101 protein-coding genes (1 of these 101 running past the window's edge) are annotated in these 115,343 nt (G+C 67.5%); 42 read left to right on the top strand and 59 right to left on the bottom strand.

The features are described from left to right. From RS83_RS07930 to RS83_RS07855, 17 genes are all read left to right on the top strand, one after another. Positions 1-295, top strand: partial view of a DUF6153 family protein gene (locus tag RS83_RS07930; RefSeq protein ID WP_052678987.1) — the 3' portion only. Its footprint begins 167 nt before the window's first position; the window shows 295 of its 462 coding nt (coding positions 168-462); the start codon falls outside the window, past its left edge; the stop codon is at positions 293-295. An 85-nt stretch (positions 296-380) separates the two neighbouring features. Next, positions 381-980, top strand: a complete 600-nt coding sequence (locus tag RS83_RS07925) for a DUF305 domain-containing protein (RefSeq protein ID WP_029259139.1) — start codon at positions 381-383, stop codon at positions 978-980. Between the two features lie 60 nt (positions 981-1,040). Further along, positions 1,041-1,907, top strand: a complete 867-nt coding sequence (locus tag RS83_RS07920) for a F510_1955 family glycosylhydrolase (protein WP_045278977.1) — start codon at positions 1,041-1,043, stop codon at positions 1,905-1,907. A gap of 210 nt (positions 1,908-2,117) precedes the next feature. Further along, positions 2,118-2,453, top strand: a complete 336-nt coding sequence (locus RS83_RS19115; RefSeq protein WP_231587743.1) for a hypothetical protein — start codon at positions 2,118-2,120, stop codon at positions 2,451-2,453. A 9-nt stretch (positions 2,454-2,462) separates the two neighbouring features. Beyond that, positions 2,463-2,993: a hypothetical protein gene (locus RS83_RS18750; RefSeq protein WP_156153155.1), complete on the top strand. Its 531-nt coding sequence runs from the start codon at positions 2,463-2,465 to the stop codon at positions 2,991-2,993. A gap of 71 nt (positions 2,994-3,064) precedes the next feature. After that, entirely contained in the window at positions 3,065-3,730 is a 666-nt protein-coding gene (locus RS83_RS07910; protein ID WP_045278976.1) for a DsbA family protein, read from the top strand. Then, the gene (locus tag RS83_RS07905) at positions 3,727-4,716 is read left to right on the top strand and encodes an NAD(P)-binding domain-containing protein (protein WP_331454294.1); all 990 of its coding nucleotides are present in this window, start codon (positions 3,727-3,729) and stop codon (positions 4,714-4,716) included. The genes RS83_RS07910 and RS83_RS07905 overlap by 4 nt, the downstream gene beginning before the upstream one ends. 9 nt (positions 4,717-4,725) lie before the next feature. Further along, a complete protein-coding gene (locus RS83_RS07900; RefSeq protein WP_029259133.1) occupies positions 4,726-5,640 on the top strand; it encodes a cation diffusion facilitator family transporter in 915 nt (304 codons plus the stop codon). 43 nt (positions 5,641-5,683) lie between these two features. Further along, the gene (locus tag RS83_RS07895) at positions 5,684-6,301 is read left to right on the top strand and encodes a copper resistance CopC family protein (RefSeq protein WP_197072087.1); all 618 of its coding nucleotides are present in this window, start codon (positions 5,684-5,686) and stop codon (positions 6,299-6,301) included. Between the two features lie 19 nt (positions 6,302-6,320). Continuing rightward, entirely contained in the window at positions 6,321-6,833 is a 513-nt protein-coding gene (gene lspA / locus RS83_RS07890; RefSeq protein ID WP_331454293.1) for a signal peptidase II, read from the top strand. After that, complete coding sequence (locus RS83_RS07885; protein ID WP_045278974.1) at positions 6,830-7,165, top strand: DUF6804 family protein; 336 nt, start codon at positions 6,830-6,832, stop codon at positions 7,163-7,165. The genes lspA and RS83_RS07885 overlap by 4 nt, the downstream gene beginning before the upstream one ends. A 34-nt stretch (positions 7,166-7,199) precedes the next feature. Further along, positions 7,200-8,150 carry a cytochrome c oxidase assembly protein gene (locus tag RS83_RS07880; protein ID WP_045278973.1) on the top strand — a complete coding sequence of 317 codons (951 nt, stop codon included), beginning with the start codon at positions 7,200-7,202 and terminating at the stop codon, positions 8,148-8,150. Next, a complete protein-coding gene (gene lnt, locus RS83_RS07875) occupies positions 8,134-9,738 on the top strand; it encodes an apolipoprotein N-acyltransferase (protein WP_082071577.1) in 1,605 nt (534 codons plus the stop codon). Before RS83_RS07880 ends, lnt begins: the two co-directional genes overlap by 17 nt. After that, positions 9,723-10,238 (top strand): DUF3515 family protein, encoded by a 516-nt coding sequence (locus RS83_RS07870; protein ID WP_045278972.1) that lies wholly within the window; start codon positions 9,723-9,725, stop codon positions 10,236-10,238. Before lnt ends, RS83_RS07870 begins: the two co-directional genes overlap by 16 nt. Before the next feature lie 335 nt (positions 10,239-10,573). Continuing rightward, positions 10,574-12,133 carry a cytochrome c oxidase assembly protein gene (locus RS83_RS07865; RefSeq protein WP_197072086.1) on the top strand — a complete coding sequence of 520 codons (1,560 nt, stop codon included), beginning with the start codon at positions 10,574-10,576 and terminating at the stop codon, positions 12,131-12,133. Further along, on the top strand, positions 12,130-12,813 hold the full coding sequence (locus tag RS83_RS18270; protein ID WP_052678980.1) for a copper resistance CopC family protein: 684 nt from the start codon (positions 12,130-12,132) through the stop codon (positions 12,811-12,813). The genes RS83_RS07865 and RS83_RS18270 overlap by 4 nt, the downstream gene beginning before the upstream one ends. A gap of 193 nt (positions 12,814-13,006) precedes the next feature. Next, positions 13,007-14,365 (top strand): M23 family metallopeptidase, encoded by a 1,359-nt coding sequence (locus tag RS83_RS07855; RefSeq protein WP_045278970.1) that lies wholly within the window; start codon positions 13,007-13,009, stop codon positions 14,363-14,365. Between the two features lie 97 nt (positions 14,366-14,462). Here the strand turns inward: RS83_RS07855 and RS83_RS07850 are convergent, their stop codons facing one another. The 10 genes from RS83_RS07850 to RS83_RS19240 all read right to left on the bottom strand — a co-directional run bounded on the left by RS83_RS07850 (position 14,463) and on the right by RS83_RS19240 (position 22,482). After that, positions 14,463-15,167 (bottom strand): cytochrome c biogenesis CcdA family protein, encoded by a 705-nt coding sequence (locus RS83_RS07850; protein WP_082071585.1) that lies wholly within the window; start codon positions 15,165-15,167, stop codon positions 14,463-14,465. Positions 15,168-15,220: 53 nt separating this feature from the next. Further along, positions 15,221-15,790, bottom strand: a complete 570-nt coding sequence (locus RS83_RS07845; RefSeq protein ID WP_045278968.1) for a TlpA family protein disulfide reductase — start codon at positions 15,788-15,790, stop codon at positions 15,221-15,223. Positions 15,791-16,261: 471 nt separating this feature from the next. Continuing rightward, positions 16,262-16,633, bottom strand: coding sequence for a hypothetical protein (locus tag RS83_RS18265; protein ID WP_052678978.1), 372 nt, complete (start codon positions 16,631-16,633; stop codon positions 16,262-16,264). Then, positions 16,630-17,277: a hypothetical protein gene (locus RS83_RS07835; RefSeq protein WP_045278967.1), complete on the bottom strand. Its 648-nt coding sequence runs from the start codon at positions 17,275-17,277 to the stop codon at positions 16,630-16,632. Before RS83_RS07835 ends, RS83_RS18265 begins: the two co-directional genes overlap by 4 nt. Beyond that, positions 17,274-18,392, bottom strand: coding sequence for a tyrosine-type recombinase/integrase (locus RS83_RS18535; protein ID WP_197072085.1), 1,119 nt, complete (start codon positions 18,390-18,392; stop codon positions 17,274-17,276). Before RS83_RS18535 ends, RS83_RS07835 begins: the two co-directional genes overlap by 4 nt. Then, a complete protein-coding gene (locus RS83_RS18950) occupies positions 18,382-18,615 on the bottom strand; it encodes a hypothetical protein (protein WP_045278964.1) in 234 nt (77 codons plus the stop codon). The genes RS83_RS18535 and RS83_RS18950 overlap by 11 nt, the downstream gene beginning before the upstream one ends. Next, positions 18,608-19,969: a replication initiator gene (locus tag RS83_RS18530; RefSeq protein WP_045278963.1), complete on the bottom strand. Its 1,362-nt coding sequence runs from the start codon at positions 19,967-19,969 to the stop codon at positions 18,608-18,610. Before RS83_RS18530 ends, RS83_RS18950 begins: the two co-directional genes overlap by 8 nt. 397 nt (positions 19,970-20,366) lie before the next feature. Beyond that, on the bottom strand, positions 20,367-21,698 hold the full coding sequence (locus RS83_RS18255; RefSeq protein WP_197072084.1) for an FtsK/SpoIIIE domain-containing protein: 1,332 nt from the start codon (positions 21,696-21,698) through the stop codon (positions 20,367-20,369). A gap of 74 nt (positions 21,699-21,772) precedes the next feature. After that, a complete protein-coding gene (locus RS83_RS07805) occupies positions 21,773-22,171 on the bottom strand; it encodes a hypothetical protein (RefSeq protein ID WP_045278962.1) in 399 nt (132 codons plus the stop codon). Positions 22,172-22,263: 92 nt separating this feature from the next. Continuing rightward, a complete protein-coding gene (locus RS83_RS19240) occupies positions 22,264-22,482 on the bottom strand; it encodes a pentapeptide repeat-containing protein (protein WP_082071573.1) in 219 nt (72 codons plus the stop codon). Positions 22,483-22,707: 225 nt separating this feature from the next. Here RS83_RS19240 and RS83_RS18745 point away from each other — a divergent pair, with 225 nt between their 5' ends. The 5 genes from RS83_RS18745 (at position 22,708) to RS83_RS07785 (ending at position 26,808) form a co-directional block, all read left to right on the top strand. Next, positions 22,708-23,580 (top strand): sce7726 family protein, encoded by an 873-nt coding sequence (locus tag RS83_RS18745; protein ID WP_156153152.1) that lies wholly within the window; start codon positions 22,708-22,710, stop codon positions 23,578-23,580. 51 nt (positions 23,581-23,631) lie between these two features. After that, the gene (locus tag RS83_RS07800; protein WP_045278961.1) at positions 23,632-24,567 is read left to right on the top strand and encodes a sce7725 family protein; all 936 of its coding nucleotides are present in this window, start codon (positions 23,632-23,634) and stop codon (positions 24,565-24,567) included. A gap of 277 nt (positions 24,568-24,844) precedes the next feature. Next, positions 24,845-25,498, top strand: coding sequence for a hypothetical protein (locus RS83_RS07795; protein ID WP_052678971.1), 654 nt, complete (start codon positions 24,845-24,847; stop codon positions 25,496-25,498). Between the two features lie 309 nt (positions 25,499-25,807). After that, positions 25,808-26,509 (top strand): hypothetical protein, encoded by a 702-nt coding sequence (locus RS83_RS07790; RefSeq protein WP_045278960.1) that lies wholly within the window; start codon positions 25,808-25,810, stop codon positions 26,507-26,509. Next, positions 26,506-26,808 carry a hypothetical protein gene (locus RS83_RS07785; RefSeq protein WP_156153151.1) on the top strand — a complete coding sequence of 101 codons (303 nt, stop codon included), beginning with the start codon at positions 26,506-26,508 and terminating at the stop codon, positions 26,806-26,808. The genes RS83_RS07790 and RS83_RS07785 overlap by 4 nt, the downstream gene beginning before the upstream one ends. A 6-nt stretch (positions 26,809-26,814) precedes the next feature. On the opposite strand, the gene RS83_RS07780 is transcribed toward RS83_RS07785, so the two are convergent. After that, a complete protein-coding gene (locus RS83_RS07780) occupies positions 26,815-28,452 on the bottom strand; it encodes an amidohydrolase (protein WP_045278959.1) in 1,638 nt (545 codons plus the stop codon). A 28-nt stretch (positions 28,453-28,480) separates the two neighbouring features. Continuing rightward, positions 28,481-29,797: an MFS transporter gene (locus tag RS83_RS07775; protein ID WP_045278958.1), complete on the bottom strand. Its 1,317-nt coding sequence runs from the start codon at positions 29,795-29,797 to the stop codon at positions 28,481-28,483. A 103-nt stretch (positions 29,798-29,900) separates the two neighbouring features. Between RS83_RS07775 and RS83_RS07770 the strand changes: the two genes are divergently transcribed. Then, a complete protein-coding gene (locus tag RS83_RS07770; protein WP_045278957.1) occupies positions 29,901-30,815 on the top strand; it encodes a LysR family transcriptional regulator in 915 nt (304 codons plus the stop codon). Here RS83_RS07770 and RS83_RS07765 read toward each other — a convergent pair. Continuing rightward, positions 30,801-31,883, bottom strand: a complete 1,083-nt coding sequence (locus RS83_RS07765; protein ID WP_269429881.1) for an alkene reductase — start codon at positions 31,881-31,883, stop codon at positions 30,801-30,803. The genes RS83_RS07770 and RS83_RS07765 overlap by 15 nt on opposite strands. A gap of 216 nt (positions 31,884-32,099) precedes the next feature. Here RS83_RS07765 and RS83_RS07760 point away from each other — a divergent pair, with 216 nt between their 5' ends. Beyond that, entirely contained in the window at positions 32,100-32,288 is a 189-nt protein-coding gene (locus tag RS83_RS07760) for a hypothetical protein (RefSeq protein ID WP_045278956.1), read from the top strand. 46 nt (positions 32,289-32,334) lie between these two features. Here RS83_RS07760 and RS83_RS07755 read toward each other — a convergent pair whose 3' ends face one another. After that, on the bottom strand, positions 32,335-33,660 hold the full coding sequence (locus tag RS83_RS07755) for a VCBS repeat domain-containing M23 family metallopeptidase (RefSeq protein ID WP_045278955.1): 1,326 nt from the start codon (positions 33,658-33,660) through the stop codon (positions 32,335-32,337). Positions 33,661-33,749: 89 nt separating this feature from the next. Continuing rightward, complete coding sequence (locus RS83_RS07750; RefSeq protein ID WP_045278954.1) at positions 33,750-34,040, bottom strand: hypothetical protein; 291 nt, start codon at positions 34,038-34,040, stop codon at positions 33,750-33,752. Between the two features lie 148 nt (positions 34,041-34,188). Here RS83_RS07750 and RS83_RS07745 point away from each other — a divergent pair, with 148 nt between their 5' ends. After that, a complete protein-coding gene (locus RS83_RS07745) occupies positions 34,189-34,494 on the top strand; it encodes a hypothetical protein (RefSeq protein ID WP_045278953.1) in 306 nt (101 codons plus the stop codon). A gap of 226 nt (positions 34,495-34,720) precedes the next feature. Beyond that, positions 34,721-36,094, top strand: coding sequence for a DivIVA domain-containing protein (locus RS83_RS07740; RefSeq protein WP_052678966.1), 1,374 nt, complete (start codon positions 34,721-34,723; stop codon positions 36,092-36,094). Between the two features lie 66 nt (positions 36,095-36,160). Here RS83_RS07740 and RS83_RS07735 read toward each other — a convergent pair whose 3' ends face one another. The 4 genes from RS83_RS07735 to RS83_RS07720 form a co-directional block, all read right to left on the bottom strand. Continuing rightward, positions 36,161-37,192, bottom strand: coding sequence for a fatty acid desaturase family protein (locus tag RS83_RS07735; protein WP_230114959.1), 1,032 nt, complete (start codon positions 37,190-37,192; stop codon positions 36,161-36,163). 223 nt (positions 37,193-37,415) lie between these two features. Next, entirely contained in the window at positions 37,416-37,700 is a 285-nt protein-coding gene (locus RS83_RS07730; RefSeq protein WP_156153150.1) for a hypothetical protein, read from the bottom strand. Positions 37,701-37,902: 202 nt separating this feature from the next. After that, positions 37,903-38,856, bottom strand: a complete 954-nt coding sequence (locus tag RS83_RS07725) for an intradiol ring-cleavage dioxygenase (RefSeq protein ID WP_045278950.1) — start codon at positions 38,854-38,856, stop codon at positions 37,903-37,905. Positions 38,857-38,934: 78 nt separating this feature from the next. Further along, positions 38,935-40,098 carry a low temperature requirement protein A gene (locus RS83_RS07720; protein ID WP_045279064.1) on the bottom strand — a complete coding sequence of 388 codons (1,164 nt, stop codon included), beginning with the start codon at positions 40,096-40,098 and terminating at the stop codon, positions 38,935-38,937. A 358-nt stretch (positions 40,099-40,456) separates the two neighbouring features. Here RS83_RS07720 and RS83_RS07715 point away from each other — a divergent pair, with 358 nt between their 5' ends. Continuing rightward, the gene (locus RS83_RS07715) at positions 40,457-41,989 is read left to right on the top strand and encodes a sugar transferase (RefSeq protein WP_045278949.1); all 1,533 of its coding nucleotides are present in this window, start codon (positions 40,457-40,459) and stop codon (positions 41,987-41,989) included. Positions 41,990-41,993: 4 nt separating this feature from the next. Then, on the top strand, positions 41,994-43,160 hold the full coding sequence (locus tag RS83_RS07710) for a DUF1972 domain-containing protein (RefSeq protein WP_045278948.1): 1,167 nt from the start codon (positions 41,994-41,996) through the stop codon (positions 43,158-43,160). Between the two features lie 21 nt (positions 43,161-43,181). Here the strand turns inward: RS83_RS07710 and RS83_RS07705 are convergent, their stop codons facing one another. Further along, entirely contained in the window at positions 43,182-43,757 is a 576-nt protein-coding gene (locus RS83_RS07705; RefSeq protein ID WP_045278947.1) for a hypothetical protein, read from the bottom strand. A 143-nt stretch (positions 43,758-43,900) separates the two neighbouring features. Between RS83_RS07705 and RS83_RS07700 the strand changes: the two genes are divergently transcribed. The 4 genes from RS83_RS07700 to RS83_RS07685 all read left to right on the top strand — a co-directional run bounded on the left by RS83_RS07700 (position 43,901) and on the right by RS83_RS07685 (position 49,097). Continuing rightward, the gene (locus RS83_RS07700; protein ID WP_052678964.1) at positions 43,901-45,055 is read left to right on the top strand and encodes a glycosyltransferase; all 1,155 of its coding nucleotides are present in this window, start codon (positions 43,901-43,903) and stop codon (positions 45,053-45,055) included. Between the two features lie 81 nt (positions 45,056-45,136). After that, positions 45,137-46,567 (top strand): polysaccharide biosynthesis tyrosine autokinase, encoded by a 1,431-nt coding sequence (locus tag RS83_RS07695; RefSeq protein WP_045278945.1) that lies wholly within the window; start codon positions 45,137-45,139, stop codon positions 46,565-46,567. Next, positions 46,564-47,886 carry a lipopolysaccharide biosynthesis protein gene (locus RS83_RS07690; protein WP_045278944.1) on the top strand — a complete coding sequence of 441 codons (1,323 nt, stop codon included), beginning with the start codon at positions 46,564-46,566 and terminating at the stop codon, positions 47,884-47,886. Before RS83_RS07695 ends, RS83_RS07690 begins: the two co-directional genes overlap by 4 nt. After that, complete coding sequence (locus RS83_RS07685; RefSeq protein ID WP_045278943.1) at positions 47,883-49,097, top strand: hypothetical protein; 1,215 nt, start codon at positions 47,883-47,885, stop codon at positions 49,095-49,097. Before RS83_RS07690 ends, RS83_RS07685 begins: the two co-directional genes overlap by 4 nt. 110 nt (positions 49,098-49,207) lie before the next feature. Here the strand turns inward: RS83_RS07685 and RS83_RS07680 are convergent, their stop codons facing one another. From RS83_RS07680 to RS83_RS07665, 4 genes are all read right to left on the bottom strand, one after another. Beyond that, positions 49,208-54,871 (bottom strand): PKD domain-containing protein, encoded by a 5,664-nt coding sequence (locus tag RS83_RS07680; protein WP_052678962.1) that lies wholly within the window; start codon positions 54,869-54,871, stop codon positions 49,208-49,210. 155 nt (positions 54,872-55,026) lie between these two features. Continuing rightward, the gene (locus RS83_RS18250) at positions 55,027-55,671 is read right to left on the bottom strand and encodes a hypothetical protein (RefSeq protein WP_052678960.1); all 645 of its coding nucleotides are present in this window, start codon (positions 55,669-55,671) and stop codon (positions 55,027-55,029) included. Between the two features lie 84 nt (positions 55,672-55,755). Next, positions 55,756-56,667 carry a glycosyltransferase family 2 protein gene (locus RS83_RS07670; protein ID WP_045278942.1) on the bottom strand — a complete coding sequence of 304 codons (912 nt, stop codon included), beginning with the start codon at positions 56,665-56,667 and terminating at the stop codon, positions 55,756-55,758. Beyond that, positions 56,657-57,373, bottom strand: coding sequence for a CDP-alcohol phosphatidyltransferase family protein (locus tag RS83_RS07665; RefSeq protein ID WP_230114964.1), 717 nt, complete (start codon positions 57,371-57,373; stop codon positions 56,657-56,659). Before RS83_RS07665 ends, RS83_RS07670 begins: the two co-directional genes overlap by 11 nt. A 154-nt stretch (positions 57,374-57,527) precedes the next feature. Between RS83_RS07665 and RS83_RS18245 the strand changes: the two genes are divergently transcribed. Beyond that, positions 57,528-59,741 carry a glycosyltransferase gene (locus RS83_RS18245; RefSeq protein ID WP_052678958.1) on the top strand — a complete coding sequence of 738 codons (2,214 nt, stop codon included), beginning with the start codon at positions 57,528-57,530 and terminating at the stop codon, positions 59,739-59,741. After that, positions 59,738-61,411 carry a polysaccharide deacetylase family protein gene (locus RS83_RS18240; protein ID WP_052678957.1) on the top strand — a complete coding sequence of 558 codons (1,674 nt, stop codon included), beginning with the start codon at positions 59,738-59,740 and terminating at the stop codon, positions 61,409-61,411. Before RS83_RS18245 ends, RS83_RS18240 begins: the two co-directional genes overlap by 4 nt. Before the next feature lie 32 nt (positions 61,412-61,443). On the opposite strand, the gene RS83_RS18740 is transcribed toward RS83_RS18240, so the two are convergent. Both RS83_RS18740 and RS83_RS07640 read right to left on the bottom strand, forming a co-directional pair. Then, a complete protein-coding gene (locus RS83_RS18740; protein WP_052678955.1) occupies positions 61,444-64,260 on the bottom strand; it encodes a right-handed parallel beta-helix repeat-containing protein in 2,817 nt (938 codons plus the stop codon). Positions 64,261-64,435: 175 nt separating this feature from the next. Then, complete coding sequence (locus tag RS83_RS07640) at positions 64,436-65,626, bottom strand: glycosyltransferase (protein WP_045278940.1); 1,191 nt, start codon at positions 65,624-65,626, stop codon at positions 64,436-64,438. A 183-nt stretch (positions 65,627-65,809) separates the two neighbouring features. On the opposite strand from RS83_RS07640, the gene RS83_RS07635 reads away from it, so the two are divergent. Continuing rightward, positions 65,810-66,265 (top strand): adenylyltransferase/cytidyltransferase family protein, encoded by a 456-nt coding sequence (locus tag RS83_RS07635; RefSeq protein WP_045278939.1) that lies wholly within the window; start codon positions 65,810-65,812, stop codon positions 66,263-66,265. Between the two features lie 15 nt (positions 66,266-66,280). Here the strand turns inward: RS83_RS07635 and RS83_RS07630 are convergent, their stop codons facing one another. Further along, complete coding sequence (locus tag RS83_RS07630; protein WP_045278938.1) at positions 66,281-66,670, bottom strand: SIP domain-containing protein; 390 nt, start codon at positions 66,668-66,670, stop codon at positions 66,281-66,283. Positions 66,671-66,787: 117 nt separating this feature from the next. Here RS83_RS07630 and RS83_RS07625 point away from each other — a divergent pair, with 117 nt between their 5' ends. The 3 genes from RS83_RS07625 (at position 66,788) to RS83_RS07615 (ending at position 70,442) form a co-directional block, all read left to right on the top strand. Further along, the gene (locus RS83_RS07625; protein ID WP_045278937.1) at positions 66,788-67,051 is read left to right on the top strand and encodes a glutaredoxin family protein; all 264 of its coding nucleotides are present in this window, start codon (positions 66,788-66,790) and stop codon (positions 67,049-67,051) included. A gap of 28 nt (positions 67,052-67,079) precedes the next feature. Further along, positions 67,080-68,444, top strand: coding sequence for an MFS transporter (locus tag RS83_RS07620; protein ID WP_045278936.1), 1,365 nt, complete (start codon positions 67,080-67,082; stop codon positions 68,442-68,444). Between the two features lie 162 nt (positions 68,445-68,606). Continuing rightward, the gene (locus tag RS83_RS07615) at positions 68,607-70,442 is read left to right on the top strand and encodes an aldehyde dehydrogenase family protein (RefSeq protein ID WP_045278935.1); all 1,836 of its coding nucleotides are present in this window, start codon (positions 68,607-68,609) and stop codon (positions 70,440-70,442) included. A 24-nt stretch (positions 70,443-70,466) separates the two neighbouring features. Here the strand turns inward: RS83_RS07615 and RS83_RS07610 are convergent, their stop codons facing one another. Then, on the bottom strand, positions 70,467-71,348 hold the full coding sequence (locus RS83_RS07610; RefSeq protein WP_045278934.1) for a neutral zinc metallopeptidase: 882 nt from the start codon (positions 71,346-71,348) through the stop codon (positions 70,467-70,469). Between the two features lie 52 nt (positions 71,349-71,400). On the opposite strand from RS83_RS07610, the gene RS83_RS07605 reads away from it, so the two are divergent. Both RS83_RS07605 and RS83_RS07600 read left to right on the top strand, forming a co-directional pair. After that, positions 71,401-72,390: a malate dehydrogenase gene (locus RS83_RS07605; RefSeq protein WP_045278933.1), complete on the top strand. Its 990-nt coding sequence runs from the start codon at positions 71,401-71,403 to the stop codon at positions 72,388-72,390. A 52-nt stretch (positions 72,391-72,442) separates the two neighbouring features. Then, positions 72,443-72,913, top strand: a complete 471-nt coding sequence (locus tag RS83_RS07600; protein WP_052678953.1) for a recombinase family protein — start codon at positions 72,443-72,445, stop codon at positions 72,911-72,913. 7 nt (positions 72,914-72,920) lie between these two features. Here RS83_RS07600 and RS83_RS07595 read toward each other — a convergent pair whose 3' ends face one another. The 29 genes from RS83_RS07595 to RS83_RS07455 all read right to left on the bottom strand — a co-directional run bounded on the left by RS83_RS07595 (position 72,921) and on the right by RS83_RS07455 (position 109,180). Further along, positions 72,921-73,634, bottom strand: coding sequence for a hypothetical protein (locus RS83_RS07595; protein WP_045278932.1), 714 nt, complete (start codon positions 73,632-73,634; stop codon positions 72,921-72,923). Positions 73,635-73,648: 14 nt separating this feature from the next. Then, entirely contained in the window at positions 73,649-75,313 is a 1,665-nt protein-coding gene (locus RS83_RS07590; RefSeq protein WP_045278931.1) for an alpha/beta hydrolase, read from the bottom strand. Continuing rightward, on the bottom strand, positions 75,313-75,603 hold the full coding sequence (locus tag RS83_RS07585; RefSeq protein ID WP_045278930.1) for a hypothetical protein: 291 nt from the start codon (positions 75,601-75,603) through the stop codon (positions 75,313-75,315). Before RS83_RS07585 ends, RS83_RS07590 begins: the two co-directional genes overlap by 1 nt. 87 nt (positions 75,604-75,690) lie before the next feature. After that, positions 75,691-75,978 carry a WXG100 family type VII secretion target gene (locus RS83_RS07580; RefSeq protein WP_052678951.1) on the bottom strand — a complete coding sequence of 96 codons (288 nt, stop codon included), beginning with the start codon at positions 75,976-75,978 and terminating at the stop codon, positions 75,691-75,693. Positions 75,979-76,091: 113 nt separating this feature from the next. Further along, positions 76,092-76,769: a hypothetical protein gene (locus tag RS83_RS07575; RefSeq protein WP_045278929.1), complete on the bottom strand. Its 678-nt coding sequence runs from the start codon at positions 76,767-76,769 to the stop codon at positions 76,092-76,094. A 37-nt stretch (positions 76,770-76,806) separates the two neighbouring features. Then, positions 76,807-77,412, bottom strand: coding sequence for a hypothetical protein (locus RS83_RS07570; protein ID WP_045278928.1), 606 nt, complete (start codon positions 77,410-77,412; stop codon positions 76,807-76,809). After that, a complete protein-coding gene (locus RS83_RS07565; protein ID WP_045278927.1) occupies positions 77,409-78,710 on the bottom strand; it encodes a hypothetical protein in 1,302 nt (433 codons plus the stop codon). The genes RS83_RS07570 and RS83_RS07565 overlap by 4 nt, the downstream gene beginning before the upstream one ends. 12 nt (positions 78,711-78,722) lie before the next feature. After that, the gene (locus tag RS83_RS07560) at positions 78,723-79,070 is read right to left on the bottom strand and encodes a hypothetical protein (protein WP_045278926.1); all 348 of its coding nucleotides are present in this window, start codon (positions 79,068-79,070) and stop codon (positions 78,723-78,725) included. 88 nt (positions 79,071-79,158) lie between these two features. Beyond that, the gene (locus RS83_RS07555) at positions 79,159-80,058 is read right to left on the bottom strand and encodes a hypothetical protein (RefSeq protein WP_045278925.1); all 900 of its coding nucleotides are present in this window, start codon (positions 80,056-80,058) and stop codon (positions 79,159-79,161) included. Positions 80,059-80,145: 87 nt separating this feature from the next. After that, positions 80,146-80,433 (bottom strand): WXG100 family type VII secretion target, encoded by a 288-nt coding sequence (locus RS83_RS07550; protein WP_052678951.1) that lies wholly within the window; start codon positions 80,431-80,433, stop codon positions 80,146-80,148. A gap of 116 nt (positions 80,434-80,549) precedes the next feature. Continuing rightward, positions 80,550-81,419 (bottom strand): hypothetical protein, encoded by an 870-nt coding sequence (locus RS83_RS07545; RefSeq protein WP_156153149.1) that lies wholly within the window; start codon positions 81,417-81,419, stop codon positions 80,550-80,552. A 5-nt stretch (positions 81,420-81,424) separates the two neighbouring features. Continuing rightward, positions 81,425-82,042, bottom strand: coding sequence for a hypothetical protein (locus tag RS83_RS07540; RefSeq protein WP_045278922.1), 618 nt, complete (start codon positions 82,040-82,042; stop codon positions 81,425-81,427). Then, complete coding sequence (locus RS83_RS07535; RefSeq protein WP_156153148.1) at positions 82,029-82,577, bottom strand: hypothetical protein; 549 nt, start codon at positions 82,575-82,577, stop codon at positions 82,029-82,031. Before RS83_RS07535 ends, RS83_RS07540 begins: the two co-directional genes overlap by 14 nt. Beyond that, positions 82,577-83,839, bottom strand: coding sequence for a hypothetical protein (locus RS83_RS07530; protein WP_045278920.1), 1,263 nt, complete (start codon positions 83,837-83,839; stop codon positions 82,577-82,579). The genes RS83_RS07535 and RS83_RS07530 overlap by 1 nt, the downstream gene beginning before the upstream one ends. Position 83,840: 1 nt before the next feature. Continuing rightward, positions 83,841-84,179: a hypothetical protein gene (locus RS83_RS07525; protein ID WP_045278919.1), complete on the bottom strand. Its 339-nt coding sequence runs from the start codon at positions 84,177-84,179 to the stop codon at positions 83,841-83,843. A gap of 100 nt (positions 84,180-84,279) precedes the next feature. After that, a complete protein-coding gene (locus RS83_RS07520) occupies positions 84,280-88,779 on the bottom strand; it encodes an FtsK/SpoIIIE domain-containing protein (protein ID WP_045278918.1) in 4,500 nt (1,499 codons plus the stop codon). A 43-nt stretch (positions 88,780-88,822) separates the two neighbouring features. Continuing rightward, the gene (locus RS83_RS19185; RefSeq protein ID WP_045278917.1) at positions 88,823-90,181 is read right to left on the bottom strand and encodes an RDD family protein; all 1,359 of its coding nucleotides are present in this window, start codon (positions 90,179-90,181) and stop codon (positions 88,823-88,825) included. Continuing rightward, positions 90,178-90,903, bottom strand: a complete 726-nt coding sequence (locus RS83_RS07510) for a hypothetical protein (RefSeq protein WP_045278916.1) — start codon at positions 90,901-90,903, stop codon at positions 90,178-90,180. Before RS83_RS07510 ends, RS83_RS19185 begins: the two co-directional genes overlap by 4 nt. After that, the gene (locus RS83_RS07505) at positions 90,900-92,543 is read right to left on the bottom strand and encodes a serine/threonine-protein kinase (protein WP_045278915.1); all 1,644 of its coding nucleotides are present in this window, start codon (positions 92,541-92,543) and stop codon (positions 90,900-90,902) included. The genes RS83_RS07510 and RS83_RS07505 overlap by 4 nt, the downstream gene beginning before the upstream one ends. Further along, complete coding sequence (locus tag RS83_RS07500; protein ID WP_045278914.1) at positions 92,540-93,919, bottom strand: FHA domain-containing protein; 1,380 nt, start codon at positions 93,917-93,919, stop codon at positions 92,540-92,542. Before RS83_RS07500 ends, RS83_RS07505 begins: the two co-directional genes overlap by 4 nt. Further along, positions 93,919-94,731, bottom strand: a complete 813-nt coding sequence (locus RS83_RS07495; RefSeq protein WP_045278913.1) for a PP2C family protein-serine/threonine phosphatase — start codon at positions 94,729-94,731, stop codon at positions 93,919-93,921. Before RS83_RS07495 ends, RS83_RS07500 begins: the two co-directional genes overlap by 1 nt. Beyond that, complete coding sequence (locus RS83_RS07490; protein WP_045278912.1) at positions 94,728-96,050, bottom strand: RDD family protein; 1,323 nt, start codon at positions 96,048-96,050, stop codon at positions 94,728-94,730. Before RS83_RS07490 ends, RS83_RS07495 begins: the two co-directional genes overlap by 4 nt. Beyond that, complete coding sequence (locus tag RS83_RS07485) at positions 96,047-98,449, bottom strand: transglutaminaseTgpA domain-containing protein (protein WP_045278911.1); 2,403 nt, start codon at positions 98,447-98,449, stop codon at positions 96,047-96,049. The genes RS83_RS07490 and RS83_RS07485 overlap by 4 nt, the downstream gene beginning before the upstream one ends. Further along, on the bottom strand, positions 98,446-99,708 hold the full coding sequence (locus RS83_RS07480; RefSeq protein WP_045278910.1) for a DUF58 domain-containing protein: 1,263 nt from the start codon (positions 99,706-99,708) through the stop codon (positions 98,446-98,448). Before RS83_RS07480 ends, RS83_RS07485 begins: the two co-directional genes overlap by 4 nt. Beyond that, entirely contained in the window at positions 99,708-100,679 is a 972-nt protein-coding gene (locus RS83_RS07475; protein ID WP_045278909.1) for an AAA family ATPase, read from the bottom strand. The genes RS83_RS07480 and RS83_RS07475 overlap by 1 nt, the downstream gene beginning before the upstream one ends. A 43-nt stretch (positions 100,680-100,722) precedes the next feature. Then, positions 100,723-106,875, bottom strand: coding sequence for an Ig-like domain-containing protein (locus RS83_RS07470; protein WP_156153146.1), 6,153 nt, complete (start codon positions 106,873-106,875; stop codon positions 100,723-100,725). A 56-nt stretch (positions 106,876-106,931) separates the two neighbouring features. After that, positions 106,932-107,501: a DNA-3-methyladenine glycosylase I gene (locus tag RS83_RS07465; RefSeq protein WP_045278907.1), complete on the bottom strand. Its 570-nt coding sequence runs from the start codon at positions 107,499-107,501 to the stop codon at positions 106,932-106,934. A gap of 41 nt (positions 107,502-107,542) precedes the next feature. Next, positions 107,543-108,382, bottom strand: coding sequence for a PfkB family carbohydrate kinase (locus RS83_RS07460; protein ID WP_045278906.1), 840 nt, complete (start codon positions 108,380-108,382; stop codon positions 107,543-107,545). 12 nt (positions 108,383-108,394) lie between these two features. Then, complete coding sequence (locus RS83_RS07455) at positions 108,395-109,180, bottom strand: GntR family transcriptional regulator (RefSeq protein ID WP_045278905.1); 786 nt, start codon at positions 109,178-109,180, stop codon at positions 108,395-108,397. 141 nt (positions 109,181-109,321) lie between these two features. On the opposite strand from RS83_RS07455, the gene RS83_RS07450 reads away from it, so the two are divergent. Together RS83_RS07450 and RS83_RS07445 are read left to right on the top strand one after the other, a co-directional pair. Then, the gene (locus tag RS83_RS07450) at positions 109,322-110,734 is read left to right on the top strand and encodes an MFS transporter (protein ID WP_052678950.1); all 1,413 of its coding nucleotides are present in this window, start codon (positions 109,322-109,324) and stop codon (positions 110,732-110,734) included. Positions 110,735-110,785: 51 nt separating this feature from the next. Then, complete coding sequence (locus RS83_RS07445) at positions 110,786-111,763, top strand: nucleoside hydrolase (protein WP_045278904.1); 978 nt, start codon at positions 110,786-110,788, stop codon at positions 111,761-111,763. Between the two features lie 55 nt (positions 111,764-111,818). Here RS83_RS07445 and RS83_RS07440 read toward each other — a convergent pair whose 3' ends face one another. Both RS83_RS07440 and RS83_RS07435 read right to left on the bottom strand, forming a co-directional pair. Further along, a complete protein-coding gene (locus RS83_RS07440) occupies positions 111,819-112,865 on the bottom strand; it encodes an NAD(P)-dependent alcohol dehydrogenase (RefSeq protein ID WP_045278903.1) in 1,047 nt (348 codons plus the stop codon). A gap of 161 nt (positions 112,866-113,026) precedes the next feature. Then, complete coding sequence (locus RS83_RS07435; protein WP_045278902.1) at positions 113,027-115,093, bottom strand: acyl-CoA dehydrogenase; 2,067 nt, start codon at positions 115,091-115,093, stop codon at positions 113,027-113,029. Positions 115,094-115,343: the final 250 nt, after the last annotated feature.

Raw genomic sequence — 115,343 nt, 5'->3', positions numbered from 1 at the left:
CACTCAGGCCGAAGTATCCGCCCATCACCCCGACGCCTCCGCGACCGCCCTCGTGCCAGCCGCGCCGACACAGGAGGCGGGATGCGCGACGTGTGGGGCCGGAGATTCGATGACGTGGATGGCGTGCGTCCTCGCGCTCCTGGTGGCCACCATCCTTCTCAGGCGGATCGGGCTCGGCTGGCGGCACACCCTCTTGGTTGCGACCCGCGCGCCCGCGACAACACGCGGGCCCGCCCGCGCTCACGCCCTTCCCCCGCCTCCATCTCTCACGGTTCTCTGCATCAGTCGCACGTGATCACGCGCTAGCCCGCTCTGGCGGGCAACGCACCCTCGGGCACCGGCAGCCGCCGGGCCCCATCACTGACCCTTGGAGAACCCTCATGAAGATTCGACCCGCGGCGATCGCCGCACTCACCCTCACCGCACTGCTCGCCCTCGCCGGCTGCGCGGGAACCACCGGATCCGACAACGGCATGGAAGGCATGGACCACGGCGGCAGCTCGTCCGCGCCCGCAGAGACAGCAGATGCGAATGACGCCGACATCATGTTCGCCAGCATGATGAAGGAACACCACGCACAGGCCATCGAGATGTCCGACGTCCTCCTCAGCAAGGACGGCGTTGACGAGCGCGTCGTCTCTCTCGCCGAAGAAATCAAAGCCGCTCAGGAGCCCGAGATCCAGCAGATGGACCAGTGGCTCGAAGACTGGGGCGCGGAGATGGACAGCATGGAGGGCATGGATCACGGCAGCGGCATGATGTCCGAAGAGGACATGCAGGCCCTCGAAGATGCCGCCGGTCCCGATGCGGGGCGTCTGTTCCTCGAGCAGATGATCCAGCACCACGAGGGTGCCGTCGACATGGCGCAAGACGAAGTCGACAACGGTCAGAACAGCGACGCCGTCGCACTGGCCGAGACCATCATCGACACGCAAACGGAAGAGATCGCCACCATGAAGGAGATCCTCGCAACTCCGTGATCCACGGGTGGGGTGCGGGACTCCCGCACCCCACCCATAGATCTGTTTGCGGACACCATCATGCGAACCCTCAAGAACTTCACCCTGCCTACTTCCCGCCTGCGACGTCGCGGAGCACTCACGATCGCTACGACAATCGCGGCCAGCATCGTGCTCGCCGGGTGCACAGCACCTGCCGAGCCGACCACCGGACACGACCACGCCACCACCATCGAACACGTCCACGCGATCGTGCCTGACCCCTCAGGAGACGGCTACCTACTGGGCGCCCACGACGGGATCTACACGGCCACGCTTGACGGCGAAATTGGCGACCGCGTCCAGAACACCGACTTTGACGCGATGGGCCTCACCGCCATCGGGGATACCCTCATCGCGTCTGGACACCCCGGGCGAACGACTGCCCCCGAACTCGGTTCCCCCAACCTCGGAATCATCCGAAGCGACGACAGCGCCCGATCCTGGTCACCGGTCTCGCTCACCGGAGAGAAGGACTTCCACGCTCTCGCCGCCGGCCCGGACGAGAGCCTGTACGGGCTTGCGTCAGACTCCATCGAACTGCTCCGCAGCGACGACACCGGACAGACATGGTCGCCCGCCGGGGAAGTCGTCGCGGTCAACCTCGCCATCGACGCCGCAGGGCAACTGTTCGCCGCCACACCCGACGGGCTGCAAGTCAGCGCGGATGAGGGCGCCACGTTCACCACCGTGAACGATGCACCGCTGCTCTACCTCCTCGCCGCTTCACCCGATAGCAAGCGCCTCGTCGGTGTCGGCAACGGCGGACAGATCTGGGTCAGACCCGCATCAGGCGCGGAGTGGGTTCCCGCCGGCACAACCCACGGCTCCGCACAAGCGATCACCATCACGAACGGCGGCGACATCTTGGTCTTCGATCAGAGCGGACTCACTGCGCTGCCCCGCTAGGCCGCCCCGAACGGTCACAATCTTTCCCGGGTTCGGATCGCAGCAACGACTTGGGCTGAGGTAGCCGATCCCAGGGGTTACTTACACCAAAGTGCTCGTCCGAGTTTGGCGCTCCCATGCCTGCGTTGCGAGCTGCACGGCGTCCCATGGGGAGCCGAGCGGGGGCGTGCAGGAGAGGTCGAGGTCACTCATCGTTGCGACGGTCATGCCGTGGTGCAGAGCCGTGGCGTAGGTGTCGACGCGCTTGGAGATCTCCGCACCGCGGGTGCCGACGAGCTGCGCGCCGAGCAGCAGACCCCTTTTGTTCCCCTGTGCGCGTGCGGTCGGGTGGCGCTGTCCCTGTACTTGCTGCACGGCGGTCTCATCGCACTCTGGAGTAACGCGTATGGCCGCCCTGCCGAGAACTTCTATTTGGGCTGGCTGGTGATCGTTCCGGGCATGATCGTGGCGGGTTGGCTGTGGTGGCGGTTCGTCGGGACTGGCCCCGTTGAATGGGTTATGGGCTGGCTCAGCGGACGTCCCAAGACCTCTTTGTTTCGCCGGTAGAACGGGCGCGTGGCTCTCGAGTTCGCAAATAATCTCGATTGGTGGGGCTGGTACCATCCTGAGGTCATGGTCGTCCACGCTCGCACTCGCAACTGCGCCAGCCGCGCCGACGAATTCCTGATAACGAAGATCATTACAGCCCTCGGACTTGCTCTTCTTCTCGTAGTCGGAGCATGGCCGGGCGGCCACCGTGACGCGACGGACGCGACTCCGTATCTGAGCGCGACATCCTCGTCGTCACTAGGGACGACTTCGACTGGCCATGTCTCGGCGGGTTCGAGTGAAAGCGTTGCCGGCGCGGCCGCCGAACAATTCGTGACCGGGGACGCAGCCAACGACATCATGATCGGTGTTGCCGGGTGCCTCTTGGGTATCATCTGCTGCTTCTTGGTGCTCATCATCACGCGGACCTTCCGCCGGCACGTCCCCTCTTCTCACATTCGCGAACGTTTGCCGCGCGCACCATCACTGGCGGCCATGACGGGGCGCCTGTTCGCATTGCCTCCTTCTCTCACACAGCTTTCTCTGTCGCGGACCTGACCCTGGCGGCGCCATCTCTTCGATGGCGCTCCACTGGTCGTCCTCGTTCGTTGTGTGTGTTTGGAGTGTCTATGAAATCTTCCGTGAAAGCGGTACTTGTCACCGTGGCTCTCGCCGTGGTGTTGCTGATCATCGCGCTGGTCTTCGTCCTGATCAATCAGAATCAAGCTGCCGCACCCGAGACGGGGACCGCTGACGGTCCACAAGTCGTCCGTGAGAACTCGCACGTCCTCGATGACGGAGGAGAAGGGGCGGTGACGGTCGTCGAATTCCTCGATTTCGAGTGCGAGGCCTGCGGTGCTTTCTATCCCCTCGTCGAGGATCTCCGCGGCAAGTTCGATGGCGAGATCACCTACGTGATCCGCTACTTCCCGCTGCCGGGTCACCTCAACTCAAAGAACGCCGCAATCGCTGCCGAAGCCGCAGCGCAGCAGGGACGCCTGGAAGACATGTATCACCGCCTGTTCGAAACGCAGCCTCAATGGGGTGAGGCTCAAGAGTCGCGTGCGGACCTGTTCCGGGGGTTTGCGGAGGAACTCGGATTGGACATGGCCGCGTTCGATGATGCTGTCGCTGATCCTGCGACAGCAGAACGGGTCCAATTCGATCTCGACGAGGGTGAACAGCTCGGTGTCAGCAGCACCCCCTCGTTCTTCATCGATGGGGAGCCTGTCGTATTGGAGACGTGGACTGACCTGGAAGACAGCATTGAAGCCGCTGTGAACGGTGCTGAATGATGGCGCATACGCTATCGCACCGTCGCGTCATCATCGTCGGCGCCGGGCACTCCGGATTGGCGACAGCCGCCGCGCTCAGGTCCTCCGGGTTTGAGCCACAGAAAGACTTCGTGATCATCGATTCTGCACCCCCCGGTCAACGAAGCTGGGCCACACGGCGGCAGTCGATGAAACTACGCAGTCTGGCACGCCACAGTTTCGTCCGCGGGTTCCCTTTCCCGGGCGATGAAGACCGTCATCCGAGTGCGGACGAGATGTCCGACTACCTGTCTTCGGTGGAGAAAGCCCTCGGTGTGAAAACCGTGTGGAGCACACGAGCTCTTGGAGTCAACCGGTTGGGCGACGGATCCACGCTGCATCTGTCGACCTCCGCCGGGGAAGTGCAAACCCGAAATGTGGTCTGCGCAACGGGAGCTGCCGCCGTGCCGCGCATACCGGGGTGGCGCCAGGAACTGGCAGTACCCGGTGTTGTGCTGCATTCCAGCCAGTACCTCTACCCCGCGCAGATACCCCCCGGCCGCGTGTTAGTCGGTGGCGGCGGATACAGCGGAGTGGAGATTGCTGAGGAACTCGCGTCCTCCCACGACGTCACCCTCTCCACTCGAGCGGCACCCTCACGAGTATCAGAGCGGCCCATCTGGTCAAGGCTGCGACGTAAGGGTCCGATGTCCGAGGCACGCCCCCGCGTAGCTTCGACAGACGTCACTCATGCCGCCGCCGTAACGGAGATTTACGGAGACACCGTGATGTTCGCCGATGGGGCGTCCATGAAGCCGCATTCCGTGATCCTTGCGACCGGATACAGGCCGGCAGACACATGGCTGCCCGATTCGGAGCCGCCCGGGCAGCCATTGCACGTCAGTGCACGCATCCCCGGACTGTTCACTGTTGGCATGCCGCGATACTCCCGCGCGGACGCGGACACCCTCGCTGGGACGAGTCGCGATGCGGCGACCGTCGCCCGGCTCATCGTTGGACGACCCTAAAGGAGCACCATGACAGAAACAGGGCACAGTCACGGTATTGGTGACGCCACTCCCCGCAATCGCCTGGTCATCGCGTTCGCGATCACCTCCTCGGTCTTCATCGTCGAAGTGATCGGCGCGATCATCACAGGCAGCCTCGCACTGCTCGTTGATGCTGCACACATGCTCACCGATGTCATCGGGTTGGCGATGGCCGTCACCGCTGCGCATCTGATGAACCGTCCCCCGACTCCCAAATACACCTTCGGTCTTCAACGCACGGAGGTGCTCGGTGCGCTCGCCCAAGCAGCTCTGCTGCTCGGAGTGGGCATCTTCGCGCTCGTGGAAGGCGTACGGCGGCTGTTCGAGCCCCCTGAGATCGCTTCGGGAAGTCTGCTGTTCTTCGGCATCGTTGGTCTCGTCGCCAACATCGCCTCCATGCTCGTATTGTTCAGCGGCCGCGGACGCAATCTCAACATGCGCGCCGCGTTCCTCGAGGTCGTCAACGATGCCCTCGGTTCCGTCGGCGTCATCGCCAGCGCCATCCTCATCGCCGTTTTCGGTTGGTATCAGGCGGACGCCGTCGCGGGCGTCCTGATCGCGCTGCTCATCATTCCCCGCACCCTCATCCTGTTGCGAGCATCCGGCCGAGTGTTGATGGAGTCCACACCTGCCGGCCTCGACCTCGAGGACGTCCGCCGCCACATCCTTGCCCTTCCGCACGTGGTCGCTGTGCACGACCTCCACGCGACCCAGGTCTCGACCGACCTCCCCACGCTCACCGCCCACGTCGTGGTCGATGACACCGTCACGATGGAAGCTTCCGCCGCATTGCTGACATCACTTCAGCAATGCGTCAGCGAACATTTCGCCGTGAGCATCGAACACTCCACCTTTCAGATCGAACCCGAATCCCACCCCGGAGAGCACGACACCCATGCATAAACGCCTCTCGGCACGCACCACTGCCGTCCTCACCACCCTGTTGTTGTCGGCATCCGTCGTACTTGGGACTGCATCTCCGGCCGCCGCTCATGACGACTTCGTTTCGTCGTACCCCACCGCCGACTCGACCATCAACGGCTCCCCCGACGAGATCTCTCTGATGTTCACCGGGACCCTCACCGGTGGTGACGACGCAACGGTCGTCGAGGTTCTCGATGAAAGCGGAGCAAACGTCGCCATCGACCCGCCAACGGTGAGCGGTGACTCGATCACCCAACACCTCTCCCCCGACGCCGCAACCGGCATCTTCACCGTCCGCTGGAAGACCGTCTCCGCCGACGGCCACCCGATCAACGGAGAGTATGTGTACACCGTCACGCCCGCGACGGACACGGAACCCAGCACTCCGACCACAAGCCCCACCCCTGAAACCTCCCCAACCGAGGAGCCGGAACCGGCCCGACCCGCGCAAACATACGGTGGCACGGCATCCGGCGGCGGTGCTTTCGAACTGCTGCCCCTGTTCTTCCTCTCGGGTCTGGCACTGATTCTGGGGATCGGCGTCGTGGGAGTAGTTATGGCCGGGCGCCGGCGTCACCAGCGCGACCGCGCACAGGCCGCCAAGGATGCCGCAGCTACGGAGAAAGACGCCGATGCGTGATCGAGTCCGCCGGTCGGCCGTGATGCTCATCGTCGCCGCCATCGTCATCCTGATCGATCAAGGCACCAAGACTCTTGCTCTGAACACGTTGCGGCAAGATGCGCGTATACCGCTGATCGGTGACTGGCTCGGTCTTCAACTGGCCTTCAACCCCGGGGCGATCTTCTCGCTCGGGGAAGGCTCCACATGGGTCATCACCGTCATCGGGGTCGCTGTCACCGCAGTCCTCATCGGTGCCGCCACCCGAGCCCGGAACGTGTGGTCGGCGGTTGGTTTCGGTTTCATCGTGGGCGGTGCGATCGGAAACCTCATCGATCGCTTATTCTCGCCGCCCGCGTTCGGGATCGGGCACGTCACCGACTTCCTCGCCTACGGAAACCTGTTCATCGGCAACCTCGCCGATGTCGCTCTCGGCATCGGTGCCGTATTCCTCATCGTCGCGGGTCTGCGCACAAGCCGTCGCCGGCCAGACCCCGCGTCCCGCCCCGATCCCGTCGACCCTGTCCCCGCCGAAGAAACGGTTCACCCATGAGTCCCAAAGAACGCGTCCCCTCCACGTACCAGCGGAACGCCCTGGCCCCCAGCCTCGTCGCCGCCGCGATCCTGTTCCTGGCCCCGGCGCTCTTCCAGGCGAACTGGGCACCCCTCGTCCTCTTCATCGCCTCAATTTTCGGGCTGATCGTCGCGTGGTTTGCGCTGCAGGCACGCCACTGGTGGTGGATCCCGGTCTTCCTCGCGATCGCCGTGCTCTGGAATCCGGTGATGCCCTTCCCCTTCTCCGGAGTTGTGTGGACCACAGCACAGCCCATCGCGGCCGTGGTGTTCCTGGCAGCGGGTGCGACGATCAAGGTGATCCGGAAGTGAGCGGCGTGAGCTTCGTGAGCTTCGTGTCACGACCATGCGTGTGAGCGGCGAGATCCCCAGCAGTCCCCCGTCTCTGCAGACATTCCTCGCACCGGCCGACATTACGCTTCCAGTGCTACCCATCGTCGCGGGGATCCTCGCTGCGCTGTATCTCGTCGGAGCGATCCGATTGTGGACGCACGGGCGTCGTTGGCCCGTGTGGCGGACGATCAGCTTCCTGCTCGGGTGCGTTCTCCTCGCGGCGGTCACCGGTCTGGGCGTTGAAACCTACGGCCAGGCGCTGGTGTCCGTTTTCATGTTCCAGCAGCTCACTCTGATGATGATGGTGCCGCCGCTACTGGTCCTCGGCTCACCCGGAACCCTTCTTCTGCGAGCAACACCGCATCACGGAGCGGGACGGGTAGTCCTCACAGCAGCCCACGGTGCTCTTCGAAGCCCGGCCGCGAGATGGGTACTCAGCCCGTGGGCCACTGTCCCGCTCTACCTGTTCGCGTTCTACGGCATCTACCTTGCGGGTGCTGCCGATGCCATCCTCATTTTCCCCGGGGGTCACGTCGCGCTCGAGGTCGGATTCCTCCTCGCCGGCATGCTGTTCACCATCCCCATCTTGTCCTCCGATCCTCTGCCGATCAGGTTGGGCCATGGTGCGCGCGCACTGGACGTGTTTGCTGAAGCCGCCCTGCACGCGTTCTTCGGCGTGTTCCTCATGATGGCCAGCACGATCCTTGTCGGCTCATTCGTCGCCCCCACAGAGGCGCTGGGCATCGATCCCCTCGCCGATCAGCAGCTAGCCGGCGCTCTGGCATGGTCCTACGGTGAAGCCCCGACCGTGCTGATGTTGATCTACGTGATGCATCGTTGGTTCCGCAGCGACACCGCTCGTGCTGCCGCGGCCGACCGGTACGCCGACGTGCACGGGAACGCCGACCTCGACACGTACAACGCCTACCTCAAAAAACTGAGCTCTCATGACCGTGACCGCTGACCCGTTGGCGAGACGCGCCCTCTCCGTTCGATCGAGGCGCGGCAATCCCAGAGAGCACGATGCGCGCCTGCCTGTTGCGGTGCCGTTTCCCGTAGCAATTGTCGCGTCCGCCATCGCAGGAGGAATGCTGGATCTCGGCTACCCCGCATACGGGTGGTGGCCTGCAACGCTCGTGAGCGTAACCATCGGGCTGTGGACGCTCCGCGGACGTTCTCTCCCCCGGGCGTTCCTGATCTCCCTCGTCTACGGCGCGACCTTCTACTTCACCCACCTGGTATGGGTGTCACGGTTTCTGGGGCCCATCCCGTGGGTCGCGCTGGCTGGCTTGGAATCCCTGCTATTCGGTGCCGGCGGCGTGCTGATCGCACTCGCCTATCGTGTCGCCACAACCCGGGCGCGACACGGGTATCGCGCGATCACTCCCGTGCTCGTCGCCGGTGTGTGGGTGCTGCGAGAAACGCTGATGGGGAGTACGCCGTACACCGGTTTCCCTTGGGCGCGCGTCGGTTTCAGCCTCGCCGAGAGCCCGCTCGCGGAGGCCGCTTCATGGGTGGGGACCACCGGGCTGTCCTTCCTGACAGTCCTCGTCTGCGCGAGCGTCGTGGAGGCCCTCATCCTCCGCCGATGGGAGCCAGCAGCAGCAGCAGCGGTCATCGTCGTTGCCGCGATAGCCGTCCCTCTGTTCCCCACCGAGCAAGCGGGAATGATGCGCGTCGGATGGGTGCAGGGCAACGGCCCTAGCGGCTACTTCGACACCAGGACAACAGGTGACATCATGCGCGCGCAGGAAGAAGCGACCGCTCCTCTCCTGGACCGTGAAATGGACCTTCTCGTCTGGCCAGAAGGGGCCGTCGACGCCGATCCCCTGCGCGATGTCGCCGTCGCAGGACGCCTTGATCGACTCGTGCAGGGTGCTGGCGCTCCGGCACTGGTGAATGCGGCGACCACTCGTGGAGCCGACACGTTCAACACCTCGATGCTGTGGACCAGCGCCGGGCCGCAGAAGCTCCACGACAAGGCCAACCCCGTCCCTTTCGGCGAATACGTCCCGGACCGTTGGTTTTACGAAGCGATCGCCCCCGACCTCATCGGATTGATACAACGCGAGTACACGCCCGGCTCCAACACACCCCTCGTGAACGTTGGCAATGTGCCCATCGGTCTGGCGATCTGTTTCGACGTCATCTACGACGACGTCATCCACCAAAGCGCGGCCTCTGGCGCGCAGATGTTCGTGTTTCAAACCAACAACGCGGACTTCAGAGGCACCGACGAGAACCTCCAACAGCTGGCCATCGCCCGCATGCGCGCGATCGAAACAGGAAGAACTGCCGTGAACGTCTCCACCACCGGGACCAGTCAAGTCATCGGCCGCGATGGAAAAGTGTTGGCGCAGGTTGCGGTGGACACGACCGCGGCGAAGATCACCGAGGTCCCTCTCCGCACCGGCACGACCCTCGCCGTTGTGCTGATGCCGTGGCTCGACTGGACACTCAGTATCGGAACCGTACTAGCGCTGCTCATCATGTCGATCCGACAGCGGCGGTCGCATGCTGACGCCCAAGAAGACGGATGGATGAAGTTGTGAAGCTCAAGATTCTGACCTCTGTCGCGGCACTCTGCGCACTGCTTCTACTCAGCAGCTGCGCACCCACCGTCCACCTCGAGCCCGCAGCAAACGCGAATGACCCGCTGTGCGCAGAGGTCACCGTGCGACTACCGGACTCGATTGGCGACCAGGCTCGCGTGTGGACGGACGCTCAGGCCACCGCAGCATGGGGCACCCCCAGTAGCGTGCTCCTCACCTGCGGGTTGGAGCCACCGGCCCCCACCACGCTGCAATGTGTCAGCTTGGGGGGCGTCGACTGGATCGTCGACGAGGAGGAGACCCCGAATCTGCGGCTCACAACCTACGGCCGGGAGCCGGCTGCCCAGGTGTACGTAGACACCACCACCCTGTCGGCGGACGCGGTTCTTGAATCTCTCGCCGGGGCGATCCAGCAGCTCCCCAAGACCGGTGAATGCACGGCACCTGTGACGGAAGACCCGGACGCTCCTGGCACTGGGACGGGGGATACCGCTCCATGAATCCCGTTGTTCTCCGGATCGTTGGACCAACGATTCTCGTTGTCGCCGCACTCATCGCTGTAGTGGTCGGGCTCGTGATCGGTGGAGGAGCTGCACCGAGAATCACCAGTGACCCTGGAGCCCTCGTGCGATGGGGACTCCCGGCCGCGAAGCTGTTCGTCAATCTTTCCGGTGCGGCGATGCTCGGGCCACTGGTACTGGCGGTGTTCGCTCTCCCCTCGGGGGGGAAACCCTTCACCGTCGCACTCGATATAGCCTCCGCCGGCGCCGCAACCCTCACCATCACAAGCGGGGTGGTGGCTTTCCTCACCTTCCTGTCCTCATTCAATCCGCAAGTGAGCCTGAGCGCCGAGTTCGGCACGCAGCTCGGCCGCTTCCTCCTCGACACCGAGCTGGGACGATCATGGCTCATCACCGCGATCCTCGCCTCGGTCGTGACAGTCCTCGCATTCGCTGTGCGCAGCTATGGGGCGGTGCTGATCACAACCGTGCTTGCGATCATCAGCCTGATACCCATGGCCACCCAAGGTCATTCGGGTGAGCTCGCCAACCACGATCCCGCGGTCATGTCCCTCGTCCTGCACGTCATTTCAGCGGCAATATGGCTCGGAGGTCTCATCCTGCTCGTCGCCGCGCGACCGATCAGCTCTCCGCACGAACTCGAGAACCTGCTCCGCCGATACTCGACGGTGGCACTCATCGCGTTCATCGGCGTCGCCGTCTCGGGATATGTGCGGGCGCTCACTGCCCTCGGCCGGTGGGAGGAGTTGGCCTCACCGTACGGCATCATCCTTCTCACAAAGATCGGCGCTCTTCTGGTCATGGGCGTCCTGGGTGCCGCCTACCGCCGTCGACTCATCGCAAAGGCCAACGAGGGCCGTGGCGCCTTCTGGATGATCGTGAGCGTCGAACTCGGTTTCATGGGTATCGCGAGCGGTGCCGCCGCCGCCCTCGCCCGCACCGCCGCCCCCGCCGACACGATCACACTCCCGCAGACCACCGCCGCAGAGATCCTCACCGACGCACCCGTCCCGGTCGCACTCACCCTGCAGAGATGGTTCACGGCGTGGAGCCCCGACCTCCTCTGGGTGCTCGTCGCGGGTTTCGGAATCGTCTTCTACCTCGTCGGCGTCCGACGCGCACGGCGCCGCGGGTATCCGTGGCCAGCCCAGCGCACGATCAGCTGGATTGCGGGGATGGGGGCGCTTCTGTGGACGACCAGTGGGCCGATCGCCGCCTACGACGACTCGCTCATCAGTATGCGATTCCTCTCCTTCGCTCTCCTCAGTCTCGCGATCCCCTTGCTCCTTGTCTTCGCGGCGCCCGTCACCCTCGCAACCTTGGTCACCCATCCACGGGACGATGGAAGCCGAGGACCGCGGGAATGGCTCCTCTGGGCCGCCCACAGCCCCCTGGCCAGATTTACTCTGCGCCCCGTCGTCTCCGCGGCTCTTTTCGCCACGTCGCTGTGGCTATTCCACTACTCCGACCTGTTCCGCTGGTCGCTCTACGACCAGCTCGGAGCGGAATGGATGATCAGCCAGCTCCTCGTCACCGGGTGCCTCTTCGTGCGATCGCTTTCCCCGAACGCGTCCACGACTCCCGAGGGGCGGTGGCGTTTGGCCTCACTCACTGCACTCACAGGCGTGGCAGCGTTCTTCGGCATCGCCACGATCACTCGCTCCGACCTCATCGTCGCGGAATGGTTTGGCGCCATGGGGCGGACATGGGGACCCACCCCCCTCCGGGACCAGGCCCTCGCCGGAGCCGCCACCTTGATGATCGCGGGAACGCTCGCAATCCTCACCGGCATCTCCGTCCTACACACGAAACGCAACAACCGACCTACCGGTAGCACCCCCGTGCCCGCCGTACGAAAGGACCCGCACCTGTGACCTCCACCCACCGCACCCGCTGGCTCGCCAGCACACTTCTAGCCCTCATCACACTGGGAATCGTGGCTACACCTGCCCCCGCAGCTCTCGCGCACGACAACCTCCTGGACACCGTGCCCGGGGCAGACGAAACGGTCACCCAACTTGACGACGTCGCTCTCACCTTCAGCGGGGAACTCATTGACTTCAGCCAAGCCAGCTTCGCCCAAGTGCAAGGACCCGACGGCCTCTTCTACGAATCCAGCTGCTCCACCATCGACCGCAACATCCTCACCACCCCGGTCGCACTCGGAGAACCGGGCGTCTACACCGTGCTGTGGAACGCCGTCTCCAGCGACGGTCACCCCATCTCGGAGAGCTTCACGTTCACGTACGCTCCCACCGGTATCGAGCCAGGACTGGGATGGGACAAACCAGCATGCGGGAACGAACAATCACGGATCCAACCGGCAAAGGCGTCGCCCTCCGCCGCGCCAACCACCGAACCTCCCGCAGCGGACACTCCTCCCCCGGCGGTATCCGCAGGCGAGAACGAGGTGGCTTCGATCGCGATCCCGCTCATCATCGCCGTGGCTGTCATCGGTGCCGCGGTGATCACCGCCACCGTTGTTGTACGGCAAGTGAAGACGAAAAAACACGACAGGTTGAGCGCCGACGTCCACACGGATACGAAAGAGTGAGCTTCGTGTCAGGGCCGTCGAACTCAAGTTCGGTGCGTCAGATATGGGCCACAGATCAGAGATCACGGGCGAGTCGGCGCGACTTCGGCCCCCACGAACGGACGATAGACCAGACAGCGGGCAACGCGAGCATGGCCAATCTGCACGCTCATGGCAGCAGAATCCACGAAGCCGAGCTCGAGGAGAGGGCACAGTGAACGAACGACGCGTCTCCGCCGCTGCTACGGAGGCGGCTGAAGAATGCGGGTGTGCACCCACGCCCGCCGAACGCGACTCGTTCTGGAAGCTGAGTGTTACTCGACGTGGCGCTTTCGGACTCGGCGCCCTCGGCGTCGCGGCATTCGCTGCCTTCGGTATCGGCTCCGGCGTCTCAGCTGCGTACGCTGCGTCCTACCCGAGCTGGGACGATGTCCAACGCGCCAAGAACAACGAAGCTGCCAAGGCCGCCGAGATCACCCGGATCGAAGGGCTGATCCAGTCCTTGACGCAGAAAGTCGCCGAGACCCAGGCTGCCGCCGATACCGCCTCCGACGAGTTCTACGCCGCACAACAGGAATACTTCGCTGCGATCACGGAAGCCGAGAGCCTGCAGGCGCAGGCCGACGAACGATCAGCGATTGCCGAAACCTCTGCGCGAAGGGCCGGTCAAGTTGCGGCACAGCTGTACCGCAACGGTGGAGACGATTCAGCACTGCAACTGTTCTTCTCCGGTTCCGCGGACAACGCCGATGAGCTCCTGTCCCGGCTGGGCACAATGGACAAGCTGCTCGAGTACAACCGGTCGGTCTACGATGACGCAATCTCGGCGCGAAATACCGCCCAATCGCTGACCGATCGGGCCACGGTCGCCCGCGACGAACGGGACCGGCTGCAGCAGGTTGCAGAGCAGAAGATGATTGCCGCACAAGAAGCGGCCGACGCCGCACAGGCCGCGCTCGACGAGCAAGCCGCGAACCTCGACACGATGCAGGCGCAGCTCGCCGCGCTGAAAGACACCACCACGCAGACTGTCGCTGGCTACCAGGCGGGTGTAGCCGCACGCGAGGCCGAAGAGCGAGCCCGTCGCGAACGCGAAGCCGCCGAAGCGGCAGCCAACGGAGGCGGCAACGGTGGCGGCGGAGGCTCCGCCGGGAGCGGCGGTTGGGTTCGGCCCCACGGAGGCGGGCGCAGTTCAAGCTACGGTCCGCGGACCCCGATCTGTGGTTCGCAGGGCTGCTCCTCGAGCTACCACTACGGCGCGGACATGGCCAACGGCTGCGGGGCGGCGATCTACGCCGCCAACTCCGGAACCGTGGACTACGCCGGCGCCAACGGCAACTACGGCAATTACGTCCGCATCCAACACGGCGGGGGCGTCAGCACCGGTTACGCGCACATCAAACCCGGTGGCATCGCCGTCGGTCGGGGGCAGTGGGTCAATTCCGGCCAGGTCATCGCCTACGCGGGTGACACTGGACGATCCTTCGGTTGCCATCTGCATTTCGAGGTCTACATCAACGGTGGTTACACCAACCCCGTCCGATTCATGGAAGACCGCGGCGTTTATATCTAAGGCTCCGAAACAGGATCACGAAGTGGCGCCGTCGACATGAGCAGTTGGGTGGAGAGGGCTGCTCCAGTCGTCACTCCCGACATCCCTGCTAGGGATCTCAGAGCGGGAGGATGACGCTGCCCATCACCGCCGTCAGCCGCGACATGATGTCGGTCCACAGCCCGGTCACCATCAGGAGGCCGAGGACGATTAGGAGGATACCGCCGCAGACATTCAGCACCCGGATGTGACGGCGGAGGAACTCGACCGTCTTCGCCGCCCAACCGAACCCGAACGCGACCAACAGAAACGGGATGCCCAGGCCGAGCGAATACGCGAGTCCGAGGAAGCCGGCCCGGACAGGGTCGCCGGCGTTGAACGAAAGCGCGATGATCGCGGCAAGCGTCGGACCCATACACGGTGCCCAGCCGATACCGAGTGCCACTCCAAGTAGCGGCGCCCCGACGACTCCGGCCCGGGAGCCGACGTGGAAGCGGACCTCCCGCTGGGCGAAACTGAACAACCCGAGGAAGACAAGCCCCATCAGGATGATGACGGCGCCGAGGATGCGCGTGACCAGGTCACCCCAGCGCAGGAAGAACACGCCAGCCGTGCCGCCCAGCGCAGTGATGAGAACAAAGACGACACTGAAGCCGAGGATGAACAGAAGCACGCCGACCACGAGCTGACGGCGCTCAGGCGCGACTGCGTTCGTCGCGTCACCCTTCGTCCGCGGCGCGACCGCTCCACCGAGGAAGCCGAGGTAGCCGGGGACCAGTGGGAGCACGCAGGGCGACAAGAACGACACGAGGCCAGCGAGCATCGCCACGGGGACTGCGAGCCAAAGCGCACCGGACCCGATGATGGTGTCGGCGTTCACGGTGTCTCCGCTAGGGCGTCCTTGACGAGCGTCGAAAGGATCGAGGTGCCGTCGATAGGTCCGATGATGCGGGCGGCGACACGGCCCTGTCTGTCGAGCACGAGAGTCGTCGGCGTCGCCTGGATCGGCACAGCCTCGGAGAAAGCGAGTTTCGCCTCGGCCGTGTTCACGTCGATCAGGCTCGGGTAGGTGATGCCGAACTCGTCAGAGAAAGCCTGGGCAGTGTCGGCCTGGTCGCGCGTATTGATGCCGATGAAAGCTACATCCTCGCCGCCGTATTCCTGCCAGACGCTTTCGAGATCCTTCGCCTCGATGCGGCACGGCGCGCACCCCGCGTACCAGAAGTTCACCACCGTGACCTTGCCGGCGTTGTCCGCACTGTCGAAATCATCACCAGTTTCAGTGATGCCGCTGAAGGCGACCGGTTCGCTCCGCTCGGCGATCGGGATCTCGACGATCGCGCCGTCGGCCGCCACATACCCGGTGTTCTCACCCTTGAGGAAGGAATCGCTGACCGGATCCGGCGCACACCCGCTCAGACCGATGGCGAACACCGCAGCGAGCATGATTCCCGCCGCACCACGAACGGTACGAAAGCGTGGGTCTCGAGGCACATTCGCACTGTACGCAGATCCCCTATGCGTCCGCCGAACCACGCCACCGCACTGTCGAAATCGCGTGCCGCTTCCGACGCCTCTCCAGAGCTAGTTGATGCGTAGGCGACCTCGGCGTTGCTGACACAGGTGTCGATCCCGGAAGACCGTGTGACAACATCCGCGAGAATCCGCCACCTTTCATGAGAACAGCGACAGGTTTCGTGAGAATGCGACAGGTTTCGTGAGAAACGACACGCGTCATCGAGCTCCGCGAAGTCTCTGGCCAGATAGGACTGGTTCGTGCTTCTCACGGTTGCTAGTTCCATAGGGTGACCGTAGCGAGTGGCTCGGACATAGCTGCGACATCCGCACGAAAAAGAAGCTGAACCCGTTGACCAGTGTTCACTGGGCGGGTCCGCAGCCCAAGGATATCGTGGGCCGCTATGACTCCGGCTTAGCGTCGCGCTCTCGGCTGGCTCGCTCAACATGGGTAAATGCGACCTCGGTATCGAGTTGCTCGTCGCTCAGATAGCGTCTGCGCTGGTCACTCGTTATCGCAGGAGGCAAGGCCCCGACTCTGGCTGCGATCAGGTCTCGCGCTTCCTGGACGTCGATGGGCACGTAGGTCAGTTCACCGTCCCACACGTAGTCGACGAACACGCCCTTGTTGAGATGGAAGCGTCCGGAGTCGGGGATGTACACGTACGTCCACAGCTCTGGATTCACCACGCAGAGCCAGAGAAGCCTCTCCCCTGCCTGCACACGGAGCAGTCTCCACTCGCTGTTGTCGGATGGATCCGTGGAACCACTCATCGCTCATCCTTCGGCCTCAGCGGGAGCCGGTCGTCCCACTCCCAGACGCCGGCAGGGACATCGCCATCGAACACGGGGCGGATCTCGGGAACAACGTTGGTGTCCGCGTTGCCCAACAGCTCGCGACAATCCGCCGGGACCAGCAAACTCGCCTTGTCCGGAAGTTCGAGCCATCCAGCAAGCACGCTCAAGTCCAAGGCCCAATCGAATCGAGATCTCTCCCTGAACTCCATTTCTGATGCTGTGATGTCCCGCACGGCCCGCAGCTGTGTCCAGCGGTTCACACCCATCAGCACGGCCACCACATCGTCGTACCGTCCGATCATGTCCGCGCGACCGGAGTGCTGCGTGAGGTGACACCAATTGCACGTCGCGATGACGCCCACCAGACGCTGCACACGCACACCGTCCGAGTCGAGAAACTCCCACATCTCGTGGCAATCGAGCCCCGATCGGCCGTCCCGGACGCGTCCACAAACCTCGCACTCCTGCCCCGCGCGTTCGGCAGTGCCGCGGCTCAGCTCCTGCCATCGGGACGCGGGGAAGAAGGCTCGCAGGTTCGATCCCCATACGGTGCGAGGGAGGCGATCTGCGCGCAATGCGAGCATCGTCCCTTCCTTGAATCGCTGCCACACAATGCTCATGATTCCTCCGTCCATGTAAGTGAATCGAGTGCAGCGTTCGCTCGAAGCGCCACGTCCGCCCGCGCCCGGCTGTAGCGTTCGGTGATCTGCAGTGACGAGTGCCCGAGAATCGCCTGCACATCGTTGGCTGCGGCTCCGGCGTCAAACAGGAGGGTTGCCAAGGTGTGGCGGAGATCGTGAATACGTAGCTCCGGGCGATCGAGCTTCCGCCGCAGGGCATCCCAATCCACGGCTCGACGCACGTTCGATGGGTTGAGCGCTCCGCCTCGTGGTCCCGAGAACGCCAGGTCGCTTCGGCGCTTGCCGTTGATGGCATCTTCGACGTATGGGAGGAGCGCCTGAGGCAGGGGTACGGTCCGCTCCTTGTGACTCTTCGGACTTTGCTCGATCATCGTCCCCGAGCGCCCCATCGAGAAGTTGCGGCGTACGTGGATTACTCGTCCGGGGACCTCGATATCCTCGACGCGAAGAGCGCCGGCTTCTCCCGCTCGCATTCCTGTGTACACGAGGGCTGCGAGATAGGCGCGATACGGTCCAGCTTCCACAGCATCGAGCATGATCCGAACCTCGGACACTGAGAGTGCTCGCGATCGCACACTTTGAGCACGCTCGTCGCGAGGCCGACGCACAAGCCGAGCCGAGTTGGCTGCGATGACATGCGCACGTGCCGCACCATCCAGCAGCCTGCTAAGCATCGACAACGCGTCATTTCGCGTCGAAGCGGAGCCGTCCCAGCCGTTGACCGCTTGCTCGATATCACCGACTGTGATCGTTTCGATCTTTCGATGCCCGAGCCACGGCTTCACGCGCTTACGCCAGGCAACGTCATAGGCACGTGCTGTCGCGGGTCGCACACCGGCGTCGATGGTCGGCCAATATCGGGCGTGCCAGGCGTCAAGGGTCATGGCTCCGTCGGGCCGAACGCTCGATTGCACCTCCGCGCGCAGGCGTTTCGCTTCCGCGAGAGATCCGACGAGAAAGCTACGTTCTCGCCGCTCGCCGCCGATACCGACAGCCCACACACGCACTTGGTACTTGTTGCGATCAGCGCGATAGCGAATACCATCCGGCAGCTGGCGTCCCGTCTTCGGATCCAACCGACCGTCAGAAGACACCGGTGCCACCCCCTGCGAGAAACACATCGATCGTCGAGGCCTTCCAGAGCATGTGCTTGCCCATGCGGGCATCAGGGAAAGGCACACGTGCTTGACGACGCAACGAGTCGAAAGTCGACAGGGGTACTCGGCATCGGGCTGCAACCTCACGACGGGTCAAGTACTCGTCCGTGCGCATGTTCGTGTCGATCTGCCTGTCTTCCAGTTCCAGCTCTTCACGCATGATCGTTCCCTTCTCGTTGAATGGGCCGTTCTCGTCGGCTGTCGTGCCAATCACGCGCCGCACGGGACGCCTCGAGCGCGAGTGCTCGGTCTCCATCAGTGAGCCACCCCATGCCCGCAAAGCTCCAAGCACCGATGACGAGCACGTCCTCGGAACGCACGTTTTCGTCAACGCTGGCGCGCTCGATCAGCCGCTCCAGCCGCCACCGCCGTCGTGCACCACGTAGCGATCCGAGGGTCACGGAGTAGCGGCGAGACTTTGTGGAGAAGTGCCCACGAAACCCGAGCATGTGCGCCCACTTTCCGAGGAGCAGATATGCACTGTCCGACTCCGCACCTTCGGCGATTTCGGATGCCACCGCTTTGAGTCGATCAAGGTGCACACGCCGTCCTGCACCTCCGATGTCTTCAGTTGCTTTCGTCGCGTACTTCGCGATGTAGGCAGCAACCGCACGGTCAGACAAGCTCCCATCGAGGCCTTCGCGCTGCACGATTGCCTGCACGTCCATCTGCGTGCCCCAACGGAGCTCACGCTCGTCCACCTCACCGGGCAGCCGGGGCGCTGGGAGCACGACGTCACAAGCTGCGCTGCGAATTGCCCTCACAAGCACGGACTCCGTCGCGTCGAGCGGCGGTGTCGGGAAAGGGTCGATGTCATCCACGCCATCCAGCCGCACGATCGCATGGAAGTGAACCGCACCACGTCGCTGGAACTCCGCGACCTTCGCGAATTGCAAGCGCACGATCTCGGAAGCCGCGCGGTTCGTCATCCCCAGCTCGCGCGCAAGCCGACGACGCAGCATGATTGTGAAGCGCCGCCAGAGTTCGGGCGCATGAAACTGCCACGCGATCTGACCCGAATAGTCATAGCAGTCTGCGCAGACGGGCTCCCCCAGCATGGGGTCATCGGCCGCGTGATTGCACTCGCAAGCTCGAACCTTGCCATGCTCACAAACACCACTTCTCCGAGTCCGTCCGAGCGTGTGCACAGCCCCGAACGAAGGCGCCGTAAGAGTGAGGAACACCATTGGGTGCGCCGAGATAGTCTCCGGCACACCCTTCATCCCACCAGCCGCACCGGCCATGATCATGTGCCAGGTATCGCCCTTGTACTCGTGGCTGCAGGAGGCACATCGACGAGCACGCCGATTTCCACACCGCACATAGGTGAGCCCGTCAGGTTGCGTGGCCGAGGAAAACTGAACGAGAACCTCGCCACTCTCCCCCGCCAGCGTTGTGGACTCGCCCGACAGCCTCACCGGGTTCGAGCAGTAGCCGGTGCGAGAAGCACCCTGGAGCCACTGATCGAACTCCGGACTCCGGAGACGCCGAGCAACGGAGACTCCGAGGTTCATCGCTCAACCACCACTACGGGAACTGCACACCCGAGGTCGCGAATCAAACCGTCGGAGTCATGACTCCAAATCACGCGACAGATAGCGTCGCTCTGGCCAGACTGTCGCCGTACGTCCTGCCACCGAAGGATCTGGGCATCAGAGCAAGCGTCGTTGGCAAGGGTTCCCCCGTAGAGATCGAGGTCAGTCTGCTCTGCCAGAGTGGGCAGGTCGTAGACCGCCGTCCAACCAGGACCGCTCCCTTCGCGCTCAACCCCGAGGTTGCAGGGCGCAGACCAAGCGCTCAGTTCCGTCTTCACGGAGCTCTCCGCCGTTCCCGGACCCGTACCTGACGTGCATCCTGCCGCAGTAATGACGGCAACTAGGCCGAGGAGTGCGATGGCCGAGTGCTGAAGATTCATGATTCCTCCTGGGTGTCTGAAGAACGACGCGACTGCCTCGTCCTGGGTGCGCGCTTAGGCTCGCGCGGAGCTTCTGGGATGACGATCGGGATCTGAGTAAGCGCGAAATACGACAGCGCCGCATCGCGAATCTGCTCGTCAGGGACGTGAGCAGCACGAACACGCACTGGTGGCGTCCCGTCCTCGGGCACGATGTAGGCGACACCCGGTGTAGCTGGCGAGATCTCGTGGCACCGTGCACCACCCTCGACCGCCCCATCGCCCAAGACCATGGCTGTCTCTGTGCGGTCGCGAAGGCGAAGCCCGATCGTTTGTGTGAACAACCCGCGCGCTGGCAGCGTCTCCTTTCGGGGATCCTGCAAGCATGCGAAGACGACGAAGCCAACTGCCCGGCCCTGAGACGCGAGAGTTGCCAAGGCGGCGTTGGCTCGACGCAGAAGATCGCGGTCCGTCTCGTACGCGGTGAGCGCCGCGAGTTCGTCGATCAGGATGATGACCAGCGGACTATCAACGCTCGCAACGTGCTGACGGGTGTGGCCCGCCAGCTCTCGCGCTCGGGTTTGCATGGTCGCAACCGCATCCTCGAGCAGGGCAACAGCGAGGGGCGCATCGTCAGCGAATCGCGTGAGCAGCGCGCGGCCCATGGCGAGCTCCATGCCGCCCTTTCGATCGATCCCCCATACCTGAACCGTGCCCTCGTGGATCGGTCGGACCAGGCCCATGAGAAGCCCCCAGACGAGCGATGCTTTGCCGCTGCCCGACGAACCGGCCACGAGAGTGTGCGGTCCCACCCGCAGCCGCCACTCATGCCCACCATCGGCGATCCCCATCGCGACTGACCCGCCGTCCCAGCTGCCGCCCAAAGGCGCTGTGAACGTTTGCCCGAGGGCGTCGACGAACTCGAGGTGCAACTGGAGAGCGCTGATCTGCTGTCCGTGCACGGAGGCTCGGAGCGCGGAGAAGGCCTGCGCAATCCGGTCGCTGGCGGACACAAGTTCCTCACGCACGAGCCCCTGCGGAAGAGAGACAGAGGCAACCAGTGTCATTCCTTCCCAACGAGGAGTCCCGAGACCGGCAAAGATCGTCCGCCCGTCGAGGGTTCGGATCTGCAAGCGCAGCGTGTGCGCGAGAGCCGGCCACGCTGCCTGCACGTGCAAGGACATCTCTCTCTGCCACCGACGCAACAGGACTGCATGCATGTCGCGACCAGCCAGCAACCGCCGTCCGACGACGATGACGATCATGGCGACAATCAGGAGCGCGATCACGTTTCGCGAGGTTTGGAGGAAGAAGGCGAACGGCGTCAGAATCAATGCGATTCCGAGCATCCACCGACCAATGCGCCACAGCCGGGCCCTCTCCCCTGCCCAGTACTGGCGAAGCACGGAGCGCGGATAGGCCATCACTCGCCGCCGCGAGACTTCGGAGCGGGCTTCATTTCTGCTGCGCGGAGTGAGTACGCCACACGAGGGCGGCCACCGGTCTCCTTGACGTAGGGAGTGACAGACAGCCCCTCAAAGAAAACCGGGCGGAACGGGAGGCCGTTGGCCTCCGGCGGCGCAGTTGGCTCCGCGATGCTCGCGAGCTTGACGGTGACCTCGTTCTGCCCCTTGCGAGCGTCGGGATCGGCGTCGATTACGCGAACCTGCCACAGAGGGTGGCCGGTGTTCTTGTCGAGATCCTGCCCCTGACGCTGTCCGTCATCCGACCACTTCACGACGGGCTCGACTTCGCCGACCATGAAAGCCCCGCGCGGGAAGTACGCCTCGAAGTTAACCGGGATGGATGTCTGGATTGCCATGGAGTCCTCCTATTTGAGTTGTGTTCCCGCAGTTGCGGGTACAGCTCAAGACTGCGAAGGCACCCCGACATACCTGCCGCGGTTTTCGGCGCTCAGCACCAAAGGAGACGAACACGCGCTCCAAGGTCTCGACCAACAAGCAAAGAACGTTCCAGTTCAGAGTGCAAAAATCCGCCGCACATCGGCTCGAGATCATCTCGGTAGTCGGTGCGCTCCAGACGAGCGTGCTCCAGACGAGCGTGCTCCAGACGAGCGTGCTCCAGACGAGCGTGCTCCAGACGAGCGTGCTCCAGACGAGCTCGATCTAGCATCCGGTCGCCGAGCCCGCATCAGCGCCGCGCCAAGTCAGCGAACGACATCAGGCGCATCGGCTGCAGCGTTCGACCTCGACCTAAGGTGTGAGAACTTTCTTTACTCATTCAAGGCCGGCCTTCGGCCGGATGGCGAGCACGGCTTGCGGTGCGTCCGGTCCTCGCTCCGCTGCGGTCCGGGCGCTCCTCAGCCGCGCTTGCCATCGACTGCCTTAGACTCTCCCCGTGCCCACCTCCGATCTGCGCGCTCTGGCTGCAGCATTCTCCCCTGCAGTGTTCAAAGCGCTGGCGGGGGCAGAAATCGGCAGCGCGGCTGGGCGGGTGGCTCGGCTGCTTGGGCCCGATGAGCCAGCTTCGACTGTGCTCGCTGATGCTTTTGAGGCAGCGCACGCTCGCCTTCTCTCCACCTATCCGAGTGAGTATGCGTTTAAGAACGAGATAGTTTCAAAAATCATCATCGGTAAGCACTCGCCATCCACAGCCTCAGCCCTGCTCGAGCAGCCGATGGGTTCATCGGTCGCCGATGTGCTGATCCTCAACGGAACATCGACTGTTTACGAGGTGAAGACCGATCTGGATTCCTTCGCTCGGTTGCCGGTGCAACTCGCGGACTACAGCCGTCACGCCGAATATGTGTACGTAGTTGTTTCCGAACGACGGGCGGAGTCAGCAGAACGCATCATCCCAGGAACTGTCGGGGTTCTAGCGCTCCGTCGACGCGGCTCCCTATCTGTTGTTCGCCCGGCCGTATCGAACCTACCGAATCTGCTCCACGCTGACCTCTTCCGTCTCCTACGAACGGGTGAAGCAAAGTCGCTTATCTTTAGGTTGACGGGATATAGGTCAGGAATCGCCTCTGGCCTTGCGCGTGCAGAGATGTACGAGATCTTCACCACACTCCCTCGTGAACAAGCACATGCTGCGACCGTCGCAGAACTCAAGGGGCGCGGTCTCAGCGCTCGAAGGCTGGTTACCAGCAGTGCTTTCCCGCCAAGTCTTCGGGCGCTGGCATATGGAAGTGAGCTTTCGGCGATCGGCACTGCACGCCTTGAGCAACGACTGTCACTGCCTGTGGAGGCAGTGCTCTCCGCGATTTGACGCGGAGGCCCGGCTAGGTCATCATGAGGCCAGTCGAGCAATGGAGCCCTTATGTACTTCCCGTACTTGTACAGTCGTCAGGCCGAACTGAACGCGGTTTCTGACGTCTCTTCCAATTTCGGCTCCCCTCAGCGCATCTTTCCACTCATCGAGCCGGTCGAGCCAGCTGCAAAACTGATATCCACCCTGACCGACCTGAAGTCAAAGGCTAAGGCCGCGTACGTCATTGTGAACCCGCACCAGGGCAAGCTCTCAAAGTCGGCGGTCGCAACGGCTTGGCAGAGCGACTTCGCCGCAATGCTGGCCGATTCGGCGGTGGTCTACCCGACGTTCAAGGAGACGGCAGCCACGACCCTCAAGGACATTGCGAGTTTCGTCGCCGCATACCCAGGGCGCAAGATCGGCATCGTGCTGGCAACGAGCAAGCTCGCCCCCGGGGATCTTGCGAAGGCTCTTTCCGGTTCGGACTACACCGTCTTTTTCCTCGCGACTGCGAGCTCTGCGAACTATCTCGCCGCGCTGGGGCCCGCCCGAACAGTCGACGTGAGTGACAACTTCCGCAGCGAAGCCCGGAACAAGGACTACTCCGGTGAGGAGTGGCTCGGAAACAATCACACGTCATGGAGTGCAGCGGGTCGCCGCGGCTTCTCCGACTTCACCATGCTCCCCGGGACCTACAAAGACGGAGGCGGACCGGTTGGAGCCATCGCGATTCATCTAACATATGCGCTCGGTTCCGATCTCTGGATTCAGCACTTTATTTCGACTACTGATGAGCAGACTGATCCGCAAGCAACCAAATTCAAGGAAGTTCTGGGGGACATCCAGCGGCAGCGAGCGGTGACGCCTTCTCGCTTTGAGCTCTCTCCAGGACTTAGTAGCTACGAAACGCAGCGCGCTTCGGGGAACTACACGAATCTCTCCGGAAACAAGCGTCAGCAGGTTTCGCACCACATACACACTGTCGCGAAGCATCTCGGCCTATAGATCCACGCGGGAGTCAACTGGGGTGCAATCGCTCTTCGAGGGCGGGCATTCATTCATGCACCACGAATTCGCTGATGGTCGGCGCGCCTGACCCGGTTCCGGCACCCGCGGACTAGACTCCCGGTGACTCCGTCACGCGAAGCGCCCAAGGGCCGGGAGTCTAGTCCGCGGGTGCAAAGACGAAACCCCGGCGATGTGACGTGAGTCAGGGATCGTTCCGGGGTCTTCGCATACAAGCATACGGATTCTCCTTCCGATGTCAACCTAGAGGGATCGCATGCCGGAGCCACTTGATCGCTCGAGACTGCTACCGCTGCTGACTGCCGAGAGGCTCGACTCCTATCTCAGGGTGTCTAACAGTGTCAACGACGCGATCGGGCTGTACGAGTGGAACATGGCCGCGGCGGCCAGCGTCATGGAACTCACTGGGATCGTCGAAGTCGTGGTCCGGAATGCGCTTGATAGAGAGCTCCAGCAATGGGTGAAAACCAAGCACCCCGGGAGCGTTTGGTTCGACAGAGTGCCGCTGGACCCACAGGGACGCGCTGACGTCGTTAAGGCCCGAAGCCGTGCAACCCAGAAGGGTCGCCGCGCCGAAGTGCACGGCAGAGTGATCGCCGAACTCACCTTGGGATTCTGGCGGTACCTCGTAGAGTCTCGCTACCTCACCTCACTCTGGATCCCGGCGACTCACAGTGCATTCCCGCATGGGGCTCAGGATCTGCGGCAGCGCCAACGAGAGGTTAAGTCGAGCCTCCAGCAACTTCACTTTGTGCGGAACAGAGCGGCCCACCACGAACCGATCCATAGTCGCGATCTGGCACGGGACTTCGCACGTGCGCTCGAATTGCTCGGTTGGGTATCCTCTGACGCCGCGCAGTGGGCGCGGACAACCAGTTCACTTCCCGAGGTCATCAGACGGAAACCTTGACGGTGCCGGTTCTGTGCCGGTAGCTCCGTTGAAACCACCCTCAACCAGCCGCAACCAACCATCACGATTTCCGCGGAATCCCGCGGCAAACGGCGACCAACGAGTACCCACTACCCCGCCGTACACAACTGAAAATCGTGAGGTCACGGGATCGACGCCCGTCGGAGCCACAGGGTGATCATTACAGTCACCTCAGAAACCCCCACCTAGCTTCTAACATGGTGGGGGTTTTGCTTTGCCCTGATGGATGCCGTCCGATCTGTGAAGCCAGCAACGGCATGAACGTCTGCGACTGAAGGAGAGCTGGACATGCGAACCATGCAACGCGGCACAGTCGCACTGGCAGCGCTGTTCTCCGCTTCTCTCGTGATGACAGCGTGCACCCCGACGACGACGTCGATCGAAGATTCACGACACACGCTGTACTCCGATGTGGCCGGTCTCGCCGCTGACAGCGAGGCCGTCGTCGACGTCGTCGTGGACAGGCAGGAGATCGTGCAGGAGGACATGCCGTACACGCTGTCGACCGTGACGGTCATCGCGCCGCTCCAGCCGACGGGACTCGCGGCGAACGCGGATGCAGCCGTCACCCCGGAGCAACAGATCGTCATCCGTCAACTCGGTTCGAGCGCGGAGGAGACGGTGCCGGCACCGCTCCTGGAAGTCGGGGGACGGTACCTGCTCTTCGTGACCTCGACGCAGCTGCCGGGGGACGCAGCCTCGCAGTTCTACGTCACCGGCGGCTCCGCTGGGGTTGTACCGGACGGAAAGCGCCAGCGAAGCTCGTGGGAGCGACGTCAGCTACGCGCGTGTGGACGTCGAGAGCGGCGACTCGCTGCCCCCGACCCTGACGACCGCAGAACTCGACGGGTAGCAGTATGCGCCAGCATCTCCGCGCTTGACACATTCGCGGAACGGGCGAGCCGAAGCGGGCGGGTCAGGGAGCAGTGCGGCCCGGCGCCCCTCCCTCCAATACGCTGGCAGTCCACGCCCACGGAAGGACCCCGGTGACCGAAGAAGCATCCCGTCGCATCGAGCTGACGCTGCACAAGCCGTGGTTCGCGCTGTACGCCGGCATCCGTCCGACGGTCGTGATCGCAGGGCGCGGTCAGCCGGCGCAGTGGGGGCTCGGAACGTGGCAGGTATCGTCCACCGAGGCGACGACGATCGGCGTGTTCCTCTTCAACCGGATGTGGCGCTTCGGTCAGGCGGAGTTCACGCTCGAACCGGGCCACCCGCCCACGATCGTGTACCGCGCACCCACGCTGCCGTTCATGCGAGGACGATTCCGGCTCGGCCAGACTGCCTGAGCAGACTCAGGCCTCCTCGCCGAACACCAGCTCTCCCCCGACCACCGTCGCTGTCACCTGCTGCTCCGCGATCCGCTCCGGATCGATCGCGTACAGGTCGTCGCTGAGCGCGATGAAGTCGGCGAGCATGCCCACCCGCAGCGTGCCTGTGGCGTGCTCCTGGCTCACCGCGTACGCCGAGCCGTACGTGTACGCACGAATGGCCTCGTCGACGCTCACTCGTTCACGCTCCCCCAGCACGTGGCCGCCGCTCGTGCGCCGGAGCACCATGTCGCGGAGCGACACGAGCGGGTTGGCGTCGGAGATGGGCGAGTCCGTCGATCCGTTGAGCACGATGCCGGCATCCGCCAACGACTTCACCCGGTAGATGTCGTCGCGGCGGTCGGCGGCGACGGCGGCAGCCATGCCGTCGCCGAAGTCCGAGACGAACACGCCCTGCGGCACCGGGATGACTCCGAGCCTCGCGGCCCGCGCGATGTCGGCGTCACTCGCGAGCGCGAAGTGCTCGATGCGATGCCGCACACCAGGACGCGGAGCGATGCGCTGCGCCTCCTCGACCGCGTCGAGCACGTGCGTGATCGCCCGGTCGCCGATGGCGTGCGTGGCCACGGTCCATCCGGCTCGATGTGCGCCGACGATGTAGTCGTGCAGCTGCTCCGGCTGATGCAGCAGCACGCCGAAGTTGTCGGCCTCACCGTGGAAGCAGGCGTGCATGGCCGCTGACCGCCCGATGAACGAGCCGTCGGCGACGATCTTGACGGGACCGACCCGCAGCATGTCATCGCCGAGACCGGTGCGGATACCGAGGTCCAGCCCGAGCACATCCTTGTCCGGAAGATCGGCGAACGGGTGCAGGACGGTGATGTACGGCATCAGTGTGGTCCGCACCCGCAGCTGCCGCTGCTCGACGGCGGTCTGGTACGCGTGATAATCGAGCGGGCTGTTGCCGACCATCCGGATCTCGCCGATCCCCGGCTCGGTCACCGACGTGAGGCCGTATCGGAGCGCCTGGTCGCTCGCGAGCTGCAGGTTGCGCTGCACCTCGCCGAGGTCGACCGGCCGGACGAGCGCGAAGATCGGAGCCATCGCCGACTCCTGCAGCAGCCCCTGCGGCCGTCCGTCCGCCTCGCGCGGGATGCCACCGCCGGCGATCTCCGGGAAGTCCTCGCGTCCGGCGTATCCCGCCAGCTCGAACGCCGGGGTGTTCGCGACCATCATGTGCCCGGAGACATGCTCGAGGATCACCGGACGGCCACCGGCGACCCGGTCGAGGCCTTCGGCCGTCGGATGCGCCTCGAGGAAGTTCTGGTCGTAGCCGGAGCCCCGCACCCAGGCGTCCGGCGCCAGCCCTTCCGCATGCTTCCGCACGGCTTCGTACAACTCGGCGAGCGAGTTCACCGCCCCCGGCCTGAGGTTCAGCGACGCAAGTCGGAAGCCCGTGAGCGACAGGTGGTGGTGGGCATCGTGGAACCCTGGCAGCACCGGCTGACCGCCGAGGTCGACGATGCGATCGGCATCGACGCCGTGCAGGTCGTCATCGAGGCCGACGATCCGGCCGTTGAGCGTCCCGATCGTGTGCGCGCTCGGCCGTGCGGCGTCGAGCGTGCGGATGCGGGCGTTGGTGAAGATCGTGTCGACGCGCATGTTCCTTCTCCTGCGTTCGATCCGGCGGTCAGACCGCGGCCTCGGTCCGAGCTGCGGCCAGATCCCGCGTCATCCGACGCTGTAGCGCCCAGACGCCGGCGATCGTGAGCAGGATCATCGCCGCGTAGAACACCGCGACTCCCCACACGCTGCCCCCGGTCGAGTTCAGGATCCACTGCGCGACGAGCGGCGTCGATCCGCCGAACACGGTCGCGCACAGCTGGTACGCGAGCGAGACACCCGAGTAGCGGATGCGGGCGGGGAACGCCGAGGCGAGCAGCGTCGCGAGCAGCGCGTAGTACGCCGTGCTGCCGAGGATCGTGGCGTACAGCGTGACCGTGATCCACAGGGGCGAAGCCGCCTGGATGGCGAGGAAGTACGGCACCGTGAGCAGCACGCTGAGTACAAGGCCGCCGAGCATGACCCTGGCGATGCCGAGGCGCTCGGCGATCTTCGCGGCGATCGGCTGCCAGATGAACTGCAGCACCGCCATGCCGAGCAGGATGTTGAGCATCAGCTGACGGTCGATGCCGAGCGGACCGGTCGTCCAGGCGAGCAGGAAGGTGTTCGAGAAGTAGGCGTTCGAGATGCCCATCACCGAGGCGAGGACGCCGAGACCGATCAGGACCGGCGCAGTGCGCAATGCGACGAGCACCGGAGCGCTCACGACCTCCTTCGACGCCTTCGCGGCGACGAAGTCCGGTGACTCCTCGACCTTCACGCGGATCACGAGGCCGATGATCACCAGGACGGCCGACATCAGGAACGGGATGCGCCAGCCCCAGGTGATGAACTGCTCGTCCGGCAGCAGACCGACGAGCAGGAACATGAGTGTGGCGAGGATGGAACCCGCAGGCGAGCCCTGCTGCACCCAGGCGCCAGCGAGCCCCTTCTTCTTCTCCGTGGCGTTCTCGGTCGACAGCAGCACAGCGCCGCCCCACTCGCCGCCGACCGCGAAGCCCTGCAGTCCGCGAAGGACCACGAGAAGCACCGGCGCGAGGATGCCGATCTGGGCGTAGGTGGGCAGGAGACCGATGAGGGTCGTGGCGATGCCCATCATCATCAGCGTGATCACGAGGACGTTCTTGCGTCCGAGCTTGTCGCCGAAGTGTCCGAACACGAGTCCGCCGACCGGACGCATCAGGAAGCCGACCCAGAAGGTCGCGAACGACGCGAGGAGCGCGGCACCTGGTGCCACGTCGGGGTAGAAGACGCGACCGAACACGAGCGCTGCGGCCGTGCCGAAGATGTAGAAGTCGTACCACTCGATCGCAGTGCCGACGAACGCACCGATCATCGAGCGACGCTGCCGGGCAGGGGTGATCTCAGTGTGCAAAGCGGCCATCGGGGAGGCCCTCTCTGTCAGGTGACTCGGGATCAGCCCATCCTGACGGGGCCACCCCATACTCGTCCAATGAGAAAAGCGGGTAGAGGTATACGCTTTGCGTATGTACGGGGAGCGAGAGCTGGAAGCCTTCGTCGCGGTCATCGACAGCGGCTCGGTGAGTCTGGCCGCGGAACGGCTGATCAGGACGCAGCCATCGGTGTCCCGTCAGATCGCGTCGCTCGAGCGCCAGGTGGGCGCACCGCTGTTCCGCCGGATGCCGCACGGCATGGTGACGACGTACGCCGGCGAGCGCCTCGAGCCGATGGCCAGGGATCTCGTCCGCCGCGGCAGACGGGCGCGCGAGGTGATGACCGGCATCGTGCAGGAGGAGCGGTCGTTCGTGGCCGCCGCGCCCGAGATGACGAGCGTCCTCGTGCTCGCGCCGTTCATCGCCGGTGGCGGACCGATCTCGGATGTCGTCGTCGCGACCCCGGCCGCGACCTATGACCGGTTGCGCACCGGCGCGGACCTCGCCGTCACGACCAGTCCCCCGGACTCGAGGCTGAGCAGTGTGCGCATCCTCACCTTGCCGCTGCTGTGCCAGCTGCCCGCCTCGCACCCGCTCGCGTCGACTGACCGCGTCGAACTCGCCGATCTCCTCGCCGGCCCCTTCCTCACCTCGGGAACGGGCTCGGCGGCCTGGGCTCAGATCCAGCAGGCCGCCGAGAGCGAGGCATGGTCGATGGAGATGGCGAGCTTCGGAGCGGATGCGCCGATCATCCAGGCACGGGCCGCTGCGGGGCACGGGCCGTGCGTGGTCGTCGAGCCGCCACGGTTCGGCCTGGTGTCTCGGCCATTGCACCACCGAGGCGAACCGATGCAGTGCGCGCTCTACGCGGGCTGGGAGCGCACGCACTACGCCCGCGACGACATCCGTGGGGTGGTCGGACAGCTCACCCGATTCGCCTCGACGCACGTGGCCGGACTCTACGCCGACGATGCGGCGTGGCAGAGACCGAACTCAGGCGCGCACTGACTCGAGCGACGGGTAGTCCGTGTACCCCTCGGCCGTGGACCCGTAGAACAGCTCGGGACGGGGTTCGTTGAGCTCTGCGCCCGACTGCCACCGCTCGACGAGGTCGGGGTTCGCGATCACCGGACGGCCGGCGGCGACGGCATCCGCCCACCCGTCGGCGACGAGCGCCTCGGCCTCTTCGCGGCTCGTCGGGGTGGCGAAGCCGGAGTTGACGATCAGCGGTGCGCCCAGCGTGGCGCGGATGTGCTGCACGAGTTCGCCTGTCGGCGATGCGTTCAGCACGTCGACGAACGCGAGCCCGAGTGGCGCGAGCCTCTCGGCGACGGCGGTGTAGGTGTCGCGGACATCCGCGTCATCCTCCTCCAGGACACCCTGGATGTTGTGCTGCGGCGAGAGACGGATGCCGGTGCGCTCCGCGCCGACCGCGGCAGCGACGGCACCCGTCACCTCGATCGCGAAGCGGGCGCGGTTCTCGGGAGATCCGCCGTACTGGTCCTCGCGGATGTTCGACACCGGGGACAGGAACTCGTGCACGAGGTAGCCGTTCGCGCCGTGCACCTCCACGCCGTCGAAGCCGGCCTCGATCGCGTTGCGCGCGGCCTGGGCGAACTGCTCCACCACGAGGGGGATCTCTTCGGCGGTCAGGGCATGCGCCACCGGCAGATCGGCCTTGCCTGCAGGGGTCCGCGTCTGGCCGGGCGCGGCGAGCGCGCTCGGTGCGACCACGCGCGGCTCGCCCGAGATCGCGGGGTGCGAGACGCGGCCGCCGTGCATGAGCTGCATCACGATCGTGCCGCCGCTCGCGTGCACGGCCTCGGTGACGCTGCGCCATCCCTCGATCTGCGCCGGCGTGACGATTCCGGGCTGCCCCGGGTACGACTTGCCCTCGGCCGCCGGCCACGTGCCCTCACTGATGATGAGCCCCTGACCAGCACGCTGCCGGTAGTACTCCACCATCACGTCGGTCGGGACGCCGTCATCGTCGGCCCTGGTTCGGGTCAGTGGCGCCATGACCACACGGTTGGACAGCTGCAGGGCGCCGAAGACGGCCGATTCGTAAAGACTCACAGTGGGACCTAAGCCCGCGGGGTCACGGTGTATTCCCTGGCTGCCGGAGCGGCCGTCGCTGCGTTTCATATCTGGACACCGCTCATCAACCCCTAGGCAAAGAATTGCGCAGGATGTACCGTTCGATTGCGGATAACCGGACGAATCAGGGGTGGGGACCTCGGCATTCGGCGAATGTGGGTGATGGAGGAGGCGAGACCTGGGGACGGGTACAGCATGAACGATGATGAGCTGCGCGAGGTCAAGGCCCATGCCCTCCGCGACGCCGCCGAGGGCTTCCGCCGCACTGCGGCGTCCGGCGTCGAACCCGAACTCAACCGCCTGCTCGCGGACCTGCTCGAAGCCCGCGCAACCCGCATCGAGGCCGGTGACGACGACCACTCGGGCATCGATGCGCTCGAATGACGATCGACATGCGTGCCGGATCCATCGACGGCGCACATGGGATCGCTCACTCGATCTGGATGAATGCTCCCCATCCTGCACCGATGGCAACACCAGAGCGCAGCGTGCCGTTGCCGTTGCCCAGATACCGGTACAGGTCTCCTGAAGCGGTGCGGCCGATCAGGTCGGGCAGGCCGTCGCTGTTGTAATCGACACCGCCGGTGAGCGCCGTGATCCCGGACCAATTCCCCGCGACGGTCTGCCGCGCGCCGAACGCCCCGCTCTGGCCCGGGTAGAAGTACAGCACTCCGCTGTTGTCGAGCGCCATGAGGTCACCGACGCCGTCGTTGTTGAAGTCGCCGCCGACGATGAAGCGCACGTTCTGCCATCCGCCACCGCGCGTCGTGTTCGGACCGGTGAGCCCGCCAGCGCCATTGCCGCGGAACACGGTGAGCGTGCCATCGGGTGAGACGGCGAGCACGTCCTGCTTGCCGTCTCCGGTGTAGTCCGCCCCCGACGTCACATGCAGCATGTCGTACCATCCCGACGCGATGAGCTCGTGGGTGCCGAACCCTCCGGTGGCGCTGCCGCCGTAGAACTCGAGTGCACCGTCACTGCGTACGGCGAGCATGTCGCCGATGCCGTCATCGTTGAGATCCGCGTGCGTGAGGTGCTTGTAGAGCCCCCACGCGGAGGTCACGACGGTCGGCGGGTAGAAACCGCCGTTGCCGCCTCCGCCGTAGTGCAGCAGATCGCTGTCACCTGCGACAGCGAGGAGATCTGCGTTTCCGTCGCCATCGTAATCGGCGGACACGACGGCAGGCTTCCGCGGAATTCCGAGCCCCGGGAACGACATCGGGATGAAGTTCCCGCGCGCGACGTTGGCGAGGCACGTGAAGCCGTTGTTGATGGCGGTGTACACCGCTCCATTTCGACGGACCTCGAAGTGCAGATGATTCGCGGAGGTCGCTCCGGTCATCCCGATCACGCCGATCTGCTGCCCTCGCGTGACGCGCGTACCTGGCGCGTAGGTGCCGGCAGACGCCATGTGCGCATACCGGGTGACGTACCCGCCGGGGTGCTCGATGTCGGTGTAGTTGCCGTAACCGCTGTTCGCGGTGCGCGTCTTGATCACGCCGTCATAGGCGGCCAGGATCGGCGTGCCGCCGGGACCCGTGATGTCGATGCCCTCGTGCGCGCGGAAGTTGCTTCGGCATCCGTCGTTCACCTTCGACTGGATGTTGCCGGAGGCGGGATAGATCATCTGTCCGTCGGTCGCCGCAACGGCCGGAGCGCCCGATGTCACCGCTGGCGCGAGCGCACCGACGAGGACCGCCAGCACGGCGGCGACGACGCCGAAGCGCACACGCCGCGACCGTGACGTTCGCTTCATGTATCGAGTTCTCTCTCACTCGGTGGGCCCCAGGGACACTCGTCCGTCCGCTGTCACCGTATCAGCGCGTCCAGCCGACTCGATACTGCTCAGAGCAGGTCGAACTCGCCGCCGTACAGAGCGACATCATCCTCTGCGGCACCAGGATCCGGACGCACGGCCGTGACGGAGACGACCACTCGGCTCGAAGGAGTGATCAGCACGCTGACGGTGCGGTCGCCGGCAGCGATGAAATCCACGAACGCTCCGCCCGCACGCAACGCCTGCTCCACGTGAGCTTTGACGTCGTCGACGGACTGCCCGTGCGCAAGAAGGAAGCCGACGTCGTCCACCGAAACGTGCGTTCGTACCGTCGTCGGGGTTTCCTCCAGGTCGCTCATCGTTCTCCTCCGCCACTCCCGGATGTCGATCTCTGCTCGTTCCGGCGACGATAGCCCTGGGGCCCCCACTCAGGGAGGGGATTGCGCGGCGCTCCGAAAAAGGGCAGACGCATCAGCGCGGACACGGCTCGGGTGTAGATTTTTGACCATGGGCAGGCTCCGCTACGACGGCACTTCAGATCCGATCCTCATCGAGGATGGGACGCTCGCGCACCTCAAGATCGTGATCTCGACGAAGCTGCGCCGCCAGGAGAGCTTCATGATGACGTGGCTCCCGGTCGGCGACGGACCTGACCGCCGGGCCACCGTCTGGATCCATCCCGCGATCCCCCTCCAGTTCGGATACGACGTCGCCGAGCCGCCCCCCATCGATGCGAAGCTCATCGCCGAGATGATGCGCGCGCTCAACGCCTCCGGCGAGCTGGTGCTCGACCACCTGATCAGCCCCGTCTGACCGCCGCGTCGGCGGATCATTCCACCGATCGGAGCCCGCAGAATCAGGGGCGCATCTCTCAGGCTCGGCAACTAGGCTGAGACCGCATCACGCGTGCCCAGGCCTGCCGCAGGCCGCGGCCATGATGCGCCACCCTTCACGACATCTCCTCGGTCCACGTGCTCCTCGCCCGCAACGCGAGGGAGCCGCTGCTTCGCGACGTGGCCACGCCAGAAAGGCATGAAGCATGAGCGAAACCTCCGGAACGTCCGATCGCGACGATCAGCGTTCGCCCGATTTCTTCGACCAGCTGATCGAGACCACGCCGCAGGAGTCGTCCACGTTCACCGTGGGATTCCGCGGCTACGACAAGGCCGAGGTCGACGCCGCGCTCGCCGCGCTCCGCACGCGACTCCAGCAGGCCACCGATCAGCTCACCGATGCCGACGAGCAGCACACGACCTCGGTCGAGAGCATCCGCGACGAGGAGCGCAGCTCGCGCGAGGCGTTGGAGAGCGAGCTGATCGCCGCCAAGGCGCAGATCGCCGACGCCGAGCAGCAGATCGCGACGCTCACGTCCGAGCTCGTCGACGCACCGACGCCCGATGGCAAGGAGACGCCGTCGCGCCAGCAGTTCGAGGCGATCCTCCGGGTCGCCGAGGAGCAGGCGAACGTGCTCATCCAGAACGCGGCGGTGCAGGCGGATCGGCTGATGGCCGCTGCCCGTGAAGAGGTCGAGGCGCAGCGCGCCGAGGCGAACGCCGACGCGGAGCGCATCACCTCACAGGCGCAGCGCGACGCCGACCAGGTGCGCCTCAAGATGGACACCGAGTACACCGCGCATGAGGCCCACCTCGAGCGCGAGGCGAGCCACGCGGCCGAGAAGGTGAACCAGGCCGCGCAGGAGGCATCCGCCATCCGCACCGAGGCCGAGAAGGGTGCAGCAGCGCTGCGCTCGCTCGTCACCCGCGAGACGACGCAGCTGCGCGCCGACGCCGAGCGCGACGTGCGCGACATGAACACCAGGGTGCTGGAGTTCGAGGAGACACTCACTCGCCGTCAGGACGACGCGCAGCAGGAGTTCCTGGTGCTGCACAACCAGGCAGTCGCCCACGCCGAGCGCATCACCTCAGACGCGAACGAGCAGGTCGCGGCGTCGCTCGAGCATGCACAGCGGATCTCGGCGAAGGCCGAGGACTACGAGCGCCTGATGCGCAGCCAGTCCCAGGCGATCGAGGCCGAGGCGCAGGTGCGTTCCAGGGAGACCCTCGAGCGCGCACGCGTGAAGGCCCAGAAGATCGTCGACTCGGTCACCAACCACACCGCGGCCGTGGTGCGCGATGCCGAGGACCGTACGCGTCAGCTGCGCTGGCAGCAGCAGCAGCTCACGAGCTTCATGTCGGAGGTGCGCGAGCTCATCCGCCCCGACGGCGTCTACACCCACGAGACGCCGACCGGGTCGGCGGCAGCAGCCGACGCGGCAGCGCAGGCAGACGACGCAGCTCCCGTCGAGGAGTTCCTCGGCGACGAGGTGCTCGACGATGAACTCGTCGACGATGACAGCCCCCTGGAGAAGATCACGATCGACGTGGTCGAGACCGGCAAGTCGTCCAAGCGCTGAGCCTGATACGCGAATCGCCCCGGTCCTCCTCACGGAGGGCCGGGGCGATCTCGTTGCAGCTGCGGACTACGCGCGGCCGAACTGTGCGACTGCCGGGCAGTCGAAGGGGTCGGCACCGGCGGAGAGTCCGACGCGGTTGAGGTACTCGATCACGATCAGGTAGGACCGGCCGAGGCTCGTCTCGGTGTACGGCACGTTGTTCGCCGCGCAGTAGTCGCGGACGATCTCACGCGCCTTGGCCAGGTGCGGCCGCGGCATGTTCGGGAACAGGTGGTGCTCCACCTGGTAGTTCAGGCCGCCCATGAGCCAGGTCGTCCACCATCCACCGCTGATGTTGCGGGAGGTGCGGACCTGCTTGGTGAAGAAGTCGAGGCGAGCGTTCGGGTCGACGATCGGCATGCCCTTGTGGTTCGGCGCGAACGCGGCTCCCATGTACACACCGAAGACGGCGAACTGCACGCCCATGAAGGCGAACGCCATCCCGAGCGGGAGCATCATGAACACCGGCACGAGGATCAGGGCGAACCGCAGCGCGATGATGCTGAGCTCGATCCAGCGTCCCTTGACCTTCTTCGTCGTCAGGAGGTACTTCAGGCCGAGGAAGTGCAGGTTCAGTCCCTCGAGCGTGAGCAGCGGGAAGAAGAGCCACCCCTGCTTGCGGGTGATCAGCTTGATCAGGCCCTTGGCCTTCGCGGCGTCCTCTTCGAGGAACGAGATCGTGTCGACCTCGATGTCGGGGTCCTTGCCGACCTGGTTCGGGTTGCCGTGGTGCTTGGTGTGCTTCGAGTCCCACCACGAGTAGCTCATGCCGATGCTGGCGATCACGATGCGGGCGAGCTTGAAGTTCGCGGGTCCCGTGGTGAGGATCTGACGGTGCGCCGCCTCGTGTCCGAGGAACGCGATCTGCGTCAGGACGATGCCGAGGCCTGCGGCGATGAGCAGCTGGAACCAGCTGTCGCCGAGCAGGATGAATCCGGTGATGAGGCCGCCGAGAGCGACGGCGATGCCGGCGGCGACGGCGATGTAGAACCACGTCGCCCTGCGGAGGAGGCCGGTCTCCTTGACCACCTGCGACACCTGCTTGTACGCCTGTGCCATCGGAGGGAAGTCTGCGTTGCCTGAATATGTCTGGCGCACTCGGCCGAGCGTCGCGCTGGTGGTGTCGAACTGTGTCGTAGAGATGATGCTTCTCCCGTCGATCGGAGCCCTTGAGCCTGCTGTAAGCCCGAGGCGGCCGCCCAACGCTTGATTCAGAGTAACCCTGGCCACATGCGCTGAACGGAATACGTATCACTATTCATGCCGCCCCTCTGACACACCCTCAGACTCGGGCCGGACGCCTGTGACGACGAGGAAGGCTGCGGCGTGTCGCGGACGCCCGAGGACGCGGAGCGCGGGCACGTTGGGCTGTCTCGAGCGCACCCTGGGCGTCGTCGAGCGAGCGGAAGGAACCGAGGTCGGTGCCACGTTCGTCGCGGACGACGTGCGTGTCACCGTCGAACTCGACGAAGCCGGCGAACTCGCCGCCACGGGTGGCGACGTGCACGTCGGTGTCCGCCTGTTTCCAGGTCAGGAGATCGGAAGGGGGAAAGGTGGTGATATTCATGGTGGTGCTCATTGCTGTGTGGCGGGCACGCGTCTGCGCTCCGCAAGATGTGAGATCGAAGGCGGATGCCGCGCGCATCGATGTGCGTGGTCCGTGATGGCCCTGATCAGTGGCGACGTGAAGGCCGAGAGGGGCAAAACACTCACGCTGCATCATCAGTCTAACAGACGCCTCCGACGGCGGGCCCTGGGGCCGCCGTCACTCAGCTCGCTGGCGGCTCGCCGCCTCCGCCCGGAGCAGCACCGGCGGTCGGCACCGTGGTGGTGTCGACGCCGACGACCAGCGTGGCGGTGTAGCCGCTCGCGACGTCTCCGGTGACCGTGGCGAGCTGGAGCTCAGCCGAGTCGTCTCCGAACACGTTGTCGCCGGCGAGCGTGACACCGCTCAGGTTGCGCGTGGAGCCGTCGTAGGCCGACTCGGCGTAGACGGTCGCGCAGACCGCCTCTGGGAGCGCCAGCTGCGACGTCGAGATCGCGTTGCTCGCATCGGTGATCGACGCCACATCGGGGAACACCTCGAAGTGGATATGCGGCCAGCGTCCGGAGTAGCAGCCGGGGAAGATCGAGGTGAAGGAGACCCGCCCCTCGGCATCCGCGACCTGCACTCCGCGCAGGTACGTGACGTCCTCCAGCCCCTGGGAGTACATCGAGTACTCCCCCTGCGCCGTGCAGTGCCAGGCGTAGACGGCGGCACCGGCGAAGGGGATGCCGCCGTTCGCCATGTCGATGATCTGCAGCTCGAATGCCAGGGGAACGCCGTCTGCCGTGGCGCCGCCGTCGATCGACGATCGGATGTCGGAGCGCACGATGCCGGAGTCGCTCAGCACATCCGGCCCGTTCGAGCCGTCCCCGGGGTAGGGACCTGCTGTCTCGTCGGGGATCTCGCCGCTCGCGCTCACGCTCCCTGTCGCTGAGGGCGTCGCGGATGCCGACGGCGTGGCCTTCGATCCGGCGCCGCCGGACGCCGCTGGGGCGCATGCGGCGAGGACGGCGGCGCCGAGGCCGAGACCCGCGAGACCGAGCACGCCTCGTCGGCTCATGACGGTGCGGATGTCGAACGCGACGCCCTGATCGACGACCTCCTCATCGGCTCGATCGAGGAGACGCCCCTCGTAGGCGGGGCCGTCCGGGGTCTGTGTCGGCTGCGGGATCTTCATGAGGGACTCCTCTCGTCGGGTGTCCCCCGACTCTCCACGGCCCACCGAGCAGGAGCGTATGCGACGCCTGTGCGCGACCTATGAAGCCTGAACCTCGGCGCGCGGCCCGGTCCGGTCGTCGCGCACCACGGGAGGGCGCAGCACGAGCACCACCACGATGATCACCAGGATCACCGCGGTCAGCGTCACGGGGATCGGCAGGACGGGGTCCAGCAGCACCAGCAGCGCCCCGACCGGCACGACGGCGTTCACCACGCGGTCGGCGTTCTCTCGGATCGCGATCCACCAGACGCCGAGCAGGAAGACCGCGATCGGGATCGTGACGGTGAACGATGCGGCGATGTTCGACAGGTGGCTCTCGCCGGTGAGGACGTCGATCTCGACCTCGATGCCGGCCGAGAACGCCGCCGCTGCGGCGAAGACGAAGTAGTGGGTGTAGCCGTAGCGGAGCGACCGGGTGAAGCTCGTGATCGCTCGGTGGTGCGGCGGCCAGAAGTAGATCCACCACAGCGACGCGGTCACCACGAGGGTGAGCACGGCGATAGCGATCAGTGGTCCGAGCGACTCGACCTCGCTGAGGGCGTCGATGATCGCGTTGGCAGAGGCGAGCAGGCTCTCGCCCAGCACGATCAGCGTGAACAGGCCATAGCGCTCGGTGATGTGGTGTGGATGCCACGGCGTCTGCTGCCGGTACTCGGCGAACACCGGGACGCTGATCTCGATGAGCGCGAAGATTGCGAAGGCGGCGATCTGCATCGGTCCGGAGGGGATGAGCAGGAAGAGGATCCACAGCACCTGCACACCGGCGATGCCGATGGCATAACGTCGCGTCGCTGCGCGCAGCGCGCCAGCCGAGCGCGATGCGCGCAGCCACTGCGCGATCATCGCCACCCGCATCACCACGTACCCGAGGACCGGCACCGTGAAGTCGCCGTGCTCGAAGGCGTTCGGCACGCCGGCCGCCAGCACCAGCACCCCGCCCATCTGCACGATCGTCGTGATGCGGTAGAGCCAGTCGTCGGTGTCGAACGAGGTGGCGAACCACGTGAAGTTCATCCATGCCCACCAGATGGCGAAGAACACCATCAGGTACGAGGTGACCCCATGCGCGAAGTCGCCATGGCTCAGCGCATGATGCAGCTGCGCGGAGACGATGCTCACCGCGACCACGAACACGAGGTCGAAGAAGAGCTCGAGCGTGCTGGCGGTCCGGTGCGGCTGCGCCGGATCCCGCGGCAGCATGCGGTTGAGCTGGAAGCGCGAGGGCGCTGGGAGGTCGTTCACGGGGTCAGGATAACCCTCGCCTCGCGGCCTCGGACCCCCGGTGCAGAACCCGTTGCTCCATTCGCCGAAGTTATCTTCCCTCCACGGGCCACTTCCGCTATGCTGTCGGATGTCTGCAGTGTCCGCTGTCAGCAAGCCGTGTGGGACGGCGATCGCAAATCCGTGGTGTGGGATCACGGAGGGTGCAGCGGAAACCCGAGGGGTCGGGAATGCAGACGAACGCCGCGAGCGTTTGTTCGCGGTCTGGGGAAAAAACTGGGGAACACATGTCGCACTGGGGAATTCTGCGTACATCAACGGCTTTCGGGGCCTGGGCATGACCTCCGTCGAGGATGCCCTGAGCATCGCTCGCACCGGAACCGGTTTCTTGCCGGTCGCCGCACCGAGAGCCACCAAGTCGGTGACGCGCACCGTGGTCACGCCGCGCGCATCCGCAACGTTGGAACGACGCCGTCAGTGGGAACGCCGCTATCGGATGCGCCTGCGAATCACGGATGCTGCAGTCATCCTGTTCGCGGTCGGTCTGACTGCCGCTGTCCAGCTGATCTTCGACGTCGCTCCGACCGAGGTCCTTCGTGGCGGCATCCCCCTCGCCGCCGTGTGGTACCTCATGCTCAGTGCACTGCACACGCGGGACGCCGCGTTGTTCCGTGCGAGCGCAACCGAGTACCGCGGCGTCGTGCACGCCAGCGGTCTCGCGTTCGGGATCATCGCGATCGTCGCGGTGCTCCTGAACTGGGAGTCGATGCAACTGACGCTGCTGCTGGGGCTGCCGCTCGGAGTGCTCACTCTCCTCGTGACCCGCTGGGCCTGGCGCCACTGGCTCCAGGCCCAGCGGAGCCACGGACGATTCGCATCGCGCACGCTGGTCGTCGGGAACAGGGACGACGTCGAGTACGTCGTGAGCAAGCTGCACCCGATCGGCGCATCCGGGTACCAGGTGGTCGGTGCGACCCTGCTCGACGGCAACGCCCGCGAGGTCGAGATCGGTGCGGCGACGTTCCCCGTGCTCGGCAACGTCAACACCGTCTCCACGGTCGCCGCCGAGCTCGGCGCCGACACGATCATCGTCGCGAGCCGCCCGGAGGGCGACCCTGAGTTCGTCAAGCAGCTGAGCTGGCAGCTCGAGGGCACCGCCGCCGAGCTCGTCCTTTCGAGCCGGCTCACCGACGTCGCCGGCCCGCGCATCTCGTTCGCTCCTGTCGAGGGACTCCCCCTCATCCAGGTGCAGATCCCGACCTACGAGGGCGGCCAGCACCTGCTGAAGCGCGCACTCGACATCGCTGTCGCGACGCTGGCGCTGATCCCGATCGCCCTGATCGCTCCGTTGCTCGCGCTGCTCATCAAGCTCGACTCGCCCGGTTCCATCTTCTTCTTCCAGGAGCGCGTCGGCCGCGATGGCCGCCGGTTCAAGATGGTGAAGTTCCGCTCCATGAAGACGGACGCCGAGCAGCAGCTCGCGGCGCTGAAGGCGGAGAACCAGGGAGCAGGCCTCCTGTTCAAGATGAAGAACGATCCTCGCGTCACCCGCGTCGGTCGTGTGCTTCGCAAGCTGTCCCTCGACGAGCTGCCGCAGTTCTGGAACGTCCTGATCGGCGACATGAGCGTCGTCGGCCCGCGCCCCCCGCTGCCCAGCGAGGTCACGGCGTACGACGGCACCGTCTTCCGCCGCCTCTACATCAAGCCCGGCATCACCGGCCTGTGGCAGGTCTCCGGACGCAGCGACCTCTCCTGGGACGAGAGCGTCCGCCTCGACCTCCGGTACGTCGAGAACTGGTCGGTCATGAACGATCTCCAGATCATGTGGCGTACTGCGAAGGTCATGGTGCAGCCCAGCGGGGCATACTGATCGGATGAGCGATTCGCAGCCCCTCACCATCGCGATGGTGGGGACACGAGGAGTGCCCGCTGCCTACGGCGGCTTCGAGACGGCGATCGAGGAAGTCGGTCGCCGTCTCGCTGAGCGCGGCCACGACGTCGTCGTGTACACCCGCGGGTCCGCACACCGCGAGAAGAGCTACCTGGGCATGCGCATCGTGCATCTTCCAGCCGTCCCGGTGAAGCAGATCGAGACGCTGAGCCACACCGGCCTCTCGACGTTGCATCTCATGTTCCGTCGACGTCCGGACGCGACCTTCGTCTTCAACGCAGCGAACTCCCCCTTCCTGCCGCTGCTTCGTCTCCGCCGTGCTCCCGTCGCGCTGCACATGGACGGACTCGAATGGCGTCGGTCGAAATGGGGACCACGCGGCAAGGCCTACTACCGTTGGGCGGAGCAGTTCGGCGTGCGGACGGCCGACGCACTGATCGCGGATGCTCCTGGGATCGCCGACTACTACCGTCACCAGTTCGACGTGCCGACGGAGATGATCCGCTACGGGGCACCGATCCTCGAGTCCGTGGATGACGGACGGATCGAAGCACTCGGACTGACACCGGCCGGCTATCACCTCGTGGTCGCCCGATTCGAGCCGGAGAACCATGTGCTCGAGATCGTCGAGGGCTACCGCCGCAGCGCCGCGACGCTGCCGCTGGTCGTCGTCGGGTCAGCCCCCTACAGCAGCGAGTACACGCAGCGGATCCAGCAGGCCGCCGCCGGAGACGAGCGCATCCGCCTCGTCGGCGGCGTCTACGACCAGGAGCTGCTCGACGCCCTCTACTTCCACGCGTTCACCTACGACCACGGGCACTCCGTCGGCGGCACGAACCCCTCGCTTCTTCGTGCACTCGGCGCCTCGACGGCGGTCATCGCGTTTGACGTCGCGTTCAACCGTGAGGTCCTCGACGACGAGGGCTGGTTCTTCTCCACGCCGGATGACGTCGCGACCGCATTCGAGCAGTCGGAGGCAGACCCTGACCGCACGCGAGACCTGGGCGTCCGAGGGCAGGAGCGTGCCCGCACCGCGTTCCGCTGGGAAGACGTCGCCGACGCCTATGAGCACCTGGCTCGCTCGCTCGCGGAACGGGTCAGCATCCACCGCACAGCGCGGCGGGCCACACGGCGCACCCAGGAATGGTGAGCAGCGCTCGCAGACCCCGGGTCAGGACCGCGGAGCGATCCCCTGCTGCAGGCGGCGAGCGAGTGTGCGCGTATCCGCGGCAGCCTTCTGGAGGCCCCTCCTGTGCGTGCGGATACCGAGATGATGCACGTCGACCACGTCGAGCGGGTGTCCTGTCTCGCGTCGCCACGGCAGCGACCGCTGCGTCGGGAGATCGAGCGTGCCGCGACGGGAGTCCAGGACGTCGGCGTACTCGGCGAGGGATGCGGCAGACACCTGCTGCTCTCCCAGCAGCAGGGCTTCGCGGAGCGTGAAGGTGCGAGAGCGAGCGCTCGGGCTCTTCCGCACGATCAGCGAGCGCTCGGCGAGGGACGCGGCGATCACCAGGTCCGCCGCGTCGAGGTCCGCCATGGTCAACGGCGTGGAGAGATGGCCGAGAGCGGTGACGACGACCTCCACGGAGTACCGGCAGGCTCGCCGCCCAGGCGACGCCTCCGTCCCGGCTGAACCGACGACCCACCGACTCGCATCGGCGCCGAGCTCGTCTTCGAATGCGGCAGCCATGAGCGGCGAACGGCAGATGTTCTGTGCACAGACGAAGAGCACCCGTCCAGTCATCCCGATTCCCCTCCCCCGCACTGATCGGCGCGGGCGCGGGCTTCGAAGGTTTCCCCTCAGCCGCGTCGACACGGTAAGAATGATCCTATCTGCCGCCGATCGGCTTCCGGCGGGGCCTCGACACGAACGGAACGGGGAACCTCTTGCTCGTCCTCATCGTCCACCCCGGCGCTGAACTGTACGGCGCCGACCGCGTGACGCTCGAGTCCGCGGCCGGTCTCGCCGCGGCCGGCCACGATGTCGTCGCCGCTCTTCCCGAACACGGGCCGCTCGTGGCCGCCCTCGAGTCCCACGGCGTGCGCGTCGTGGTGCAGCGGATGTTCGTGCTCCGCAAACAGCTGCTGCGGCCGCGCAACTGGCCGAAGCTGCTCGCATCGGCCGTCGGCGGCTTCGTCGACTCCTGGCGGCTGGTCTCCCGGTACCGTCCGGATGCCGCATATGTGAGCACCGTCGTCCTCCCGCACTGGCCGATGCTGCTGCGCGTGCGGCGCGTGCGCACCATCACCCACGTGCACGAGGCCGAGGCCGGCTCCCCCTGGGCGATGCGCGCCTTCCTCTACAGCCCCCAGCTCTGGGCGCACACCGTCATCGCGAACAGCCGATTCACGGCGAACCTCATGCGTCGCACCCTGCCAGGACTCCGCAGGAAGATCACGGTCGTGCTCAACCCGGTCCCCGGTCCTGCGACGATCTCGCCGCCGCGCGAGCATCTCGACCCGATCCGCATCGGCTACGTCGGCCGACTGTCGCCGCGGAAGGCACCCGACGTGGTCATCAGCGCGCTCGCCGTGCTGCGCGACCGCGGGCGGACCGCCCGGCTCGAGATCGTGGGCGATGTCTTCCGCGGCTACGAGTGGTACGCGGCCGAGCTCGCGGCGCAGATCACAGCGGAAGGGCTGAGCGACACGGTGACCTCGCACGGCTACGCCGCCGACATCTGGCCGCACGTCGCCGCCTGCGACGTCATGATCGTCCCGTCCCGCACCGACGAGTCGTTCGGCAACACCGCGGTCGAGTCGATCCTCGCCGAGCGGCCGGTGATCGTCAGCGACCTCACCGGGCTGCGCGAGGCTGTCGCCGAGTATCCGACGTCGCGTGTCGTTCCCCCCGGCGACGCCGTCGCCGTTGCCGACGCGATCCAGGAGCTCACGGACACCTGGGCGGATGTCGTCTCGCACACGGCGGCCGCCGCAGCTGCCGCAGCCGACCGTCACTCGGTCGCTGGATATCGACGAATCGTGACGAAAACAGTGGAGAGCTCCGTCGGAGTGACACACTCGGAGTTCACGGCGGATTGACGGCCGTGCACAGGGGAGAATAGTCAGTGGGCGAGCATCCCGACTCCGAGGCCGGACGCTCGAACACTGGGGAGGAACAACATGTCACTGCAGGACTACCTCGACGCCCTGCGTCGACAGTGGATCGTCATCATCGCGCTCACGATCATCGGCGCCGGTGCGGCATTCGGCTATTCGAGGACCCTGCCTCCTGAGTACAGCTCGACGGCCGCCGTCATGGTGATCCCCCAGCGCGGCGACAGCACGAACGAGCTCGTGCAGGGCTCGAGCTACGTCCAGAGCCTGGTGCAGACCTACGCCGTGCTGGCGTCTTCCCCACTTGTCCTCACCCCGGTCATCGACGACCTCGGGCTCGATGAGACGGCGACCCAGCTCGCGAAGCGCGTGTCGGTGGTGAACACGCTCAATACGGTCGTGATCGAGATCTCGGTCACGGACAGCGACAAGGACCGGGCCCAGGAGATCACCGCGGCCATCACGGACTCCCTCGTCTCCGCCGTCGCCGATGTGTCCCCGAGCGATGCGAACGGCCAGCCGGCGGTTCGCCTGGAGACGATCGCCCCCGCCCGCATGCCGCAGGCACCGATCGGCCCCAACACCCGCCTCATCACGCTCATCGGCGCAGCGCTCGGACTCGCGCTCAGCGTCGCCTACGCGCTCATCCGACGTGCACTCGGCACCAGGATCGCCGAGCGGGGCGACATCGCCTCGGTGACGGATGCTCCGGTCATCGGCGAGATCGTGGCCTGGCGCCGTAACTACACGGTCCTGTCGACCATGCTCCGCAGCCGCGACAGCCGTGCGGCCGAGTCGTTCCGCGCCCTCGCCGCGAATCTCAAGTACGTCGCGGTCGACCGTGAGCTGCAGGTCGTCATGATGACGTCATCGGCCCCACACGAGGGGAAGTCCTCCGTCAGCATCGGCTTGGCCGCCGCACTCGCCGAATCGAACCACGATGTCCTGGTCATCGACGCGGACCTGCGACGCTCGTCCGTCGCCACTCAGCTGCAGCTCGAGGGTTCGGTCGGCGTCACCTCGATCCTCGTCGGCGATGCGACGTTCGACGAGGCCGTGCAGCACGCCCAGTCGATGAACATCGACATCATCGCCGGCGGCTCGCCGGCGCCGAACCCTGGCCAGCTGATCACCTCGCACCGACTGCGCGAGCTCGTGGCAGTCGCACGCGAACGCTACGAGTACGTGATCATCGACAGCGCTCCCGCCCTCGTGGTGTCGGACGCGCTGTGGCTCGCAGACCTGTCAGACGGCGTCCTCGTCGTCACTCGCTCCGGCAAGACCCGCCGCAAGCAGGTCAGTGCAGTGCTCTCGGCGCTCAAGTCCACGCACAAGGACGTCGTCGGCATCGTGCTCAATGCGGTCAAGCGCAACGAGCGCGGCCCGTACTACGTGCCAGAGGCGCCGCCTCGCCGGTGGTCGCGAGAGGCCAAGCGAGCGAACGCGAACGTGAGCGCTGAGAGAAATCCGGGCGACGGCGCAGCGCACGGCGCATGAGCGTCCTGCTCGCACTCGCAGCGAGGGCCATCTCGATGGCCATCTCGCTCGTCTGCGGCGTCCTGACCGTCCGCCTCATCATCGGCGGCGCCGGAGTCGAGTACTACGCGCTGTACACCCTGGTCGCATCGCTACCCGGTCTCATCGCCTTCTCCGACCTCGGGTCGGGCGCGGTGCTGGTGAACAGCATCGCGGTGAGCGACACCCCTCGCGAAGATCGCGTGATCCGAGCGCAGCTCACCACCGTCGGCCGCATCATGGTCGGCTTCGCCGGTTCCGGCATGGTCCTCAACGCGATCCTCTTCCTCACCGGCGCGTGGCGGGCGATCCTCGGCGATGCCGGCACGCTTCCCGGCGCCGATCTCGCCGCATTCGTCTCGTTGACCATCTTCTGCCTCGGCATCCCGCTCGGCATCTGGCAGCGGGTGCTGCTCGGCCTGCACAAGAACCACTGGATCATCCTCATCCAGGCTGCTCAGGGGCCGCTCAACCTGCTGCTGGTCTGGGTGCTGGTGTCCTTCGCCCCGCCGTCGGCAGGGACCTTCCTCGCGCTGTCGTCGATGGTGTCGGGATTCGTGATCGCCGCCGCCGGGTTCGGCTTCGCACTCGGCGCACTCTCGCCGCTGCTCCGCCGTGCGATGCGCGACATCCCCCGGGTACGCAGCGTGCCGGGCGTGCGGGTCATGCACATCGGCTGGCCGATGCTCGTCCAGCTGATCTCGGCGCCGCTCTCGGTCGCATTGCTGCGGTACATCCTCGCTCAGTCGGGCACGACGCACGAGGTCGCCGAGTACGGCGCAGTGGGCCAGGTGTTCTTCGCGATCAACGGCGTCGTCGCAGCCGGCGGACTCGCACTGTGGCCGCTGTTCACCCGTTCCCGCGCTCGAGGCACGCTGACCCGCGGGCCCTACGCGATCGCCGCGCTCTTCGCAGCAGGTGCCGCAGTGATCTGCGCCATCGTCTGGGCGATCTCCCCCTGGCTGTTCGGGTTCATCACCAACGACTCGCTCGAGGTCTCGAGTGCCACGGTGATCGCGTTCGGGCTCATGGTCGTGTGCCAGGCCGCGCTCTACCCGCTCGGAATGTTCCTCATGGACGAGGCCGGCATCCGCTTCCAGATGATCCCGGTCGCCCTGATGACGATCTCCACGATCGTGCTCGCGCTGCTGATCACCCCGTCGCTCGGCGCCGGCGGCCCCGTGCTCGCGAACGCGGCATCCGTGCTCGTCTTCCAGGTCGTGCCGTTCGCGATCTACATCGCACGACACCGCGATCGTCTCATGGGCGCATCGCCGGGCCCTGAAGACGGCGCGACGTGAAAGTCCTCGCCGCAGTCGTCTGCGTGATCCTGGCCGCACGGATCACGCTGCTCCAGGGTGTGACCGCAGGCATCCTGATCAGCATCCTGCTACTGCCGGTCTGGGTGGTAACGCTCTGGCGCCACCGCGGCGGCTCGGCGATCGTGACGCTGGGCGGGCTGGCCATCGTCAGCGGGCTCGTGCTGACGGACTTCTTCGCAGGCGATCATCCGACAAGCGAGTCGATGATGCAGCAGAACACCTTCTCCCTGATCAGCGTGATCGGTGGCATCGGCGTCGTCGTGTGGGTGCGCAGCCTGCTCGGCAATGCCGCGACCGCGCTCTGGTACGGGGTCGGGCTGATGGTGGGGGTGGTCCTCCACGGTCTCGACATGGACAACGTCTGGAAGTTCGACCTGTCTGTTCCTGCGACGGTGATCGTCCTGGCCTTGTGCATGATGAGCCGCCGGCCGTGGGTCGAGATGATCGCCCTGCTGCTCCTCGCGGTGGTCTCCGCCCTGAACGACTCCCGCTCGGCCGGCTCCATGCTCCTGGTGGCAGCAGCCCTCGTGGTCTGGCAGTCTCTCGGCTCGCGATTGGCGAAGAGCTCGACGACGGTGCGAACGCTCGCCGTCTTCGGGTTCACGGCTGTGATCGGCTATGCCGCCCTGCAGGCGTTCATCCTCGAGGGGTGGTTCGGCAAGGCAGCCGCAGTGCGCTCCGAGGCGCAGATCGCGCAGTCCGGCTCGCTGCTGCTCGGCGGTCGTCCTGAGCTGGGTGCATCCACCGAGCTCATCGCGGCGAATCCGCTCGGCCTCGGCTCCGGCACGCTCGCGAACGGCATCGATCTGCTCATCGCCAAGACCGGGATGGCGCGGCTCAACTACGACCCGAACAACGGCTACGTCGAGAAGTACATGTTCGGCAACGGCTTCGAAGTGCACTCGATGCTCGGCGACCTGTGGATCCGCTTCGGGCTCTTCGGCGCGGCCATGCTGGTCGTGGCGCTCGTCATCATCACGCTGGGCACGGCAGGGCAGGTGGCGAAGCGCGCCGCGAGCGGGCTGATGATCTACCTCGCGATCCAGGTGTTCTGGGATTCGCTGTTCGCACCGTTCTTCTCCACGTCGATCTCGACGCTCGTGCTGGGGGTCGCGCTCGCGATGGTGCCGCGCACCCGCAAAGACACCTCCGCCATCTCCGACCCGGAGTTCGTGAGCTTCGCACGCTGATCAGCTGATCCGCTCATGCCGAGGATCCCGGAACAACGGGAGACCCGGGAACGACGAAGCCGGGAGCCCGCAGCTGCGGACTCCCGGCTTCGTCGTCTGATCGATCAGACTCAGGGCTTGGTGACGCTCAGGTCATCCCAGCGGAAGACCGTCGAAGCCAGCGTCGACGCCGAGGACACCGTGTTCATCAGGCCGACCGTTCCGGTCGCCTGCATGGCCGCGGTGGTGTCGGTCGCGGTGACCTGCCAGGTCGCGGGCTCGGCATCCGTCGCCACCCAGACCTTCGCACCGAGGGTCGTCGGGTTGGTCCCGGTGACCGAGAGCGCCACGTTCAGCGTGGTGCCAGGCGTGTAGGTGAACCCGGGCATCAGGTACGAACCCAAGGCCACCTCGTCGCGCAGCAGGTAGAGCCGCACGCCGCCGCCGACCTCGAACCGCACGCGGGTCGAGTAGTTGGATGCGCCGACCTGACGGCCGATCACGGTCGCCGTCGCAGCACCGCCGGCCACGGAGGCATCGGTCGAGATGGAGACCCGCACGAGTGCATCGGTCGCCGTCACGCCCAACCGCGCGATCCTGGTGGAGGAGGGCGTGAGGGTCGCGATGCCCTTGCCATCCGCCACGCTGTACGCCGCTGCGCCGTTCTGGAGCGTCCAGGCACCGCCGATGTCTGCGGAGCCCCAGCTGCCGGTTGCTGCCGTCCGCGCGAACGCGTCGGCTGCCAGCGCGGTGGCGACCGGAGGCGCCGTGACCGTGACCTGCTTCGTGATCGACGTGGCCGCTCCGGTGTTGTCGGTCACCGTGAGGATGACGTCGAACGTGCCGGCTGCCGTGTAGGCGTGCGTCGCGGTCGCGCCGGTCGCAGTGCCTCCGTCGCCGAAGGTCCAGGCGTAGGACTGGATCGTGCCGTCGGGATCGGTGGATGCCGACCCGTCGACCGCGACCGAGAGCCCGGTGGCGGTCGGCGTGAACGCTGCGACCGGTGCCTGGTTCGGTGCCGGAGCGACGGTGACCGAAGAGGTCTTCGTCGCCACGCCGCCGCGGTCATCCGTCACGGTGAGCTTCACCGAGTAGGTGCCAGCCGCCGCGTAGGTGTGCGTCGCGGTCGCGCCGGTCGCAGTGCCTCCGTCGCCGAAGGTCCAGGCGTAGGACTGGATCGTGCCGTCGGGATCGGTGGAGGCCGATCCGTCGACCGAGACCTTGAGGCCTGCGGCCGTAGGCGTGAACGCCGCCGTCGGAAGCTGGTTGGCAGCCGTCGGTGCCGTCGGATCCACGACGGTGAAGGAACGCAGGTTCATGGTCGCCGTCGGCGTGGTCGAGGTGCCACCGAGGTACGCGGTCAGGCCGACGGAACCGGCGGCCTGCAGCGCGGCGGTGGTGTCGGTGCCCGACAGCTGCCATGCGGTCGGCTCGGCATCGGCGGAGCGCCAGACCTTCGCCCGGATGGTCGTCGGCGAGGTGCCGGTGACCTGGAGACGGACCGAGAGCTCGGTGCCCGCGGTGTAGGTGCCCGGGAGCACGTACGAGGCGCCGATCGCGGTCTCACCACGCAGGATGTAGACCCGCATCGTGTTCCCTGCCTCGAACCGCACTCGAGCCGAGTAGTTGTCGGCACCGACCTGGCGGCCGAACATCGTCCAGGAGTACCCGGCGCCCGTCCGGTCGACGGTGAACTTGGCCACCGTGTCGGTGTTCTTCGACGAGACCGAGTTCAACATCGCGCCACGGGTGTCGTAGATGTTGGTCACGATCTGGCCCGACGTGCCATTGGCCGAGAAGCTCGCAGCCCCTCCGGACGTGGTCCATGCCCCGCCCTGATCGGCGGTTCCCCACCCGGAGGCGACGGTGCGCTGGAACTTGTCGCTCGCGAGCACCGTGAACTTCGGCGGCTCGACCGCAGTGACCTGCTTCGTCGCCGTCGCCGTGCCACCACGGTTGTCGGTGACGGTCACCGTGACGGTGTACGCACCACCGGCGGCGTAGTCGTGCGTCGTCGTGGGCGTGGTCGTCGTCGCCGTGACGGTGTCGCCGAAGTTCCAGGCGTAGGAGACGATCTGACCGTCGGAGTCAGCGGATGCCGAAGCATCCAGCGACGCCGTGAGGTTGGCGATCGTCGCAGTCAGCGCCGCGGTCGGCAGGACGTTCGGCGCGAGCGCCGCCGTCACCTGCTGGGTCGTGGTCGCGCTGCCGCCGCGGTCGTCGGTCACCGTCAACGTCACGGCGTACTCGCCCGGCGTCGTGTACGCGTGGGTCGCGGTCTTGCCGGTGGCGAGTGCCCCGTCACCGAACGACCACGAGTAGGTCGCGAGCGTGCCATCGGAGTCGGTGGATGCCGAGGCATCGACCGCGACGCTCATGTGCGTCGTCACCGCGTCGAACGCGGCGGTCGGCAGCACGTTCGCCGCCTGCACCGTGATCGGCTGCGTGATCGTGGCGGTCGCGCCCCGATCATCCGTGACCGTGAGCTTCACGTCGTAGGTGCCGCCGGTCGCGTAGGTGTGCGCGGTCGTCGGTCCGTCGGTCGAGGTGGCTCCGTCGCCGAAGGTCCACTTGTACGAGGCGATCGCGCCGTCGGTGTCGACCGAGGTCGATGCGTCGAAGGCGACGGCGAGGTCGGTCGGCACACTGCTGAACGCAGCGGTCGGAACCTGGTTCACCGAGCCGAAGGCGCCGAGCTGGTAGTGCTCGCTCACCTGCGTCGCGGTGAGCGGGGCGCCGTAGACGGCGACCTCGTCGATCGTGCCGGTGAAGGTGGTCGCGCCGGCCCAGCCGCTGTCGTTGCCGACTCGCCAGTATCCGCTGTAGTCCTGCGCGGCGGTGTTGGCGTTCGTCCCCACCAGTGCGCCGTCGACGTAGAACGCCATGCCGTCGCCCGAGAGCGAACCGACCGCATGGTGCCATTGACCGTCGTTCAGTGCGCCAGTGGTCGTGAGGTTGTACTGCGCGTTGTTCCAGACGCCGAAGTTGAGCTTGCCGTCGGTCGTCATGTAGATGTGACGGTCGTTGCTGCTGCTCAGCCCGCTGTTGCTGTCACCGAAGCCGACGATCTTGCCGCCGGCCGTGGAGGTGGTCTTGAACCAGGCCTCCACCGAGAAGACCTGCGGCGCCACGTACTGCTTGGTGCCGGCGAGCCGGACGGTGGTCGAGCTCGTCGTCGGTGCCCAGCGGATCGCCTTGTTGGTGACGCCGGAGATCGCGCCGGTCTGGTTCTTGACCAGGACGCTGGTGCTCCCCGTGTAGGTGCCGGTGGAGCCGTTCATGCCGGAGTCCGCGGCAGACGTGCCGGTACCGGTCTCGTTCAGACGCCAGAACAGTGTCGGGTCGAGAGTGAAGACCGACTTGCCGTAGTTGTCGGCCGGCGCAGGCGGCAGCGCGCTCGTGCGACCGCTGGCGATGCGGTGCGCGTCGATCTCGTTCCGGGTCAGCGCCCGGTCGTAGAGGGCGACGTTCGCGATCGAACCGCTCAGGTAGGAGCTCGTGCCGACGTTCGGCCAGGAGCCGAGGTTGTCGCCGCCGATGCGCCAGTACCCCTGGTAGTCCTGTGCCGAGGTCGTGTCGGTGCGCTCACCGATCTTGACGCCGTCGACCCAGAGGACCTGGCCCTTCGAGCTCAGCGACGCCACCACGTGGTGCCACTGGTTGTCGTTGAAGCCGGTGCCGCTGGTGACGGTGCGACTCGCCCCGGGGTAGACGCCGAAGGTGACGCGGCCCGAGTTGTCGAGGTACACCTGACGGTCGTAGCTGCCGGAGTTGCCGGTGGCGTTGGAGCCGAAGCCGACGATCTTGCCGCCGCGGGTGCTGTTCGTCTTGAACCAGGCCTCGACGGTGAACGTCTGCGGGCCGGATGTCGGGGTGGTGGTGCCGGCCGAGGAGCCGGTGCTGCCGCTGAAGGTGGTCGCCGAGCCCGGCGTGACCGGACCCGCCGCGCCGCGCGTGGCATTGGCGACGGCGAGGTCGCTGTTGCCTGCCCAGTCGTAGCTCGTCGTGCCTGTCGGCTCGTTCAGGGGCCAGTAGTCCACTGCACCGCTGGCGAGCACGGCGTCGTCATAGGCGGTCGACACGCCCGCAGCAGCGGTCGTCACCGGCGTCCAGTCGCTCTGGGTGCTGTTGCCGAACGAATCGATGGCCTTGATCCGGTAGTTGTATGCCGTTCCCGGCACGGCCGTCGAGTCCCGGTAGGTCATCGCGGGCCTGGTCCAGAAGTTCGAGAGCTGGTCGGTCTCGTACAGGGGCGTGGTCATGCCCTTGTCCTGACGGAAGACCTGGTAGTGCAGGCTCTGGTTGTCGCGATCGTAGTTCGCGCTCCACGAGAGGCGGTTCACGCCGGTCTGGAACGACGTGGCGCTCAGTGTCCACGCACCGCCCTGCACCTGCGGTCCCTGCTTGTTCGGTGCCACGTTCTTCTTCGCGAAGCGGACGATGCCCTGCTGCGAAGCGCCGTTCACCTTGAGGAACTCGCCGCCGACGAGCAGGTAGTCTCCGGCGGAGCTCACCTGCCACGGTCCCTGGGACTGGCCGGTGTAGGTGCCGGGGACGTACTCCGGGTACCACTGCAGCAGATCGCCCGAGGGCTGTCCTGCGAAGTTGCGGTAGCCCTGCGTGTCGTTCGTGATCAGCTTGCCGCTCGGAGCCTTCGCGAAGGCGAGCGAGTGCTTGTACGAGCGCGGGTTCGTCTCGGGGAATCCGTTGACGTTGCCGCAGTAGTGCGGGTGGCCGACCACGTAGATCGCGTCGCCGACGGGGGCGACGTCGTAGCTGTCGCCGTGGCAGTCTTCCATCCACTGCAGGCTGCCGTCGCTCCAGTTGGCGCGGAACGCACCTTCGAAGCCGTCCTGCGAGGTTCCGCCGTAGTCGAAGCCGGTGCCGTAGACGCTGTCGCCGTCGGAGGACAGCGAGTACATCGCGGCCACGGTGCCGGCGTTGCGCAGCACGCTGTTCATCGCCCACGGCAGCAGCGAACCGACGCTCGCGTCGAGCGCCGTGATACCGCGGCCGGGGTTGGTCGAGCCGTTCACCGAGGTGAAGGAGCCGGCGATGACGACCTTGGACTGGTCAGGGGAGATGACGACGCCCTTCGCACCGTACCCTCCCTGCACGTCTGCGGTGAACGGCGTGACCGCTCCGGTCGAGGTGGAGACGGCAGCGACCTTCGTGCGCTGCGTGCCGTTGATCGTGGTGAACTCGCCGGCGAGGTAGACCGTGGAGTTCGTCAGTGCGATCGAGTCGACGCGGCCGTTGGCCTCCGGCGCCCAGTTGGTGACGAGTGCACCGGTCGCGGTGTCGAACGCGGCGACGCGGTAGCGCCATGCGCCGGCCGCCTGCGAGAACATGCCGGCGACGTAGATGCGCGATCCGTCGGCGGACTTCTTGATGTCGAGGACGGTGCCGTTCGTGCCGGGGTTCCATGACGAGATCAGGTTGCCGGTCGTCAGGTCGTAGGCGAGGAGGTTCGCGCGAGGCGTCTCGTTCGAGCCAGCGGGCGATCCGGCAGGACGCGCCTGCGCGAAGCTGCCGCCGACGTAGACCGTGTTGCCGACGACTTCCTGCGCGTAGACGACACCGTCGATCTGCACGGTCGGCAGCGCGTCGGCGGCGAACGTCTCAGGTGTGCCTGCCGCTGGCGTCGTGTCAGCGACGGCGGCGACCGGAACGGTCAACGCGCCGACGATGAGCGCCATGGCGGCGGCGACGGCGCCCAGCAGCTTCACGCCACGATGAGCGCGGTTCTCGCGCGTGTCGGCCGTCTCAGAACGGCCACCCCAATAGATGTGCACTGTTTCTCCCCAGAGTTGCACTGCGCGCATGAGAAGCGACGCATAAATGAAGGCCGTCCCCCATAGACGACCTTTCCCCTGGGCTGATCCTAGGGTAATACCGGCATATCGGCAAGGTGCGATGTACGGACCGCGAGGCGGTCAGCCCGCGGCGCTCAGCCGACCGTGCCGCGGAAGACGAACGCGGGCTGTCCTGCGCGGTAGTCGACCGTCAGGGTCACGTCGTCGCGCTGCTTCTCGGGGATGCTGTAGACGTAGACCCCGTCGGTCGAGTCTCCGACGGCCAGTGTGCCCTCGAACGGGGCCGCTCCTGGCTTGACGAGACCGCCGGCCGGAGTGAGCGCCTCACCGATGTAGGCGTTGACCGCGATGAGGCCGAGGTCGATCGGCGCATCCGTGTCGTTCGTCAGACGCAGCGTGAACTGCACAGCCGGACCCGCGATCTCGCCGGCCTGCACAGCCTCACCCTGGACCGCCTTCATCGCGGTGATCTGCGCGACGAGGCCCTCGCCGTTGTCCGAGGGCTGGTCGGGGGCGACGGGGGCGAGCTCTGGCATGGTGCCGGGCGTCGCCGAGGGATCCGGCGTCGGCTGCGCACTCGGATCAGCCGTTTCCGCGGGAGCCGAGGAGGACGCCGACGGCGATGGGCTCGCGGTGGGCGTGCCACCTTCCGAGGAGCCTGCGGTGACGGCGAAGTACACGATGACGGCGATGACGATCGCGACGACTGCGGCGAGCGCGATCCAGAGCCAGGTCTTCCGACGAGTGCCCTGCACTGATCCGTCCGGTTCTCCGACCATGATCGTCCCCTCCGCGCCCCACGCCGTCGTGATGTCGACGGATGCCGAGATTCTATCGGACGACCTCGACCACGGATCGAGCTGTCAGGACGCCTGTCGCGCGATGCGCCGGCCGTCGCGCCACCCGCGCCAGACCGCACTGAGCGGGCGCCACGGTCGAAGCAGCTGCCGCCTGCCACCACGGAGCAGCACCTCTCGCGCAGCGGATGCCGAGCCGGCATCCCACCGGCGCACGGTCTCCGCGTCGAGCAGCTTCTGCGCCAACAGCATCCGATTCCTGATGTTGTAGTAGTAGTAGAGCGGCGACTTGGCGTGCACGTCGGGATCGCCGATCCCCTGGGTCCCGCCCTCGTCGTGGATGGCCTTCGCCTGCTCAACGAGCACCAGCCGCCCACCGGCATCCTCGATGCGCAGGGAGAAGTCGACGTCCTCCCAGTAGAGGAAGTACTCTTCGTCGAACCCGTCGACCGATGTCCACGCCGCGTCGTTGATCATCAGCGCCGCCCCGGTGAGCCACCGGCGCGTGTCGGCGTCGGGATGCCGCTCAGCCCAGGTCCGACCGTGCGTGGCGCCGTCGCGCAGATCGAGCACGTGGCCGGCCGACCACACCCGCCCTGCGCCGTCATCGACCAGGGGCGCTGCGACCACCGATTCCGCGACGTCGACCTCGTCGAGCAGCAGATGCGTCGCCTCGGCGCCGATCGAGGCATCCGGATTGAGCAGGAGGAAACGAGTCCTGCCATCGGCGAGCGCGGCCTCGACGCCGCGGTTCACGCCTCCGCCGAATCCGAGGTTGCCGCCCTGCGGCAGCGCGATCCATCCCTCGCGCTCGGCCAGCTCACCGACACGGCGGGCCTCCTCGGCGGTCGTGCGGTTGTCGACGACGTACACGGCTGCATCCGGGAGCGCTCGGCTCGTCGCCACGAGATTCAGTTCGAGCAGCGCGGATGACCCGTAGTTGACGACGATGATCGCCAGCGCGGACTCATCCGGCATTCGGGGCGCCGTTCCCGAGACTCCGCATGGCACGGAACCAGCGGACCGCCGCGAGCAGGCAGAACGCGGCTGCTGCGAGGAAGAAGAACGCGTAGGCGACCGCGAAGACACTCGCCCAGCCCCACAGCACGTAGACGAAGCAGACCACGCCGTAATCGACAGGCAGCAGGATCACGGAGCGCAGTGCGCCGCCGCCACCGGTCTGCGCGGAGGAGGCGATCCCCTTCGACGACTTCAGGAGGTCGTTCAGGATCATGCCGAAGAAGGTCGCCGTCGCGACCACCGCGAAGGCGAGCGGTACCAGCAGGTACGGAGTCGGCAGATCGGTGAAGCGGAACAGACCGATCGCAGTGGCGATCGGCAGCGACACGATCTTGATCGCGTCGATGAAGTGGTCCAACCACTCCCCGGCGAGCGAGCCGCCACCGCGCAGTCGCGCGACCTGGCCGTCGGCCGAGTCGAGCGCGTAGCCGATCGCCAGCAGCAGCCAGACGAGGAACCCGGTCCACCATGTCGGCGTCGCGAGAGCCAGGACGAGGATGCCGGAGAACGTGAACACGGCGCTCACCGCGGTGACACCGTTCGGCGACAGCCCGATGCGATAGGCGATGGCCGCGAACACCCGCCCGACCGGACGGTTCACGTACACGCTGTACGCGGGGGCGCCCTTCGCGCGGCCCTTCTGCGCGGAAGACAGGCGCCGCATCGAATCAGCAAAACTCTCCGTGGCCATTCGGCGTGTCCCCTCCGTCGAACCCCGAAGAAAAGGGGCCTCATCCACCAGATAGAGTATGCCTTGCCGAGGGGGCACGCATCTGGGGAGCGTCGCTGACGTCTCGGCGAAGGGGAGGACCACTGCAATGACCCTTGTCGACCCTCCGAACGGAGCCGCTCGGCCACGCGTTCTCATCAGTGCGTATGCCTGCGGCCCCGATCAGGGACCGGAAGCCACCGCCGGCTGGGCACTCGCACGCGCTGCAGCAGAGACGGGCGACGTCTGGATCCTCACCCGCGAGCGGTTCCGCGAGTCGCTGTCGACGGCACTCGCCGCGTCGCCGGAGCTCGCGGCACGGGTGACGGTCGTGCACATCGACCTGCCGGCCCGCGTGATGCGGCTGAAGCGACGGGGCTGGGACCTCTACTGGTACTACGCGCTGTGGCAGCGCCTGGCCGGCCGGACCGCGGCCCGACTGCACGCAGATGTCTCCTTCGACGTCGCGCATCACGTCAGCTTCGCGAACGACTGGTTGCCGTGCGGCATCTCGAAGCTCGACGTCCCCGTCGTCTGGGGCCCGGTCGGCGGCGCCAGCCGCGTGCCGATCAGGGCGCTCAGCCGCTGGCTCGGCGTGCGCGGCACCGTGACCGAGGTCGCGCGCACCGCGCTCACCGCTCTCCCCCGCGCGATCTGGGGCGACGCGACCGCACGGCGCGCAGCGCTGGTCGTCGCGCAGAACCCCGACGTCGCGCATCGATTCCGCCGGGCGAAGCGTGTCGTCGTCGAGCCGAATGCGGCGTTCGCCGAGGAGATCCCGCCGCACCGCGGCAGCGAGTCCGGCCGCACGGCTGTCTTCGCAGGGCGACTCCTCGCCTGGAAGGGCGCAGCGCTCGCGATCGAGACCATCTCACGGCCGGCCGCGGACGGATGGCGGCTGCTCATCCTCGGCGAGGGCTACGAGCGCGCGCGCCTGCAGCGGCTCGCGAAGACGCTGGGCGTGGGCGACCGCGTCGAGTTCCTCGGGCACCTGCCCCGCGAGGAGACGCTGGACACTCTCGCGGCATCCGATGCCCTGCTCTTCCCGTCGATGCACGACCAGGCGGGATGGATCGTCGGCGAAGCGAGCGCGATGGGGCTGCCGGTGGTGTGCCTCGACCTGGGCGGGCCGCCGACGCTCGCAGATATCAACGCACGTGTCGTGCAGGCGGATGCGCCGGACCTCCCCGATCGTCTCGCCGAGACGCTCCGCGACTCCGCAGCGGCACCCGGGCGCCCGCACCGACGGTGGGCGGAGGACCGGCTGCCCGCGATCGTCGGCGACTGGTACGCGACGGCGATGGGCGGACGGCGACGGCCGCTCGCGGTCATGGAGTCGCTCACACGACTGCGCCCGACCACGAACCCGTACCTCGTGCAGCTCTGCGAGGCGCTCGACCGCACGCCGGGCATCGACCTGTCCTTCTTCAGCTGGAAGCGCGCCATCCTCGGCCGCCTCGACGTGCTGCACGTGCACTGGCCCGAGCTGCTCGTGGGTGGCCACCGCCTCTCCGGTCGCATCGCCCGACGGATCCTGACCGCAGTGTTCCTCGTCAGGGCACGCCTGACCGGTGTCGCGATCGTGCGGACGCTGCACAACCTCGAGCGTCCGTCCGACATGGCGAAGATCGACCTCGCGCTGCTCGACGCCGTCGACCGCCTCACGACCCTCACGATCACACTGAACGACGACACACCCCTCCCGGAGGGTCATGCCCGGCGGACGATCCTGCACGGGCACTACCGCGACTGGTTCGCGTCGTACCCGACGCCGGAGGCGATCGACGGCCGGATGGGATACGTCGGCCTGATCCGACGGTACAAGGGCGTGGAGCAGCTGATCGAGGCGTTCAGGGCGCTGGATGCCGATGGGTCGAGCCTCTCGGTCGCTGGACGCCCATCGACCGATGACCTGGAGGCCGAGCTGATCGGTCTCGCCGGCGACGACGCCAGGGTGGAGTTCCACTTCCGCTTCCTCGACGACGCCGAGCTGGTGGCGCGGATCTCGGAGGCGGAGTTCATCGTGCTGCCGTACCGGCACATGCACAACTCCGGCACCGCGCTGGCCGCCCTCTCGGTCGGACGCGCGATCCTCGTCCCTGACAACACGGTCAACCGGGCGCTGGCGATCGAGGTCGGCGAGCGCTGGGTGCACCTCTTCGACGGCGAGCTGACCGACGCCGATCTGGCGCGCGTGCGCGCGGCGGTCGCGGCCGGCATCGACGGCTCCCCCGACCTCTCGCAACGCGACTGGTCGACGGTCGGTGCTGAACATTCCAGGGCGTTCCACGCCGCATCGGCGTTGCGGAAGGCTCGTCGATGACCGGTGGCATCCGGATCGCGGTGGCGATCCCCACCTACCGGCGGCCCGAACGTCTCAGCAGCCTCCTCGCCGTGCTCCCCGCGCGCTTCGCGGAACTCGATGAGCGCGACAGCGTCGACGTCTTCGTGATCGACAATGACCCGGACGGCAGCGCGCAGGATGCCGCGACGGCACCGTCGCCCGGCATCCGAGTGACCTATGCTCCGGAGCCGACACCGGGGATCGCGGCGGCCCGCCAGCACGCGCTCGATGTTGCAGTCGAGTACGACCTCCTCGCGTTCATCGATGACGACGAGGTCCCCCGCGCGAACTGGCTCCGAGCACTCGTCGACACCTGGCGTCGCACCGGCGCAGCCGCCGTGGCCGGGCACGTGCACACCGAGTTCCCCGCCGGCACCGATCCGTGGGTGCTCGCATCGGGGCTCTTCGCCCGTCCGCTCCGCCGCGATGGCGAGTCGCTTCCCGCCGCGGGCGCAGGCAACCTCCTGCTCGACCTGGAGCAGGTGCGCGCCGCAGGGATCTCCTTCGACACCTCGCTCGGTCTCTCCGGCGGCGAGGACACCCTGTTCACCCGTGCGATCGTCCGGGCAGGCGGGCGTGTCGTCGCCTGCCCCGCCTCCGTCGCCGAGGACGAGCTCGAGGTGGAGCGCGCGACTCGGCGCTTCGCCCTCGCGCGAGCGCGGCATCACGGGCAGACACAGTCGGTGATCGAGCTGCGCATGGCGCACGGTGCGGTGGGTCGAGCACGCTCGCGGGTGCGCAACCTGATCAAGGGCGTCGGCTGGTCCGCCCGCGGCACGGTACGACGGGTGGTCGGGATGCTTTCAGGCTCGCTCGAGCGCCGTGCCAGGGGTGCGCGTGACGTGCAGCGCGGCATCGGGCTCGTGCAGGGCGCGCTCGGCGCTGCCGCACCGGAATACGCGCGCGATGCCGTCCACGGTCGTGGCGCGCGTCGTGCTCGCGCCGCGCTGCGCCGCGTCGTGCGCGGCATCTCCCCGGTCTTCCGCTCCGTCGTCAGCGTCGGCACCACACACAGGGTCGTCGTCCTCACGCTCGACGACGGCCCCGACCCGGAGTGGACGCCCGGCATCCTCGACGAGCTCGCCAGGCGAGGAGCGACGGCGACGTTCTTCGTCCTCCTCACCCGCACCGGCACGCACGCCGACCTCCTCCGACGGATCGTCGCCGAGGGGCATGAGGTCGCGCTGCACGGGGCGGATCACCGGCGACTGACGTCGTACACCGGTGCCGATGCCCTGCGGATGCTCGAGAAGTCCCGCACAGAACTCGAGCAGCTGGCTGCGGCACCGGTCCGCTGGTACCGTCCCCCGTACGGTGCGCTGAACCCCTCGACCTGGCGCGCAGTCCGCCGCGCCGGCATGACCCCGGTGCTCTGGACGACCAGCGTGCTCGACGGGCGCGACGCCCCGCATACCGAGCGTCTCGCCAGGGCGACCTCTGGCATCGAAGCCGGAGCGATCGTGCTCGCCCACGACTCCCGCGCCGGGGCAGCCGACGGCGTCGACGACCCCGAGATCGCACGGTTCGACCGCGTGGCGCTGATCTCCGACGTCCTCGACGAGTACGAGCGACGCGGACTGCAGGCGGTCTCACTGGCGAACGCGTTGCGCTCGGGTCGGCTGCGCCGTCGGATGGTGCTCGTCGGCTGACGACGCCGCTCGGGCATCGTCAGCCGACGAGGTCAGCGGGCGGTCACGGGTGCGTGCGGCGCACCGACGGCGCGGGTCTGCAGGGACACGCCGAGCAGATCAGCGAGCTTCCCCGGCAGCGCCGATGCACCCACGCCGGGGATCGCCTTCGTGAGCTGCCACGTCGCGGCATCCACGATCGGTGCTCCCTCCGACAGCACCGACTTCGTGTCGTTGCCGGTCAGCGCCCGGAACTCCTCGATCGTGGTGATGCCACGGGTGCCGTTCGCTCCATCCGCCCAGCACGCGAAGTTCGCGGGCGACGATGCGGATGACCGGTGATACAGGTTCGCATCCTGCGTGATCCCGAACTGGCTGCCGGTCCACCTGTTGGTCAGGTCCTGCACGAGCATCGGGCACGCCTGGCCGCCGTACGAGAGGATGTTGTTCCGAACGACGACATCGCTGGTGATCCACGGGATCAGCGAGCTGATGCTCCGGACCTCCTGCCGGCGTTCGTCCTGCATGTAGGTGATCGTCCGTCCGTTGTCGACGATCGTGTTGTTCCAGATGTCGACGTCGCCCGAGTCGAAGACGAACACCCCGCTGTTGCCGTTGCCGATGATGTAGTTGCCTGCGACCGTCGCGGTCTGGCTGAGCTCGATCTCGAGCCCCTCACGACCGTTGCCCTCGAACACGTTGTTCGTGATGTTCAGCTTCGAGCTCGAGACGTCGAACCACAGACCGGTTGAACCCACGTTGTCGGAGATGATGCTGTCCGTGACGGTCACGTTCGACGCCCGCGACATCTTCACCCCGCCCGCGACCGGCGTGTAGTTGAACTTCGCGGCATTGTTATCCGTCACGAGCGAGCTCTCGAGCGTGAGGTTGTCGGAGTCGTTGACGGCGATGCCGAGCAGTCCGTTGCCGGTGACGGTGAGGTTGCGAAGCGTCTTGTCGTCGTTCCAGACGAAGAGTCCCACCGTCGCGTTGTCGCGGATCACCATGTTCTCGAGGGTGAGCCCGTCGACCTCGGCGCTCACAGCGCCCAGCATCGCCACGGTGGTGGCGTAGCGCTGCACGCCGATGCCACGGACGGTGGTCCCCTCGCCCTGGATCTTCAGGGCCTTGGCGAGTGCGCTCGCTTCGACCGTGTGACCAGCGGGGTCGTTGCCGACGATGATCTGCTTCGCGCCCTGATCGACGAAGAAGGTGCCGGCGGTGACGTCCGAACGGCTGCCGACCTGCGTCAGCGGCGCACCGTCGAACCAGACCTGATCCGGGTGACCGGCCAGCGGGTTCGAGCCGTTGACCCACCAGCTCGTCTCATCCTGACCGGCGCTGAACGACACACGACTGTCGAAGAAGGTGCCCCACGCCGCGGCCCAGGTATTGCCTGACTGCGACCAGCCGGTGACCGGCTTGGAACCGTCGAGCCACACCGCCTCGCCGGGTGCCGACTGGATCGTCAGCTTCTTGTGGAACGGCACCGAGACGCTCTCGCGGTACACACCTGCGCGCAGCACGATCGTCGAACCGCTGGGGGCCGCATCGATCGCTCGCTGCGCACCCGCCACCGGGTTCGCCTTGGTCCCGCTGCCCGAGCTGCGCGTGCCGTCCGGCACGACGTAGATCGCGTCGGCGGGCGCGGCGTACGACGTCTGACCGACCGGAATCGACCCGGCCGTGCCGCTGCCTGACGCCGGGGGCGTGACCGGCGGCGTCGTCGGCGGCGTGACCGGCGGCGTCGTCGGCGGCGTCGTCGGAGGAGTCACCGGCGGCATGACCGGGGGCGTCGTCGGTTCCGGCTCAGGGGTCGGGGTGGGAGTCGGGGTCGGCGTCGGGGTCGGCGTCGGCGTCGGCGTTGGCGTCGGGTTCGGCGTTGGCGTCGGGTTCGGCGTCGGAGTTGGCGTCGGAGTGACGGTCGGCTTCGGGGTCGGGGTGGGAGTCGCGGTCGGCGTGGGCTCCTGGGTCGGCACCGGCGTCGGCTCCGGGGCCGTGGTGGGCTCCGGCACGGGCGTCGGGACCGGCTCGGGGGCGGGCTGCAGGTCGTCGGAGCTCACGCTGAGCTCATCGACATTCACGGCGAGGGGCTGGTTGCCCGGCGACATGTACGTCTGGATACCGGGCGTCCCCGCGGTCCGCACCGCATCCGCAGATCCGTCCGTCACCGTCATCTGCCAGTCCGGGGTCTCCGTGCCGACGATCCAGGCACGCGCTCGCACGGTGACATCGTCGGTTCCGTCGGCCTCGATCTCCACCCGAACCGCGGCGCCCTCAGGCACCTCGCCGATCAGGAGGAGGTCCTGCCGGATCACGGTCTGGGTGTCGTTCGCGTCGTAGCGGCCGATCGAGAGCACGCCGCGCGACTGGGTGTCGAGCCGGAATCGGGCACCGTAGTAGCCGGAGTCGCTGTTGCGCGTGGTCACGATGGTCGTCGCGCCGTACCCGGAGGTCGGCACCGCGGAGTAACGGATCGTCGCACCGACGGTCGCGTCCGTCGCCGTCGCGGTCGTCGCGACGTGGATGCTCCGGTGTCCGCCGCTGGTGGCGATCACGCCGGCGTCGTCGCTCACGGAGGCGTCGGCCGCTGGTGAGGAGACGTAGCCGTCGCCCCACCCTCCGGTCGTCGAGCGGGTGAACGTGTCCGTCCAGGTCTCGGAGCCATCGGCATCCGTCGTGGTCTGCGCCGCCGCGGAAGCGAGTGCGCTGGCGGGTTCGGGGACCGATGCATCGACGGCAGCGGCTGCGGCCGACGGGACGGCGAGTGCGCCGGCCACGAGCGCGACGGTCATCGCGGTCCAGATCGATCGAGGGGTGTGCGGACGGTTCGACGATCGCTGGAGCGCGACCTTGTGGAACGAAGTCATGTGGGGGAGCCCGGGCCTTTTCGTGGGGGATCGTGCTTCTGACAGCGAGCTCGGGCGATCCGTCACCGTCGCGTCGGCGTCACCGATGCGACCGTGTTCTTGCGGGAACCACTCGAGTTCTGGTCCCTCCCCGCTGGGCACCATACCCCATGAAGCTGGAAACGCTCCAGATTCGTTACAGCTCGCCCGGCCGCATCGCCTCGGCGTCGATCGCCCGGATCACACGCAGCGTGGCCGTGTCGACGGGCGGCTCACCGGCAGGTCCTCGGCGCCGCTTGGGCGCGTAGACCACCAGCGAATGGAACAGGAATCGGGCGAAGAACGCCACGACCAGCGTGACGCCGGTGGCCAGCACGCTGGAGATGTGCCAGGTCTCGACCATGAGCGCCATCACGGGGATGCGCACAGCCGCCTCGACGTTGTTGAACGTGAACGAGGTCGCGAATCGGGCGCCGAGTCCGCGGGCATCGGTGCGCATGTCGGCGAACACGAATCGTTCCTGCAGCAGGAAGTTGCCGATGATGGTGACCTCGGCGCCGATGATCGCAGCCCAGACGTAGGGCACACCGACCAGGGTCAGCACCCACATGATGCCGAGGTTGGCCACGGCGCCGATCACGCCGATCATCGCGAAGAGCGACATCTTCCCGAACCGCAGCCGCGCCAGGTGGGCGATGAAGGTGCCGCCCTGCCGCAGGCTCGCCTTCGACGTGCCGTGGCGTCGCTCGCCGAACTCCATCGGGATCTCGGCGATGCGCAGATCGGTGCGGGCGAGGATCTCGAGCAGGATCTTGAACCCCTGCGGCTTGAGCGACTCGACGTCGAGTCGCGCGCTGTCCACCAGGAAGAAGCCGGTCATCGGGTCGGTGCTGTTCGCGAGCCGGATCGGGAACATGGCCCTGGTCAGCCAGGTCGCCGCACGGGAGACCCCGAAGCGCACTGCAGTGCCGAGCCCGCTCGTGTCCCCGCCGCCGACATACCGCGAGGCGGCGACGACATCGGCATCCCCCGCCTCGTAGCGTTCGAGGAGCGCGGGGAGCAGCTCCGGCGGATGCTGCAGATCGCCGTCCATCACGATGCAGACGTCGGATGCCGCGGCCCTCAGGCCGACCACGACCGCGCCGCCGAGTCCGCCGACGTTGTCGTCGCGATGGATCACGCGGACCGGCACCGCAGCGCCCACGGCGACGCGAGCCACCTCGCTCGCCGTATCGTCGGTGCTGTCGTCGACGAACAGGATCTCGGCATCACGGCCGTGCAGCGCGGCGGCTGTGCGCGCCACGAGCTCCGCGACGTTGTCGCGTTCGTTGAAGGTCGGCACGATGACCGTGACCGCTGTCCCCACGCGCCGCCCTCCCCTGTGCATCAGTCCGCGGCACCATCGTCGCACGGGATCCTGTGCCTGAGAAACCATCCGCCAGCGGCAGCGCCCGCCGAGGAAGGACTCGCGCAGGGCGTGCCGGATCCGCTAGGCTGGGCCGATGCGGCTGTGGGAGTCGCTGGGTGGATGGGGATCCGCCTTCTGGGGAAGTACTGATCTGGGGAGATCATGGCTACGCGTATCGGCTATGCCGCTGGGGCATTCGACCTGTTCCATGTGGGACACCTGAACCTGCTCCGTCATGCCAAGCAGCACTGCGACGTTCTGATCGCCGGTGTCGTGAGCGACGAGATGCTGCGTCAGGTGAAGGGCATCGAGCCCGTCATCCCGACGTCTGAGCGCGCGGAGATCGTGAGTCACATCTCCTTCGTCGATGACGTCTACGTGGAGACGAGTCCGTCGAAGATGGATGCCTGGGAAGACGTGCGTTTCACGCACTTCTTCAAGGGCGACGACTGGCGAGGCACCGACAAGGGCCTCCGCCTCGAGCGCGATTTCGCAGAGGTGGGCGTCGAGGTCGTGTACTTCCCGTACACCGCGCACACGTCGAGCTCGTCGTTGCGTCGCGCCCTCGATGCGATCACCGCTGCGGCGAACCCGCCGGCACTGGTCGCGAGCCGCTGAACGCGGGCGTCGCGATCACGTCGCGACGCCGAGCAGGCTTCGGGCCATACGCGCCACATGGGGCGGCGTGTGTGGCCCGAGCCAGACGGTCCAATGCGCCGGCGGCTCGGTGCAGGTCCATTCGACGCACCACGCGTGCACGGCGTTGGCCAGCCGCTCCCCCTTGGTGTGCGCGCGGATGCCGTCTCCGCGCACCAGCCACCGCACCTCGACGCCGTCCGGGACGTCGATGTGCCGGAACTGGATCCGCGCCGCAGCCTCGAAGACGATCGTCCCCTGCGCGTCCCACGGCAGTCGAGCAGCGATACCGGCGATCGCCGCAGCATCCGCCGCATCTCCTGCGATCAGGAACGGTCCTTCGATGCTGTCCCAGTCCGGGTCACTCAGATGCTCGCACGCGCTCATGGGACCAGTATAGGTAAGGCTACCCTTATCTTCAATCCTTGAATCCGTTCCACCACCCGGATGCTGCGCCGCCGTCACCTCGACGCCACTCCCGGTCAGCGGGCATACCCTTGATGCATGACCTCTCTCGACGCATCCACCATCACGATGTTCGGCGCCGACTGGTGCCGCGACTGCATCCGCACCAAGAAGCAGCTCGACGAACTCGGTGTCGAGTACACCTACGTCGACCTCGTGGCCGAGCCCGACGCCGCCGATGTCGCCAAGGACATCTCGGGCCGCACGAACATCCCCGTGGTCGTCTACCCCGATTCCTCGCACCACGTCGAGCCGTCCAACGCCGACGTCGAGTCGAAGCTGCGCGAACTCTCCCTCATCTGAGACGGCATCGCGTCGCTACACTGGCGCGATGAGCACCGAGGCTCGCCCCGAGCGGGCAGCAGTCCGCCTTCCTGCACGGACGATCGCGCTGTACGCGGTCGGTTCGGTCGGCACCGGCGGCTATGCGACCCTGCCCGGGCTGGTGCTGACGTACTTCCTCACCGACAACCTCGGTGTCGCGGCGCTCGCCGCCGGCCTGATCGTGACCGCGGCGAAGATCTGGGATGTCGTGATCGATCCCCTGATCGGTGCAGCCTCCGACCGGCAGCTCGCGCGCACCGCCTCCCGCCGTGGCTTCATGGTCACCGGCGCGTTCGCCCTGCCGGTGTTCTTCGCTCTGACGTTCGCCGTCCCCCCGACCTGGGGGCCGGTCGCCGGGGCGGCCTGCGTCCTGCTGGCGTTCCTCGGCACGGCGACCGCGTTCAGCCTGTTCCAGGTGCCGTATGTGGCGCTGCCCGCCGAACTGACCGCCAGCTACGACCAGCGCACCAGGCTGCTCGGCTGGCGAGTGGTCGTGCTCACGGCTGCGATCCTGCTGTTCGGAGCCGGCGGACCGGCGCTCCGCGAGGCCGGATCCGATCAGGTGACCGGGTATCTGCTGATGGGCGTGCTCGCCGGAGTCGCGATCGGGATCGGCATGCTGATCTCCGCCAGGACAGCGGATGCCGCAGCCACCGCGCCATCGATGTCGGCGGCGGCACCGGTCGGCATCCGTGAGCAGTACCTCTCCGGATTCCGCGCGCTGCGCCGCAGTCAGCCGTTCCGGGCGCTGCTGGGCACCTTCCTGCTGCAGGCACTCGCGACGGGCACCATGCTCGCCGGTGCGCAGTACGTCGCGACCTGGGTGCTGCGCTCTGAGGATGCGGTGACGCTCGTGTTCGTAGCGCTGGTCGGTCCCGCGCTGCTCGCCACGCCGGGCTGGACCCTCATCGCCCGACGCCTGGGCAAGGAACGGGCGTTCACGATCGCGAGCATCATCTTCGCGGTCGCCGCGGCGTCGCTCACGCTCGCCGTCTGGCAGCCCGGCGCCTGGATGTACGCCTCGATCGCGGTCGCCGGCATCGCCTACGCCGGCCTCCAGTCACTGCCGATGGCGATGCTGCCCGATGTCATCTCGCACGATGAGCGGACGAGCAGCCGAGGACAGGCCGGCACCTTCACCGGCGTCTGGACGGCCGGCGAGACCGTGGGGTTCGCGCTCGGTGCCACAGCGGTGTCGCTCATGCTCGCGGCGACGGGGTACATCTCCACGGTCGCAGGCACGACGGTCACGCAGCCAGGCACCGCGGTCACCGGGATCGTGCTCAGCTTCAGCATCCTTCCTGCCCTGCTGATGCTCGCGAGCCTGCTTCCGCTGCACCACTACCGGCTCCGACGCTCCGACTTCCCGTGACCCCCTCGCCCCCCTCGCCGAGCGGCCCCTTTTTGCGCGAGCCACCCCCTTGAGTGCCGTCGAAAGAGGGGTGGTTCGCACACAAGGGGGCCGCTCGGCAGGGGTGCAGGTGGCGCGTGGAGAGGGGCGGCATAAGCTGGGGCCCCGCCCGAAGGAGAGCAGATGACTTCCGTGACCACGCCGGCCGCATCCACGGAACTCGAGGATGCCGAAACCGGCCGCCTCGACGCCGCGATCGCCGACCTGCACGTCGGCGCCCGCACCTGGGCGGCGCTCACGCTCGCGCAGCGGGTCACCCTGCTTCGTGCCGTGCGCACGAGTGTCGCAGCGGCCGCAGAGGACTGGGCGAACACCGCCGCCGCATCGAAGGGGCTCGATGCGCGGCATCCGCTCCGGGGTGAGGAGTGGCTCAGCGGCCCATACAGCGTGCTCGGCGCGCTCGACGCATCCATCGAGACGCTGGCGCGTCTGGCCCGCGGCGCCAACCCGCTCGACGGGATCACGGTCGAGCGCGGCCAGGGCGGCCGCACCCGCGTGCACGCATTCCCGCTGACGGGCATCGACAGCTTCCTGCTCTCCGGATACACCGGCGAGGTCTGGCTCCGACCCGGCGTCACCCCGAACCAGGCGCGAGCCAAGGCGGGCCTCGCCCAGCGCACTCCGACCGAGTCCGGCGGCGTCGGCCTCGTGCTCGGTGCCGGCAACATCACCTCGATCCCGGTGCTCGACGTGCTCTACGAGCTGCTCGCGCACAACCGCACTGCGCTGCTCAAGGTCAATCCGACGCAGGACTCGCTCGTGCCCATCTACAAGCGTGCGTTCGCACCACTGATCGAGCCCGGCTTCGTGCGCATCGTGCGCGGCGGACCGGCCGTCGGCAGCTACCTCACAGGGCATCCGGACATCGCCCACGTGCACATCACCGGCTCAGCGGCGACCTTCGACACGATCGTCTGGGGCGCTTCGACAAGCTCAGCGACCCAGGGGGCGGACTCAGCGACCCAGGGGGCGGGCTCAGCGACCCAGGGGGCAGGCTCAGCGACCCAGGGGGCGGACTCAGCGACCAAGGAGGGAGCAGATGGGCGTCGGCCGCTGCTGCAGAAGCCGATCACGGCGGAGCTGGGTGGCGTCTCGCCGATCATCGTGGTGCCCGGCGAGTGGTCGGCCGCCGACCTCACGTACCACGCGGAGCACATCGCCACGATGCGGCTGCAGAACAGCGGGCACAACTGCATCGCGGGGCAGGTCGTGATCCTGTCCTCCGACTGGGCGCAGGCCGATGCCTTCCGGGCGGAGCTCCGTCGCGCCTACGCCAACGCCCCGGAACGGCCGACCTGGTACCCGGGGGCCCCGGCGCGCGTGCACGGCGCCACCGACGACTACCCCGATGCCCTCGTGCTCGGTGACCGCGTGCTGGTCGAGCTCGACAGCGACGACGACGCCACCGCGCTGCAGAACACCGAGTACTTCGCGCCGGTGCTCGGCGTGGTCACGGTCGCGGGCACCGGACAGGTGTTCCTCGATGCCGCCGTCGCGTACGCCAACGACCGGCTGCAGGGAACGCTCGGCGCGAACCTGCTGATCCACCCGGCCACGGAGCGCTCCCTCGGCGCCGGCTTCGACCGTGCGATCGCCGCGCTCCGGTACGGCTCGATCGCGATCAACGGCTGGACCGCGTTCGGGTTCATCACCCCGACCCTCACCTGGGGCGCGTTCCCCGGCAGCACGATCGAGGATGTCGGCAGCGGGATCGGCGTGGTGCACAACGCGCTCCTGCTCGACGACGTCGAGCGCTCGGTGATCCGCGGACCGTTCCGCCCGCTCCCCCGCTCGCTGCCGATCCTGAACGGCGGTGGCCGATTCACGATCCTGCCGAAGCCGCCGTGGTTCGTCTCAGCACGCACCGGCGCGGTCGTGAGCGAGGGGCTGACGCGGTTCCGTGCGACCGGCGGAGTGCTCGGGCTCATCCGCACGCTGACCAGGGCGCTGCGCGCCTGAGCCCTGCGCGCAGCCCGGCAGTGCTCAGCCCAGCTGGTCCTCGCTGAGCGTGAACGCCTGCGCGCACACGTCGAGACCGTTCTGGAACCCGTTCGCGAACCAGTACTGACGCTGGTCGCTGGAGCCGTGCGTCCAGCTCTCCGGGTTCACCATGCCGGACTGCGCCTGGATGTGGTCGTCGCCGACCGCGGCAGCCGCGTTCAGCGCATCCCGGAGTTCGGCCTCGGTCGGCTTCACCAGGTACGGGTCGCCGTCGGCATCCGTCTGTTCCGAGATCCGCCCGATCCATGCACCCGCGTAGCAGTCGGCCTGCAGCTCCATCCGCACGCCGTTGCTGCCGGGGCCGGTGCCGTTGTTCGGGTAGTCCGCCATGGTGCCGGTGATGTTCTGGATGTGGTGGCCCCACTCATGCCCGACGATGTAGAGCTGGGCGAGGTTGCCGGCGGATGCTCCGAACTGCTGCTGCATGAGGGAGAAGAACGTGGGATCGACGTACACGCCCTCGTCGGGCGGGCAGTAGAACGGACCCACCGCATTCGACGCCGTGCCGCACTGGGTCGAAGTCGCCTGGTCGACGACGACCATCTGCGGCTTGCGGTAGCCCTCGACGTTGTCGGCCCAGAAGGCGTCGAGCGCGACCTGCGCGCCCGCCATGCGGCAGTCGACGTCTTCATTCGCGTCCTGACCGGTCGCGCATCCCTCGATCACCGAGCCGCCGTTCGATCCCGCGTCGCCCGGCTGCGTGCCGCCGCCGAGCAGGGGCGTCAGGTCGATGCCGAGCAGCGGTCCTGCGATCAGTGCGATGATGCCGAGCACGCCGACGGCGCCGCCGCCGGCGATCGCGGCGGTGCGTCCGCGACGACGCGTCGTGTTGCCTGAGAGGTCGGCGTCGGGATTGAAGGTCATGAGACAGAGAGTACTCCGGACCAGGACCCCCGATCGGTCGTAGGCTCGGGGCATGACGACCACGATCACCCTCACCGGTGCCGGCGGACAGATCGGCTACGCCCTGCTCTTCCGGATCGCGGCAGGAGACATGCTCGGCCCAGACGAGAAGGTGCGGCTGCGGCTGCTGGAGATCCCGCAGGGACTCGGCGCCGCGGAGGGTGCGGCCCTCGAGCTGCAGGACGGCGCCTTCGATCTGCTGGAGCACGTGGAGGTGACGGACGACCCGGCGGTGGGCTTCGACGGCACGGACCTCGCCCTCCTCGTCGGCGCGCGGCCCCGCGGCCCCGGCATGGAGCGCGGCGACCTGCTCGCAGCCAACGCGGGGATCTTCGGACCGCAGGGCGCCGCGATCGCGGCGAACGCCGCACCCGGCGTGCGGGTCACCGTGGTCGGCAACCCGGCGAACACGAACGCGCTGATCGCGGCGGCATCCGCTGACGGCGTCCCCGCCGAGCGCTTCAGCGCGCTCACGCGGCTCGACGAGAACCGGGCTCGGGCGCAGCTCGCGCAGATCCTCGGTGCGCCCGTGTCCACGATCAGCCGGGTGCCGATCTGGGGCAATCACTCCGCGACGCAGTTCCCCGACGTCTCGCACGCGACCGTCGGCGGGGCGCCGGTCATGGAGGCACTGCGCGCGTTCGTCGACGACGTGCCGGACTGGCTCGACAGCATCTTCATCCCGCGGGTCGCCAAACGCGGCGCCGAGATCATCCAGGTCCGAGGGTCGTCGTCCGTGGCATCGGCCGCGAACGCGACGATCGAGCACGTGCGCGACTGGGTGCGCGGCACCGACGACTGGACCTCTGCAGCCGTCGCCTCCCATGGCGAGTACGGCGTGCCTGAGGGCCTGATCTCCTCATTCCCGGTGACCTCGGTCGACGGCGAGTGGCGCATCGTCGAAGGCCTCGAGGTCAGTGACTGGGCGCGTCAGCGCATCGATGCCTCGGTGGCGGAGCTGCTCGAGGAGCGCGACACCGTGCGGGGGCTCGGCCTGCTGTGAGATCGCTCGCAGCACGGCTCCGCACAGGGCACAATGGAGACGGAGGTGCGCGATGAGCGAGACGATCGATCCGATGAAGGCGACGGCATCCGTCGATGATGCCCTGACGAGCCCGTTGCACCTGCCGCACGCGGCGGCCGAGTGCCCGAAGTGCTTCACCGAGCTGCAGCAGAATCGCGACTGGTGGCTCGCCCGCCCTGACGGGTCACGGCTGGTCGGTCTCGTGGTCTCCCGCGAGGGCATGCCGTCCGTGGTCGAGCAGCGCGACGACCTGACCCGCTTCGGCGTGCCGATCGCGGGGTTCCGTCACCCGGCACCCGACATCCTCGAGTCCTGGAGCGACCGACTCACGCGCCTCATCTCGACGCTCGGTCGAGGCGACGTGCTCGTCGTCGCGAACATCAACGCGCTGGGTCGGGATGCCGAAGAAGGCGCCCGCACGGTCTCCGACCTCCGCCGCCAGGGCGTGATGGTGAAGGTGCTGAATCACAACGCGCGGCACCTCGCCGACGCGATCCGCTGACCTCGGGTCAGGGCGTCGACTCCCCGTACGGCGCCACGGGGTACTCGGTCGTCGTCGGCTGCGGCTCGATCGGCGTGCCGTCTGCGTTGAAGTACACCGGGCTCCCCTCCTTCGGGAAGTAGAACCGCGGCTGCCACCCCGGTCCCTCGAACGCGGGAAAACGGAGCGACGCCCCCTCGTAGGCGAGCTCGCCGAAGACCATGTCGGAGAGATCGGCCGCGTCACCGGGCATGCACCCAGGGGTCGCCGATGCCGAGATCTGGTTGCGACCAGGACGGATCGTCACGACACCCCGACCGACGTCTCCGCCGGTGCCGATGACATTCACCTCCTGCCGTTCGCCCTCTCCGAACCGGGCCGTCTCGGTCTCCACACCCGCGTCCTCGAAGGCTGACGTCGCGGCAGCGACGACCGCGTCGACGTCGATCTCCTCAGCGGGCTCGAGCACGCGTACCCAGGAGAACGTGTACCCCGAGACCTCGCCTCCGATGCGGCAGGGAATCGGTGTCGCCCCGAACGCTCCCTGATCCACGACCCAGTCACCCTCGTGGATCGCCATGATCACGGAGTGCATGACCGTGGCATAGGCGACGTAGTTCTTCTCCCCGTCGCGATACAGCTCGTCGCCCTCGGGGGCTGTCGCAGAACCGCAGCTCGTCATCGTCATCACCAATCCGACGGCAGCTGCCGCCATCAGTCCGCGCTTCCACTCACCGCGCATCCGTCACCATCCGCTCAGAAGTCGATGAGCGCGTACTCATCACTGATCCACCAGTTGTTCTCGTCCCAGAATCCCTGCGTGCTGCCTTCGCCACCGCGCTCGGTGCCCGGCTGACCGGTCTGGATGATCTCCGACACGTTGTAGAACGACTCGGACCCCGGCTCCAGGTAGGCGCCGGGTCCCAGCGCGTCATGTCCGGTCGCCGAAGGGAGGGTTCCCCCGGAGGCATCCACACCACCATCGCTGTCGAACACGGTCGTCCCGGGCAGGCGCTCCGGGCTGACCGGATGCCCGGGAGCCGTGGCCCTGCCCACCCGCGCGACGGCATCGTCTTCCGAGATCGTGGCGTAGATCTGCGGCGGGCTGCCGTTGGTCAGGTTCTCGACCACGGTGGGATCGTTCGGGAAGCCAGCGGAACCGACGGCGATGAACGAGGTGACGCCGAGCCCGTCGGGCTGCGAGCCGATCGCGAGCGCCGCGGTGGTGGAACCGTACGAATGGGCGATCACGTTGACGTCGGCATCAGGTGACAGCGCTCGAAGCGCGAGCAGGTACGAACGCAATGCCGCTGCGCCGTCTTCCGCACGGTCCATCGACGGCTCCTCGAGGAGCTCCGGCGTGTCGTAGCCGAACCAGACGACCGTCGCGGACCCCTCGCCCACCGAGAGGTTCAACGCCTTCGCGGACTCGCCCCAGGAGAGGAGGTCCTCGACGTTGCCCTTCATCCCCGGGATGAGGGTGTTGATCTCGGAAGCCGTCGACAGATCGCCGTAGGCGAGCGCTGCGGTCACCTGCTCCGAGCCATCCGGATCGAAGCTGATCAGGTTGGGCGCAGGCACCCCACCCGCGTTCAGGGCTCGGACGATCGCTTCGAGCTCGTCGCGGTGCGGCCCCTCCGGCTCGGTTTCGAGGAGCTCGTTCAGTCGCGCGGCGTTGACGGTCGCCCGCACGTCCCAGGGGATGCCGTCGAGGTTGCCGATGATGTCCGGATGGGAATCGATGATCTCCTGCTGCAGCTCAGGGTTCTCCAACCACAGGCGCAGGACGTCCTCCGGGCTGGAGGCAGCGAGGAGTTCGTCGAGCAGGTCGCGCGCTGCAGTGGTCAGCACCGTCCCGCCCCCGCCGGCGAGCTCGGCCAACGCTGCGCCGTATGCGGCATCCCAGTCGCCGTAGTACTTCTCGTACTGGGTCCAGAGCTCGTCGAGTGCGTCCTTCGCGGCGTCGCGGTCGCCGATCGCGTCTGTGACCGCGTCGTTCGTGTCGTCGATCTCGGACTGATCGTCGCCGGACGCCGCCGCCATGGCTGCACGACCGGCGTGATCGGCTGCGAGATTCAGTCGCGACCACTCCGCGTGCGCCGTCTCGATGTCGTCGATGAGGTCGTTCGCCGGTTTCGCGTTGGCGTCGAACGCGTCGGCGTAGCGCTGCATGACGCCGGCGAGCAGCTCGGCCTCGGCGATGTCTGCCGGCAGCAGCGCGGAGAGGTCACTCGCCTCGACCCGCACCGCGGTCACCGCACGACCGAGGCCTGGCAGGTCGTTCGCCGACTGCACCGCGGTCCGCAGATCGCCGAGACGGTCGCCCACCCTGGTGAACAGACTGCTCCAGAACGACATCGATCCGCTGTTGCCCTCGAGACGTTCGAGCGGATAGCCCCGGTTCGGGGAGGTGAGCGCCATCAGCGATCGCCTCCGCTGAGCTCGGCATCGAGCCCGGTGTACTCGCTCGCGATGTCGGAGATCGAGGATGCCAGCGCATCACCGGCCTCGATGCGGTCGTAGGCTGCGTCGTGCAGAGCGGTCAACCGGCGGTGCAGCTCGAGCCGCAGACCGCTGCGCTGCGCAGGATTCTCGACGCCGGTGTCTTCGCCGACGAGGCTCGCGGCCTCCATCAGCACCTCGTACGTCGCCGACGTGAGCGCGCTCGATGCGTCGTTCAACTCGGCGTAGAAGATCTCGACGTCGCTCATCGTTCGCCCCCCCGACGAATGCTGGAACTGTGAAGATGAACGGGGCCGGCGGTCATCCGCCGGCCCCGTTCGAAGCAGTGCTCGGTGTCAGCTGCCGGCGAGCTGCTGGTCGAGGTCCTGGATCGCACGCATCATGCCGAGCAGCGACTCGGACATGTCATTGATGCCATCCACCGCGGTCTTCAGACCCGTGGTCAGCTCCGTGTACCCCTCACCGAACTTGCCGGACGCATGCTGCGTCTTGAAGTCATCGCCGAGCAACGTATCGACCTGACCCTTCAGCGTGTCCAGCTGCCCCTGAATGTCATCACGAGCCTGCGACAGCGACGACGCCACCTGCTCCATCTCTGCATAAGACGCACCGAAATCGGCCATCGTCAACACCTCCGGAAATCAATTGAACCGAACCGCTCCGGCCCGATGACACAACACTACGGAACCCGCGACGACCCTGTCGATGGGCACAACTCCCCATCGATCATCGGCCGCTACCCCTCGGTGACGGCAGCCTGATCCGCGGCCGCGGGAACAGCGGGCTCCTCGGCGAGCTGCTCCCAGGCGAAGGTCGAGATCATGGCGTCGCTGAGCAGCTCGATGCCGTCGAGCACGTCGCCAGGGATGACATCGCCGTCAGGGATCACGATGGTCGACGTGAAGACCAGCGCCTTGCGACGAAGGGTGCCGGGCACCGGGATGATGTAGGTGAGCGTGCGGCCGCCGACACCGTCGATCGCCCTCGCGCCGTCAGGGCGCTTGCTCTCGGCGGACCAGCGCACGATGTGCTTCAGGTTCTCGTCGAGGAAGATCGCGCCCCTGACCCGGAAAGCCTCGGTCACCCAGGCGTCGAGATTCTCGCCGTCGGGGGCATCGAGCGCCGATGCCGTGATCGACAGCGGCAGCAGCTCCTCCATCGGCACGTCTTCCTGCCGGTAGATCGCGAACACCTTGGTGCGGCGCATCCCCTGGTTGGCCTGCGCCATCATGCTGCGGAACTCCGCATCGAGGTCAGGGCGACCGGCCTGCATGAAGATCGCGCTCGCCTTGCGCACGTCCTCCTGCTGACCGGCGTTCGTGGGCAGGTGCGTCTTCCAGCCGGGAGGGAGCACCAGGCGGAACGGGGGGATGCCGAAGCGCAGCTCCACGCCGAGATCGTTCATCTCACTCATCAGGCAGCACTCCTCATGTCGATCGTGCGGTCCCCGATCACGCAGGCACACCGCTCGGCAGGGTGATGCCGGCGATGATCTTGGGGATCTGCTCTTCCATCAGGGCGAAGGGCTCGAGGGTCGAACCCATCGCCTCGATCATGATCGCCCATTCTCCCGTGCGGAGCATCACCGTCCAATTCGCGATCGGTCGAGCCTCGTCGTCGACCTGCACGGCAGAGGTGCGGCGCAGGAGGAAGCCGTTGCCGTGCGTGTCGGTCTCGAAGGCCGCCAGCTCGGATGCGGTCGAGTCGGGGAGCGTGGCGATCTCGCGGAGGATGGCGTCGACGTCGAGATCGTCGACGGACGAGACCGTCACCTCGATCAGCACGTCGCTGTACACGCCCCGCGGCACGAACCACAGCTGCACCGCGGCGTTGCCGACGAGGCCGAGCAGTCCATCTGCCGTGAAGGCGAGCGCTTCGCGGTCACCGTCGGTGATGGCGGATCGCTGGGCGTAGTGGTCGACGGCGGCGGTGACCCATCGGTCTCGGGCGAGTGGTTCCCGCTCGAGCAGCGCCGGCGAGGGGAGCGGGATGTACCACTCCGAGTCGTAGGCGAAGTCCCAGCGGGCGGTCCCCCCGGAGATCGGCAGCGACGTCATCGGAACAGGCCGTTGACGAGGCCCGCCGGCGACAGCCCGCCGGACGGACTGCCGTTGGTGAGTGCCACGCCCTTGTCGGCCCACTTGTAGACGTTGTACGCCTGCTCGAAGAGATCGGGCCCCTTGCCGGTGGCCAGGCTCGCGAGGGCGTCCGGCATCTGGTTGACGAGACGGTTGCCGTATCCGGTGCCCGCCGCGACCGCGTCCTGGAAGGCGACCGTGAACGACCGGTTGGAGCCGCCGAGGAAGCGCTGGCCGAGTCCGGCGAGCGTGAACGGCCCGGTCATGCGCGTCCTGGAGGCGTTCTGCACGAAGCTCGCGAAGTTCGCCTTGCTCATCACGCCCCAACCGCTCTTCGGCGCGGCCGAGATGTTGCGGAGGTTGCGGATCTGGCCGAGCGGGCCGGTGAGCTGCTTCGGGATGGCCTTGAAGAACTTGCCGAATCCCTGGCCGAGTTTGCCGATCGGGAGGATGCCGATGATCGACATCGCGAGATCGCCCCAGCCCTTCCGGCCGTCGAACATCAGCGCCACGGTCAGCGCGAGCGCGATCACGCCGACCACCAGCGCGGCGATCGCGAAGAACGGTCCGCCGATGATGAGTCCGAGCACGGCGATCGCGAGACCGATCCAGCTCACCCACTCCGCGATCACGGCGAGGACGCCGGCGATGTTCTCCCAGGTCGAGTCCTCACCGATCTCGTTGGCGTCGCTCAGCCCCGACACCGCGGTCTCGTAGGCGGTGTGCCAGGTGTCGTACTCGCCGTCGAACGCGTCGAGGTTCTCGGAGTGCGTGGTCTCTGCGGTCGACAGCGTGGATGCGGCGCCGGAGGCCGCATTGGCGAGGTTCGTCCCTGCCGCCGTGTTCGCCGAGGCGGCGTCGGGCTCCGGCGGGTTCAACCGCGTCGACGTGTTGTGCGCCTGCAGCGCCTCGGCAGCATCCGCAGCGTCCGACTGGGCCGCCTGCAGCTCCGTGAGGCTCGCCTGGCAGTCGGCGACGATGGTGCGCATCCGGCTCTGCGCGGTCTCGAGCGCTGTGGCGTAGTTGCTCAGCGTCGTGCCGGCAGGCTTGTACCGGCGACCGGCCTCGTCGAGATCCTTGTGGACATCGCCGACGACGTCCTTGATCTTGTCCATCGCGTAGCCTTCGCCGTCGATGGACCCATCCTTGATGTCCTTCAAGGTCGCGGCGGCACTGACCATGCTGTCGCCGAGCTCCTTGATCTTCGCTCCGCGGTCGGCGATCGCTGCGGCATCACCGGCGACGACCTCGACATCGCGTCCCTTGTCGGTCTGCATGTGCTTCTCCCCCTAGACCGCGGCCGGCTGATTGCCGGCCGCCGGTGCGGACCCTGAACCGGACTGCTCCATCGACGACGCGATCTCGTTGTCCAAGCTGGTGACCTCGTCGACCGTGCCCTTGACACGGTCAGCCACCTCTTTGAGCTTGGTCAGCAGCTTGTCGCGACTGTCGTTCCAGCTGCCCTCGAAGTCGTGGCAGCGGTCCTTCAGCCGACCGTCGCCGTACGGACGACCCACGGCTTCCTCGACGTCGTCCTGCCGCGCACCCGCAGCCTCCAGCTCAGCAACGATCGCCGTGAGCTTCTCGCTGGTGACGCTCAGATCACTGATCGGCACGAGCATTCGATCGCCTGCCATGGCCCCCTCCTTCGTTCCCGGATGCTTCGACGTTACCGGCACGAGCCGAATTCCGGGATGGGGACTACTCCCCATCCCGGCGCGGTGGTCACACCCTCCAGCCGCTGCTCTTGCGCTGCTCGGAATCCTTCACGAACGCCTTCACGCTCTCGGCGTCGCCGCGAACCCCGAGCTCCGTGAGGGCTGCGGCGCCGAGCCCCCGCGAGTGCACCTTCTGCACCGTGGAACGCACGCTCGTGGTCGAGGCACGCGACAGCGGCTCGACGAAGCTGCGCCAACGGCCGAGATCGACCTGCGCGAGCTCGGCGCGGTGGGCACGTGTCAGCCGGCCGAGGCGACGACCGCCCGCCTTGCGCTTGCCGAACGCCTCGGAGCGGAGGTACTCGCCGCGGGACTGGAAGACCTTGGTCTGCTGCTGGGCGACCTCGTCGATCACGTGGGCGACCTCTTCGGCATATGCCGGCATCCCTCGCAGCAGTCGCCGCTCCTCGGCGACCCAGCGCCGCAGCAGCAGCTCCTCGCACTCGTCGCACAAGACCTTCGGCAGCTCCCCGGTGCGGGCGAACCCGCAGTCGCAGACGACCCCTCGCCGAGCAGCGCCGCGGTGCGGACGTCCGCCGAGCTTCTCCCGCAGCAGCGAAGCGCCGACGACACTGCGCCCGAGCTCGTCAGCGAGCAGGCCTTCGCCGCTCCTGCGCTGCATCTCCGCCACGAGCGCCGACCAGCGCTCCTGGTCGGCCGGCCGAATCAGGGCGCGTGCCTCCGCCGCGTACTCGTCGAGCACAGCGGTGATCTCGGCCTCCTGCGCCGCGCTCTTCAGCGCCGACGCCGAGGTGGCGCTCGGCCAGGAAGGGAAGGCGATCCGCGCACTCAACTCCCGCATGCGCGCATCACCCGCCGACACCCAGGTCTCGTGCACGGCCGCCAGCGCGGCGTCCGCGTCGAGAACACCGCGTTCGAACTCGTCGACAGCATCAGACGCACTCATGCTCCCAGCGTAGACGCCGGGACACGGCCGACACACGACGAAGAGGGCCGACCATCATGGTCGACCCTCTTCGTCTGCGACGCCGTGTCAGCTGCCGGCGAGCTGCTGGTCGAGGTCCTGGATCGCACGCATCATGCCGAGCAGCGACTCGGACATGTCGTTGATGCCATCCACCGCGGTCTTCAGACCCGTGGTCAGCTCCGTGTACCCCTCACCGAACTTGCCGGACGCATGCTGCGTCTTGAAGTCATCGCCGAGCAACGTGTCGACCTGACCCTTCAGCGTGTCCAGCTGCCCCTGAATGTCATCACGAGCCTGCGACAGCGACGACGCCACCTGCTCCATCTCTGCATAAGACGCACCGAAATCGGCCATCGTCAACACCTCCGGAAATCAATTGAACCGGACCCCTCCGGCCCGATGACACAACACTACGGAACCTGCGACGACCCTGTCGATGGGGACAACTCCCCACCCCACGACCGCTGTCGTCATGGACGAGGCAGCACGCCCGCAACATCGATCTCGCCGTCATAGGCGAGCCAGGTCAACCACGCCGCCGGTGACAGCGTGCGAGCCTGGGCGATGCTGGATGCGTCGACACCGCCCTCGAGCGCATCGAGTCGCCGCAGCCACTCGGCCGTGCCTGCGGCATCCCGCGTGCCGGATGCCGCAGCCCACTCCGCCTCGCGGCGCATCTCGCGCGCCCCGTCAGTCCGCGACGAGGACGCGCGCGATGACGCAGGACCGACTGCGGCACGGCGTACCAGATCGGTGCGGATCGCCACGCCCACGAGAAGCAGCAGACTGACGGCGGTCATCGGAATCCAGATCGCGAGCCCCTGCGACTCGAAGCCGCGGTCGTCGTCGGTGCCGACCACGAGGCGGTACACGAACATGCCGACGCAGATCAGCCCGACCAGCACGGTCAAGGTCTCTCCGGTGCGCGCACTCTTCGCGTCCGGTACGCGCAGCAGGAGCACGACCAGCACTGCGGGGATCGCGACCAGGCCGGCGACGAACGCCACCGAGAGGGCGAGGCCGGGCTCGGTGAACGCGTTCCTGCGGTCGGCCGGTCCGAGCATCACAGCAGACGTCAGCGCAGCGGCGAGCCCGAGACCGAGCAGAGTCCCCCACACCGCTCGATATGCCGTGCCTGCCTGTGGCCGCTGTGCTCCGCTCACGGGCACCGACGACCTCGGCACACCGGCCTCCGCCACGAATCGCCGCCGGCGGAGGTGCAGATCCCAGAGCCTGCTGAACAACGCGGAGGCTGCCTGCGGATCGGCGGCCCGGACAGCCGCGGCAGCCTCGACACCGACAGCGCGAACGGCGGCATCGTCTCCGGAGAGACGGATCACCGGCTTCACGCGACAGCACCCGCATCGTCGGCGACCCAGGTCACGGTGGATGCCATGGCATCGAAGATCATCTGCACGGCGACAGCGTAGTCGTCATCGTCACGACTGTCCGCACCGACGATGGTGCTGCCCGTCAGCATGAGCACCTTGCGACGTCGCGTTCCTGGAACGGCGATGACGTAGATGCTCTGCGAACGATGGGTCTCCTCGTCGAGGCCTTCCCTCCGGTCGCGCCAGTACACGATGCGCCCCTCTGGGTCGAGCATCTCGGCACCATCGCGGATGCGGGACGTGATCCACGCGTCGAGCGGACCCTCCGGCGAATCGATGTAGGTCGCGATCATCGACAGCGCGAGCGGGTCCTTGCCCGGAGTCCGCTCGGACGGCAGGAACACGTACTTCGCGCCCCCTTCGGAGAGCCCTCGCATCGCGCTCGCGAGCTGCGCGCTGAAGACGCCGTCGAGGTCTGGCCTGCCGGCCCGCGCGAACACCTCTCGTGTCCGTTGCTCGAGCTGTCCGCCCAATTCCGCGGTCACCGCGAAGCTCGCCCACTCCGAGGGCAACAGGATCCTGAATCGTGGGATCTCCGTCGACAGACCCAGCAGCTCTTCACGCAGTGACATGCTCTCCCGTTTCCGCCGACACGACGACGATCCGCTCGATCAGCTCTTCGAACAGCGGCATCCCCAGGCCGAGGTGCGGCAGGCTCGGACTCGTCGCGACCACCTCGAGCAGCGCACCGTCGCGCAGCAGCTCGTACTGGAGCGTGCCGAGCACACCGGCGTCCGGCATCTGCGTGACCGTGGAGATCACCCGACCCGTCGTCAGCGGGTGCTCACCCAGAGGCAGCACCTGTCGCGGCAGCGCCGCCGGTGCGAGTTCGGCGAGATCATCGAGGGTCGCCAGGTCGGTCTCGGCGGCATAGACCGCGACGAGCGCACGCCCCGGCAGACCTTCGGGACAGAACAGCAGGGTGGCGAACGCCGTGGGGTCGGCGCTCGCAGCGACCGACACGAGGGACTCGATCGTCTCCTCGACCTCGCGATCCGGCTCGGACTGCAGGGTGGCGACCTGTTCGCGTGCCCACGCGTGCAGGTCGACATCGGTCGGCACCGGGAGCAGCCAGCGATCGTCGAGATCGACCTCGATACGCCGCATCACGACCATCCGCTCTGTGACCGGTCGTATGCGAAGCCGGTGCCGGCCTTGCCCAGGTTGTCGAGGAAGTCGAGCGCCGCGCTGCTGCCGCCTGACAGCATGTTGCTCATGACCGAGCCGTTCGGCGTGTTCGCGAGGAACGAGTTGAGGTTGCTGGTCGCACGGTTCGACAGCGCGCCGGCAGCATCACCGATCGAGGCCGACCATGCACCGTCGCCACCGCGCAGCAGGCGGCTGAGCATCGACGGAGACTCGAGTCCGTTGAAGAAGTTGCGCATGACCGCCGTGCCGTGACGGTTGACCGCGCCTGCGGCGTGGAAGACCTGCCCCGTGGTGCCGTCGGCGAGCACACCCGTGAGACGGGATCCGCTGCGCCATCCAGCACCGACCACATCGCCGCCCATGCCGAGCAGACCCCGGCCGAGCGTCGAGAGCGTCGGTGCCGCCCTGAGCCCTTTCGCCAGCGCGAAGGCCTTCCCGAAGGGGAAGACACCCACCGCGGCCATCGCGATGTCCCAGCCGTTGCCTCGACCGCAGCTGACCTTCCACACCGTGACAGCGAGCGCGGCAAGGCCGACGATCGCAGCGATCAGGATGAACGGCCCGCCGAGGATGCAGGCCGCGACCGCCAGAACGATTCCGGCGTACGAGAGGATCGTGCCGAGTGTCTCCAACCAGGGCAGCTGGTCGTCCCACCAGGAGTCGTGCACACCGTCGTCGTTCGCGGCCTGGATTCCGGTGCGTGCGCGCTCGTAGGCTTCCCACCACGAGTCATACGTGGTCTCGTACTCGATGGCACGTGCCTTCCACGCGTCGAGGTCTCCTTCGACGTCTGCTGCAGAGGTGCGATCGTCGGCCGACTCGCCCGCTTCGGGTTCGGGCAGCTGCGAGTCGTCCTCGAACTGGCCGGCCGTCGTCTGGTACGCATTCCAGAGGTCTTCGAGGTCGGGGATCAATGTCGACAGCGTCGTCTGCACGTCGTCGAGTGAGCGGGCGTACTCGACGATGTGGGTGCCGCTCGGCTGGTACCGCTCTCCCGCCTTCCGGAGATCGTCCTTGACGTCGGTGACATCGCCCTGCAGGGCGTCCAGGCTCTTGCCTCGGCACTCCGCTCCGAGGTCGATCGTGTCGAGAAGGTCGGCGGCGCCGAGCATCTGGTCGCCGAGGCTCTCGATCTCGATGCCGCGGCGCTCGATCGCAGCGGCATCACCGGTGATCGCGATGATCTCGTAGCCCTTGCCTGCGGTGGGTGTGCGATCCATGTCAGCGTGCCTCCGGCTGTTGCCCGACCTGCGGCGGATTCTCGGTCGTGTCGAGGTTGTTCGCGGCCTCGAGGTCGAAGTCCGTCCACGCCGTGACGAAATCGACGACGCGTTCCTTCGCGCTCTCGAGCTTCGACTTCAAGGTGTCGCGCTTGTCGTTCCAGTCGCTCTCGAACCGTCCGACCTCGCTGCGCAGCGCCGTCTCGCCGTGCGGCGTGCCGATGTCGGACTCCAGCGCATCGCTTCGCGAGGAAGCGTTCTCGAACTCCGCGACGATGTTCCCCAACGACGTGTTCAGCCGTTCCAGCTGCGACATGGGGATGTTGATGTCAGTACCCATGACGTGACCTCCTCGATTTCGAGCGATCCGCTCGGACCTCGTCCAACCCTAGAGAGAAGTGCCCCGGTGTTTCCATGGGCACAACTCCCCATCCCATCGACTACCCCTCGACGAGCGGCAGCTGCACCGTGACCTGGCGCCCGGCCTGCACGAAGATACCCCGACCCTCGGGGAAGTCGGTGCGCTTGACCTTCGGGAACGGCACCTTGAACACCGCATCGCCGTCGAAGGCATCCGGCTTGAGGATTATGCCCTTGCGACCGGCCTTGAAGTCTCCGATGAAGCCGAATCCGCTGGTCACCTGGGTCACATCGGCATCGCCGATCAGCAGGTGGTCGCTGCGGTTGACGGCCTGGAACAGTGCCTTCATCTCGCGCTCAGCAGGGCTGTCGGCGAACTGAGGCACGTCTTCGACCACGATCAGCAATCGGATGCCCATCGTCTCGTCACCCGCGATCTCGGTGATCTCCTTCGCGAGCTCCTTGGCATCCTCCGGGGTCACTGCGCTGCGTGTCCACTCGACGTAGTCCTTGAGCTGTGCACGCCGACCGCCGAAGTGGAAGAGCTTGATCTGCGGGTCGAGACGTCGCATCGAGGTGATGAGAGCCTTGAGCGCGTTGGTCTTGCCCGATGCGGGCGGACCGGCCACGACGAACGTCCCGACGGGGTCGAAGTCGCGAGCGGCGAGCGTGTCCTCTGCGACGCCGAGCACCGGGAACTCGCCGATCCGGTCTGGCAGCTCCCGCAGCGACAGCCGCGTGGGGAGTGCGCCGATCTCCGGCACCTCCCGCGCACCGGCAGCGCGAAGGCTCTCGGCGAGCTGTTCGAGCAGCTTCGTCTGTTCCGCGACGTTCGGCGTACCGCCGAGCGTCGCGATCTGCGTCTCCCGACCGTCGACGATCGCTCGACCAGGAGCGGAACGCTCGTCGAGCACATCCTTCGGCGCGTTCAGCATCGCGTACCCTGACTCGTCGGAGAGCCGGAGCACGACGCGGCGCGACACGTTCGCGCTGACTGCGGTGGGGACGGAGCCCGACCGGTCGGCGCTCGCGATCACGTGCACGCCGAGCGGACGACCCTCGCCGAGGATGCGCATGAAGGTCTGGTAGAACGGCATGCGCGCGGTCGTCGACTCCCACTCGGCGCGGAACTGCGGGAAGCCGTCGATGAGGAAGAGGATGCGTGCCTCGTCCTTGCCGGTGATCTCACGGTACTCGGTGAGGCTCGACGCGTTGGCGGCGCTGAAGCGCTTGCCCCGGTCGTCGAGCACCTTCGCGAGCGAGCGCAGCACCCGCTGCACGCGCTCGGAATCGTCGCCGGAGATGACGGAACCCACATGCGGCAGCACCTCGAGGCTCTTCAGCGACCCCGAACCGAAGTCGAGACCGTACACCTCGACGTTCGAATGGGCGGGGTCGAATCCGGCGGCGATCGCGATGGTCCGCAGCACGGTCGACTTGCCCGAACCGCTCGTGCCGTAGACGAGCAGCGAGCCGTCCTTGTCGGGGTGGAAGTACGCCGGCTCCTGCAGCTGTCGCTCGGGCACATCCATCTTGCCGAGCAGTACCTGACCGTCGCCGAGGACTGGAAGGTCACGGATGTCGACCGCACCCTCGAGATCATCGAGCCACGGCCGACGCGGCGCGGGGATGCGGGCCTGGCGTGCAGCCGTCACGAGCGTCGCGACGATGCGCTTCTGGTCGTTGGGTCCGAGGTCCTCGTCGTGCGAATCGGACTCCGGCGCCTGCTCGGCCTCCCACGTCTGGATCGAACCGAAGCGGAGCTCGGCGACCTTGACCTCGGCGACCTGCTCCTCGTCGTTCGTCCATCCGCCGGCGTACGCCGACTGGAACGGCACGAGTCGTCCCGGTCCGGTCTTCGCGATGCCGCGACCGGGCAGCGACGGCGAGAAGGTGGCGGCCACCGGATCGTCGACGACGTCCTTCGAATCGGACTCGTCCGCCATGCGCAGCGCGACGCGGAGGTTCGTGTTCGCACGCAGGTTGTCCTTGATCACACCGGCAGGACGCTGCGTCGCCATGATCAGGTGGATGCCGAGCGAGCGGCCGCGCTGGGCGATGTCGACGACGCCGTCGACGAACTCAGGGACCTCGCCGGCGAGCGCGGCGAACTCGTCGATCACGAGCACGAGCGCCGGCGGCGTCTCCGGGTCGCGCCGCTTCTCGAGCTCGAGCAGGTCCTTCGCCTTCTTGCGATTGAAGAGATGCTCGCGATGATGCAGCTCTGCGCGCAGGCTCGTGAGCGCGCGTCTGACCAGGTGCGGGCTGAGGTCGGTGACGAGTCCGACCGTGTGCGGCAGATCGACGCAGTCGGCGAACGCGGAACCGCCCTTGTAGTCGACGAACAGGAACGTCACGCGGTCGGGGCTGTGGGCCGCAGCCATGCCGAGCACCCACGCCTGCAGGAACTCGCTCTTGCCGGCTCCGGTGGTACCGCCGACGAGGGCATGCGGGCCCTGCAGGCGCAGATCGAGGGTCATCGCATCCGTCTGCGACTGCCCGATGATCGCGCGCAGGTTGCCGGCCTTCTTGAGCCGTGACTGCGGTGCGCCCGAACGGTCGATGATCGTGTTGTTCTGACGCCACCGGTCGATGACGGCGTTCGCGTCCTCCGCGATCTCGGTGCCGACGAGCGAGAGGAAGCTGACGGAGTTCGGGATGTCGGAGGAGTCCTCGATCACGGTGCTGGAGTCGACGACAGGCGCGAGGCGCTTGGCGAACATCATCATGTACGCGTGCGAGACGCCCTCGACGCGCACGCCGCGGTAGTCGACGCCGCTGCGGACGGTGCCGACGACCGCGTCGTCGAGTCCGGCACCGACGTCGACGAAGGTGCGACAGGCCGCCGGCAGCGCCTCGACCACCGGCGCGACGAAGAGCGCGTACACGCCGACATCGGCGCCGCGCTCGAGGATCTGCGTCAACCTTGCGCGGTCGACCGGTGCATCGTTGGTCACGATCACCACGACGGCGGTCTGACCGGGGAACGTGGCGTCCTCGGCCGCGCGCTTCACGTCGGTGCCGTAGCGCATCGGGTCCCAGTCGGCGCCGTACGGCGGCCGAGCCGACTTCGATTCGCGCGAGCGCCGGAGCACGATCTCCTCGAGACCGCTGAGCAGCGCGTTGCCGGTGGAGGCGGAGTCGGCCAGCGGCATGTCCTTGAACGGGTTGCGCTCGCTCGACGTGTGCGGCAGCCACTTGAGCCAGTCGAGCTCGTTCGCCCAACCGGGCTCGGTGAGCGCCACCGTGACGAGTTCGTTCGGGGAGTGCGTGCCGAACAGCTGCACGGCGATCCCGCGGAGGGCGTCGCTCGCGAGCGAGGTCGGACCGGCGACGCCGATCGACCCGACGCTCTGCAGCGACTCGAGGATCGGGACGTCGGTGATCATCCGATACCGCTCCTCGAGGCGGTCGACGCGCTCGACGTACTCGACCAGCGCCTCCGGGGTCTCCGTGCGCTTGATGTGCGTCCTGGCGACGTCATCGCACACGCCGAGCCGCACGGACAGGAAGTTCCAGTGCTCAGGGCGGCGCGTCCACAGGAGCGGACCGAGGCGCATGGCCTCGTCGAACACGACGGCGACCGCCGGCACCTCGTTCTGCCGCACCTCCCGCTCCTTCGGGTGCGAGTGGTACAGCTTCTCCTCGAGGCGCTCGAACTGCTCCTCGAACGACTCGACCTCCTTGCGGCGGCGCTGCCCGATGTTCGTCTTCTGCGAGATGAAGTTTCCGAACATCATCATGGGCGAGGCCGCGGCCATGAGCAGCGACGCCGGTCGGCCGGTCAGGCTGAACATGGTCATCGCGAGCAGGATGGGCGCCACCAGCATCGGCCAGGGGAACAGCCGAGATGCCTGATCACGCGGATACCGCGGCTCATCGAGCTCCTGGCCGCTGAACCGCTCCTCGACCCTGGGGCTGCGGTTGAACATGAGGGCGCCGCCGCGCTCGAGCACCGGGTCGCCGTCGGCCGAGCCGTCGAAGTCGCTGACCAGGTGCATCACGAACTCGCAGTCGCCGAGCATGAACCGCTGGCCGGGGATGACCCTGAGACGCTGCACGAGACCGCCGTCGACGAGGATGCCGTTGGCGGAGTTCAGGTCGACGAGTTCGACGAAGGTGGGCGCGACCTCGATCCTGGCGTGCCGCTTCGACACGAGGGGATCGTGGACGGTCACGTCGTTCGCGGCATCCCGTCCGATCAGGAAATGCCCGATCGGCAGCGGGAACTCCTGGCCGGCGGCAGGACCGGACACGACGCTCAGGACGGCGGCCGGGCGCGCGCCGAGTGTGCCGACGGACGCACGGTTCGGGCCGACGTTGATCACCTCGGCGAGGAACCCGGATCCGATGGGGGCATCGCCGACGAGCAGGTCGGGGTTGAGCATGGTGGTCTGGTCGCTCGTCGGGGGCGCCACCGACAGCGTGAGCACATCAGCGGGCGCCGCCGCGATGCTGCGCAGCGGATCGGTCGACGCGATCTGGCGTGCGACATCGGCGATCGTGGCCGTCGAATCGGCCATCACCACCACATCGGTCAACGGAGCCGCGGGGCGACGCAGGGTCAGCTTGACTCTCATCGTGCATCCTCACCGCGCCGGAGGCGCGTGTCTTCGTGTGCCTTCATACCCATTCCACCGACAGCGTCCGGTCGCCGAAGCGCACGGTATCGCCGACCTGCAGCTCGACCGGATGCCCGGCCGCGAGCGCCGTCTCCGAGCCGTCGCGGATGATCGCGCTGCCGTTCGTCGATGCGCGGTCGACGGCGAACACGCCGCGTCGCGCCGGCATCACGGCGAGGTGCGTCTTGGAGACCGAGCGGGTGTCGTCGGCGACGCGCACCAGCTGTGCTTCGCCCTCGCCGGCGGCAGCGCCTGGCGCGCGTCCGAACAGGGTCGTGCCGCGCACCTCGATGCGTTCGCCCGTGTCGAGGATCAGCACGGCACGGGGGCCGGACGGCGCCGGCGATGCCGGCGGGGTCGCGGCAGGCGGGGTCGCGGCAGGCGGGGTCGCGGCAGGGCGCAGTACCGCCGCCGGCTGGGCCTGCGGAGCCGACGCCGACGGCGGGGCGAAGGCCTCGACCGGCGCGGGAGCAGGTGCGGGAGCAGGCGCAGGCGCAGGCGCGGCGAATGCCGGCTGCGGCGCTGCTCCTGTCGCGAGCGACGGCGGCACCGACGAGACCATCGACCCGCCGGCGTCTTCAGCCTGCACGGCAGGGGGCGTGGCCGCGCTGCCACGATGCGCGCCGATCACACCTCCGGAGAAGCGCGCGCTCGGCACGTACTCGGCGCGCGCATCTCGATCGACGGGTGTCGCGAGCGACGGCAGCGGTGCCCGCTCCTCGTGCTCCGGCGTCTTCACGCGCTTGCGTGCGATGCGCATCCGCTTCTGGTCGTACGGGTTGAGTCCGCGCCGTGTGTCGATGAACCAGGTCGCCGCCACGAGGTCGAGCCAGCCGCGCCCACGTCGCTCGATGTCGAACAGCGGCGAGAGCGCGATGACGAGCACCGGACCGATCACGGGAATCAGGAACGAAGCGCCGGCGACGAGATACCGCACCACCGCACCGCGCCAGAACCCTGGACGCTCGAGGGTGCGCACGTTGATCGAGCGGATGCCGAACATGGCCTTGCCGAGCGTGATGCCCTTGCGTCCGTGCAGCACCAGCTGCACCACGACGTACGCGATTATCAGGCCCTGCGACACCGCTGCTGCGACGATGAGCCACACCAGATCGGGGCGTCCGAAGAACGCGTCAGCGTCGAAGCCTTCGGCCACGATCTGCATCAGCACCGGGGTCAATGCGATGACCGCAGGCAGCGTGATCAGCACGGCGACGAGCCACTCCACCAGCGCGGCGCCCACGCGAGCACCACGCCGTGCGGGCAGCAGCCCGAGCGATTCGGCGTACGCCGGATCCGGTCGTCCGTGCTCGTCGAGTCCCTCGATCTCAGGAGCGTGATCGTCGATCTCCCAGATCACTCCTGCTCTCCCTCTGCGTCTTCATCATGGGCGGCATCCAGCAGCGGCAGATCCGCTCTCGAGACGAGCCGCGAAGCGATCACGTGCTCGACGAGACGCGCCCGACGGTTCGTGGCGAAGCTGCGCTGCCCGCCGCGCATGCCCGGCACGCCGATGCGGTCGAACTTGTCGCAGACGTTGTCGAGCTTGCGGTTGAAGCGGGTGACGGTCCATCCCAGCCGCTCGGCTGCCTTCGCCGAGGTCGGGATCGAGCTCATCCCGGTGCCGTCGCGGCGGAGCTGCGGTTCGGCAAGGGCGAGGATCAGCAGCTTCTGACTGAGCGTCAACGGCATGTCGCCGATCGTCGACGCACCGCCGTCGTCGTGCTCGCGCTTGGTCGAGCTGAACGTCGGCTCCGCGGCGTGCACGGTCAGCTCGTACGTCGTCGGCCCTGCGCTGAAGACCACGGTGGTCTTCTCGAACACGAGCGGCAGACGCGCACCCGGCGCGAGCCAGGCCTGCACCCCTCCTGCGGAGTCGGTGACCGTCGCCGTCAGGCGGCTGCCGACGTTCGACAGCCACCAGAGCCCGTCGGCATCCGTGATCTCGAGGAAGTGCCGGTGCAGGAACAGGTTGTCGTCGAGTTCGAGGTCTCCCTCGCGCCCCACGATGAACCGCCCACCGGCGTTCACCGGGAAGTACTCCCCGGCGAACTCGACCGTCACGCCGGCCGCGGCGCTCATCCGCAGGTCCTGACCGTGTCGGAGGCGCGCCCGTCATTCCGACGCAGCATCACCTCGATGCACACCTGACCTGCTGCCGTGACGGTGGCCGTCGGCTGTTCCGCCTTGTTCACCGCGCCGTCGCTCGACGGGTCGAGATCGGTCCAGAGATAGGTGTCTCCTTCGAGCGGGTCCGGATTCGTCCAGGTGAAGGTCACCTGATCGCCCGCGCGGGCGGCCTGGAGGTCGGTCACCTTCGGCACGGCTTCGGAGATCGGGTTCTGCGGGTCGACCGTCTCTTCCGATGCTTGCGGATTCGGTTCGGGTTCGAGCCCTGCGACGAGCGCGTTCAGGCCGATGATGCCGCCGACGACGAGCACCACAGCGGCGGCGATCAGCCCGATCCAGAGCCCTCGCCGGCTGCGCGGCGCCGACGGCGCGGCAGGCTGCGCGGCAGGCGGCGGAACCTGCACCGGCGTCATGGTCGATGTCGGGGTCGCCGGTGCGGCATCGGGAGAGAGCACCATCGGCGCTCGCAGGATGGTGCGCTCATCGACATCGCGTGCCGCGGGGATCACCTGCGGCGGACGGATCAGGGTCGCCTCGACCTCCGGCGCCGCTGCGGTCGAGGCGGCAGGCGCGTCGAACCGTGGCACCTCGGGAGCCCATTCCTGACCACGAGGCTGCGTCGTCGCCGACGGACGCGTGAACGACGCGGCATCCGGATCGATGCTGACGATCTCGCGGACCCTGGTCAGACCGTCTCCGTCGTCGTCGAGCTCCTCCGGCGAAGGGTGCTCATCGACGATGTCGATCGGCGTCACGGAGTGGGACAGCTCGATCTGCACCTTCTGCAGCGCTCGGGCGAATGCGACGGCGCTCGGGAAACGATCGTCGGCGTTCTTCGCCATCGCGCGGTTCAGCACCCGCTGCAGGCTGTCGGGCGAATCGGGGCGGTTCAGCGGCTGCAGCGCAGCGCGCTCGATCCGCTCGATCAGGTCGGCGCTCGAGTTGCGCTCCCCAGGACGCTCGAAGGGCGAGCGACCGGCGAGCAGCGTGTACAGCGTGGCGCCGAGCGCCCAGACATCGGTGCGGGGACCGCTGCGAGGAGGCTCGGCGAAGGACTCCGGGGGCGACCACGGGATCGACATGCCGGATGCCTCGCCCGTCGCGCCCGTCGTCGACGCGATGCCGAAGTCGGTGAGCGCCGGCCGGTTGTACTCCGTGACGAGGATGTTCGCCGGCTTGATGTCGCGGTGCAGCACGCCGGCCCGATGCGCGGTCTCGACGGCACCGGCGACCTGCACGCCGACTCTGAGCGCCTCGGCGACCGAGAACGGCTCCTTGCGCGCGCGCAACTGCAGATTCGGCCGCGGGCAGTACTCCATCACGAGATACGGGCGACCGTCTCCGGCGACCCCCGCCTGGTAGATCGTGACGATCGCGGGATGCGTCGACAGCATCGCCATGACGTTCGCCTCATCGGTGAACTCCTGCGCTGCGCCGCTCGAGATGCGATCGGCGAGCAGCACCTTCACCGCGACGCGGCGTCTCGGCAGCTCCTGCTCGTAGAGGAAGACATCGGCGAACCCGCCGGTCCCCAACGGCTCCACATACGTGAAGCCGGGCAGATCGGGTGGCGGGGACGGCCGACGACTCACGGCAGATCCTCGAAGGCGACCGTCACGCCGTCGCCGAGGTCGACCACGTCGCCGGACAGCACCAGCGTCTGCTCGCCGGGGTGCAGCCGCATGGGGTCGGCACCGGGGCGCAGCAGCGTCGAGCCGTTCGTCGTGTGCAGATCGATCACGACGACCGTGTCGCCTTCGGGGCGCACCTCCAGGTGGCTGCGGGAGATGTCCTGCTGCGGGCTCTCGACTGCGACCAGGTGCGGCAGGTTCGCGCCGCTCGCGCGGGTCGAACGTGGCCGACGCCCGATGATCACCGTGCGGTCGAGCGCGACGACCTGGCCCGTCGAGACGCGGATGCGGCCGGCGCTCGCGGCATCCGACACCGGGAGCACCGCAGTCGGCGCGTCGTCGCCGGCCGGCGGCTGCTGGCGGAGCGCACGCAGCTCGGCCGCCGAGATCGTGGCGCCGTCGTGGTCGCCGGAGAGCGCCGCAGGGGCGACCACCGGCGCCGGCGGGGCGGGCGGGGCCGGCGGGCCAGGGACAGAATGCACGGTGGCACCCCACAGCTGGTCGAAGTCGTCGTCCTCCGACACGAGCGTCTCGCCGTTCGCGCCGAGGGTCGCCTCAGGCGCGAGGGCAGGCTCGTCATCCGAGGCGTCCGGCACGTCGATGGCCTCGGTGGCGGCGTCTGGGGCCGGCACCGGCGCAGCATCCGGCTCGGGCTGCTCGATATCCGTCGCGTCCTGGTCTGCGATCTCGTCAGGCTGCTCCGGCACGTCGGGCTCGACACCGCTCATGACCTCGGCCGCGAGCACCGATTCGATCTGCGACTCGAGTTCGCGCTGCGAGGCATCGACCGGCACCGGCACGGCTGCGATCGCCTCCGGGAGGCTCTCATCGGCTGCCGTCGCCGCCGCGACCACCGGGGTCGGCCCCAGCGCACCGCCGAGCGGGTCGGCATCGCCGGACTCCAGCTCTGCACTCGCGCCGGCGCTGCGCACGACGCCGCTCTGCACCGGCAGCGCGGCGTCGGAGTCTGCAGGCTCGACGGTCAGTTCGATCCTCGACGCCCCACTGATGAAGCGCTCGCTCCACGTGGTGACGTCGACTCCGGTGAGGTCGTGCGTGTCACCTGCTGCGTCGAGCACCTGCGCGCTCACATCGCCCCGCAGCGCGAGACGCACATCGGAACCCTCCGCCACGGCCGCCGCGAACGATGGCAGCGCTGCGAACGACCCGCCGGCGTGCGTGGTCAGCACGTCGACCACCGTCGCGAGCGTCTTCTGCCCCGGCAGCCGCTCCCAGAGGCCGGCGACGACATCACCGGGAACGTCGGGCGGCAGCGCCACGAGGGCGCCGGGGATGACGATCAGGTACCACTGCCCCGGTCGGTAGGTCGTCTGCATCAGCGAACCCCTCCTGCTGCTTCACGCGGACGCGTGTCCATATCGATGTCTGAATCGGTCTCGAGCAGCGTGCCGGGTCGGGAGGCGACCAGCACGGCATCCACGATCACCACGGTGATGTTGTCCCTGCCACCGGCGGCGACGGCCTCGTCGACGAGCACGTCGGCGGCGCGCTGCGGGTCGGGCGTGCTGCCGAGCACCTCGCTGATGCGCGCGTCGGGCACTTCCGAGGTCAGGCCGTCGGAGCACACCATGATGCGGTCGCCGAGCTCGGCGGGGAACAGCCAGTAGTCGGCGTCTCCGGTGCTGCTGGCCCCGATCGCGCGCGTGATGATGTTGCGCCGCCGATCGGTCGCCGCATCCTCGACCGAGAGCTCGCCGGATTCGATCAGCTCCTGCACGACCGAGTGGTCGACGCTGATCTGTTCGAGCTCGCCGTCGGCGAACCGGTACGTGCGGGAGTCGCCGATGTTGACCGCCAGCCAGTACCCCATGCCGTCGACCTGGGCGATGACCACACCGCTCAGCGTCGTTCCGGCCCGGCCGTTGCCGCTGGTGGAGAGCTCCTCGACGTTGGTCCTGGCACGGGCGAGGGCGAGGCGCACATCGTCGAGCTCGAGCGAGGCCCGACCGACCGAGCTCGAGAACTCGGCGATCACCGCTGCGCTCGCGAGCTCGCCGCCCTCGTGTCCGCCCATGCCGTCGGCGACCACGAACACCGGGGCGCTCGCGAGATGGGCGTCCTCGTTCAGTGCACGACGAAGCCCAGGATGCGTCGCCGATCCGGTCGAGACGACCAGCGCCGGCTTCACGCGTAGCCGCCGATCGTGACGATGCGATCGCCGATCTCGAGCGCGTCGCCGAGGCGCACCGGCACGCGCTGACCGGCGGGGCATGCGATGCGCTGGCCGTCGCGGACGAGGGTCATGCCGTTCGTGGAGTGACGGTCGAGCACCCATCCGCCCGAGGTCTCGGCTGCCGCTTCGAAGTGGGTCTTCGAGAGCGACAGCGTCTCGTCGCGCACCGGCACGATCACTGCGCCGTCTTCCGGTGCCGGGTTGCGGCCGAAGATCGTGCGACGCGAGACCGAGATGCGGGTGCCGTCGTCCCAGGTGAAGACGAGGCGGTGACCGGGGATGCTGATGCGCGTGTGCTCGATGTCGTCCGACGAGTCGTCGTCGAAGGGAGCGGCCGGTGCCGGCGCGGCTGCCGGGGGCTCCGGGGCCGGCGCAGGTGCAGGCGCCGGGGGCACGGGCTGCGGGCGGACCGTCTCATCGATCGTCGGCTCCGGGGCCGGGGTGGTCCGCGGCGGCGGAGCATCCTGCGTGATGCCTGGCACGAAGGCGATCAGCGAATCCGCATCCGCCGCGGGCGCAGCGGGCTGGGCATGGACGACCGGCGCGGAAGGAGCCGCAGGCTGCGCCGGCGCCGATCCGAACGCCGGAGCCGCCGGGTAGCCCTGGGGCGCTGCTGCCGGTGCCGGTGCTGGTGCGGCAGGAGCCGGCGCGGCGGGCCAGGCCGGCTGGCCCTGCGGCACCGCGGGCGCACCTGGGTGCGGGATACCTGGAATGCCCGGCGCCGCGTACTGCTCTGGCTGACGAGCAGGCGCGGACGGATACCCCGGTGTGACCGCGGCCTGACCTCCGGCCGAGTGCTGTGCTGGCGGAGCATCCGTCGAAGCCATCCGCGCATCCAGCATCAGGGAGCCGGCGACCTTGTCATGCCAGCCCTGGAACCGGCCGGAGCCGTCGAACAGCGGGGTGAAGTAGCCGACCACGATCGATCCGGCCAAGCCGAAGATGATGTTGCGCAGCAGCGTCTTGCCGAAACCGAGCGGACCCTCGCCCTGCGCTGCGACCAGACGGAGCCCCTGCGCCCGCATGCCGATCGATCCGGCACCGGACTGCATGACCGTGTAGACGACGAACCAGCCCAGCAGGAGCAGCCCGACGATCGGTCCCCCGATCGCGAGCGTGGTGAGCGAGCGCTCCACCCCTCCGGACATCGCCGCGGCGACGAGGAGTCCGCCGCCGAGCACGATCCCGAGTCCGGAAGCGATGAGCGCATCGATGAGGTAGCCGATCGCGCGGCGGGAGATCGGCGCGATGTGTGCGAACGCTGGCTGCGTCATTGGGTCTCGCTCTCGGACGGGGCGGGTGTACTCGTGCTGCTCTTGTCGATCGTGCCAGGTTCACGCCGAACGCGCGCGGTCGCGGCGTCGCGCAGCCCCTGCAGCCCGTTCGAGATGGCGGAACCGCTCATGAGCGAACGCAGGCTCAGTCGCGCCTTCGTGCGCTTCCAGAAGCCGGCATCCTTGCCGAGGCCGCCGACGATCGCGTCGACCTCGCTCCAGAACGCATCGACCTGCTCAGGCGTCGGGTCGCTGGGACCGAACACCTCTGCATCCGCGCGATCGGCCAGGGCGACCACCTGCGGCACCGGCAGCGTCTCGATCACGACCGCGGCGTCTTCGGAGCGGGTGCCACCGGCCGGCACTCTCGCGCCGTAGTCGACCGCGCGGTCGGTGAGCTCGTCCCAGCCGCCGCTGATGCGGTCGGCGGTGCGCGCTGCGGCGCGACGGGCCCGACGCTTCGAGGCCTTCCAGGCGCCGATCACGATGAACGGCGAAGCGAGCAGCGCGATCACGGCGAGCGAGATGCCGCCGATCACCAGGATCGCTCCGATGATGCCGGCGATGTTGAGGGTCTCGTCCTCCGACTTGCGGTCGTCGGGCAGCGTCGGTGGCAGATCCACCGGCTCCTGCGGCGGGGGCGGCGGCTGCAGCACCTGCGGCTTCGGGTCGACGCGCGGCTTCGTGTTCTGGTCGTTCGGCACCTGATCCTCAGGCGGGGTCGGGTTGAACGGCAGCCAACCGATGCCTTCGAAGTTGACCTCGACCCAGGCGTGCACATCGTCGCCGGTCGCCGTGAACGTGGCTTCCTTCGCGTTCTCGGCATCCGGGTAGTAGCCCATGACGACACGCGCCGGGATGCCGACCTCACGGGCCAGCAGCGCCATGGCGACGGCGTACTGCTCATCGTCGCCGATCATCTGATCGCCGCCGATCAGGGTCGAGATGCGCTCGGAGGTGTGGCCTGCTCGTGAGAGCACCTCGCCCTCGAGCCCGTGACTGAAGAAGCCGCCGTCGGCGAGCATGGTCTCGAGTGCTCGCACCTGCTCGATCGGCGACTCGGCATCCGACACCGTCTCGGCCGCCAGCGAGGTGAGCTCCTCCGGCACGTTGCTCTGCTTGGGCAGCGAGACCTTGCCGAAGCCGACATCGGCGAGTCGATCGTCGTCGATCTCACCGGGGATCACGGTGTCGACCGTGTACGTGTCACCGGCCGTCAGCTTCGACGTCACCACCGCGGTGCCGGTCTCGGTGTTGTAGAAGGTGCCGCGACGGAGTTCCTCCGCCCGGTCGCCGGTGTACGAGATCTCGGTCACCGACCCGGCATCCGGCACCCAGACGCCGCGGTAGTCGCCGACTTCGACCTGCAGCGTCACCGGGATGCCCTCGGCATCCGGCGACATGTTCGACCGGATCGGGGTGAACGCGCTCGACGACTCCGGTCCACCATCGGTGACGTTGTAGACCATGCCGTCGAACTGGTCCATCACGGCGATGCGGATGCGTGCGTTCTCGGGCAGACCGCGCACCGTGAACAGCGTCTTCTCCTTCTCGTCGCGCACGTTCTTGCGGAACGCCTGCAGCGGGCTCGGATAGTCGCGGATGTCGAACGGGGGGATGATGACGTCACGGAAGACGTGCCTGGTCTCGGTCGGGGCAGCGATCGCGGAGGACGCGATACCGGCGCCACCGGCGATCGCGAGCACCGCCGCGCCGGCGATGAGACGGCGCATGCGCATGCTCGAGGCGCGGGAGGGATCGACGTCACCGACCGAGATCGCAGAGTTCTGCGGTGCCCAGAGCTGACGGAGCGCGAGCCACGCGATCGCGCCGACGGCGAACAGCAGCCCCTGCACGAGCGGGAACGCCGGCTCGGGGGTACCGAGCGCGATCACCGCCATCAGCAGCACGCCGGCTGGGATGAGCGCCCATGCCGCGTTCGACAGCCGGAGCGCGAGCGACGCGGTGGTCGCACTCGCCACCAGGGCCAGCAGGAACGGCACCAGTGCATGCCCGTCGGATGCCGCGACCGGGGCGACCGTCGTGAGCATCTGCTTCCACGAGGTGACGGTGCCGACGGCGAGCTTCTCGAGGGTCTCGAGGGTGGGGATCACGCCGGCGATGGCGGTCTGCGGCAGCGCGAGGGCACCGCCGAAGACGAAGTACGCCACCACGGTGAACCCGGCGATGATGAGGATGCCCCAACGACGCCATGCGCAGACCGCGGCGACGGCCAGCCCGAGCAGCATGCCGCCGATCGCGCCGGGCAGGAACGACGGCCCGGCGAAGGTCGGCCAGAAGCCGATGAGCGCGACGCCGATGAGGAGGGCGGTCGCGACGAGGTCGAGGACCCACCGGCGCAGCGGCAGCGCCGTCGGCGTGGGAGCGAGAGCGGTCATGCCAGCACCTTCTGCAGCGCGAGGGGAACGTGTTCGAGTGTGCCGACGGTCAGCACGTCGGCCTCGCCGATGCGGCGCAGCGCCGGGGCGTCGATGCTGGTGTCGGTCACGACCGCCAGCACGCGCGCGCCGAACGGCAGCCGCGCGCAGGCGAGCCGCAGCTCGTCGGCGCTCACTCTCGACCCGCACACGAGCACGACCACACTGGCCAGCGGCATCGTCGCCGCCAGCACACCGGCGAGTTCTGCGATGCCGCCGTCGCGCGGCTTGCTGTTCTCCACGGCCGACAACGAGTCGAGCAGCTGCTTCCCGGTGCCGGAGGGGAGTTCCCTGCCCTGCACGCGCATGTCGACGCGCTGGGAGTCGCGCAGTGCGCGCAGCCCGATCGATCCTGCAGCCGACACGGCGAGCTCGAAGTCGTCGGCGAGCGCATAGTCGCCGCTCGAACGCGAGAGGCCGATCACGAAGTGCGAGCGCCGGGTCTCCTCGTACTGGCGCACCATCATGGTGCCGGTGCGCGCGGTCGACTTCCAGTGCACATGACGCAGATCATCGCCGGGCTGATACTCCAGCAGCGCATGGAACGACACGTCGTCGCGAGACAGGTCTGCTGCAGGCATGCCCTCGAGGTCCCGCAGGAAGCCGAGCGACTGGCCGTCGAAGAGGATGGTGCGCGGATGCACGAAGAGGTCGACCGGATCGTCGCGCCGGTGTGCTCGTTCGAAGAGCCCGAGCGGGTCGCCTCGCACCACGCTCACCGGCCCGACCTTCACCACACCTCGCTTCTGCGTGGGGATCGCGAACAGCTCCTCGGCTTCGTCGCCCGGCGCGAGACGCTGGATGCCGAACTCACCACGCCCCGACCCGACCGGCAGCACCACGCGCGAGGGCAGGATCGCCCTGGTGCCGCGGTTGGCGAGGGTCAGCGCGCCGACCGCTCGTTCGCCGACGACGACACGGGTGCGGGCGAGATCGAGCGACACGTCGTAGGCGGTGCGCCCGATCAGGAACAGCGCGCAGAGCACCACGGTGATGGCGATGACCAGCGCGGCGATCGTGAACTCCGACCATCCGGCGATCTGTCCGAGGATCCAGAAGCCGACGGCCAGCGCCATCGACACCCAGGCGAGCGGCCGGATGGCCTTGGTGATGAGTCGGAGGCGCGCCAGAACACGGACGCCGAGCACCGCCGCGACGTCGCGCCATCCGGCGTCGCGTTCGATCGGGTCCTGCGTCGTCTGGAGTGCCTCCGCGGTCATCAGGCCGCCGTTCGCGCCTGCGGAGCCGCGACGTCGTCGAGCACGCGGGCGATCACGGCATCGCCGGTCGTGCCGGCGAACTCGGCTTCGGCGTCGAGCAGCAGACGGTGCTGCCACACGGGACGGGCGAGCGTCTTGATGTCGTCAGGGAGCACGAAGTGGCGCCCGTGCGCGGCCGCCCAGATCTTCGCCATGCGGATCATCGCGATCGCACCTCGCACTGAGACGCCGAGTCGCGTGGCCGAATCGGCACGCGTCGCCTCGGCGAGCTGGGCGACGTAGCGGAGCACCGCGGGCTCGACGTGCACCGTCGCCCCGAGGTCGGCCATGTCGGCGACGGCGCTCGTGGTGATGATCGCCGAGAGCCCCGACGAAGGATTACGATCGGATGCGCCGGCAAGGATGCTCTCGGTCACAGCGAGGTCGGGGTAGCCGATCGAGGTCTTGATGAGGAAGCGGTCGAGCTGCGCCTCGGGGAGCTTGTAGGTTCCCGCCTGCTCGATCGGGTTCTGCGTCGCGATCACGAGGAACGGACGACCCGTCTCGTGCGTGACGCCGTCGACCGTGACGCGCGACTCCTCCATGACCTCCAGCAGCGCCGACTGCGTCTTGGGGGACGCGCGGTTGATCTCATCCGCCAGCACGATCGATGCGAAGATCGGGCCCTTGTGGAATTCGAACCGGTGCGACTGCTGGTCGTAGATCGTGACACCCGTCACATCGGAGGGCAGCAGGTCAGGCGTGAACTGGATGCGCGCACTCGTGCCCTGCACCGTCGCGGCGAGCGCCTTCGCGAGGCTCGTCTTGCCGGTGCCCGGTGCATCCTCGAGGAGCACGTGCCCCTCGGCGAGCATCGCCGACAGCACGAGGCTGACGATCTCCTGCTTGCCCTGCACGGCCTTGTCGATGTTCTCGACGAGGCGGTGGAAGGTCCCCTGGAACCAGGCCGCCTGCTCGGGAGTCATTGTCATGAGTGTGTCGTTCCCTGTTCTCGTGCTGAAACTGATCGGCGCGTCATTGCCAGACGCGGTGTTCGTACGCTTGACCGTTGATCATGACCCACGCTTCGATCACGCCACGACGGTTGCCCAGGTAGCAGCTCAGGCGTCCGCCGTAGTTGCCGGAGCCGTCCATCGTGATCGAGTAGGGGCCACCCCACTCCCCGCCGTACGTCGCGTCGTTGTTGTTGCAACGCACCGAGATCGTCTGGCCGGGATCGAAGCCCCGCGCGTTCAGGTAGAAGTAGGCGCAGGTGCCGTCGCTGCAGTTCGGCTGGCCGTTCGCGTCGCCGGTCGAGGTGACCCAGGCTTGCGGGTCCGGCTTCTTGCCGGAGGTGCCGGCATCCGATCCGACGATCTGCTGCCCCGCGGAGTCGGTCACCTCGACGTCGATCGTGTGCCGCTCGCTGTACCCGTTCCCGACCGTGGTGCTGCCGGTCACGCCCGCGTTCTGCCACCCGCCCCCGTCGATGCGGATCCGCACGCGCGAGATGCTCCGGCCGTTCTCCGAGTTGTTCGCGTTCCAGTTGAACGTCACGCTCTTGGCGTTCTGCTGCGAACTGATGCCAGGTTGCTTCAGCGGCCCGTACGGGTTGCCGGTGACCTGGTTCGATGCATCGCTGGCGTACGTCGTGCCGTCGACGGTGGAGACGGACCGGACGCGGACGTTGTAGTTCGTGCCGTTGCTGAGGCCGGTGACGACGCTGTTGCCAGGCATCGCGGCCCAGCTGCCTCCGCCGTTGAGCGAGTACTGGTGCTGCACCTCGCTGTCCTTGGCACCGTTCTTCGCACCGGCGTTCCACGTGAGCGTGAGCGACCGGTCGCCAGGGGTGACCGCCGAGAGTGTCGGCGTTCCCGGCTTGTTGACGCCGCGGCGCGGCGCCGACATCGGGCTCCACTCACCGAAGCCGGCCTTGTTCGTGGCACGGATGCGGTAGGTGTACGCCGTCTCGGAGGTCTGCACGGTGACCGCCTGCGTCTTCGCGGATGCACCGGGAGTGATCGTGCTGCGCAGCGTCGATCCCTCCCACACCTGCAGCTCGTAGGAGTCGATGGCGTCACCGTTGGAGTTCGGCGGCACCCATGAGACCTGCATCTGCGCCTGGTTGCCGACGCCCTGGATCTCCGAGGTCGTCGGGGCGGCGGGCGCGAGCGGCGGACCAGCCGGCACCTCCGACGCCGACCAGCCGCTCCAGCTCGACGGCTCGGGCGCGCGGTTGTGCGCCTGGACGCGGACCTGGTAGTTGCCACCGTTCTCGAGACCCTCCCAGGTCATCGAGTTGCCGGTCGCCTGCTTCTGCGACACACCCGACGGCGGCGCCGGCGAGATCTCGAGCGTGTAGCTCTCGACCGGCGATCCCGGAGTCGTCGGGGTCAGCCAGCTCACCTTGAGCGACTTGTCGCCGAAGACGAGGGTCGGCGGTGCCGGGGTGTCGGGGCGGGCATCCGGACGAGCGACCGCCGATGTGCCGGACGGCTTCGACTCGCCGACGCGGTTCGTCGCCGTGACCTGGAATGTGTACTCGACGTTGTTCGTGAGCCCGTCGAGCGTGCATGTCGTCGACTGGCACTCCCTCGTGTAGGGGGTGCCGCCGACCGACCTGACCGTGTACTTCGTGATCTCGGCACCGTTGTTCGACGGTGCCCCGAAGGAGACGACCACGAGGCGGTCCTGCACACTCGACACGGTCGGAGTGCCCGGTGCCTCCGGCACGCCCTGCACGACGACGACGACCTGGCCGTTGGCCTCGCGGTCCGGGTCCTTCGTCGCGTCCTGGATGCGGTAGCGCACGACCATGGTGCCGACGAAGTTCGCGTCCGGGGTCACGACGACCTCATCGCCCTTGACGCTCGCGCCACCGGCACCAGACTCGGTCGATGCGCTCAGCAGCTTCAGCGGCGTCTCGGGGAACGGGTTGAAGTCGTTCGCCAGCACGGGGACCGTGATGGTCTTGCCCTGATCGGCTTCGGAGACCGTGTCGGTGTTCGCGGTCGGCAGCGGCCTGGTGGATGCGCCGACACGCACCGTCACGGTGCCATCGACCGGCTTGGTCGTGCCGTCCGTGATCTCGAGCTTCAGCGATGCGACGGTGCCCTTCTCGACATCCGACGAAGCGGCGACGAGCAGCTTGCCGTCCTCGATCTTCGCGGTGATGCCTCGCCCTGCGCCGCTGATGTACTTGTACGAGTGCTTGCCCTCGTCCTCCGGGTCCGGATCGGTCGTGAGCGGCACGAGATCCAGGCTCGTTGCTTCTTCTCCTGCGGCGACCACCATCTCGGTGCCGATGAAGGTCGGCTGCTGGTTCTCCGGGGGCAGCACGTTGACGGGGATCGTGAGCGTCGCCGTGCGGCCGTCGGGATCGTCAGGACCCGTACCGTCGGTCACCTCGAAGGTGATGGCGTCCTGACCGAAGTAGCCGTCGGCCGAGGTGTAGACCAGGGTCGATTCGTCCTTCACGAGGTCGGCGCCGTTGGCGTACACGGCACTCACCTTCGCGTGCTCGGTGATGCGCGCGGTGCCGCCACCTGCGACGGTGACGTACTTCGAGAGCGGGATCTCCTTCGTCTCCCCGCTCATGACCTCGATCGGCTTGGTCGAGTCGAGGATGGGGCGGAGATCGGATTCGGCAGGCACGAAGATGAACGCGGATGCCGACAGCTCATCCTGATCCGTGATCGTGTAGCGGATGAGCTGGAGCTCCTTCGTGACGGTCACCCGCACCTTGCCGTTCTCGAGCTGCCGTGCGCCGTCGCCGAGGGTCACCTTCAGTCGGTCGGTCGTGCCGTCGGGGTCCTCGTCGTTCTTGAGGATCTCGATGTCGGCGTTCAGGGTGCCGTCGGTGAGGTCGGTCGGACGCACCCGATCATCGCGAGCGACAGGCGCTTGCAGCGGCACATCCTCGTCGACCGTGATCTGCAGCGCTGCGGTCGCCGTCGCGCCCCTGGTGTCGCGGATCGTGTACTGCAGCGAGGTCTCGAGCGATTTGTCCGGCGCCTGCACGAGCACACGGTCCCCTGAGACGCGAGCCGTGATGCCCGTGTCGGTCGGCACCTCGAGCCCGTCCTTCACCAGTGAGATCTCGTCGCCCTCGGGGTCGGAGTCGTTCTCCAACACCGGCACGGCGATCTCCCGGCCTGGGCGCACGACGACGGCATCCTTCACGGCGTACGGAGCCTGGTTGGTCTCCTCGCCCGGCGCGATGCCGACGCGGATGGTCGCGATGCCCTCCTTGCCGAGGCGATCGCGCACCCGGTACTCGAAGACGTCGACACCGGAGGAATCGTCGAACGCCTCATAGGAGAAGTAGTTCGAAGCGGTCTCGGTGATGCGGCCCTTCTTCGGGCTGGACGCGATGTCGATCAGCTCGACCGAGTCGCCGTCGGCGTCGATGCCGTCGAGCGGCACTGCGATGTTCGCCGTGGATCCGGCGAGCACGCGGGCGACGAGATCCTGTGGGCGCGGCGCGGCGTTCTTCTCCACGTCGACCGGCAGGATCTGGATCGTGACGTACCCGGCTGCCTTCTGCTGCCTCGAGTCGACCGCCTCGTAGGTGAGGTAGACGGTCTTCGCGACCGGTCCGGCCTTGAAGCGCACCACGTCCTGCGAGACGAACGCCTCGCCGTCCTCGGGGTCGACGAAGGGCTCGATCAGCTCGGGCGAGAGGTGCAGCACGTCGTCGTTGGGGTGCGTGTCGTTGTCGAGCACGGGGATCGTGACGACGTCGCCGGCACGCACGGTCGCCGTGTCGTCGTTCACATCGGGCTGGAGGATCTTGTCCGGCGCCGGGATCGGGATCACCACGACCTCGCCCTCGGCCGACTTCGAGCCGTTCGAGATGCGGTACTTGATGCGGGCCTGATCGGTGAGCGCACCCTGGTCGGTGATGCGGAGGGTCTCGTGGTTGATGACCGACACCGAGATGCCGGAGTTCTCCTCGATCGAGACGGACTGCACGACGAGGATGCCGCCGGCCGGGTCGACGTCGTTCGCGAGCACGCCGATGAGCACGTCACCGCCGGTCGGCAGCAGCGCGACGTCGCGCACGGCGACCGGCGGAAGGTCGGTCTCCGTCGCCTCGAGCACGTCGACGCGCACGATGCCCTCGCCGTTCTCCGGTCCGGCGGTCGCGAGATACAGCACGTAGTACGTGCCCGGTGCGTCGGCGGTGAACGTGAAGGCCTTGTTCGGGTAGTCCGGCAGCACGGTCGCGCCGGGGACCTCGCTGACACGTCCGAGTCGCAGCGACTCGCGGCCGGAGCTCGTGTCGTTCGCCAGCGGCAACACGGTGGCCTGCTCGCCGACACGGGTCACGACATGATCGGCGTTGGTCTTGGGCTGCGTCGAACCCTCGGGGCGAACGTCGAGCGTGACACTTGCGGTCGCCGTCTCACCGTTGGCGTCGGCGACCGAGACCTGGATCTCCTTGCGGCCCTGCAGGCTCGCCGTCGCCTTGTAGGTGATCTGTCCGTCGGTGGTGAAGTCGACCTCGTCGCCGGGGGCGGGAACGACGTCCTTCAGATAGACGTCGTCGCCCTCGGGGTCGATCCAGTCCGGGAGGATGTTGTACGAGATCGTGCCGCCGGTCTCGACCGTGAGACTGGTCCTCCGCTTCGGCACCGGTGCACTGTTGATGCTCGTGTCGTAGACGGTCAGCACGACGGATGCCGTGTCCTTGCCGCCACGACCGTCATCGGCCTCATAGGTGAACGAGGCCGAACCGGATGCGTCCTCGGCGACCGCGATCTGCAGCGATCCGCCGTTCTGCACCTGCTGGATGGTGCCGATCGCCGGCTGCGATTCGGCGAGCGTGGCGACGAGCACATCGCCGTCCGGGTCGTTGTCGTTGTCGAGCACCGGCAGCATGGTCGTGACACCGGGGCGCACGCCGAAGGAGTCGTCCTCCGCGATCGGCGGCGTGTTCTCCTCCTTGCGCTCGGGGAGCGTCGTCTCGACGGTCTCCTCGGTCGAGTCGTCCTCGTTCTCGGTCTCGCCCTCCGGCGGGGTGAGGTCGTTCCAGTTGTCGACGCGCTGGAGGCTCTCGTCGGCCAGCCAGGCGGCGCCGCCGATGGCGTCGTTGAGGATGATCACGTCGCGGTTGACGCGGAAGACCAGGCTCTTCGAGTCCTCGGCACCGTCCACGGTCGCATTGACGTCGTTCCCGGTGCCAGGGCACTCTCGGATGAACGTGGCGGATCCGGCCCACGCGCCGTAGGTGCATCCGCGCAGCCAGACCGGTGCAGCCGCCGCGCCGTTCGCACCGGTGGCGACCTCGGTCGGGTCTCCGCCGTCGAACGGGATGCTCAGCAGTGCGGTCGGGGTCGCGATCGCGACGGCATCCGTCGTCGCCGAGGCCTGCTGCAGGACGGCGTCGGCGGCATCGGCGATCTCCTCCCTGAATCCTCCGGGCGAGGTCACGACGCCTGCAGCGGCGTCGAGCACGACGGGCGTGCGGCCGACCGCAGTGATGGTCGGCTTCGCCGATGTGTCGATCTCGCCGACCGACGCCGTCGACGATTCGAGCGGCTCGCCCTCGGTGTCGACCGGCACGGTCACGACCTCGCCGCGCTCGGCGGAGAGCCCGAAGACGGTGCCGTCATCGGCGACCACGACGTCGGCGTCCGCGCCGAGCTCGGCGACCGGGTCCTTGACCTCGGCTTCGAACGACGAGACGCCCTGCACCGGCACGACCCACAGCTCGCCGGTCTTCTGGTCGAGGATCGCGGCCGTGTTGCGGCCGAGGGCGACCTTCGCGGAGGAGGGGATCGCAGCGGAGTCGCCGAGCGACACGCGAGCGGGGTCGACGCCGGTGATCGTCGAGGCGCTCTCGTCGACGACGAGGATGTTCGAGGCGGCCTGCAGGATGTCGTAGTTCTCGCCCGTCGTGCGAAGGCCGCCGTCGAGCACCGTGGACTCGTGGTTGAAGTGTCCGACGAGCAGGCTCGAGGTCTTGGTGATCCAGACGCCGCCGTCGTTCAGATCGACCTTGGTGGTCGGAAAGCCCTCATAGGTGAATGCCATCGTCGTGATCGCGATCACCCCGACGGTGACACCCGCAGCGGACGCCAGCGTCTTCGGCCGCGCGCGCATCCATGACAGCGCCTTCATACCGTGTTCCCCCCACAGGTCCGTGCTCGACTTCGTGCCGGTGCCCTCAGGCCTACGGCGCACGTGATCATCCTAACCGCGCAGCGTTCTCTCACCGCATGGGCAGATATGCCCATGCCTCAGGCACGCCAGCACCCCGCGATGTGGTCATCGACCATCCCGGCAGACTGCATCAGCGCGTACATCGTGGTCGGCCCGACGAAACGGAAGCCGCGGCGACGGAGCTCCTTGCTCATCGCGGCCGACTCGACCGTGACCGCGGGCACCTCGGCGAACGAGCCGGGTCGGGAATCGGATGCCGCCGGAGCGAACGACCACATCAGCGCATCGAGCTCGCCGTCGGCCATCTCCCGGACGATGTTCGCGTTGCCGATCGTGGCCAGGATCTTGGCTCGGTTCCGGATGATCCCGGCATCCGCCATCAACCGCTCGACGTCCGCATCGTCGAACTCGGCGACCAGCTCGGGAGCGAACCCGGCGAACACCTCGCGGAACCTCGGCCGCTTGCGCAGGATCGTGATCCACGACAGCCCCGCCTGGAAGCCCTCGAGCGCCATCTTCTCGAACAGCGCCCGGTCGCCGTGCAGCGGCGTTCCCCATTCCTCGTCGTGATACCGGCGGTACTCGACGTCGTCACCGACCCAGGCGCAGCGGGCGCGGCCGTCAGGACCGGTGATCAGGGAGGTCATGCGCCAAGGCTAACCGGAGCGGCGGACATCGCCGCGCCCGCTCAGCCGGCGAGGTAGCTGGAGTAGGAGGAGAGCAGCGGCTGCGACCGCGGATCGGCCACGGCGGCGGCGCCCACCGCGCAGGCTGCGGCGAGCGCATCCGCCGGTGCCACCCCTGAAGCGAGACCGATCGTGAGCGCCGCGCAGAACGCATCGCCCGCCCCGACCGTGTTCTCGACCGTGGTCCTGACAGCGGGCGCCGCAGCGATCTCGACACCGGATTCGAACAGCCGAGCCCCATCCGCCCCGTAGGTCACGGCAACGCGCTTCGCCTCGCGGAGCGCCGGGATCAGCGCATACTCGGTCTCGTTCACGATGATGAGATCAGCGCGCTCGAGCACGACCTCGGGCAGATCCTGCGCAGGGGCGGCGTTCACGGCGAGGTAGCCCTGCACGCGCTCGGCGAGCTCGGCCACGAGGTCGATCGAGATCTCGAGCTGCGCGAGCACGGCCTCTCCAGGCGCGAAGACGACGCCGTCGAGATCGATGTCGCCGTTCGCCCCCTCGCACACGGCGATCTGGTTCTCGCCCGCTCGATCGACCACGATCAGCGCGACACCCGTCGGCTCCTCGCTGACCCTGATGCCGGTCGTGTCGACGCCGGCCTGGTCGAGCTCCGACCGCATCCACGCGCCGTCGCCGTCGGTGCCGACAGCGCCGATCATCCGGACGGTGGCGCCGAGCCTGGCGGCCGCTGCGGCCTGATTGGCACCCTTCCCGCCCGCTTCGCGGACCAGTCGGCCGCCGCCGACGGTCTCACCGGCCTCCGGAAGACGATCGGCGCGCGCCGTGAGGTCGACGTTGATGCTGCCGACGATGGTGAGGGAGAGAGGGGTCTGCACGGCAGCTCGCAATCAGGTGGTGGTCTGGACGACGGAGAGGTGACCGACTCGCGGGGAGACGATGCACTTGGCGAGGTAGACGGGCGTGCCGCCGGTCGTCACGGTCTGGGTGAGGATGAGCACGGGGTCGGAGGCGCCGAGTCCGAGCAGCGCACCGCGGGAGGCACCGACGACGTTGACGGTGATCTCGCACACGGCCGAGTCGAAGACGACGCTCGTCTGCTCCCGCAGCGCCGCCAGCACGCTCGATGACGACGCAGCCGCAGCGTCCAGGGCGTCGGCGAGCTCCTGGCTGATGTCGCTCAGATATCGCCCGGCAGGCAGATGCTCCTGCAGGATCGCGACGGGCTCACCGTGCCGCTCGACGACGGCTTCACGGAACCAGGTGTTCGCGGCAGGGTCGAGGGCGAGCTTGCTGGACGTGAAGTCGGTGGTGGACTGGAGCTCGAAGCTGACCGTGCGGACGACGACATCGTCGTCTCCATCGGACAGCGCCTGCTCGATCGGCCGCAGCTCTTCCAGCCCCACGCGAGGGAGATCGTCGGCGACGAATCGACCGATGCCACGTCGCGTGATGATGAGCCCGTCCTCTTCCAACAGCATCAGCGCCTCGCGGACGACGGTGCGGCTCACGCCGAGCGCGGTGCCTAGCTCGGTCTCCCGAGGCAGGGCGGAGCCGAGTTCGAAGACACCGGAGCGGATGCCGTCGGCGATGCGCGAGTAGACGGCAACGCGCAGCGGCTGCCCGACCGTGCTCGTCAGACTCCGACCGAGGAACTGGTCGATCTCCTTCGTCATGCCGCCACCCCTTCCATGGTCGCTCCGGCGTGAGCGCCCTTCGTATTCAAGCACGAGAACGACCATGTTGACGATGTTAGACCGGAGAGGTATAACATCAGACAGGCCTCACCCGAGGGCATCCATGACGAAGGAGTCTCCGTGCAATCCCAGACCATCACCGCATCTCCGGGCCTCGCCGCCCGCGAGCCCGTCCGCGGAGGCCGAGCCGTCGGGCTGGTCGCGACCCTGATCCTCGGGGTGCTCTCGTTCCAGCTGAACGCCAGCATGATCACACCCGCGCTGCCGGACATCGCCGCGCAGCTCGGCGAGGACATCGGCCAGGTGTCGCAGGTCTCCTCGCTCTTCTTCGTCGCCGGCGCCGTCGGCGGGGTCGTGCTCGGACGCTGGAGCGACTTCATCGGGCGCAAGCGCGCCCTGTTCGTCGTCCTCGGACTCCTCTCCGTCGGCACACTGCTGTGCCTGTTCGCCCCGAATCTGACCGTGCTGCTCATCGGCCGCGTGCTGCAGGGCGCATCGAGCGCCGCGTTCCAGCTCGCCTATGTCATCCTCAGCGAGTCGCTGAGCACCAAGGTCTTCGGCACGACGCTCGGCATCATCACCGCGATCAACGGCGGCGTCGGCGGGGTCGACGGCTACATCGGCGGCCTGCTCAGCCAGACCTTCGGCTTCCGCTCGATCTTCGTCGTCATCTTCGTGGTCGGCCTCATCGCGATCGTCTGCGTTGCGCTGGTCATCCCGGCATCCGCTCGCGGGGCGTCGACCGGGAAGATGGACTGGTGGGGTGCCGCCGTGCTGTCGATCGCCCTGATCAGCGTGACGTACTTCGTCTCCTCCGGTCCGAGCGCTGGATGGCTGGCCCCGATCACGCTCCTCTACCTCGCCGGCACCATCGTGGCGCTCGTGGTCTTCTGGTTCGTCGAGAAGAGCCGCGCCACTCCCCTCATCGCCGTCGAACACCTGCGCTCGCGTCAGGTCTGGCCGGTGGTCGCCACCACCGTCCTGACATTGTCGAGCGTGTTCGCCGTCATCAACTTCACGGTCGTGCTGCTCAGCCAGGACGCCACGAACGGCTTCGGCCTGGATGCCGCGACCTCGGCGCTGCTCTTCCTCGCACCGCCCGCGCTGATCGGCGTGTTCGCAGCACCGCTGTCCGGATGGCTCGCAGGCCGCACGGGCTGGATCCCGATCCTCCGCATCGGGATGATCGCGTGCCTCGCCCTGCTCATCGTGATCGCGGTCATGCCGCAGAGCTTCTGGGTCGTGTTCGCGATGATCGCGCTCCTCGGCGTCACCTACAACGGCATCGTGCTGACGACGATCAACGGACTCGGCGTCGTGCAGTCCCCCGCCGAGGCACCCGCAGCACTCCCGGGTCTCAACGGCAGCGCATTCGGCATCGGCGCCGGGCTCGGCATCGGCATCGTCGCCCCGTTCGCCGCGCAGGGCACGCCCGGCGGCTACGCGACGGCACTGTGGATCTCGGTCGGGATCACCGCCCTCGCGCTCATCACCAGCTTCCTCATCACGCCGCGGCCCACCGCAGCGGACTGACCCATCGGGCGGCCGCAACCGCGGCCGCCCTCCCGACCACCGGAGCATTTCATGACCCCCACCCCAGCCCGTCCCGTCTACTTCGACTGCGACACCGGCATCGACGACTCGCTCGCCCTGGCCTACCTCCTCGCCTCCCCTGAGATCGAGCTGGTCGGCATCGGCACCGTCAGCGGGAACACCAGCGCCGCGCAGGCAGCCGTCAACACGCTCGCCCTGCTCGAGCTCGCCGGTCGCACCGAGGTGCCGGTCGCCATCGGCGCGCACGACTTCCTCTCGCACCCCTTCGACGGCGGCGCCCCGCACGTGCACGGCGACAACGGCATCGGCGAGGTCGACCTGCCCTTCGCCGAGCGCCCGGCCGAGCAGGAGAGCGCGGCGCAGATGCTGATCCGGCTCTCGCATGAGCACCGGGGCGCACTCGAGGTGATCACGGTCGGCCCGCTCACGAACATCGCGACCGCGCTCGAGCTCGACCCGTCCCTGCCGTCCAGGGTGCTGCGCGTCACGGCGATGGGCGGCGCCGCGCTGGTACCGGGCAACATCACGCCGGTCGCCGAGGCGAACATCGGCAATGACCCGGAAGCCGCGTCCGCGACGCTCGCCGCGGGCTGGCCGGTCACGCTGGTGCCGCTGGACGTGACGATGGAGAACGTGTTCGACGAGCAGGATCGCGCCGCGTTGCTGACCTCGGATGTGCCGCTGGCGAAGACCGTCGGCGCGATGCTCGACTTCTATTTCGACTTCTACGTCGAGACCTACGGCGATCGCTGCAGCGCTCTGCACGATCCCCTCGCCGCGGCGATCGCGGTCGGTGGGATCACCGCCACGAACGCGCCGGCCGTCGACGTCGTGGTCGACACCTCACAGGGACCGGCACGCGGCCAGGTGATCTGCGACCTCCGAGGCCAGCGCCGCGGACCGGTGGATCAGCCAGGCGCGACGGTCCGCGTCGTGCTCGACACGGATGCTCCGCTCGCGCCGCACCTCGTGGCACGCATGACCGGCGCCGAGGTCCTCGTCGGCTGACGGAGCGGATGCTGCGGGGTCGCGGTCGGCACCCCCGCAGCATCCGATCGACGTCTCAGTCCTCGAACGTCGAGGCGTCGATCACGAAGCGGTACCGCACGTCGGATGCGAGCACGCGCTCGTAGGCGGCGTTGATCTCGGAAGCCGGGATGACCTCGATCTCGGCGCCGATGCCGTGCTCGGCGCAGAAGTCGAGCATCTCCTGGGTCTCCCGGATGCCGCCGATGTTCGAACCGGCCAGTGAACGACGTCCGCCGATCAGCGACATGACCTGCACCGGCAGCGGCTCGGCAGGGGCGCCGACGCACACCATCGTGCCGTCCACGTCGAGCAGCCCGAGGTACGCACGCAGGTCGACGACGGCGCTGACCGTGTTGAGGATCACGTCGAACGACGAACGCAGCTCGCGGAACGTCTCCGCGTCGCCCGTCGCGAAGTAGTGATCGGCGCCGAGCCGCAGCCCGTCGTCCTTCTTGTTCAGGGTCTGCGAGAGCACCGTGACCTCGGCGCCCATCGCGTGCGCGATCTGCACGCCCATGTGACCGAGTCCGCCGAGTCCGACGACGGCCACCCTGGTGCCGGGTCCGACGTTCCAATGCCGCAGCGGCGAGTACGTGGTGATGCCGGCGCACAGCAGCGGCGCCGCGACATCGAGCGCGAGCCCATCGGGGATGCGCAGCGCGAAGCTCTCGGTGACCACGACCTGCTGCGAGTAGCCGCCCTGGGTGATCGTGCCGTCGCGGTCGGTGCCGCCGTAGGTCATGACCGCACCGCGGGTGCAGAACTGCTCGTCACCACGCAGGCAGTTGCGGCACTCGCCGCAGGAGTTCACCATGCAGCCGACGCCGACCCGGTCGCCGACAGCATGCTTCGTCACCTCGGTGCCGAGCGCCGCGACGGTACCGGCGATCTCGTGACCAGGCGCGAGCGGATAGTGCTGCGGACCCCAGTCACCGCGCACGGTGTGGATGTCGGAGTGGCAGATGCCGGCGTAGGCGACGTCGATCAGCACGTCGTGCGGCCCGAGCTCGCGGCGTTCGATCGTCGTCTTCTCGAGCGGTGCTGCCTCGCTCGGTGCGGCGTAAGCGGTGACGGTGGTCATGCGGGTGCTCCCTGCTCTCGATCATGCGCCGCGGCCGGCGCCGGATCGACGCTACACGGGGAGTTCATGTGCACGATTCAGCAAGAACGTCCGCCCCGCACACGAATCCCGCCCCGAACGCAGCGGTTCGGGGCGGGATTGCTGAATCGTGAACGCCGAGGTCAGCGCTTCTTGGCCTTCAGCACCTTCTCCTGGATCGGTGCGGAGCCGGATGCCGCGAGGTCGGCGTAGTACGCCCGCGCCTCGTCCTGGCGCTGCTGCTCGATACCCGAGGCGATGGGTGCGCGCACGTGCTCCGGCTCGTAGCCGAACGCCTCGACCAGGTCGAGCGCGTGCGGACGCAGCCGCGCGCACAGGCGGTCGATGTAGCGCGACACGGCTGCGGCGCGCTGCGTCGACAGGCGACCGTTGATCAGGTGCCAGGCGAGGTGCTTCTCGATCAGCTGCAGACCGAACAGGTCACGGAGCCAGGTGAGTACCTGCTTGGTGTCGGCATCCGTGATCGTGTGCACGGCGTCGGTGAACGCCTCCCACTGCAGCAGCTCGCCGTGCGCACGGGCGGCCTCGATGAGCTCGGCCTGGTTCTCGTTGAACAGCCGGGAGCCGAGGGCCTTGTCCTTCGCTCCGGGGCGGAGACGACCGGCGATGTCCGACACCATCTGCTGCACGCGACCGGCGAGGAGCGCATGCTGCTGCTCCTCGCGCAGACCGTTCTCGACCGAGCGCGACACCTGGCCGAGGTCGGCGAACGCCTGACCCAGCTGACGCAGACCCGCGCCGTGGAACACCTTGCCGGCCGTCATCCCGACGGCGAACTTCGCGAGTGCCGCGGCATCCTTCCCGGTGAACTGCTTGGCGTAGTCGGTGAGCAGACGCTTGCCGACGAGCTGCAGCAGCACGTTGTTGTCGCCCTCGAAGGTGACGTAGATGTCGAGATCGGCGCGGAGGCCGACGAGGCGGTTCTCGAACATGAACCCGGCACCGCCGCAGGCCTCACGGGCCTCCTGCAGGGTGTCGAGCGCATGCCAGGTCGAGAGCGGCTTGAGCGCGGCCGCCAGGGTCTCGAGGTCCTCGCGGTCGGCGGGGGTGTCGATGCGGCCGGAGAAGACGCCGTCGAACTTCTGCAGGAACTCGTCGTGCGCGAAGATCTGCGCGTACGTCGTCGCGAGACGAGGCAGCAGGCGGCGCTGGTGCTTGCCGTAGTCGAGCAGCACCACCTCGTGCCCGTCGACGCCGTCGAACTGGCGGCGCTGCGTGGCGTAGGTGATCGCGATCTGCAGTCCGAGCGCAGATGCCCAGGAGGCTGCACCGTCGAGCGACACGCGGCCCTGCACCAGGGTGCCGAGCATCGTGAAGAAGCGGCGGCCAGGGCTGTCGATCGCGCTGGAGTACGTGCCGTCTGCCGCGACGTCGCCGTAGCGGTTCAGCAGGTTGGTACGCGGGATGCGGACGTGGTCGAACGACAGGCGTCCGTTGTCGATGCCGTTCAGTCCGCCCTTGAGGCCGTCGTCCTCACGACCGATGCCGGGAAGGTCGACGCCGTCCTCGCCGCGCAGCGGCACATAGAAGCAGTGCACGCCGTGGTTCACACCGTTCGTGATGAGCTGCGCGAACACCGTCGCCGCGACGCCGTGCAGGGCTGCGTTGCCGAGGTACTCCTTCGTCGCGCCGCGGAACGGCGTGTTGATGACGAACTCCTGCGTCTCTGCGTCGTACGTCGCGGTGGTGCCGACAGCCGCGACATCAGAACCGTGGCCGATCTCGGTCATCGCGAACGCGCCGGGGATCGAGAGGTCCATGACGCCGGGCAGCCACTGCTCGTGGTGCTCCTTCGTGCCGAGCTGCAGGATCGCCGAGCCGAAGAGGCCCCACTGCACACCCGACTTGATCTGCAGGCTCGGGTCGGCGACGACGAGCTCCTCGAAGCCGGCGATGTTGGCGCCGTTGTCGTCCTCGCCGCCGAGCGACTTCGGGAAGGCGCGGTGCACGGCCTTGTTGTCGACGAGCAGGTGCAGCTGGCTCAGCACGCGCTCGCGGTGCTCGTCCTTGCCGAGTTCGTCCTGGCGCCAGAACGCCGAGTCCTTGATCATCTCGCGCGCCTGGCGGCGGGTGTCGCCCCAGGTGCCGAGCAGCTTGTCGGTGAGCTGGGAGACATCGATCTGCGGGGTGCGCTGAGCGGTGTTCGGCTCGACGGATGGCGTCGAAGAGCGGACGGCGGCGTCGACCATGAGCATTCCTCTCGAAGAGAAGTAGGGATGCTCTCATGGTAGGTCTGCGACAAACCCTGGCGAACTCGCCTGTGCCCTTCCTCCAACCGGCGCCCGGCACATCCCCGCTCGCGGTTGTCGCCAGGCGACAGGATGCGCGCTCCCCCGATCCGCCGAGCCACCCCCTTGCATGCGAGCGACCCCCTTGCATGCGTCCCTCAGAGGGGTGGCTCGCAGACAAGGGGGCCGGTCGGCACCAGGGGGGTTGGGG

The organism is Microbacterium oxydans, from assembly GCF_000956525.1.
GTDB lineage: Bacteria > Actinomycetota > Actinomycetes > Actinomycetales > Microbacteriaceae > Microbacterium > Microbacterium oxydans_A.
Note: the sequence above shows the minus strand (reverse complement) of the source record. Positions and strands in the feature narration are given on the sequence as shown.

Excerpts from the sequence above, each read along its gene's own strand:
- RS83_RS07925 (WP_029259139.1), top strand. The coding sequence starts at position 381 with ATGAAGATTCGACCCGCGGCGATCGCCGCACTCACCCTCACCGCACTG.
- RS83_RS07920 (WP_045278977.1), top strand. The coding sequence starts at position 1,041 with ATGCGAACCCTCAAGAACTTCACCCTGCCTACTTCCCGCCTGCGACGT.
- RS83_RS07910 (WP_045278976.1), top strand. The coding sequence starts at position 3,065 with ATGAAATCTTCCGTGAAAGCGGTACTTGTCACCGTGGCTCTCGCCGTG.
- RS83_RS07905 (WP_331454294.1), top strand. The coding sequence starts at position 3,727 with ATGATGGCGCATACGCTATCGCACCGTCGCGTCATCATCGTCGGCGCC.
- RS83_RS07900 (WP_029259133.1), top strand. The coding sequence starts at position 4,726 with ATGACAGAAACAGGGCACAGTCACGGTATTGGTGACGCCACTCCCCGC.
- RS83_RS07885 (WP_045278974.1), top strand. The coding sequence starts at position 6,830 with ATGAGTCCCAAAGAACGCGTCCCCTCCACGTACCAGCGGAACGCCCTG.
- RS83_RS07880 (WP_045278973.1), top strand. The coding sequence starts at position 7,200 with ATGCGTGTGAGCGGCGAGATCCCCAGCAGTCCCCCGTCTCTGCAGACA.
- lnt (WP_082071577.1), top strand. The coding sequence starts at position 8,134 with ATGACCGTGACCGCTGACCCGTTGGCGAGACGCGCCCTCTCCGTTCGA.
- RS83_RS07870 (WP_045278972.1), top strand. The coding sequence starts at position 9,723 with ATGGATGAAGTTGTGAAGCTCAAGATTCTGACCTCTGTCGCGGCACTC.
- RS83_RS07850 (WP_082071585.1), bottom strand. The coding sequence starts at position 15,167 with ATGCTCGCTGGCCTCGTGTCGTTCTTGTCGCCCTGCGTGCTCCCACTG.
- RS83_RS07845 (WP_045278968.1), bottom strand. The coding sequence starts at position 15,790 with ATGCTCGCTGCGGTGTTCGCCATCGGTCTGAGCGGGTGTGCGCCGGAT.
- RS83_RS18265 (WP_052678978.1), bottom strand. The coding sequence starts at position 16,633 with ATGAGTGGTTCCACGGATCCATCCGACAACAGCGAGTGGAGACTGCTC.
- RS83_RS07835 (WP_045278967.1), bottom strand. The coding sequence starts at position 17,277 with ATGAGCATTGTGTGGCAGCGATTCAAGGAAGGGACGATGCTCGCATTG.
- RS83_RS18950 (WP_045278964.1), bottom strand. The coding sequence starts at position 18,615 with ATGCGTGAAGAGCTGGAACTGGAAGACAGGCAGATCGACACGAACATG.
- RS83_RS18530 (WP_045278963.1), bottom strand. The coding sequence starts at position 19,969 with ATGAACCTCGGAGTCTCCGTTGCTCGGCGTCTCCGGAGTCCGGAGTTC.
- RS83_RS18255 (WP_197072084.1), bottom strand. The coding sequence starts at position 21,698 with ATGCTCGGAATCGCATTGATTCTGACGCCGTTCGCCTTCTTCCTCCAA.
- RS83_RS07805 (WP_045278962.1), bottom strand. The coding sequence starts at position 22,171 with ATGGCAATCCAGACATCCATCCCGGTTAACTTCGAGGCGTACTTCCCG.
- RS83_RS19240 (WP_082071573.1), bottom strand. The coding sequence starts at position 22,482 with ATGCTAGATCGAGCTCGTCTGGAGCACGCTCGTCTGGAGCACGCTCGT.
- RS83_RS07800 (WP_045278961.1), top strand. The coding sequence starts at position 23,632 with ATGTACTTCCCGTACTTGTACAGTCGTCAGGCCGAACTGAACGCGGTT.
- RS83_RS07795 (WP_052678971.1), top strand. The coding sequence starts at position 24,845 with ATGCCGGAGCCACTTGATCGCTCGAGACTGCTACCGCTGCTGACTGCC.
- RS83_RS07790 (WP_045278960.1), top strand. The coding sequence starts at position 25,808 with ATGCGAACCATGCAACGCGGCACAGTCGCACTGGCAGCGCTGTTCTCC.
- RS83_RS07780 (WP_045278959.1), bottom strand. The coding sequence starts at position 28,452 with ATGCGCGTCGACACGATCTTCACCAACGCCCGCATCCGCACGCTCGAC.
- RS83_RS07775 (WP_045278958.1), bottom strand. The coding sequence starts at position 29,797 with ATGGCCGCTTTGCACACTGAGATCACCCCTGCCCGGCAGCGTCGCTCG.
- RS83_RS07770 (WP_045278957.1), top strand. The coding sequence starts at position 29,901 with ATGTACGGGGAGCGAGAGCTGGAAGCCTTCGTCGCGGTCATCGACAGC.
- RS83_RS07760 (WP_045278956.1), top strand. The coding sequence starts at position 32,100 with ATGAACGATGATGAGCTGCGCGAGGTCAAGGCCCATGCCCTCCGCGAC.
- RS83_RS07755 (WP_045278955.1), bottom strand. The coding sequence starts at position 33,660 with ATGAAGCGAACGTCACGGTCGCGGCGTGTGCGCTTCGGCGTCGTCGCC.
- RS83_RS07750 (WP_045278954.1), bottom strand. The coding sequence starts at position 34,040 with ATGAGCGACCTGGAGGAAACCCCGACGACGGTACGAACGCACGTTTCG.
- RS83_RS07745 (WP_045278953.1), top strand. The coding sequence starts at position 34,189 with ATGGGCAGGCTCCGCTACGACGGCACTTCAGATCCGATCCTCATCGAG.
- RS83_RS07740 (WP_052678966.1), top strand. The coding sequence starts at position 34,721 with ATGAGCGAAACCTCCGGAACGTCCGATCGCGACGATCAGCGTTCGCCC.
- RS83_RS07735 (WP_230114959.1), bottom strand. The coding sequence starts at position 37,192 with ATGGCACAGGCGTACAAGCAGGTGTCGCAGGTGGTCAAGGAGACCGGC.
- RS83_RS07730 (WP_156153150.1), bottom strand. The coding sequence starts at position 37,700 with ATGAATATCACCACCTTTCCCCCTTCCGATCTCCTGACCTGGAAACAG.
- RS83_RS07725 (WP_045278950.1), bottom strand. The coding sequence starts at position 38,856 with ATGAAGATCCCGCAGCCGACACAGACCCCGGACGGCCCCGCCTACGAG.
- RS83_RS07720 (WP_045279064.1), bottom strand. The coding sequence starts at position 40,098 with ATGCTGCCGCGGGATCCGGCGCAGCCGCACCGGACCGCCAGCACGCTC.
- RS83_RS07715 (WP_045278949.1), top strand. The coding sequence starts at position 40,457 with ATGACCTCCGTCGAGGATGCCCTGAGCATCGCTCGCACCGGAACCGGT.
- RS83_RS07710 (WP_045278948.1), top strand. The coding sequence starts at position 41,994 with ATGAGCGATTCGCAGCCCCTCACCATCGCGATGGTGGGGACACGAGGA.
- RS83_RS07705 (WP_045278947.1), bottom strand. The coding sequence starts at position 43,757 with ATGACTGGACGGGTGCTCTTCGTCTGTGCACAGAACATCTGCCGTTCG.
- RS83_RS07695 (WP_045278945.1), top strand. The coding sequence starts at position 45,137 with ATGTCACTGCAGGACTACCTCGACGCCCTGCGTCGACAGTGGATCGTC.
- RS83_RS07690 (WP_045278944.1), top strand. The coding sequence starts at position 46,564 with ATGAGCGTCCTGCTCGCACTCGCAGCGAGGGCCATCTCGATGGCCATC.
- RS83_RS18250 (WP_052678960.1), bottom strand. The coding sequence starts at position 55,671 with ATGGTCGGAGAACCGGACGGATCAGTGCAGGGCACTCGTCGGAAGACC.
- RS83_RS07670 (WP_045278942.1), bottom strand. The coding sequence starts at position 56,667 with ATGCCGGATGAGTCCGCGCTGGCGATCATCGTCGTCAACTACGGGTCA.
- RS83_RS07665 (WP_230114964.1), bottom strand. The coding sequence starts at position 57,373 with ATGCGGCGCCTGTCTTCCGCGCAGAAGGGCCGCGCGAAGGGCGCCCCC.
- RS83_RS18245 (WP_052678958.1), top strand. The coding sequence starts at position 57,528 with ATGACCCTTGTCGACCCTCCGAACGGAGCCGCTCGGCCACGCGTTCTC.
- RS83_RS18240 (WP_052678957.1), top strand. The coding sequence starts at position 59,738 with ATGACCGGTGGCATCCGGATCGCGGTGGCGATCCCCACCTACCGGCGG.
- RS83_RS18740 (WP_052678955.1), bottom strand. The coding sequence starts at position 64,260 with ATGACTTCGTTCCACAAGGTCGCGCTCCAGCGATCGTCGAACCGTCCG.
- RS83_RS07640 (WP_045278940.1), bottom strand. The coding sequence starts at position 65,626 with ATGCACAGGGGAGGGCGGCGCGTGGGGACAGCGGTCACGGTCATCGTG.
- RS83_RS07635 (WP_045278939.1), top strand. The coding sequence starts at position 65,810 with ATGGCTACGCGTATCGGCTATGCCGCTGGGGCATTCGACCTGTTCCAT.
- RS83_RS07630 (WP_045278938.1), bottom strand. The coding sequence starts at position 66,670 with ATGAGCGCGTGCGAGCATCTGAGTGACCCGGACTGGGACAGCATCGAA.
- RS83_RS07625 (WP_045278937.1), top strand. The coding sequence starts at position 66,788 with ATGACCTCTCTCGACGCATCCACCATCACGATGTTCGGCGCCGACTGG.
- RS83_RS07620 (WP_045278936.1), top strand. The coding sequence starts at position 67,080 with ATGAGCACCGAGGCTCGCCCCGAGCGGGCAGCAGTCCGCCTTCCTGCA.
- RS83_RS07615 (WP_045278935.1), top strand. The coding sequence starts at position 68,607 with ATGACTTCCGTGACCACGCCGGCCGCATCCACGGAACTCGAGGATGCC.
- RS83_RS07610 (WP_045278934.1), bottom strand. The coding sequence starts at position 71,348 with ATGACCTTCAATCCCGACGCCGACCTCTCAGGCAACACGACGCGTCGT.
- RS83_RS07605 (WP_045278933.1), top strand. The coding sequence starts at position 71,401 with ATGACGACCACGATCACCCTCACCGGTGCCGGCGGACAGATCGGCTAC.
- RS83_RS07600 (WP_052678953.1), top strand. The coding sequence starts at position 72,443 with ATGAGCGAGACGATCGATCCGATGAAGGCGACGGCATCCGTCGATGAT.
- RS83_RS07595 (WP_045278932.1), bottom strand. The coding sequence starts at position 73,634 with ATGCGCGGTGAGTGGAAGCGCGGACTGATGGCGGCAGCTGCCGTCGGA.
- RS83_RS07590 (WP_045278931.1), bottom strand. The coding sequence starts at position 75,313 with ATGGCGCTCACCTCCCCGAACCGGGGCTATCCGCTCGAACGTCTCGAG.
- RS83_RS07585 (WP_045278930.1), bottom strand. The coding sequence starts at position 75,603 with ATGAGCGACGTCGAGATCTTCTACGCCGAGTTGAACGACGCATCGAGC.
- RS83_RS07580 (WP_052678951.1), bottom strand. The coding sequence starts at position 75,978 with ATGGCCGATTTCGGTGCGTCTTATGCAGAGATGGAGCAGGTGGCGTCG.
- RS83_RS07575 (WP_045278929.1), bottom strand. The coding sequence starts at position 76,769 with ATGAGTGAGATGAACGATCTCGGCGTGGAGCTGCGCTTCGGCATCCCC.
- RS83_RS07570 (WP_045278928.1), bottom strand. The coding sequence starts at position 77,412 with ATGACGTCGCTGCCGATCTCCGGGGGGACCGCCCGCTGGGACTTCGCC.
- RS83_RS07565 (WP_045278927.1), bottom strand. The coding sequence starts at position 78,710 with ATGCAGACCGACAAGGGACGCGATGTCGAGGTCGTCGCCGGTGATGCC.
- RS83_RS07560 (WP_045278926.1), bottom strand. The coding sequence starts at position 79,070 with ATGGCAGGCGATCGAATGCTCGTGCCGATCAGTGATCTGAGCGTCACC.
- RS83_RS07555 (WP_045278925.1), bottom strand. The coding sequence starts at position 80,058 with ATGAGTGCGTCTGATGCTGTCGACGAGTTCGAACGCGGTGTTCTCGAC.
- RS83_RS07550 (WP_052678951.1), bottom strand. The coding sequence starts at position 80,433 with ATGGCCGATTTCGGTGCGTCTTATGCAGAGATGGAGCAGGTGGCGTCG.
- RS83_RS07540 (WP_045278922.1), bottom strand. The coding sequence starts at position 82,042 with ATGTCACTGCGTGAAGAGCTGCTGGGTCTGTCGACGGAGATCCCACGA.
- RS83_RS07535 (WP_156153148.1), bottom strand. The coding sequence starts at position 82,577 with ATGCGGCGTATCGAGGTCGATCTCGACGATCGCTGGCTGCTCCCGGTG.
- RS83_RS07530 (WP_045278920.1), bottom strand. The coding sequence starts at position 83,839 with ATGGATCGCACACCCACCGCAGGCAAGGGCTACGAGATCATCGCGATC.
- RS83_RS07525 (WP_045278919.1), bottom strand. The coding sequence starts at position 84,179 with ATGGGTACTGACATCAACATCCCCATGTCGCAGCTGGAACGGCTGAAC.
- RS83_RS07520 (WP_045278918.1), bottom strand. The coding sequence starts at position 88,779 with ATGAGAGTCAAGCTGACCCTGCGTCGCCCCGCGGCTCCGTTGACCGAT.
- RS83_RS07510 (WP_045278916.1), bottom strand. The coding sequence starts at position 90,903 with ATGAGCGCCGCGGCCGGCGTGACGGTCGAGTTCGCCGGGGAGTACTTC.
- RS83_RS07500 (WP_045278914.1), bottom strand. The coding sequence starts at position 93,919 with ATGCAGACGACCTACCGACCGGGGCAGTGGTACCTGATCGTCATCCCC.
- RS83_RS07490 (WP_045278912.1), bottom strand. The coding sequence starts at position 96,050 with ATGACGCAGCCAGCGTTCGCACACATCGCGCCGATCTCCCGCCGCGCG.
- RS83_RS07485 (WP_045278911.1), bottom strand. The coding sequence starts at position 98,449 with ATGACCGCTCTCGCTCCCACGCCGACGGCGCTGCCGCTGCGCCGGTGG.
- RS83_RS07480 (WP_045278910.1), bottom strand. The coding sequence starts at position 99,708 with ATGACCGCGGAGGCACTCCAGACGACGCAGGACCCGATCGAACGCGAC.
- RS83_RS07475 (WP_045278909.1), bottom strand. The coding sequence starts at position 100,679 with ATGACAATGACTCCCGAGCAGGCGGCCTGGTTCCAGGGGACCTTCCAC.
- RS83_RS07465 (WP_045278907.1), bottom strand. The coding sequence starts at position 107,501 with ATGACCTCCCTGATCACCGGTCCTGACGGCCGCGCCCGCTGCGCCTGG.
- RS83_RS07455 (WP_045278905.1), bottom strand. The coding sequence starts at position 109,180 with ATGACGAAGGAGATCGACCAGTTCCTCGGTCGGAGTCTGACGAGCACG.
- RS83_RS07445 (WP_045278904.1), top strand. The coding sequence starts at position 110,786 with ATGACCCCCACCCCAGCCCGTCCCGTCTACTTCGACTGCGACACCGGC.
- RS83_RS07440 (WP_045278903.1), bottom strand. The coding sequence starts at position 112,865 with ATGACCACCGTCACCGCTTACGCCGCACCGAGCGAGGCAGCACCGCTC.
- RS83_RS07435 (WP_045278902.1), bottom strand. The coding sequence starts at position 115,093 with ATGGTCGACGCCGCCGTCCGCTCTTCGACGCCATCCGTCGAGCCGAAC.